91 protein-coding genes, 1 tRNA gene and 1 riboswitch (2 of these 93 running past the window's edge) are annotated in these 115,343 nt (G+C 32.1%); of the genes, 54 read left to right on the top strand and 38 right to left on the bottom strand.

Annotated features, from left to right (window positions below; translation table 11 throughout):
- Positions 1 to 1,429, top strand: partial view of a hypothetical protein gene (locus Q4Q47_RS18540; protein ID WP_303308133.1) — the 3' portion only. Its footprint begins 1,334 nt before the window's first position; 1,429 of the gene's 2,763 nt are visible here — the last part of the coding sequence; its start codon lies beyond the left edge, outside the window; the stop codon is at positions 1,427 to 1,429.
- Positions 1,430 to 1,539: 110 nt separating this feature from the next.
- Here the strand turns inward: Q4Q47_RS18540 and Q4Q47_RS18535 are convergent, their stop codons facing one another.
- Together Q4Q47_RS18535 and Q4Q47_RS18530 are read right to left on the bottom strand one after the other, a co-directional pair.
- Positions 1,540 to 2,643, bottom strand: coding sequence for a Fic family protein (locus tag Q4Q47_RS18535; RefSeq protein ID WP_303308132.1), 1,104 nt, complete (start codon positions 2,641 to 2,643; stop codon positions 1,540 to 1,542).
- 76 nt (positions 2,644 to 2,719) lie between these two features.
- Positions 2,720 to 2,995, bottom strand: coding sequence for a helix-turn-helix domain-containing protein (locus tag Q4Q47_RS18530; RefSeq protein ID WP_303308131.1), 276 nt, complete (start codon positions 2,993 to 2,995; stop codon positions 2,720 to 2,722).
- Positions 2,996 to 3,671: 676 nt separating this feature from the next.
- On the opposite strand from Q4Q47_RS18530, the gene Q4Q47_RS18525 reads away from it, so the two are divergent.
- Genes Q4Q47_RS18525 through Q4Q47_RS18515 form a run of 3 tightly spaced genes read left to right on the top strand, consistent with a single transcriptional unit; the run spans position 3,672 to position 11,237 of the window.
- Positions 3,672 to 6,185 carry a S8 family serine peptidase gene (locus tag Q4Q47_RS18525; protein WP_303308130.1) on the top strand — a complete coding sequence of 838 codons (2,514 nt, stop codon included), beginning with the start codon at positions 3,672 to 3,674 and terminating at the stop codon, positions 6,183 to 6,185.
- A 32-nt stretch (positions 6,186 to 6,217) separates the two neighbouring features.
- Positions 6,218 to 7,357 carry an SIR2 family protein gene (locus Q4Q47_RS18520; protein ID WP_303308129.1) on the top strand — a complete coding sequence of 380 codons (1,140 nt, stop codon included), beginning with the start codon at positions 6,218 to 6,220 and terminating at the stop codon, positions 7,355 to 7,357.
- Positions 7,358 to 7,400: 43 nt separating this feature from the next.
- A complete protein-coding gene (locus Q4Q47_RS18515) occupies positions 7,401 to 11,237 on the top strand; it encodes a WD40 repeat domain-containing protein (RefSeq protein WP_303308128.1) in 3,837 nt (1,278 codons plus the stop codon).
- A gap of 167 nt (positions 11,238 to 11,404) precedes the next feature.
- On the opposite strand, the gene Q4Q47_RS18510 is transcribed toward Q4Q47_RS18515, so the two are convergent.
- Positions 11,405 to 12,445, bottom strand: a complete 1,041-nt coding sequence (locus Q4Q47_RS18510) for a hypothetical protein (protein WP_303308127.1) — start codon at positions 12,443 to 12,445, stop codon at positions 11,405 to 11,407.
- Between the two features lie 936 nt (positions 12,446 to 13,381).
- Complete coding sequence (locus tag Q4Q47_RS18505; RefSeq protein WP_303308126.1) at positions 13,382 to 15,643, bottom strand: S8 family serine peptidase; 2,262 nt, start codon at positions 15,641 to 15,643, stop codon at positions 13,382 to 13,384.
- 601 nt (positions 15,644 to 16,244) lie between these two features.
- Between Q4Q47_RS18505 and Q4Q47_RS18500 the strand changes: the two genes are divergently transcribed.
- The 6 genes from Q4Q47_RS18500 to Q4Q47_RS18475 all read left to right on the top strand — a co-directional run bounded on the left by Q4Q47_RS18500 (position 16,245) and on the right by Q4Q47_RS18475 (position 22,192).
- Positions 16,245 to 18,506, top strand: a complete 2,262-nt coding sequence (locus Q4Q47_RS18500; protein WP_303308125.1) for an ATP-binding protein — start codon at positions 16,245 to 16,247, stop codon at positions 18,504 to 18,506.
- 255 nt (positions 18,507 to 18,761) lie between these two features.
- Complete coding sequence (locus Q4Q47_RS18495; RefSeq protein WP_303308124.1) at positions 18,762 to 19,646, top strand: nucleoside triphosphate pyrophosphohydrolase family protein; 885 nt, start codon at positions 18,762 to 18,764, stop codon at positions 19,644 to 19,646.
- Positions 19,647 to 19,680: 34 nt separating this feature from the next.
- Positions 19,681 to 20,661, top strand: a complete 981-nt coding sequence (locus Q4Q47_RS18490) for a nucleotide kinase domain-containing protein (protein WP_303308123.1) — start codon at positions 19,681 to 19,683, stop codon at positions 20,659 to 20,661.
- Between the two features lie 4 nt (positions 20,662 to 20,665).
- Complete coding sequence (locus Q4Q47_RS18485; RefSeq protein ID WP_303308122.1) at positions 20,666 to 21,157, top strand: TIR domain-containing protein; 492 nt, start codon at positions 20,666 to 20,668, stop codon at positions 21,155 to 21,157.
- 5 nt (positions 21,158 to 21,162) lie between these two features.
- Positions 21,163 to 21,777 (top strand): Nmad2 family putative nucleotide modification protein, encoded by a 615-nt coding sequence (locus tag Q4Q47_RS18480; protein ID WP_303308121.1) that lies wholly within the window; start codon positions 21,163 to 21,165, stop codon positions 21,775 to 21,777.
- A 1-nt stretch (position 21,778) separates the two neighbouring features.
- Entirely contained in the window at positions 21,779 to 22,192 is a 414-nt protein-coding gene (locus Q4Q47_RS18475) for a hypothetical protein (RefSeq protein WP_303308120.1), read from the top strand.
- Between the two features lie 258 nt (positions 22,193 to 22,450).
- Here the strand turns inward: Q4Q47_RS18475 and Q4Q47_RS18470 are convergent, their stop codons facing one another.
- From Q4Q47_RS18470 to Q4Q47_RS18450, 5 genes are all read right to left on the bottom strand, one after another.
- Positions 22,451 to 22,747, bottom strand: coding sequence for a helix-turn-helix domain-containing protein (locus tag Q4Q47_RS18470; protein WP_303308119.1), 297 nt, complete (start codon positions 22,745 to 22,747; stop codon positions 22,451 to 22,453).
- A gap of 51 nt (positions 22,748 to 22,798) precedes the next feature.
- Complete coding sequence (locus tag Q4Q47_RS18465; RefSeq protein WP_303308118.1) at positions 22,799 to 23,779, bottom strand: hypothetical protein; 981 nt, start codon at positions 23,777 to 23,779, stop codon at positions 22,799 to 22,801.
- 98 nt (positions 23,780 to 23,877) lie between these two features.
- On the bottom strand, positions 23,878 to 25,101 hold the full coding sequence (locus tag Q4Q47_RS18460; RefSeq protein ID WP_303308117.1) for a site-specific integrase: 1,224 nt from the start codon (positions 25,099 to 25,101) through the stop codon (positions 23,878 to 23,880).
- Between the two features lie 262 nt (positions 25,102 to 25,363).
- Positions 25,364 to 25,448 (bottom strand) — tRNA-Ser (locus Q4Q47_RS18455).
- Between the two features lie 131 nt (positions 25,449 to 25,579).
- Complete coding sequence (locus Q4Q47_RS18450; RefSeq protein WP_303308116.1) at positions 25,580 to 26,335, bottom strand: cupin domain-containing protein; 756 nt, start codon at positions 26,333 to 26,335, stop codon at positions 25,580 to 25,582.
- Positions 26,336 to 26,554: 219 nt separating this feature from the next.
- Between Q4Q47_RS18450 and Q4Q47_RS18445 the strand changes: the two genes are divergently transcribed.
- The gene (locus tag Q4Q47_RS18445; protein WP_303308115.1) at positions 26,555 to 27,184 is read left to right on the top strand and encodes an NAD(P)H-dependent oxidoreductase; all 630 of its coding nucleotides are present in this window, start codon (positions 26,555 to 26,557) and stop codon (positions 27,182 to 27,184) included.
- A 20-nt stretch (positions 27,185 to 27,204) separates the two neighbouring features.
- Positions 27,205 to 28,398 carry a DegT/DnrJ/EryC1/StrS family aminotransferase gene (locus Q4Q47_RS18440; protein ID WP_303308114.1) on the top strand — a complete coding sequence of 398 codons (1,194 nt, stop codon included), beginning with the start codon at positions 27,205 to 27,207 and terminating at the stop codon, positions 28,396 to 28,398.
- A gap of 494 nt (positions 28,399 to 28,892) precedes the next feature.
- Here Q4Q47_RS18440 and ribB read toward each other — a convergent pair whose 3' ends face one another.
- From ribB to tpx, 6 genes are all read right to left on the bottom strand, one after another.
- The gene (ribB, locus tag Q4Q47_RS18435; RefSeq protein WP_331497755.1) at positions 28,893 to 30,053 is read right to left on the bottom strand and encodes a 3,4-dihydroxy-2-butanone-4-phosphate synthase; all 1,161 of its coding nucleotides are present in this window, start codon (positions 30,051 to 30,053) and stop codon (positions 28,893 to 28,895) included.
- Between the two features lie 16 nt (positions 30,054 to 30,069).
- Positions 30,070 to 32,052, bottom strand: a complete 1,983-nt coding sequence (locus Q4Q47_RS18430) for an LptF/LptG family permease (protein ID WP_331497754.1) — start codon at positions 32,050 to 32,052, stop codon at positions 30,070 to 30,072.
- 153 nt (positions 32,053 to 32,205) lie between these two features.
- Positions 32,206 to 32,841, bottom strand: coding sequence for a LolA family protein (locus Q4Q47_RS18425; protein ID WP_303308113.1), 636 nt, complete (start codon positions 32,839 to 32,841; stop codon positions 32,206 to 32,208).
- Positions 32,842 to 32,854: 13 nt separating this feature from the next.
- Positions 32,855 to 35,230 (bottom strand): FtsK/SpoIIIE family DNA translocase, encoded by a 2,376-nt coding sequence (locus Q4Q47_RS18420; RefSeq protein ID WP_303308112.1) that lies wholly within the window; start codon positions 35,228 to 35,230, stop codon positions 32,855 to 32,857.
- A gap of 63 nt (positions 35,231 to 35,293) precedes the next feature.
- Entirely contained in the window at positions 35,294 to 35,662 is a 369-nt protein-coding gene (locus Q4Q47_RS18415) for a diacylglycerol kinase (RefSeq protein WP_303308111.1), read from the bottom strand.
- Positions 35,663 to 35,688: 26 nt separating this feature from the next.
- A complete protein-coding gene (tpx, locus tag Q4Q47_RS18410) occupies positions 35,689 to 36,186 on the bottom strand; it encodes a thiol peroxidase (RefSeq protein WP_303308110.1) in 498 nt (165 codons plus the stop codon).
- A 397-nt stretch (positions 36,187 to 36,583) separates the two neighbouring features.
- Here tpx and katG point away from each other — a divergent pair, with 397 nt between their 5' ends.
- On the top strand, positions 36,584 to 38,776 hold the full coding sequence (gene katG / locus Q4Q47_RS18405) for a catalase/peroxidase HPI (protein ID WP_303308109.1): 2,193 nt from the start codon (positions 36,584 to 36,586) through the stop codon (positions 38,774 to 38,776).
- Between the two features lie 78 nt (positions 38,777 to 38,854).
- Complete coding sequence (locus tag Q4Q47_RS18400; protein ID WP_303308108.1) at positions 38,855 to 39,325, top strand: ankyrin repeat domain-containing protein; 471 nt, start codon at positions 38,855 to 38,857, stop codon at positions 39,323 to 39,325.
- Positions 39,326 to 39,390: 65 nt separating this feature from the next.
- Here the strand turns inward: Q4Q47_RS18400 and Q4Q47_RS18395 are convergent, their stop codons facing one another.
- From Q4Q47_RS18395 to Q4Q47_RS18375, 5 genes are all read right to left on the bottom strand, one after another.
- A complete protein-coding gene (locus tag Q4Q47_RS18395) occupies positions 39,391 to 40,212 on the bottom strand; it encodes a DUF5684 domain-containing protein (RefSeq protein WP_303308107.1) in 822 nt (273 codons plus the stop codon).
- A gap of 314 nt (positions 40,213 to 40,526) precedes the next feature.
- Positions 40,527 to 40,784: a DUF6952 family protein gene (locus tag Q4Q47_RS18390; protein ID WP_303308106.1), complete on the bottom strand. Its 258-nt coding sequence runs from the start codon at positions 40,782 to 40,784 to the stop codon at positions 40,527 to 40,529.
- An 83-nt stretch (positions 40,785 to 40,867) separates the two neighbouring features.
- Positions 40,868 to 41,176 (bottom strand): thioredoxin family protein, encoded by a 309-nt coding sequence (locus tag Q4Q47_RS18385; RefSeq protein ID WP_303308105.1) that lies wholly within the window; start codon positions 41,174 to 41,176, stop codon positions 40,868 to 40,870.
- Positions 41,177 to 41,311: 135 nt separating this feature from the next.
- The gene (locus tag Q4Q47_RS18380) at positions 41,312 to 41,956 is read right to left on the bottom strand and encodes a peroxiredoxin (protein WP_303308104.1); all 645 of its coding nucleotides are present in this window, start codon (positions 41,954 to 41,956) and stop codon (positions 41,312 to 41,314) included.
- 147 nt (positions 41,957 to 42,103) lie between these two features.
- Positions 42,104 to 43,768: a Na+/H+ antiporter NhaC family protein gene (locus Q4Q47_RS18375; RefSeq protein ID WP_303308103.1), complete on the bottom strand. Its 1,665-nt coding sequence runs from the start codon at positions 43,766 to 43,768 to the stop codon at positions 42,104 to 42,106.
- Between the two features lie 627 nt (positions 43,769 to 44,395).
- Here Q4Q47_RS18375 and Q4Q47_RS18370 point away from each other — a divergent pair.
- Positions 44,396 to 45,418 carry a metal-dependent hydrolase gene (locus Q4Q47_RS18370; protein WP_303308102.1) on the top strand — a complete coding sequence of 341 codons (1,023 nt, stop codon included), beginning with the start codon at positions 44,396 to 44,398 and terminating at the stop codon, positions 45,416 to 45,418.
- Between the two features lie 130 nt (positions 45,419 to 45,548).
- Here the strand turns inward: Q4Q47_RS18370 and Q4Q47_RS18365 are convergent, their stop codons facing one another.
- On the bottom strand, positions 45,549 to 46,772 hold the full coding sequence (locus Q4Q47_RS18365) for an aminotransferase class I/II-fold pyridoxal phosphate-dependent enzyme (protein WP_303308101.1): 1,224 nt from the start codon (positions 46,770 to 46,772) through the stop codon (positions 45,549 to 45,551).
- Between the two features lie 163 nt (positions 46,773 to 46,935).
- Here Q4Q47_RS18365 and Q4Q47_RS18360 point away from each other — a divergent pair, with 163 nt between their 5' ends.
- The 5 genes from Q4Q47_RS18360 (at position 46,936) to Q4Q47_RS18340 (ending at position 50,148) form a co-directional block, all read left to right on the top strand.
- Positions 46,936 to 47,394, top strand: coding sequence for an Lrp/AsnC family transcriptional regulator (locus tag Q4Q47_RS18360; RefSeq protein ID WP_303308100.1), 459 nt, complete (start codon positions 46,936 to 46,938; stop codon positions 47,392 to 47,394).
- Between the two features lie 2 nt (positions 47,395 to 47,396).
- Positions 47,397 to 48,023 carry a CPBP family intramembrane glutamic endopeptidase gene (locus tag Q4Q47_RS18355; protein WP_303308099.1) on the top strand — a complete coding sequence of 209 codons (627 nt, stop codon included), beginning with the start codon at positions 47,397 to 47,399 and terminating at the stop codon, positions 48,021 to 48,023.
- Positions 48,024 to 48,123: 100 nt separating this feature from the next.
- Positions 48,124 to 48,636: a hypothetical protein gene (locus Q4Q47_RS18350; protein WP_303308098.1), complete on the top strand. Its 513-nt coding sequence runs from the start codon at positions 48,124 to 48,126 to the stop codon at positions 48,634 to 48,636.
- Between the two features lie 13 nt (positions 48,637 to 48,649).
- The gene (locus Q4Q47_RS18345; protein ID WP_303308097.1) at positions 48,650 to 49,372 is read left to right on the top strand and encodes a hypothetical protein; all 723 of its coding nucleotides are present in this window, start codon (positions 48,650 to 48,652) and stop codon (positions 49,370 to 49,372) included.
- On the top strand, positions 49,348 to 50,148 hold the full coding sequence (locus Q4Q47_RS18340; RefSeq protein ID WP_303308096.1) for a sensor histidine kinase: 801 nt from the start codon (positions 49,348 to 49,350) through the stop codon (positions 50,146 to 50,148). The genes Q4Q47_RS18345 and Q4Q47_RS18340 overlap by 25 nt, the downstream gene beginning before the upstream one ends.
- 21 nt (positions 50,149 to 50,169) lie before the next feature.
- Here Q4Q47_RS18340 and Q4Q47_RS18335 read toward each other — a convergent pair whose 3' ends face one another.
- From Q4Q47_RS18335 to panB, 4 genes are read right to left on the bottom strand one after another with little or no spacing between them, the layout of a single operon-like run.
- On the bottom strand, positions 50,170 to 51,549 hold the full coding sequence (locus Q4Q47_RS18335; RefSeq protein WP_303308095.1) for an aldehyde dehydrogenase: 1,380 nt from the start codon (positions 51,547 to 51,549) through the stop codon (positions 50,170 to 50,172).
- Positions 51,550 to 51,575: 26 nt separating this feature from the next.
- Complete coding sequence (locus Q4Q47_RS18330) at positions 51,576 to 52,274, bottom strand: RluA family pseudouridine synthase (protein WP_303308094.1); 699 nt, start codon at positions 52,272 to 52,274, stop codon at positions 51,576 to 51,578.
- Between the two features lie 46 nt (positions 52,275 to 52,320).
- Entirely contained in the window at positions 52,321 to 52,671 is a 351-nt protein-coding gene (locus tag Q4Q47_RS18325) for a four helix bundle protein (RefSeq protein ID WP_303308093.1), read from the bottom strand.
- 54 nt (positions 52,672 to 52,725) lie between these two features.
- Positions 52,726 to 53,544: a 3-methyl-2-oxobutanoate hydroxymethyltransferase gene (gene panB / locus Q4Q47_RS18320; RefSeq protein ID WP_303308092.1), complete on the bottom strand. Its 819-nt coding sequence runs from the start codon at positions 53,542 to 53,544 to the stop codon at positions 52,726 to 52,728.
- Positions 53,545 to 53,675: 131 nt separating this feature from the next.
- Here panB and Q4Q47_RS18315 point away from each other — a divergent pair, with 131 nt between their 5' ends.
- Together Q4Q47_RS18315 and Q4Q47_RS18310 are read left to right on the top strand one after the other, a co-directional pair.
- On the top strand, positions 53,676 to 54,131 hold the full coding sequence (locus tag Q4Q47_RS18315) for a nuclear transport factor 2 family protein (RefSeq protein ID WP_303308091.1): 456 nt from the start codon (positions 53,676 to 53,678) through the stop codon (positions 54,129 to 54,131).
- A gap of 22 nt (positions 54,132 to 54,153) precedes the next feature.
- Positions 54,154 to 54,678, top strand: a complete 525-nt coding sequence (locus Q4Q47_RS18310) for a DUF2911 domain-containing protein (protein WP_303308090.1) — start codon at positions 54,154 to 54,156, stop codon at positions 54,676 to 54,678.
- A gap of 203 nt (positions 54,679 to 54,881) precedes the next feature.
- Here the strand turns inward: Q4Q47_RS18310 and Q4Q47_RS18305 are convergent, their stop codons facing one another.
- Both Q4Q47_RS18305 and Q4Q47_RS18300 read right to left on the bottom strand, forming a co-directional pair.
- Positions 54,882 to 55,484: a hypothetical protein gene (locus Q4Q47_RS18305; RefSeq protein WP_303308089.1), complete on the bottom strand. Its 603-nt coding sequence runs from the start codon at positions 55,482 to 55,484 to the stop codon at positions 54,882 to 54,884.
- Between the two features lie 139 nt (positions 55,485 to 55,623).
- Entirely contained in the window at positions 55,624 to 57,045 is a 1,422-nt protein-coding gene (locus Q4Q47_RS18300) for an L-serine ammonia-lyase (RefSeq protein ID WP_303308088.1), read from the bottom strand.
- A gap of 183 nt (positions 57,046 to 57,228) precedes the next feature.
- On the opposite strand from Q4Q47_RS18300, the gene dnaK reads away from it, so the two are divergent.
- Both dnaK and Q4Q47_RS18290 read left to right on the top strand, forming a co-directional pair.
- The gene (gene dnaK, locus Q4Q47_RS18295; RefSeq protein ID WP_303308087.1) at positions 57,229 to 59,133 is read left to right on the top strand and encodes a molecular chaperone DnaK; all 1,905 of its coding nucleotides are present in this window, start codon (positions 57,229 to 57,231) and stop codon (positions 59,131 to 59,133) included.
- Positions 59,134 to 59,398: 265 nt separating this feature from the next.
- Entirely contained in the window at positions 59,399 to 60,490 is a 1,092-nt protein-coding gene (locus Q4Q47_RS18290; protein WP_303308086.1) for a metallophosphoesterase, read from the top strand.
- A 107-nt stretch (positions 60,491 to 60,597) separates the two neighbouring features.
- On the opposite strand, the gene Q4Q47_RS18285 is transcribed toward Q4Q47_RS18290, so the two are convergent.
- A complete protein-coding gene (locus Q4Q47_RS18285; protein ID WP_303308085.1) occupies positions 60,598 to 61,062 on the bottom strand; it encodes an Lrp/AsnC family transcriptional regulator in 465 nt (154 codons plus the stop codon).
- A gap of 173 nt (positions 61,063 to 61,235) precedes the next feature.
- On the opposite strand from Q4Q47_RS18285, the gene eat reads away from it, so the two are divergent.
- From eat to Q4Q47_RS18250, 7 genes are all read left to right on the top strand, one after another.
- Complete coding sequence (gene eat / locus Q4Q47_RS18280; protein WP_303308084.1) at positions 61,236 to 62,552, top strand: ethanolamine permease; 1,317 nt, start codon at positions 61,236 to 61,238, stop codon at positions 62,550 to 62,552.
- Between the two features lie 4 nt (positions 62,553 to 62,556).
- Positions 62,557 to 63,915: a glutamine synthetase family protein gene (locus tag Q4Q47_RS18275; protein ID WP_303308083.1), complete on the top strand. Its 1,359-nt coding sequence runs from the start codon at positions 62,557 to 62,559 to the stop codon at positions 63,913 to 63,915.
- A gap of 10 nt (positions 63,916 to 63,925) precedes the next feature.
- A complete protein-coding gene (locus Q4Q47_RS18270; protein ID WP_303308082.1) occupies positions 63,926 to 65,077 on the top strand; it encodes an iron-containing alcohol dehydrogenase in 1,152 nt (383 codons plus the stop codon).
- A gap of 10 nt (positions 65,078 to 65,087) precedes the next feature.
- Positions 65,088 to 65,828 (top strand): gamma-glutamyl-gamma-aminobutyrate hydrolase family protein, encoded by a 741-nt coding sequence (locus Q4Q47_RS18265; protein ID WP_303308081.1) that lies wholly within the window; start codon positions 65,088 to 65,090, stop codon positions 65,826 to 65,828.
- A gap of 7 nt (positions 65,829 to 65,835) precedes the next feature.
- Positions 65,836 to 67,203, top strand: a complete 1,368-nt coding sequence (locus Q4Q47_RS18260; RefSeq protein WP_303308080.1) for an aldehyde dehydrogenase family protein — start codon at positions 65,836 to 65,838, stop codon at positions 67,201 to 67,203.
- Between the two features lie 216 nt (positions 67,204 to 67,419).
- Positions 67,420 to 67,938, top strand: a complete 519-nt coding sequence (locus Q4Q47_RS18255) for a lipocalin family protein (protein WP_303308079.1) — start codon at positions 67,420 to 67,422, stop codon at positions 67,936 to 67,938.
- 111 nt (positions 67,939 to 68,049) lie between these two features.
- On the top strand, positions 68,050 to 69,279 hold the full coding sequence (locus Q4Q47_RS18250) for a class I SAM-dependent rRNA methyltransferase (RefSeq protein WP_303308078.1): 1,230 nt from the start codon (positions 68,050 to 68,052) through the stop codon (positions 69,277 to 69,279).
- Between the two features lie 20 nt (positions 69,280 to 69,299).
- Here Q4Q47_RS18250 and Q4Q47_RS18245 read toward each other — a convergent pair whose 3' ends face one another.
- The gene (locus Q4Q47_RS18245) at positions 69,300 to 69,800 is read right to left on the bottom strand and encodes a nicotinate-nucleotide adenylyltransferase (RefSeq protein WP_303308077.1); all 501 of its coding nucleotides are present in this window, start codon (positions 69,798 to 69,800) and stop codon (positions 69,300 to 69,302) included.
- Between the two features lie 176 nt (positions 69,801 to 69,976).
- Between Q4Q47_RS18245 and Q4Q47_RS18240 the strand changes: the two genes are divergently transcribed.
- Positions 69,977 to 70,924 (top strand): NAD(P)H-dependent flavin oxidoreductase, encoded by a 948-nt coding sequence (locus tag Q4Q47_RS18240; protein WP_303308076.1) that lies wholly within the window; start codon positions 69,977 to 69,979, stop codon positions 70,922 to 70,924.
- Here the strand turns inward: Q4Q47_RS18240 and Q4Q47_RS18235 are convergent.
- A complete protein-coding gene (locus Q4Q47_RS18235) occupies positions 70,917 to 71,273 on the bottom strand; it encodes a hypothetical protein (RefSeq protein WP_303308075.1) in 357 nt (118 codons plus the stop codon). The two genes, Q4Q47_RS18240 and Q4Q47_RS18235, sit on opposite strands and share 8 nt — an antisense overlap.
- Positions 71,274 to 71,423: 150 nt before the next feature.
- Here Q4Q47_RS18235 and Q4Q47_RS18230 point away from each other — a divergent pair, with 150 nt between their 5' ends.
- Together Q4Q47_RS18230 and Q4Q47_RS18225 are read left to right on the top strand one after the other, a co-directional pair.
- Complete coding sequence (locus tag Q4Q47_RS18230) at positions 71,424 to 72,029, top strand: pyridoxamine 5'-phosphate oxidase family protein (protein ID WP_303308074.1); 606 nt, start codon at positions 71,424 to 71,426, stop codon at positions 72,027 to 72,029.
- Between the two features lie 94 nt (positions 72,030 to 72,123).
- A riboswitch (cobalamin riboswitch) is annotated at positions 72,124 to 72,254 on the top strand.
- A 116-nt stretch (positions 72,255 to 72,370) separates the two neighbouring features.
- Positions 72,371 to 72,862, top strand: coding sequence for a PAS domain-containing protein (locus Q4Q47_RS18225; RefSeq protein ID WP_303308073.1), 492 nt, complete (start codon positions 72,371 to 72,373; stop codon positions 72,860 to 72,862).
- A gap of 19 nt (positions 72,863 to 72,881) precedes the next feature.
- Here the strand turns inward: Q4Q47_RS18225 and Q4Q47_RS18220 are convergent, their stop codons facing one another.
- The 3 genes from Q4Q47_RS18220 to Q4Q47_RS18210 form a co-directional block, all read right to left on the bottom strand.
- Positions 72,882 to 73,766: an AraC family transcriptional regulator gene (locus Q4Q47_RS18220; RefSeq protein ID WP_303308072.1), complete on the bottom strand. Its 885-nt coding sequence runs from the start codon at positions 73,764 to 73,766 to the stop codon at positions 72,882 to 72,884.
- A gap of 139 nt (positions 73,767 to 73,905) precedes the next feature.
- Complete coding sequence (locus tag Q4Q47_RS18215) at positions 73,906 to 74,250, bottom strand: GIY-YIG nuclease family protein (protein ID WP_303308071.1); 345 nt, start codon at positions 74,248 to 74,250, stop codon at positions 73,906 to 73,908.
- Positions 74,251 to 74,265: 15 nt separating this feature from the next.
- Positions 74,266 to 74,928, bottom strand: coding sequence for an alpha/beta hydrolase (locus Q4Q47_RS18210; RefSeq protein ID WP_303308070.1), 663 nt, complete (start codon positions 74,926 to 74,928; stop codon positions 74,266 to 74,268).
- 74 nt (positions 74,929 to 75,002) lie between these two features.
- On the opposite strand from Q4Q47_RS18210, the gene Q4Q47_RS18205 reads away from it, so the two are divergent.
- From Q4Q47_RS18205 to Q4Q47_RS18185, 5 genes are all read left to right on the top strand, one after another.
- Positions 75,003 to 75,428, top strand: a complete 426-nt coding sequence (locus Q4Q47_RS18205) for a PaaI family thioesterase (protein WP_303308069.1) — start codon at positions 75,003 to 75,005, stop codon at positions 75,426 to 75,428.
- A 3-nt stretch (positions 75,429 to 75,431) separates the two neighbouring features.
- Positions 75,432 to 76,559 carry a chorismate-binding protein gene (locus Q4Q47_RS18200; RefSeq protein WP_303308068.1) on the top strand — a complete coding sequence of 376 codons (1,128 nt, stop codon included), beginning with the start codon at positions 75,432 to 75,434 and terminating at the stop codon, positions 76,557 to 76,559.
- 47 nt (positions 76,560 to 76,606) lie between these two features.
- Positions 76,607 to 78,364 (top strand): 2-succinyl-5-enolpyruvyl-6-hydroxy-3-cyclohexene-1-carboxylate synthase, encoded by a 1,758-nt coding sequence (menD, locus tag Q4Q47_RS18195; protein WP_303308067.1) that lies wholly within the window; start codon positions 76,607 to 76,609, stop codon positions 78,362 to 78,364.
- Positions 78,365 to 78,463: 99 nt separating this feature from the next.
- On the top strand, positions 78,464 to 78,802 hold the full coding sequence (locus tag Q4Q47_RS18190) for a DUF2853 family protein (RefSeq protein WP_303308066.1): 339 nt from the start codon (positions 78,464 to 78,466) through the stop codon (positions 78,800 to 78,802).
- Positions 78,803 to 78,941: 139 nt separating this feature from the next.
- Positions 78,942 to 79,772: a CvfB family protein gene (locus tag Q4Q47_RS18185; RefSeq protein ID WP_303308065.1), complete on the top strand. Its 831-nt coding sequence runs from the start codon at positions 78,942 to 78,944 to the stop codon at positions 79,770 to 79,772.
- Here the strand turns inward: Q4Q47_RS18185 and Q4Q47_RS18180 are convergent.
- Entirely contained in the window at positions 79,764 to 80,192 is a 429-nt protein-coding gene (locus tag Q4Q47_RS18180; protein WP_303308064.1) for a hypothetical protein, read from the bottom strand. The two genes, Q4Q47_RS18185 and Q4Q47_RS18180, sit on opposite strands and share 9 nt — an antisense overlap.
- Positions 80,193 to 80,643: 451 nt before the next feature.
- Positions 80,644 to 81,072, bottom strand: coding sequence for a hypothetical protein (locus Q4Q47_RS18175; RefSeq protein ID WP_303308063.1), 429 nt, complete (start codon positions 81,070 to 81,072; stop codon positions 80,644 to 80,646).
- Positions 81,073 to 81,465: 393 nt separating this feature from the next.
- Between Q4Q47_RS18175 and mnmE the strand changes: the two genes are divergently transcribed.
- The 7 genes from mnmE (at position 81,466) to Q4Q47_RS18140 (ending at position 96,721) form a co-directional block, all read left to right on the top strand.
- Positions 81,466 to 82,866: a tRNA uridine-5-carboxymethylaminomethyl(34) synthesis GTPase MnmE gene (gene mnmE / locus Q4Q47_RS18170; protein ID WP_303308062.1), complete on the top strand. Its 1,401-nt coding sequence runs from the start codon at positions 81,466 to 81,468 to the stop codon at positions 82,864 to 82,866.
- A gap of 855 nt (positions 82,867 to 83,721) precedes the next feature.
- Entirely contained in the window at positions 83,722 to 83,889 is a 168-nt protein-coding gene (locus Q4Q47_RS18165; RefSeq protein ID WP_303308061.1) for a hypothetical protein, read from the top strand.
- 583 nt (positions 83,890 to 84,472) lie between these two features.
- Complete coding sequence (locus Q4Q47_RS18160; protein ID WP_303308060.1) at positions 84,473 to 92,593, top strand: T9SS type B sorting domain-containing protein; 8,121 nt, start codon at positions 84,473 to 84,475, stop codon at positions 92,591 to 92,593.
- A gap of 13 nt (positions 92,594 to 92,606) precedes the next feature.
- Positions 92,607 to 93,551 (top strand): PorP/SprF family type IX secretion system membrane protein, encoded by a 945-nt coding sequence (locus Q4Q47_RS18155; RefSeq protein WP_303308059.1) that lies wholly within the window; start codon positions 92,607 to 92,609, stop codon positions 93,549 to 93,551.
- 13 nt (positions 93,552 to 93,564) lie between these two features.
- Positions 93,565 to 95,448 carry an OmpA family protein gene (locus tag Q4Q47_RS18150; RefSeq protein WP_303308058.1) on the top strand — a complete coding sequence of 628 codons (1,884 nt, stop codon included), beginning with the start codon at positions 93,565 to 93,567 and terminating at the stop codon, positions 95,446 to 95,448.
- A gap of 24 nt (positions 95,449 to 95,472) precedes the next feature.
- The gene (locus Q4Q47_RS18145) at positions 95,473 to 95,826 is read left to right on the top strand and encodes a hypothetical protein (protein ID WP_303308057.1); all 354 of its coding nucleotides are present in this window, start codon (positions 95,473 to 95,475) and stop codon (positions 95,824 to 95,826) included.
- Between the two features lie 160 nt (positions 95,827 to 95,986).
- The gene (locus tag Q4Q47_RS18140; RefSeq protein WP_303308056.1) at positions 95,987 to 96,721 is read left to right on the top strand and encodes a LytR/AlgR family response regulator transcription factor; all 735 of its coding nucleotides are present in this window, start codon (positions 95,987 to 95,989) and stop codon (positions 96,719 to 96,721) included.
- Here Q4Q47_RS18140 and Q4Q47_RS18135 read toward each other — a convergent pair.
- The 3 genes from Q4Q47_RS18135 to Q4Q47_RS18125 all read right to left on the bottom strand — a co-directional run bounded on the left by Q4Q47_RS18135 (position 96,702) and on the right by Q4Q47_RS18125 (position 104,354).
- On the bottom strand, positions 96,702 to 99,797 hold the full coding sequence (locus Q4Q47_RS18135) for a sensor histidine kinase (RefSeq protein ID WP_303308055.1): 3,096 nt from the start codon (positions 99,795 to 99,797) through the stop codon (positions 96,702 to 96,704). The genes Q4Q47_RS18140 and Q4Q47_RS18135 overlap by 20 nt on opposite strands.
- Positions 99,798 to 99,924: 127 nt before the next feature.
- On the bottom strand, positions 99,925 to 103,038 hold the full coding sequence (locus Q4Q47_RS18130) for a sensor histidine kinase (RefSeq protein ID WP_303308054.1): 3,114 nt from the start codon (positions 103,036 to 103,038) through the stop codon (positions 99,925 to 99,927).
- A 731-nt stretch (positions 103,039 to 103,769) separates the two neighbouring features.
- Complete coding sequence (locus Q4Q47_RS18125) at positions 103,770 to 104,354, bottom strand: RNA polymerase sigma factor (protein ID WP_303308053.1); 585 nt, start codon at positions 104,352 to 104,354, stop codon at positions 103,770 to 103,772.
- 113 nt (positions 104,355 to 104,467) lie between these two features.
- On the opposite strand from Q4Q47_RS18125, the gene Q4Q47_RS18120 reads away from it, so the two are divergent.
- The 8 genes from Q4Q47_RS18120 to Q4Q47_RS18085 all read left to right on the top strand — a co-directional run.
- Positions 104,468 to 105,616, top strand: coding sequence for a FecR family protein (locus Q4Q47_RS18120; protein WP_303308052.1), 1,149 nt, complete (start codon positions 104,468 to 104,470; stop codon positions 105,614 to 105,616).
- A gap of 102 nt (positions 105,617 to 105,718) precedes the next feature.
- Positions 105,719 to 109,330, top strand: coding sequence for a SusC/RagA family TonB-linked outer membrane protein (locus tag Q4Q47_RS18115; RefSeq protein WP_303308051.1), 3,612 nt, complete (start codon positions 105,719 to 105,721; stop codon positions 109,328 to 109,330).
- 11 nt (positions 109,331 to 109,341) lie between these two features.
- Positions 109,342 to 110,772 carry a RagB/SusD family nutrient uptake outer membrane protein gene (locus tag Q4Q47_RS18110; protein ID WP_303308050.1) on the top strand — a complete coding sequence of 477 codons (1,431 nt, stop codon included), beginning with the start codon at positions 109,342 to 109,344 and terminating at the stop codon, positions 110,770 to 110,772.
- A 194-nt stretch (positions 110,773 to 110,966) separates the two neighbouring features.
- Positions 110,967 to 111,527: a TlpA family protein disulfide reductase gene (locus Q4Q47_RS18105; RefSeq protein ID WP_303308049.1), complete on the top strand. Its 561-nt coding sequence runs from the start codon at positions 110,967 to 110,969 to the stop codon at positions 111,525 to 111,527.
- Between the two features lie 6 nt (positions 111,528 to 111,533).
- The gene (locus Q4Q47_RS18100; protein WP_303308048.1) at positions 111,534 to 112,079 is read left to right on the top strand and encodes a protein-disulfide reductase DsbD domain-containing protein; all 546 of its coding nucleotides are present in this window, start codon (positions 111,534 to 111,536) and stop codon (positions 112,077 to 112,079) included.
- Positions 112,080 to 112,095: 16 nt separating this feature from the next.
- Entirely contained in the window at positions 112,096 to 113,415 is a 1,320-nt protein-coding gene (locus Q4Q47_RS18095; protein ID WP_303308047.1) for an FG-GAP repeat domain-containing protein, read from the top strand.
- Between the two features lie 12 nt (positions 113,416 to 113,427).
- Positions 113,428 to 114,807 (top strand): TlpA family protein disulfide reductase, encoded by a 1,380-nt coding sequence (locus Q4Q47_RS18090; RefSeq protein WP_303308046.1) that lies wholly within the window; start codon positions 113,428 to 113,430, stop codon positions 114,805 to 114,807.
- Positions 114,808 to 115,123: 316 nt separating this feature from the next.
- On the top strand, positions 115,124 to 115,343 hold the beginning of the coding sequence (locus Q4Q47_RS18085) for an FG-GAP repeat domain-containing protein (protein ID WP_303308045.1). 1,088 nt of this gene lie beyond the right edge of the window; the window shows 220 of its 1,308 coding nt (coding positions 1–220); its start codon is at positions 115,124 to 115,126; its stop codon lies off the right edge, out of view.

The following is a 115,343-nucleotide window of genomic DNA, read 5'->3' as shown; positions in this document are numbered from 1 at the left end:
TCCGGAAAGAGATGACAAAAAAACAGTTGCAATCAAAGAAATATTGATTACCAGGAGATTTGCAATTGGTCTTTATGCTTTTCTTAGAAGTGATAGAAACAAACAAACTTTCTTACTTGATCCTGAGAATTATTTGGATTATATCAAGGTGGTTTTATACAATTCGGCTTCGAATGGTAAAGGTTATGTGGTTAATGATTTATCAAAAAGCGATACTTACTCAAAAATTAAAAAGCATAGTACTCTTAAACTTATACCAAAATTCTGTGCATTGATATTTGATTCTACATGGCCGATAGGTTTATTGCCAGAGGAAATAGTTTGGTTAGAGTTTGATAGTGGACTTGGCCTAAGAACAATGGCTGAAAATCAAAATTACTGGCTAAAAATTGAATCTATTCGCAACGTTTTTAAAGAATATTTTGCGAGTAGTAAATATTTTCAATCTTTACTAAATGTTGGGAGTTTAAATGTTGATAGAAAAGTAATTTATTTTAAAGATGATTTCGAACCTATTATATGCTCTGTAAATGATATTAAAGACATTTTGCTTGAGTTACATAGAAGTGTTTCTCCGTCCAGTAAGAATTTTAAAACTCAGATAACTACATTTGTTGGACTTCTTGAAAAGTTATTAGAAACCATTGACAATAAAAGTGATACTCCTAAAAATATAAAAACGCTAATTTCATTCATCAATAAGCTCCCTGCTAAAACTAAAGGTAAATACAAAAAGTTAAAGCGAGATGAAAGTATTATTGAAGAATGTCTAAGACTTTTTGCTCCATGGAAGTTTTTATTGCCCAAAATATATTTTAATGAAGATATAGATGATTATCGAAGAAGAGTTGAGCAAAGGATTGACAACTATAAATTGGCTTGTAAAGATTTTGAGTTAGTCAAGTCCAAATGGAAAATTTATTCCTTTATTAATAATGCTTATAAGGAATTTATAGGTAAAGGACTTCGAAATGAAGAAGCTATAAATAAAGCCATTTATTTTGGAATTCATAGTTGGAAAGATATACGAAACTCGATTATTCAAAAAGAAAAGGAAAGTTCATTATTACAAAAAATCGGATTAAATTCTATAAGAAATGCTGAATCTATTGTTAATTTCGACTTTAAGAGTATTGATCATTTTGAATTTACGGATTCTACTATTGAATATTCCATAAAACAAAAATTTATTAAAAGAATGAAATCTTTTGATTTGATTCCATCTGAACCGGTTAGTGTAGTTATAAAGGAGGTTAGTGATATTCCTGATAATGCCAAAAGTATTATAGATGTCGATGCTATCGTGGGCGGTGCATCCTTCTTAGCTTATATGTCTATTTCTTTATCAGATTATCATGATAATACAATTAAAAAAATTAATGATGAAAACCTATCTAGGGTTTCTGGTTATGTAGTAGTTCCATTTTAGTTTGTCTTTATTCTTTAGTTTTTGTGTTAATGAATCACTCATTCTTTTGGTTATAAAACTCCCTCATCCGGAACCTATATTGTAGAGGTTTATTACTCTTGTACTAACAATTAAAACTTGATTTGATAAGATGTACTTCGACCATCCCCCTGAACTTTAAAAACACCTAACTCTAACAGTTTTTGTAAATCTCTTGTAGCAGTAGCTTTAGATGTTTGGGTAATGCGCATATATTTTTTCGCAGTCATACCACCTTCAAAGCCTTTTGGGCCTTCTTGCAACATACGCATTATAGTTTTTAATTGCCTATCATTAAGTTGATCTTGGTAAATATCAAATAGTTTTGTCTTTTTTAATGTAAAATCAATCAAAGCTTCTGAATTACTTTGTGCTTGTAATATCACATCAATAAAATATTCTAACCAAGCTGTAATTTCGTTACTACTTTGTCCAAATTTCAAAGCATTATAATAATTTTTTCTCTTAGCTTCTATAGCTACAGAAAGACTCAAAAGTAGTGGATAACCAACTGTTTGAGATAATGCTTTTTCCGCTATAGCTCGCCCAACTCGACCGTTCCCATCTTCAAAAGGGTGTATCGTTTCAAAATACAAATGAGAAATCGCTGACCGTATGGGTGCATGCTTAATTGGATTACCTCCACTGGGAGAAGTCTCATTAAACCAATTGATAAAATTCTCCATTTCTAAAGGCACTCTATTAGATGGAGGTGCTTCAAAATGCACCGTTGGTTTATCTATTCTACCCGATACCACTTGCATGGGTTCTTCGTGGGTACGCCATGTTCCAATATTAATATTTTTAACATTGGGAAATACCATTTTATGCCAATCGAATAGCTTTTCTTTAGTTAAGGTCTCAGCATAACTATTTTGGACATCTGTTATCAATGTCGCCATACCTTTGGCTTCTTCATCCTTAACCTGTTCTGCCTTGATATTAAGCCCTAAATTATTTCGTATAGAAGAGGTAACATCTTCTCGACTTAGATATTCTCCCTCAATTTCAGATGTTTTAATGGCTTCAGTAACTAGAATATCAATCGTCGTTTGTACATGGGCTTCTTTGGACATTGTTTTTAGAATCCCACTAATACGTCCAGATTTTTCAGCAAAAGCATATATTCGTTCCTCCAGCTTGCTTATATCATAGCTGAATTTTGTCCAATCTTTTTGTTGCCAATTATATTTCATGAGCCGATAACATTACTTAATTGGCTCAAAAATACATAAAATAATGAGCCGATTAACAAAATTAATCGGCTCATATCTAAAAAACTTCTTTAGCATGTTGTTCTAGATAATTGTCTATGGAGTAACGATCATAGAGAATAATTCTCCTTTGTGGCTGGGAAAAACGAATTTTTCCCTCATCACGTAATTTTTGTAAAGTTGTTCTTGATTTAATATTGAGCAATTTCATGACTTCTTTGCCACTTACCCATTTAGATTGTTCATTTTTGGCAATACACCTCTTTTCAACATGGTCAATAACTTTATCAATGATTTTGTAAAAAGCTTTTTTTTCAATACAGATTACTTTCATATTTTTTGAGATTAATGATTAAATCTCTAAAATATAATTTAAATACCCATGCCAATGTCTTTGTCCTTGCCTTTTTTCGGGTATTAAATCAATATTACTATAACTCCCTCATCTAGAACCTATGTAAATTTTATTAGTGATATCAAGCATTTGCATATCAAGCTAATCTAGGGTAACTAAAAGAGTAACTCAAATATTTTAATTTATACAAAAGTTAAACAATTAGTTTTTATTAATTATAAGTAATTTTAGTTCTTCATCCTATTATCTTGAACTTTGACTATAATTTATTGATATTCAATTAAAAAATTGTAATATTAGTACTTCATCCCTTATTAAAGATCTAATTTATAGCAGTTTTTAACGGTGATACAAGCCATTAATCTGTTGTAATTTGAAAGAATTTGAAATTTTAATCGCCCCCCCAATTACTAAGTCCATTGATAGCACGTACGGGCTTGGTAACAATGTTATTACCGAAGGTGAGACCCCTTGGGATGCAGCTCATCGATACAGGCAGAAAACAGATTATAAAGGTTTTACGGAACCGAATATTACAAATGATCTTTATAATAATGATATTGAAGATAACTTAGTTACTAAGTCAATTGAAGGACCATATCTACAGAATTGGCCATCTCCACCAGAAATTGAAAATCGTATCATATGGCATTTATTGGATAACTTTTCTCAATTAAGAAAAGCTAAAGAACGAGTTTGGAATAAGGTTCAGAAAGATAGATGTATAAAAATAGCTCATATTGATACTGGTTATCAACCGAATCATCCAGGTCTTCCAAAATTCATGACTAAAGGTATTAGCTTTTTAAAAGATGAAAACAAAGGACCAGCAATTGACGTTACAAAAGATTCTTTTCAAGAGCAGGATGGCCATGGCACAGCTACAATGTCAATTCTGGCAGGAAAGAAAATTTCAATAAATCATAATGGGATTTCATTTAATGACGAATTGGGCGCTATACCATTTGCTGAGATTATTCCTATACGAATTTGTGATACAGTTGCTTTAATTCGATCTCAAAATTTTGTGAAGGCAATAGATTATGCAATTGATATTGGTTGTGAGGTTGTTACAATGTCTATGGCGGGTGCTCCAACTAATCAATGGGCACAGGCCATAAATAGAGCCTATGAAGCTGGAGTAACTATAGTTACAGCGGCTGGCAATAGTTGGAATAGAGAATTTAAGAAGTTATTACCAAAAAAAACGTTATATCCAGCTCGTTGGGAAAGAGTAATATCTGCTACTGGAGTTACTGCGAATCATTTACCTTATGTCTTTAAGGCACAAATTAACACTAAGACGGAAGGAGGAGAAACTATGCAGGGTAATTTTGGACCAAAAAGGGTTATGGATAATTCAATAGCCGCTTATACTCCCAACACCGTTTGGGCTACTATGAACCAGGAGAAGAACAATATTTTTTATCGTTTAGACGGAGGAGGTACTTCATCTGCGACACCACAAATAGCAGCAGCAGCAGCATTATGGCTAAGTTTTCATAGACAGGAAATCGAATCAAATCTTGATCCATCTGAGAAATGGAAAAAGGTTGAAGCTGTAAAGTATGCTCTATTCAAGAGCGCTGATAAATCGTATGAAAAATATAAAAAATATTATGGTCAAGGCATTCTAAAAGCTAATGATTCATTAGATGTTTTCCCTGACTGGAATACATTGAAGAGATCTAAAAAAGCGAGATGTTCCTTAAATGGGATATTAGATTTATTGGGAATTATGTTACGGTTGAAAGGTAACCAAAATGAATCAGAGGAGATGATGTATTCTACCGAAATACTACAGCTTCTTCACATGGAACCAAATCTGCACACCTACCTTGATATTGATGAAGATAAGACATGGTCTTCAGAACAAAAGCGTGAGATAATTGAAAAACTCATAAATTCAGAAAAAACTTCTAATAGTCTTAAAAAACGCCTAAATTCAATAGTCGAAGATTTGGAATGTTTGAATCTATCAAATGCTTATGCCTTACTAATTGGTGTTGGTGGTCACGATATACCAGTAACAGTAGATGATGCCAAAGTCCTAGGTGAGTTGCTTAAGAATTCTCAGAAAGCTGCATATAAAAAGGAGAATGTCAAGGTATTGGTCAACGAAGAAGCCAATAGGTTAAATGTTTTATCCTCACTTGAGGATATAGTGGAGAAAGTAGAAGCTGAGGATGACGCTACAGTAATTATATATTATTCGGGACATGGAGGGAAGATTCAGAATGAATCATCCAATGACTACTACTTATTGACTCATGGAGCTAATTCTTTAGATAGAGAAAATACAATGGTTAATGGTAAAGAGTTTTCTAATCTAATCAACAAGATAAATGCAAAAAAAATGTTAGTGATGCTAGATTGCTGTCATGCTTCAGGTATGATTGATGAGAGACCTTTGCTGAAGCTTAAAAGTTCTGATAATGACATGGTAAATTCGAATGTTGAGCTTTTGAAAAGACTAAAGACTGGTGAAGGTAAAGTTTTTATTACATCATGTGATGATGATGAACAATCTGTAATATTACCGGAAGCTAAAAATAGTCTTTTTACAGAAGTAGTACTTGAAGCTTTAGAAGGTTATGCAAGTAATGGGGAGCCCTATGTGAGTATGATAGATTTATTATATCATGTTTTGCGAGAAGTCCCAAAACGAGTTGAAGAGTATAATCATATTCAAAGACCAATTATTAATAATATTCAAAAATTAAGTTCAGATTATTTCCTATGCAAATCAAGTACAGATATAAGTAAAGCAGGTAAAATAAATGAACAGGTATTATCTGAATTAGTTAAATCATACAATCTCACTAATGCTCATAAAGAAATTGATATTAGCAAGATATCACAGTCAGCCAGTTCTATTAGTTCTTATAATGAGGCCAAAAAGTTAATTTCATCCATAAGAAAGGACATCTCCTTAAATAATGTTAATAAATCTATTTCGCCATTGTTAAAATTGTCGAAATCTCACTTCAAATCTCACTTTAATGGAATAATAATGCTTTCAGGAGAGTATAATGATCTTCTAAGCCGCAAGCAAAAAGGTATTATCGATGATACGAATTATAGAATTTGGTTAGCTCAAATAAAGCATAAAGTGCTTACTTATTTAGATATGTTTGAAAATGAACCTGATACATTTGATGATTTTTGATCTGAAATTTAAAACATAAAAAATTTAAAGAAATGCTAGGAGAATATGAATGGAAATCAATAATAGATGGGATAAAAGACGAGCGATGTGTCGTTTGTATTGGTCCAGAATTATTTTTGTTAGGAAAAGAACCTGTTAATAAAGAACGTTCTCTATCCTTTTCAGATTATTTGTCTAATTATCTTGAATCAATGGAAGATGAACTTAATATCAAGGTTCAAGAAAATGGCTGGTTCCATGTAAATCCAGGTGGTAATGACGGTCCAGCTTATCAAGCTGTAAAAGAGTATTATAACAAAATTATAAACCCTACTTCCAGAAAGCTACTTGAAAAAATTGCACAAATTAAATTTCATCTATTTCTGTCATTAACACCTGACAATCATCTTGACAATGCTTTTGAAGCCCATGGATTTTCTTACAAGTCTAAAGAGTATGTAAAGAATATGCCAGAATTAGAAAGTGATTATATCCCATCAATTAAAGAGCCTTTAATTTATAATTTACTTGGTTCATTAAATGAGCGTAATTCATTAGTACTCACCTACGATGATTTTTATGATTATTTTGAAAGTATTATTAAAGGCAATAGTATGTCTCGTTCAATTAAGAATAGCATCTTAAATTCACAGTATTTTTTGTTTATAGGAATGTCCTTTCATCAGTGGTTTGTTCATTTATTTATGAGAGTCCTTCGGCAACATAAGGACGAAAGAAAGACTAAATTTTCAACGGCTGGAAATCTATCCGATAAGGACATACATATTTGTACCGAGCAATACCAGATACAATTTGTTAATTCTGAAATTTCAGAATTTATCAATCAATTACATGCAAAATGTAAAGAAAATGGACTTCTCAAAAAAATTAAGGACCCCCAAGAGAAAAAGAAACAAAATTCATCGAAAATTGAAAGCTTACAAGTTTTAATTTCTAGAAATAATTTTGATAAAGTTACTGATGTGTTAAAAGAAAGCTTGAAAGGAATTGGTAAAAATGGCAAAGAACTTTTAATTAAATTGATAAATCAATTTAGTGATTACAATAAACTTAAAGAGCATAGACAAGTTGGAATTATTAGCCTAGAAGAAGAGCGACGTGGATTAAAGCTGATAGCTTATAATTATCTAGAATTAATAAATGAGTACGAAAAATTGATTGAAAATTTATAGTTAAAATGATTAACCTTTTGATTAACAAAATCCGATAAATAAATTGAAATCATATAGATATCCAGGTTCTAAACCATTTGAAGCAGCTCAGAAAGATATTTTTTTCGGGAGAAAAACTAACATTGAGGAATTATATCGGAGAATTTCATTAGAACCTTTTACAATATTATTCAGTAAATCGGGGCTTGGCAAAAGCTCATTAATTAATGCAGGATTAATCCCGAAAATTGAGAAAGAGAAACAATTTAGACCAATATACGTTAGGTTTCTACCAAAAGGTAGCGAGAACTTGAGCCCAGTTGAAAAAACAGGATTAAGAGTTAGAGCAGGTAAAGAAAGTGTAAATACCTATTTAGATAATCTTATTAAAGATGAAAAATCTTTGTGGCACGATTTAAAAGAGTGCCAGATAACATCAATTAATAAATTGAATAGCATTGATGAAAATGAAGAAACAAATCCTGTTCTAATATTTGATCAGTTTGAAGAATTCTTTACATATTCACTTGAGGACCAACTTGAATTTAGGAAACAGCTATCCGAGGTCTTAAATACACCAACACCACAAAGGTATTGGGATATTCTCGGTCTTTACTCGGATGAGGACATGCCATTTAAAGATGATGAATTGGCCTTGCTTCAGAAAAATTTAAACTTAAGAGTTCTTATCTCAATAAGAGAAGATCGGCTGCATCATTTAGCAAAAATGTCAGATTATTTACCAACGAATAGCAGCAATTGGTATAAACTTGGTCCTCTGGATGAGTCTTCTGCAAAAGAAGCGATTGAATTACCAGCCAAAATCGAAGGAAGGTTCGATAGTACTACCTTTAAGTTTAGTGAAAAAGCTTTAAAGCATATACTAAAATTTTTAAATAAAGGCAAAACTAAGCAAATTGAAAGCTCTCAACTTCAAATAATTTGTAATTCCATCGAAGAAAAGGTAATTGACTCAAAAATTAAAATAATTCAACTTGAGGATGTTAACGATCTTGATTCAATCATTGGAAATTATTATGAACAGAGAATAAATGCAATTAATGACATAGAACAGCGTAGAAAAGCGGTTGAAATTATTGAAGATGAATTATTGTTTGATGACGATGAGCAACAAAGAAGACTAGCCATTTTTGAGGGTAAACTTCTGCAAAAAATTAATAAAAACACTATTAAAGCACTTGTTGACAGTCATTTACTTAGATCTGAACCTTTAGAGGGAGGCGCGTTCTCTTATGAACTTAGCCATGACTCATTGATGGCCCCAATTCTTAAAGCAAAAGCTCGGCGAAAACAAAAAGAATTAACTGAAAAAAGACTTCTTGAGCTCAAAAAATTGAATGAAGAAAAGGAAAGGGAAAAGGAAGAAAACGAAAGGTTAAAAAGAAAAAATAAAAGAATAAAGCAATTGAGTTTCTTATTAGGTATTTTCTTAGTGGCTTCAGGTTGGCTTTATGTTGAATTGAGTAAAGAAAAAAAAGCTGCAGATGATTTGAATAAAAAGTCACTAAAGCAACTAAACGAACTTAAAAAAGTTAAGCAACAAACTCTAATTGGCTTTGCTGAAATAAACGCAAATGACGCTACATTGAGTTTTCGATTGGCTGAAAAAGCCTATAAAGATATCACGAAAGATAGCGTTATTCTTGCCAAAGATGACCTTGAAAGGTCTGAGAATATTATTCGTTCATTTTATAATGTGCCAAACTATTTAAAGTTCTCCAACACCTATCTTAATCCTAATAACGAAAAGATCACCGGTATAAGAGTTCATGAAGGTAAAAATATTCTATTTGCGGCAACTGAAAATTTAAGTATCCAAATACATAATCTTAGTTCTCCATCAGATTCAATTCAATCTTTTCCATCGGGACATGAGGATAAAATAAATACAATATCAATCAATAAATCAGGGGATTTTTTGCTTACTTCATCCTTAGACGGTACTGTCGTATTGCGAAATCTCAAGAACAATGATACAATATGTATAAAGCATCATGCTGCAGTCAATACAGCTTTTTTTGATCCAGATGAAAACTTTGTAATAACAGCATCAGATGCTCCAAATGGTAGTCGCAATGGAGAAGTCAGAATTTATAACAGAAAAGGACTTCTCCTTGACAAAGACACCTATAGAGGAAATATGGTTTACGCTGATTTTGTAACCCAAAACAAAATTGTCACTAAGTCTAAAGGAAAAATTGTACGTTTTTATCATTTTGTAAACGGCAAATTATATGAAGCGGGTGATAATACGCACGGAAACAATGAACTATCGCCATTGGCGCACCTGTATGAGGATAAAATTGTTTTGTGTGCTTACGAAAATGGTAAGATATTTTTGAATAACCAGTTCAATGTTATAGATTCAAATACAGTTAGGATCAAGAACCCACTAGAGTTCAGTCTAAAAGTAGGTAATCAAAAATTAAAACACGCTACATTTTCTAAAGAGAAAAACTTAGTTGTTGCAACAGTAGGTAATGACATATTCATTTATGATATATTGAAGAGTAAGAGAATTCATAAGATTGATAATCCCCATTCTTCGGAAATAAAACGTTTGAAAATCTCTAACCATGGAGATTATTTCTTAACATCTGGAGATGACCAAAACGTTAAACTCTGGGATCTCGAAGGTAATCCTCTTGCAACTCTATCAGGTCATATAAACCTCACTAAGATGTGGTTTTCCAAAAATGATGATTTCATAATTACAGTATCGGACAAAAAGATTCGCCAATGGCCTATGAAAAAGAAAGCTGCAACTGTTTATGATTCAAATCAACAAGCAGAGATACTGAGTTTGAAATATTTAAATAATGAAGATAATATTTTGGCAACTTTTCAAAATGGAATGGCCAGTATTTATTCATTACAGAATCAAGACGCCAAAGTCCAAATTTCTGAATTTGGTAAACCATTATTAATTTCAAATGACAGTAAAAATAAGGTTATTGGATCAATACCAATATACAATAATACGGATCCTCATTTTAAGGATTATTTCTCTATAATTAGAAATAACGAGTTGATGAGTTTTGTATTTAGGAACGATTCTATAAGTCTACTTAATAGGTGTACTTTAAAAGATAATCAAATGTTCAACTCCATTAATTTCTTTGCAGAAGGCAAACAATTAGTAACATCTACAAACAGAGGCGAAGCATTGATATGGAATAGTAACTTGGATAAGTGCATGCAAATTGATAAATGGTCCTCCAAGTTTCCAACTATAGGAATTGGGGAATCTATTATTATGGAATTTAATGATAATACTTTTGATAATAGTACAAGCCTACTTTCTGCAATAACACCTAATAACCATGTTGAATTTTACAAAATAGTTAAAGAAGATAAACTAAGTTCTAGCTCAAAATATTTATTCAATCAAGTTGGTACTCTGAAAAGTCATAGTGCCAAAATTAATTTAATAAAAGCTTCTAGAGATCAAACCTTATATTTAACTGCTTCAGAAGATAGAACGATTCATGTTTATGATTTCAGTAATGGTTTTACAGATTCAATATTCTTAAAATTAACAGGTCACTCTAGTGGTATAAAATATGCTAATTTTTCACCAGATGGAAGATTTATCATAAGTTGTTCCAAAGACAATACAATCAAAATATGGTCAATAGAAGATGGTGGTAAACTAATCCTAGATCTAACGGAAGAAGGAGATAATATTTCAATTGCAGAATTATCTAAAGATAATCGATCATTACTAATGGGAACGAATGATGGCTTAATTAAAATAAAACCAATATTATTGGACATAAGTGAGATTATAAAGGCTATTAAAAAAGGAGAAGACTTCGGGCAGGTCGGGGAACTAACTAAAAAACAGAAGAAAAGATTTTTTGCTGATTTTAATGAATAATTAAGTCTTAATTATTTTACACTTTAGAAAATGGATCCCTACTGATTTTATACATAGCTTTGGATAAGAAATAAATTTAATCCCAAAACCTGAAGTTAAAACAATTTTTTTTCGAATTTAGAGTAGAGGAGTTCAGATAAGAGATAGCCCGCAAAGCCAATTAATAATTACTCTTTGATTAGATCAGAACCATTTCTCCGAACAAACTCATTCAATTCTTTAATTGTATAATTATTGGGATCAAGATTGCAATTTTGCATATAACTTGCGTCAAGTTTTAAAAGGCTAAAAGATTTTTTTTCCCAATCCGGAGATAAATATGTGCCCTTCGCTTCATGAAATTTTTGACCATCGAAATAAAATGTTATGCTTCCTATACCAAGATCATTACTTTCGCCTATAGGTATATCTCTTTTTTCCTCACTGTTGTATTTCCATCCTTCATAGTTATATTCTAATTTATTGTCTTTAAAATATGCATATTTTGAATTCCACCATCCTTTCCTCTTAAATGGAGAAAGGTTATAATAGTGTCCATCAAAACGAAGATTATCATTTTCATCGACATAGATTTTACAAATTGCCAGTGAGCTGTTATCTCCATCAATTCGTTCACAGTATATTCCTTCAATTTTTTTTAACTCATTAATCCAATTAATATATGAGGTAGTTAAATGGTTTATATCACTATTTATTTCAATTAAATCTGTCTTAATTTTTTTGAACGATTTCTTCTGGCTGAAATCCATATATTTATAGGCTAAAATCGATATGGACACTATCACAGCAAGCAGTATCCAATTAAAAGTTTTTATCTTTTTTAATTCTTTGTTTTGCTCCTTAAAATCTTTAGAAATTGCTTTTCCTTCTTGCGTGCCAAATAAACTATTAAACTCTTCTTGTTCATCAGAATCCAACTTCACTTCATTCAAATAAGTTGAGTTCTCGATATTTATTCTATCAGTTAAAATTAAAGTGTGATTAATAATTTTACTTCGTCGAACTCCTAATTCATCACTATTCTCAGTACCTTTAATTATAATATCCTCGTATTCCCTTAAGTCTGCCTTAATTTTTAATATCTGGTTTGAATATATTTTTTCAGATTTTTTATCTACAAATTCAAGTAATTGAATTGCATCCCTCAGGTTATTTAGGGCAATTTGCCTTTTAATTGATTCGAAAATATTAGTGCTATTGATTTTCATAAAATAGTACTTGATTTTTTTATTGGGATTATTTAATCATTAAAGATACACCATAAATTTAGGATCGATCTTTATTGTACTCACTTTCCTTACTATAATGTATAATGAATAAGATTAGCACTATGTTTTAATATACTATTCTCCTTAACTATCAAATAAATTAATGTCGCTCTCACTCCGGAACCTATACTGATTTCTCCAGTGATATCAAGGATTTACTTTTTTAAGAGAACCTAGGGTAACTAAAAGGGTAACCTTTTTTCAATCACATATTTATCCATTCCGCAATTTACATTCAAGACTTGAATTTTTTCTCCATTTTTAATAATATAGTCTAAGAACTTATTCTAATTTGAGAAAATTTTGAAAGCAGAGTTGACGAAAAGCTATTTAAGTAAAACACCAAAAAAATTATTTTACTTTCATTATTAGGAATTCCGTATATGATATGGATGTACTCAATCCGAATTGAACTGAATAAAAATAATACGGACGATACAGACAATACGGATTAATACAGACAATACGGATTAATACAGAATGTAACGGATTAATACAGAATGTAACGGATTAATACCGAATGTAAAGGAATTTAATATTACTTCATTGGAATTTGGTATATACATCCGAAAATGAATGAATACATTAAACGAATTGAATAAAACTAACCACAACAATGACTCCTATAATTTATTGTGGTTATGTGCCATACCAAAATAAAAGTATGTTAGGAGATTAAATCCTAAATTTAAAAAATTAAATATCATCTGTTCTCTATTAGGTCTTGTATTTCGGCTAAACAGAAACTTGTATTATTGATTAAAACAAAAATTATTCTTTAATACAATTTTTTTAATCTACCTAAAAAAATAGTTTTCAGTTAAACAACATCAAAATCATGGACTGTTAATTGATTGATTTTAACATACGTTTAAACTAATCCGTAAAGCTAGTTTTAACCACCTTAAAAACGTCATGTTGTAAGTGCCCGCTTGCGGACAAGAAATAAACCCCTGATTGCAAGCCTTTTAAATCTATTGAATACCCTGTTTTTTCTGGAGTTACAATGAATTCATTGATTTTTTTACCCATGAGGTTATACAACTCAAAATTTAGATAATTAAAAGTAGTTTTGATCGTTATTGAACCTTGTGTTGGATTAGGATAAATTTTTACATTTTTTGTTGTTTCCTTTTCACTTATATCCAATGACTGTTCAATCAAAAACATAGCTAACCAAGCATCAATTTTTCCTCGCCCCCAAATGTTATTATTTGAAGTTCCTGTGTAAGAATCATGAGTAGAAGTGTTATCTAAGATAGCCTTAACATCATCGACGGTAAGACTTGGTCTAGCTTCTAACCATAACGCAATGATACCTGTAACAATTGGAGAAGCCATAGAGGTTCCTTCTAGGTTGGCATACCACCATTCTAAAGATCCATCTGTAACTCCTTTAACCACAGTTGGGCTGGAATCTAAAAAATTAATATCGAAAGAACTTACTGATGACGCAATGGCATTTCCGGGAGCGGTAATGTCTGGTTTCATTCTTCCGTCAACTGTACTCCCTATACTTGAAAAAGGAGCTATTTCTCCAAGTTCTTCAAAGAAAGGTATGTTACGATTAATACCAAGAAAATCTGTATAGTTGTTTTTAGAAGTAAATGCACCAACAGTAATTATTTTATTAGCAGTTCCTCCGATTTCGCGAATAGTTATATTGTTATTGCCATTTTCAACGTTTAAATACCCATAATTATTAAATTCAGACATATAACCAGGTGAAGTACACCAAGCATTAATCGATGTATTTTCAGCCTTTATTTCAATTGCAAATACGTCGCCATCATTTGATACTAAATCTTCCGAATAGTCAATCCGAAAAAATGCACGAGGTTTAAGGTTTAATTCATGTGAAGTGACATAGGTGATATTCCACTTGTCATTATCAGATACATCGACTAGAGACTTTTGTCCTTGACCTGTGCTTTGGGTACTAATAAAATCAGGTGAAATAGCAATCCATTCGTCACTCGCAGTGTTGTAAACGCTAAAATTAACATCAAAATCAGAATTAATATCTCCCCATATATCTATTAATACTTCAGAGTTTTTATTGTCGATAAAATAGAATTTTGACGATTCCATTCCAAAATTAGAGGAAGCATGAATTTTTCTATTCCCTTCATTACCTGCTGCACCTACGATGATAATTCCTTTATCAACAAGGTTGTCAATTTCTTGGTCTAGTAGCGATGTGCCATCATGAGAACCAATATGAGTACCAAAACTCATATTTATAACAAGAGGTTTATTAACAGACTTGGCATAATTGACCAAATAATTTAAAGCGTCAATAACATTGATATTGGTATTTGCTCTTATTTGATCATCAGGTATATAATATGAAACAAAAACAATTTCACTATTAAAAGCTATACCCTTAAAATTATCATTATCCCCATCAAAGCCAGAGCCCGCAGCTATACCAGCAACATGAGTACCGTGCGAACTGTTTTCTTTATCAAATTGTTTAGCTAGTATTTGAGTTCCACCAATATATTCTGAGCCATAGTTGTAACCTGATGGATTACTACCAGTATTGTCTCCTTGAATCCAAACTCGGCTAATTCTTGAATTACCTAATTCGTCTCTGAAAGTTGGATGTGTAAAGTCAAACCCTTCGTCTATAACCCCAATTATAACTCCACTACCATCATAACTAGAACTCAAACCAGAGCCCTGATGTATAAGGTTAACGTTTGTTAAGTCTCTAGCCTCATCAAGTGAATTTCCAAAAGAATTACCTATATCTATCTTTTTAATACAAGGACTTTTTGAAACCAATTCAAAACTATTTACTGGTATTAATGCCGTTAAGGTATTTTTATTTCCTGTATTGATTAATATGGGTAAATCATTGATGTCTTCAATGGAGCACCCCGAATTAAGAATTAAAGCGGTGTTAATATAGTTTGAATTATTTTTCCTGATATATTCTTTGTTAAGGGAAGTAGCGCTATCACTTAAAAACAATAATGTTGAGGCTGAAAATTTTGTATTACTGTTCTTTATTTCAGAAATTTTTCTGAATTGATTAATAGGCTTTTTTGAAAGTATTTTTTGCCCAAAGACATTGCTAGATAATAATACTAGTAGATAAATTAATAAATGGTTTGTTGGGAATGGTTTCATAAGTAAAATTTTACTCACCCAGTCCCAAAGTGAAGGTTATAAAACAATAAGCGTGGAACTGTAGCTTATCGTCAAGGAGGTACTGGTATACCCAATGCACAAATAAACACAGCCCACGCCGTAGCGCAAGCGTATTGTCTATTTATCTTGTGCATCTTAAAAATTACCAGTTTTCCTTGACAAGGTTAAATAGCTAACGCTATACTATATTTTCTTACGCTAAATTACGTTATTATTTTTAAACACTATATACTAGTGGTATGTTATAATCATTTTAATCATAATGATATTTGTGCTATAATGTTCTCGCGTTATGTAACTTGAGATTTGGAAAAAAGCGAAAGTCTTTTCTGCAATTTCTTGAAAAAATTTATTCTAAAAGTTTCTTTAAGAATGTAATGGAATACTCTTTTTGCTGAAAAAGAAGTGGTGAGGGATAAAATGTGTATGGAATGGGATTATTCTCTCTAACCTTCAACTAATTACGGAATTACGTAAAAAATCACTTGTTAAAATTTTATATCTTTGAAATAGTCAATTCTCTCCCTATAATTTATTAATTACTAAAAACAGAACATAGATTTCTGGAAAATTTTTATATATGAAAGTATCATTAACACAATTACAAAGGGTATTCGTTGCTATAATTTATCTAATAGTATTAATTATTTTATTCACAATAATTGATGGAAACTATAATGAACTTCTCTGGAAAACATCAAATGATAAAAGAATTTGGTTTTTTTCTGGAGCTTTATTAATAATCTTGGGTAAATATGTTGCAGAACCCTTCTTTAGTAAACCAACTGATGCTATAACTAATTCTGCCGCAATAATTATTACGCTACTTACGATTAATGATAAAGAGAAATTTGTTTTCTATGAAATAATATTAGTCATTTCACTATTAGTTCTCTTTTTTAGTTTAACTACTATTTTCTTAAAAAGTTTTAGTGGAGAAACAATAGACAAGATTAACAAGTTTTCATACGATTTCTCAACTAAGATAGGTAACAGTAGCTTTCTGTTTTCTTTAATATATGTACCAGCAATTTACTCTTACTTCATAAAGACTGATAATCCAGATATTGCAGGATTTGTGGTCCTGTTAGCCTTTTGGATTTGTATTGTATTCTTTGACGTCATTGGAAAATTTGTAGAATTATTTGCGGTATTATTTAAAAAGAAAGAAATTAATGAAGAAGAATTAGGGCAAGCAATCGGTTGTGAAAACCCCATGCTTTATCAAGTTGAAATTGACTACTTAAAGCATAAAAGTACAAATACCACAATTGGAGATTTAGTAACAATAGAAAATCAAAAATTATCAAAATCTATTGGTCTGATAATTAATAAGAAACAACTTCTAAATAAATTATGGCTGGAAATATATTTACTGACAGATGAGAATGAAACAATCTTAAAACTACCTCAAAATCACCGATTACAGTACGATAATGTCAAAACGACTTTAAAATCACTAAATACTGTAAACAAGGTAAAATCTATAGAGTCATTTCCACAAAATCTACGTGATAAAGTTTTAGCAAGTAGTTTATATTCTCAAAAAGAAGAGTTTGTAGGTTACATTGAAAAAGGGTCAAATATTAACCAAATAGTTTTTCAACATTTAGGTGATAATAAAATAAGTGAGGGAGGAATAGTATACACTACAATTTATGGAGAAGAGACCCTATATCAACTAATTGATGGGCAAACACGTGAAGAACCATTAGAATACAAAGATGGATATGGATATGAAGTTGCTTACGCGAGAAAATTAGGTTATTACAATGATGAAAAGAATGAGTTGAATACTAGAAAATGGATGCCAAAAATATATACACCAGTTTTCTTGTTTGAAAATGAAGCTATACAAGAAGAAAAATTAATTGATATAGCCGAAATGGCAATAGGAAGATTGCCTGAAACATCACTAAAAATTCCAATAATGGATTATAATTCATTAGTTACACATAATACTGCAATCCTTGGTATATTAGGGATAGGAAAATCTAGATTAACTTTTGAATTACTTAAAAAACTTATATACAATTCTTTAGTCAAAATTATATGTATAGATGTTACAAATCAATATGAAAAAGAACTCTCTAGTTATTTCGAAGAATCAAATATAGTAGTTGATATTGAAGCAGCAGAAAGATTAGATTTAAAAAACAATAATTTAACGGGTGTTCGTGACAATCCACAAACTTGGGGAAATGAGGCTCTTTATAAAGTGAAATTGGATAAATGTATATCAGATTTCTATGGAAATGATGACGCTAGGATTTTAATTCTAAATCCTGATTGGCACAATGTCTCAATCGCTGGAAGCAATTTTAATATTACTCATAAAAATGATTTATCAGTAGCACAAAAGACCAGAATTATAAGTGAACGTGCTTTTAAATATTCTTATGAACAAGGAGAAACAATGGAAGCTAAATGTTTATTAGTTTATGAAGAAGCACACTCTTTAATACCAGAATGGAATTCTGTTGCAAATGATGGTGATAAAACAGCAGTAAATGGAACAGCTAAAGTTATATTACAAGGTAGAAAATATGGCTTGGGTTCTTTAGTAATAACTCAGAGAACAGCAAATATTAGTAAGAGTATATTAAATCAATGTAATACAATATTTGCTTTAAGGGTTTTTGATGATACTGGAAAACAATTTTTAGAAAATTATATAGGTAGCGATTATTCTAATACATTACCAACTTTAGAAGAAAGGCATGCAATAGCAGTTGGTAAAGCTCTAAAATTAAAACAACCAGTAATTATTCAGTTGAATGATATGAAATATCATATAATTGAAAATGAAGAACAAGAAATCTCAAATCATGAAGAAGAATGATAAATAGTTTTATTCAAAGATTCGGGCTATTTTTTATTTTTTTAAGTTCCATACGACAATAGGAGATTAGTGGAATGTGCAGAATGATTTTAAATTAAAAATCATTCTTACAATTACGGCTTTCTACTGTAATAATTCCTACAAAATTTACTATATTTAGATTCTCTCTGTAATTAATTATTCAAGTAAAATTATTTTGCTTTTTAAGCATTTATTATGCTAAAAATCAATACCAAAACCTTAATATAGAAATTTATGGATTTTAGTGAGTACCAAGAAGCAGCCAAAGAAACCATACAAGACCATGCGAGTAATGACCAATTATCAGAAGTAGTTCCTTTTTTAGGTATAATAGGTGAAATTGGGTCAGTTTTAACGCAGTTAAAAATCAAACTAAGAGATGGTGATGCATACATTGCATATAAGACCAAGTTATCGGAAGAACTTGGTGATGTTTTATGGTATTTGTCAACAATAGCAACTCAAAATAATATTCTTCTGGATGATGTCGTCGACTTAAACCTTTCCAAAATTAAAGATAGATTTTTAGCTACAGACCCTTCTGAGTATATTGATTTTGATTCTAATTATCCGGCAAGTGAAAGGTTCCCTGACGAATTTGAAATTGAATTCGTCACTTACATAGAGGACAAAAAAAATAAGCTGAAGATTATAGACAAAAGAGATGGCAAATTGATAGGTGACCCATTAACTGATAATTCCTATGAAGATGACGGTTATAGATTTCATGACATTTTTCATTATGGATATTTAGCCATTTTAGGTTGGTCTCCAGTGATAAGGAAATTACTATCCTTAAAAAGGAAAAGTAAGCCTTTAGTTGATGAAAATGAAGATGGAGCAAGAGCGCAAATAACTGAAGAACTTATCTCGTTGTTTACCTACCACCATGCTCTAGAACATGATTTACTTAAATATAGTGATAGTGTTGATTCTGGTATAATAAAAAAGGTTCAAAACTTGGTAAAGAATACAGAAGTCAAAAATTGTAGCGGAAAACAATGGGAGAGAGCAATACTCGAATCTTATAGGATATTCAACGCTCTCAGAGAAAATGATGGGGGAAGAGTTTTGGTGAGCAAGAAAAACCGTTCGTTAATTTATCTAGGAAAGAATTAATACTTTAGAGCTTTAAAAAGTATTTAACAATAATATGATTGAAATTCACTCCAAACTAAGTCGTCCTAAAGAATCCGAAGTATACTCAACTTATTGGAAATTTGCTGGTGAAAGGCAAAACATTTTCTTTAATAGAATTAATAATGAATTACGTTGGACAAATGATGAAATATTGATTAAACATAAATTTACAAATGCATATAGAGCTTCAGATAGAGTTAGTCAATATTTGATTAAGAATGTTATCTACAATCATAGTTTCGAACCTAAAGAGACATTATTTAGACTTTTGCTATTTAAGACTTTTAATAAAATTGAAACTTGGGAACTTTTGTTAAATCGAATGGGAAATATTTCTTATCGGGAATTCAATTTTGCACTATATGATGAAATTTTAAGCGCCTTACTGAATAATGGAACGTCTATTTATTCTGGTGCCTATATTATGACCTCGGGCAGAAGCATATTTGGTTATTCTAAAAAACATCGTAATCATTTAAAATTGATTGAATTTATGATTGAAGACGATCTAGCAGAAAAGGTAATGCAATCTCAAAGTTTAGAAAGCTTGTTTAATCTATTAAAAGAATATCCAACAATAGGAAATTTTCTGGCTTATCAATATGCTATTGATATCAATTATAGTAATCTAGTAGATTTTGATGAAATGGATTTTGTTTTTCCAGGACCTGGAGCGTTGGATGGAATAAAAAAGTGTTTTACTGATACAGGAGAATATAGCGATTCTGATATCATTAAATATGTTACAGAAAATCAAGAATTAGAATTCCAAAGGAATGATATTAATTTCAAAAATTTATGGGGAAGACCGCTGCAACTCATTGATTGCCAAAACTTGTTTTGCGAAGTAGATAAATATGCTAGAGTTGCTCATCCAAATGTTTTGGGAATCTCTGGACGTTCAAGAATAAAACAAATATTTAAGCCTAAAAACAAAGAAATTGAATATTGGTATCCACCAAAATGGAATATTAATGAAAATATAAATAAATGAGCTTATGAGTGAAAATAAAAGCCATAATGTTTTTATAAGCCATCACGGTAAAGACGATGATAAGGTTCAAGCCTTAAAACAAAGACTAAACGATAGAGGATATACAATTCGAAATTATTCAGTTGATAGCACTAAACATAAAGATGGAAGAAGACCCTCGGATGCTGTGATACAAAGACATTTGCGAAGACAAATTACTTGGGCAGGAACTTTCATATGTCTTATTGGAAAAGACACTCATAAACGTAAATGGGTTAATTATGAAATTAGAAAAGCCTATCTACAAGGAAAAAAAATAGTTGGTATATTTACTCATGGTAATAATAATGTTGAATTACCTGAAGCGTTTAAAAAATATGGAGGTCCAACTATGGGCTGGAATTCTGTTGACAAACTTGGAGAAATAATGGCAGACAAACAGTTCCCAGTTGAAAACCCAGATGGAAGCCCAAGAACTCCAAATTATGAAATGGCTAAAGTAAAATGTAATAAATAGTAAAGATGAATTACTTCTCATATAAAATAGACCACGATTATGGCTTAGCTCCAAATCCTTTTGGACAATACTGCACTTTGGCTGTTTGTAAACCTTCAATTAGAAAAAATAAAAATTTAAATATAGGCGACTGGATAATTGGAACTGGGAGTAAACAATTAAAAAATTTACATCATTTGATTTTTGCAATGAAAGTAGAAGGAAAACTAACTTTCGAGGAATACTGGAAAGATGAAAGATTCCAATATAAAAAACCTATTTTAAATGGGAGTTTAGTTCAAATGTATGGCGATAATTTTTATCATAAGGATTCACGAGGTAAATGGATTCAAGAAGAATCAGCTCATTCAATTGTAGATAAGCAAGCGCATCTTGAAAATGATACAGGTGGTAAAAATGTATTGTTTTCAAGTGATTTTTACTATTTTGGGAATAATTCTCCTGAAATTCCTGAAGAGTTTTGGGATGTTTGTAGTGCGGGAAGAAACATGAAATCCAAAAGCATTGATAAGAATATTGCAAACGAATTTATTAAATGGTTACAAGCTAATTTTAATGAAGGAATTAATGGAGACCCAATTAATTGGTCTGAATACAATCAAACTAAACTAATTGTATAATATGGAAAACAAGTTAAAACATCTTGAGTTTATCCAAAGTATTATAACAAGAATGAATACAAATTCCTTTCAAATAAAAGGAATGAGTATAACTATCACGGCGGCATTATTAGCTCTTACAGCAAGTGATTACAACATACTCTATGTTTCAATTGTGTATTTTTCTCTTTTTGTTTTTTGGGGATTGGATGCTTATTATTTAAGCCAAGAAAAAGGTTATAGAGAATTGTACGAAGAAGTTCGAAGATTAACTGAAGATAATATTGACTTTAATCTAAAGCTAAAAAAAGAATATACAGAAGGGAATAATTCATGGAATCATACTTTATTGAATAAAACTATTTGGACTTTATATTCTTTGCAAGCTATTATTGCTCTGGTTTTGATTTTAGTTTTTAAGCATTATGTCAAATAGGGGCACTCGACCTCTTAAGATTTTGGCTAAAATAATAGGAGAGTGAGTTGTCCATTTTTAGGAAGTTAACTAATTCCTTTATTGTTGTTTATTAGGTCCGAATGTTTCTGGGATATTATACATAATACTACATTATTGCTATCAAATGGATAAACCATTCTTATTAACTAAACAATACATTTGTACTATAATTATTCTTATATCAAGTAAAATTCAAAAAGTTGTTTGATAAGCTAATATCATATACATATTTCAGTTCTATTTCGAGCTGTTTTCTTTAAGAATTGAATCAATAACTTTCACCTCATACAAATATACCTCTCCTAGTTTGGTATAGGGGAGCACTCCTGTTTCTCGATATTTAATTATCGTATTCGATGAGAGTCCAAAAATATTTTTTAAGTCAGAATTCCTGTAATATTTCCTTGATTTTGGATTTAAAGGAGTTCGTTTAATTACCGAATCTATATGATCCAGTTTTAGCAGTATAGGCTCAAGCAAGTTTTTGATTGCTTTAACTGATGGAATTAATATTTCTGATTTATTAGTAAGCATAATTTTCTTTATTAAGTTTCGACAAAGAAATTCATATATAAGTAAATGAACTTATGATTTGGGCGAATTCGTGGCGAATTTTGTTTTTACATTTTTTTTAATTCGGTTGGTTATATTGTTTTTTCTGTTTTCTAAAATATTCACAAGTGAATCAATAACTTTTAACTGTTTTTCTAGTGGTTCAGTTTCAGAGGACTTTGCTTCAGAACACTCTCTATTAAATGTTGTTATTTCCTTATATTCTTTACTTGTATTTTGATATTTAAAATTTTGTTCTACAAAGTTTTTCATAATAGATTCGTTTTTAATTTCATCAGTTTCATGAAATAAAATTATTTTTTCATCCATCAAGATTCTAAATAAGTGTGCAACACTTTTTTTATCAAGATTAAACTTGCCAATTCTTTCTTTTTTTTGGCTTTGTTCTAGTTCTGAAAGATTTCCTAGATTTAGGTTTTTAAAATCAATGAATTCCGCCATTACATATATTGACTTAAAGTAACTATGAAGATTTGATATTGCACATTTGTATAACATTATAATATATAGAAGCAGCCCTTTTTCAAAATCAATAATGTTTTTATAATCATTAAATTCCTTCTTGTATAAATCTAAAAACCAATAAGCTTTCATTTCTTCTACATTTGGAACAATTATATTATTTAAATAATTTTCAAAACTTGTTTTATTTGAAGTTCCTAACCGGGTAAAATATGTAGCGTCGATTGTTTCAATTGGATAATTTTCGAAAAAATTAATTGACTTGTATTCCTTTTTTTCTAACCATTCATTTCTCTTTTCTAAAATACTCATCAGATTTCCAAGAAACTCCTTATGTTTTAATCCTGTTTTTAATTGATTGTAAAGTAGACTTTTAATGTTATTCACTTGCTCCTTGTAGTAAGAATTAATATATGTATTAGTTAATTCATTGTTGATTAAATAGCTTTGACTAATTTTACAAAATTTTACATCAAATTGTGTTAGTTCAATAACTGCTTTCTCTGTTTGGTATGCGTAATTATAGGCCATTATATTTAAGTTTTATACAAATGTATAGTATGCTTAGGAGGGGTTTTGTTAATTTTTAAAATCTATTGGAAATAATAATACAGAATCAATTTTAACCACTATTTATATTTAGCTTTTAATATTTTCATGTCATTATTTACATTTGAATCTAAAACCTTAGCATAATGTTGAGTTTGTTTAATATTTGAATGTCCCATCATAGCAGAAACATTTTCTAATCTAACACCATTCCCTAGAGTCACCGTTGTTGCAAAAGTGTGTCTGGCAACATACCAGGTCAGGTTTTTATAAATTCCACATATATCTGCTATTTCTTTGAGATATGCATTCATTTTTTGATTAGAAATTTTAGGAATTAAAGTTTGTTGCTTATATCTATATTTTTCAATAATTCTTTGAACTGGAGGCAAAACAGGGACATTAGCTCTAATGCCAGTTTTAATTCTATCAGTTATTATCCATAAATCTCCATCATTACCACAGATTAAATTCTCTGATGTTAAGCTTTCAGCATCAATAGGTGCATAACCGGTGTAGCAACTGAAAAGGAATATATCTTTTACCTTTTCCAACCGTTCAACTTTAAAAACTCTTTCTTCAATTTTATTCAATTCATCTTGTGTTAAAAATGTAGCATCCTTTTTCTGTAATTTGCCGTCATATTTTGAAAATGGGTTTTTAACAATTAGGTCTAGCTTAATTCCGAAATTACATACGGTTTTAAAAGTTTTAAAATACTTCACTACCGAATTATTTTGTATCCCAACCCTGCCTTTATATTCGCTTTCATACTTCAAAAAAGATTCGAGATTATGTATAAAAGCACCAGTTATTTTTTCCACAGCTATATTCTCAATCTTATATTTTTTACGTAAGAATATTTTAATTAAGTCTTGGGCTCGATAGTATTTTTGTAAAGAAGCAGGAGAGCGTTCTCCATAGCTCACTTTTCTTTCAAAATCTTTATTATGGATATCAAATATGTCTAGTAGACCAATTTTGGTTTTAGCTTTTATTTGTTTTTTTCCAAGAATGTCAATTTTAATTTCATTAAGGTTAATAGTAGCATGATTTTTTAGTAATAAATTGAATTTAGTCTCAAATAGCATTGCTAATGAATCCAATGACGCTTTAATAACTTTTTCTTTTTGAATTTTTAGCGAGCCTCTAAGGTGACTTGTGAAGTTCCATCTTTCTTTGGTAATATATTTACCAGTACTCATGGTAATACTTTTACCTTGATAAGAAATCTTGGCATAAATGGGACATTCACCATTCTTATTTGACTTTTCCGATTTGATAAAATAAATAATTTTAAGCATAGCTTAGTTTTTAAATTAGTACTAATTGATTTAAAAACATTTTGATAGCCTAGTGTTTTAGGCGAATTCGCTACGAATTCTTAAAAAAGTAGTTACCCTAAGGGTTGGAATCGAACCTAAAAAACTAGAGGGTAACCTATAGGGTAACTGTTCTATGCGCTTTTAGGTGCTTTTTGAAAATAACTAAAAAAAGAAAAACCCTTTAAACACTGAGCTTAAAGGGTTTTTGAAATTTTATGTTTCTTTTGAAACATCGTTTCAGCGGAGAAAGAGGGATTCGAACCCCCGGAGGTGTGACCCTCAACAGTTTTCAAGACTGCCGCATTCGACCACTCTGCCATTTCTCCTTGAGTGCCTCATCAGACTATTTGCCTGAATGCGGGTGCAAATATAGAACCCTTTTTTAATTCTTTCAAATAAAAGACTAACTTTTTGATATAAATTTTTTGATAAAGGGTATATCGTTTTAATTTCATTATTAATATTCGGCTTCGAATATGTTTTTTCGATTTTGGTAAAACCCATCTTCATTTACTTTATACCATTTAGAATTAGTGGTACGTTTATATGAAGGCGTAAATACATCTACTAATTGTGTATATTCATTAGGCATTAGTGAGTGTATATTTCCCTCGTGTGCAGTAAGAATACTTACATCTCTAGCTTTACAAACTTCATTTTCTATTTCTTTAAGCAGACACCTCTTTTTTAAATACTCTCTACCATTTTTTAAAACTTTTCTAGAACCCTTTAATTGTTCTTCAATGGTGTAATTCTTTAACAGTGCATTTCCGGAAACAACATTAATAACTCCAGTCATATCCGGATGATCATGATGTGAAATATATTCGCCCTTTTCAAATTGAAATAATGAAACTTGAAAGTCTACTTCATTATGTAAACTTGTAGATTCAAACCAATTAGGTATTCGGTTTTCGTAATTATCAAATTCTTTTTTTACATTCTTAAATTCAGGAAAATCACATTGTAAAAGTAATTTTTTTACTTTTTGGGTATACTCTTTTTGGTCCCATGGTAATTCGTGCTGCGTTTTAGCTAATTTAGAAAGCTTTTCTAAAAAGGCATCCCAATTTAGTTTTGTATTAGCATCCCACTTTCCCAGGTGACCATTTGCCATTTGCGCATAAGATGTTACAGAGTTTAATTGTAAAGCAATAGATGCAAAACCTAAAGCACTTAGTTTAATAAAGTCTCTTCTTTTATAATCGTCCATAGTTTTTTATATTAAAATGCTAAATAAAATTAATTGTATTTGATCTGATTATAAAAGTATAGAACTTGAAAAAATAATAAAGTTAGATATTAATAATTTAACATTCTTTTAAAACAATTTTATTCGTTGTAGGCAGTTATGCATATTCAAAATTTTTTTTACAAGCATAGTAGAAAAGATATTTCAAATCTTATTTTTGTAGAATAATAGGAAATAACAATGAATATTATAAAACGGTTAGAGTGGCGTTATGCTACAAAGAAGTTTGATAACAGCAAGACGCTTTCTAAAAGTAAAATTGAAATATTAAAACAAGCATTTAATTTGACAGCAACCTCTTTTGGTCTTCAAACCATAAAGCTGGTTGTTGTCACTGATGATATACTTAAAGCTTCGCTTGTGGAACATTCTTATGGACAAAAACAAGTTTTAGAGGCTTCTCATTTATGTGTTATCTGTATTCAGGAGAACATTATTGATAACGATGTTAATAATTATTTTCATAATATAAAAACCATAAGAGACACTCCGGAAACTATTCTGGAACCCTATAGAAATAACCTCATTAAAACCATGCAAGAAATGTCTATAGATGAGCGTCTGCAATGGTCTAAAAACCAATCCTATATTGCATTAGGTAACTTAATGACAGTTTGTGCTATAGAGGGGATAGACTCTTGCCCAATGGAGGGGTTTGTACCTGAAAAGTATGATGAGCTTCTTAAGCTAAGGGAAAGAGGGTTAAAATCTGTACTGTTATTACCAGTTGGTTACAGGGCTGATGATGACATGTTTGCTGATTTTGAAAAAGTTAGAAAACCTTTAAGTGAAACAATTATAGAACTATAAATAAGAAATAGAATAAAAATATGCCAGGATTTGAATTATTTGGAGAATTAGAACGTAAAGAAGTCAATGATGTCTTAGATAATGGCGTTTTAATGCGATATGGTTTTGATGGTATGCGAAAAGGGCATTGGAAATCGAAGGAACTAGAAACGTCTTTACAACAGTCTTTTAAAACGAAGCATGTACAACTTGTTTCGAGTGGAACGGCTGCAGTTTCTGTCGCATTGGCTTCTGCAGGAGTTGGAGCAGGAGACGAAGTTATTATGCCAGTATTTACTTTTGTGGCTAGCTTTGAAGCTATTATGATGCTTGGTGCTATTCCCGTTTTAGTTGATATAGATGACACGCTTGCTGTAGACCCTAAAGCTGTAGAGGCTGCAATTACTCCAAAAACGAAAGCAGTTATGGTTGTGCAAATGTGCGGGAGTATGGGTAATATGAACGCTATACAGGCTGTTTGTGATACCCATAATTTATTATTAGTAGAAGATGCTTGTCAAGCGATAGGAGGGACGTATAATGGAAAACCACTAGGGAGTTTAGGGAATCTTGGTTGTTTTTCTTTTGATTTTGTAAAAACGATTACATGTGGTGAAGGCGGCGCTGTTATTACGAATAATAAAGCATATTATACGAATGCAGATCATTATAGTGATCATGGTCATGACCATATTGGTCATGATAGAGGAGCAGAAACACACCCATTTTTAGGCTATAATTTTAGAATTTCAGAACTACATGCTGCGGTAGGATTAGCACAGATAAAGCGATTGCCAGAATTTTTAGCGATTCAAAAGAAAAATTACACCATACTTCGAGAAGCTTTATCTCAAATTCCAGAAGTAATCTTTAGAACAGTTCCAGAAGGAGGAGAAGAGAGCTACGCGTTTTTAAATTTCTTTTTACCGGATTTGGACATCACTCGAAAAGTATCAGAAGCCTTTAAACAACATGGTGTAGATGCCTGTTTTCATTATTACGATAATAATTGGCATTATATTAGAAAATGGGATCATTTAACAAATTTGAAGTCATTGTTCCCTATTTCGGAAGAAGTTAAAAAAGGACTCAGTTATTTAAAAACAAAAGAGTTTACCCAATCAGATAATTATATTGCCAGAAATATTTCTTGCTTAATAAAACTTTCTTGGACGGAAGAAGAAGTTAGAATTAGAGCAGCAAAAATGGTAGAGATTATAAAATCAGTTATTTAGGAAGATAAGCTTTCAATACACAAACTGCTCAAACTAGTACCTAGAAATAATAATAACAATAACACTTCTTTAAACTTAAAATAACGTGAATCTTGTTTAAGCGTTCATGATGTCACTTCGAGTGAAATTCTGGAAGAATTTTGTATCGAGAAGCTTTTTTAGTCGAAAATTTATTTGTTCTCGATACGATTTTTTGTCTCTAATCTCAACCGGATATTGAGGGTGCTAAAACGCTTAACTTAATGACATTAGAGCTGAGCTAGCTATGTTAAGCTAAAATTATGACTAAAATTTAAAATAGTACCCGAAAATATAAATCAGACTTGCTCCTTCCTTTTTAAAAGGGTGGATAATTTTGATTAAATCGAAATTTAGGAGGGTTAAATCGAAATAAATATTTGACATTCAAACAGGGATAATTTCTTATCTGCTATTCGTGTTATTAAGAATTTACTCTGAAACTAGAGAAGTAATAACCAAAAAATAGTTAAAAACTAATACTTCACATAATCTACAATCTCCAAGCCGTATCCTATTAAACCAACACGTTTAGTATGCTCCTCAGCGTTAGAAATTAATCTTAATTTATGAATATTTAAATCATGAAGTATTTGTGCGCCTATGCCAAAATCTTTAGAATCCATTTCAATTCGAGGTGCTTTAATTAACTTACCAACAACCTGGTTTTCTTTTAAAATATTCAACCTTTTTAAAATATTTCTACTTTGGATTTGCTGATTAATAAATAATATGGCCCCTTTACCTTCTTCGTTAATAACTTTAAACATGTCGTGTAATTTCTTGTCAACATCATTAGTAAGGGTGCCTAAAATATCGTTATTAACTAATTTAGAGTTTATTCTTGTGTGTACTGGCTCATTATCTTTCCATTGACCTTTGGTTAATGCTATATGTATTTGATTGTTAGTTGTTTGTTTATAAGCTCTTAACCTAAAACTTCCAAATCGAGTTTCAATTTGAAAATCTTCTTTTTTCTCAATTAAAGAGTCATGTTGCATTCTATAAGCTACTAAATCTTCTATGGAGACAATTTTAAGGTCTAGTTTTTTAGCAACTTCCATGAGTTCTGGTAAACGTGCCATAGTACCATCTTCATTCATAATCTCTACAATCACACCAGCAGGTTTTAAACCTGCTAATCTTGCAAAATCAATAGCAGCTTCTGTATGGCCAGTTCTTCTTAAAACGCCTCCTTCTTTAGCTACTAAAGGAAAAATATGTCCAGGTCGTGCTAATTCAAATGGCTTCGTATTTGGATCGATTAAAGCTTTAACAGTTTTTGCTCTATCACTTGCAGAAATACCAGTAGTAACACCACCACCTCTTAAATCTACCGATACTGTAAAGGCTGTTTCCATAGGATCGGTATTATTGCGCACCATCATATTAAGATCGAGTTCTTTACATCTGTTTTCTGTTAGTGGTGTACATATAAGACCCCTACCATGCGTTGCCATAAAGTTTATCATCTGTGGTGTTACCTTATCGGCAGCAGCAACAAAATCACCTTCATTTTCACGGTTTTCATCATCAACAACTATAATTACTTTGCCATTTCTAATATCATCAATGGCTTCGTGTATCGTATTTAATTTAAATTTGGTAGTAGCTTTTTGTGTCATGGTATCAATCATAATGCAAAGATATTGCTTATTTTAAAGATTTTAAACAATTTTGCTTTAAGTCTTCCTTAATTTTTACATTTAAAAATGCATATGAAATTATGTATGTAGGAAGCCCGATTAATAAAAGGAAAAAATTAGGTCTTTTATCTCTCTTTTGGATATGGGTATAAAATCTGAAAGTATTAGCTAATAGCCTGATATAGTAAACTGCGAATAAAACGAATGCACCAACACTAATTTTAATCAATACAGATGCTAATGAGGGTAACTTATTGTTATTACATATAAAATATAGAATAAGCAATATGGCTCCAATACTATATAAAATTATAGCAAATTTAGATTGATTTTTGTGTTTTTTAACGATGTGTTCTGAAACGTCATAATCATCCTTGATATTTATTCCTTGTTCTCTAATTTGTTTTATAGAAAGCCCTCGATTATTTAATAATTTTATAGCTTCATAGCGGATATTTTCGTCATGTCCGAGCGTCTCGTAGTTGTTAATTATATTATAGAGTTCTTCATTGTTATAAGGAGATAAAAACTTATAATCGACAGCATCTTTTTCTTTAATATTAAAAACTTTCTTTAATGGTTCAATAATATTGCCTAATTCAAATATGCCCCTATCAGCTGTAGCTCTTTTAGTCAAAAAGATCCCAAGGGGGAGCATCATTAAAGTTGAAAACCAGCTTGCTAAAATAGGATTAAGATTTCCGCTTTTTGCACTATTAGTGGCAAAAATACCAATAAAATGATAGGTTAAAAATAATAGTATGGCGATGACCATAGGGAGGCCAATCCCTCCTTTACGTATTAAAGCACCTAATGGTGCACCAACAAAAAATAAGATGATACAAGCAAAGCCCAATGCAAACTTTTCATGTAATGAAATAATATGTCTGTTGATTAAAATGACAGAATTCTTTTTTGTCTTTTCTTTAGAAATGATGATTTGTTTTGCACTGGTTATTGATTTATCGGCAATATCAATCAACTTAGACTTTTTAGAAGGGCTGAAAAGGTCTAAAAGGTTCCCGGTATAAATAGAGTCATTAATAGACTCTTTAACATTTTTGGTTTTGATTTTTTTAGAGACACCAGACCGTTGAAATAAATTTTTTGAAAATGATTGATATTCTACTTGTCTTTTTTCTGTAAGAGAATCAATGGATTTATTTAAACCAACAATATCAAGCATATTGTACTTGTCTGTTTGCGATTTTTCATCAAAATCAACTTTGTTAAGTTTAGATAAATCTATATTAATAATATATTTTTCAAACGTACTTTTTGCGAACGGCCTATTGTTTTTAGCTTTAGCTTTAGATTTTGCTTTCGTAGGGGTAATGTCTGTATAGTAATTACCATCTAACAATATAAGTTTTAAAACATTTGAATCTTTTTCGCTCGCAAGTTCACCTGTTTTAGATTTTATCGTTGTAGCATTTTTTCTTCCGTCTGCTCCTTTAATATGTATGGTAATATCATTTAAATATTGATCTCTATCACCATGTTTATCGGCGAATTTTATATTATAAGTACCAACTTCATTAAACTGCCCTTCTGCTAGTAACATAGCAGGTTTTAGCTTTGCGATGTTTCTACGCAAGTTATAAGAATTAAGTTCAGCCCATGGAATAACATTATTAGAAAATAAAAAGGTAACGAACCCTAGTATAACAATAAAGATGCTAAGGCCGGACATAGCGCGCTGTAAAGAAATACCTGTTGATTTCATAGCAGCAAACTCATAGTTTTCTGCAAAAGATCCAAATACCATAATGGATGCTAGTAATATGGTAAGTGGTAATACCAAAGGAATTAGCTTTGGCATAAAGTAAATTAAAAATTTGGCTATGATTACAATGTCTAAATCTTTGCCGGCAAGCTCTTTAATATACAACCAAATGGTCTGTAAAATAAATATCAGTATGAGTATTATAAACACACTGATAAAAGTTTTAAGATATGTAGTTAGTATGTAGCGGTCTAATATTTTCACACGTTTAAATTCAATTGGTATTACGAATCATTAGTTTAACAGGCTGGTTATAAAATTAAAAACCTGTGTAAGCACTTCGTTCTCATATTAAAAATCTTTAAAAAAATAAAATGTTCTTTAAAATTTGTTAATACTCTTTTTACAAGTATTTACCTAATCTAATTTGTTGATGTAATAATCTTGATATTTATTGGCATCAAAGGTAAATAAGGTTTCTGATAAAGGCTCATTTGTTTTAAAAGAATTAACAGTGAATGTTGTTTTTGTACTGTTTTTTCCAAGTTGAATTAAATTGTATATATGTTTGGTCTGTGAATCAATACCTAGTAGGATATACTTTATTTCAGAGTTTGAATCTATAGGTGTTAATTTGATGTATTGTATTTTTCTGCCCTTTATGCTTTGTTCAATATCTAGCGTATACATATAGCCATCTTCATAAAAAGACAACATTTTACTTGGTGTAATGGCATCTTCTTCATTATCATTATCTGAAGAAATAGTCACTTCTTCATCTTCAGGACTTATGGTGTAAAGTGTTTTACCATCAAAAAGGCGTATCACTCCAAGGATGTTTAGTTTATATTTATCACCTTTCATGATAACATCACCTCGGGTTTCTTGTTTTATATTTTCTGAAGCGTTTTCAAGCGTATACTTAAAGTCTATCGAAATATTTTCATAGCCCTTTACTTTTTGAGAAACTTCATCTAATAATGTTTTGGCTTTGTTTTGTGCAAAACCACTAATTGTAAAAGCAATTAATAAGAATGTTATAATATTTTTCATTTTCAAATTTAAATTATATCTCGTTTTCTAAATGTTGATCTAAAGCTATAAGGTCAGTAATTAAGACTTGTCTTGCTTTGCTGCCTTCAAAAGGACCTACGATTCCTGCTGCTTCTAATTGATCTATTAATCTTCCCGCTCTATTATAGCCTAATTTTAATTTTCGTTGCAATAATGAAGCAGAACCCTGTTGTGCTGTTACAATAACAATAGCAGCATCTTTAAACAGTTTGTCTCTATCTGATATGTCTATATCAATACCTGTGCCACTTTCTTCGCCAACATATTCTGGTAAAAGGTAAGCGTCCGGATATGCTTTTTGAGAGCCTATATAATCCGTTATTTTTTCAACTTCTGGTGTATCCACAAAAGCACATTGTACACGAATAACATCATTACCTTGTGTAAATAGCATATCACCACGACCAATTAATTGATCGGCACCTGAACCATCCAGAATAGTTCTTGAATCAATTTTGGATGTCACTCTAAATGCTATACGGGCAGGGAAGTTTGCTTTTATTATACCCGTAATAACGTTAACGGATGGGCGTTGTGTTGCTATGATTAAATGTATTCCAATGGCTCTGGCTAATTGCGCTAAACGTGCTATGGGTGTTTCGACCTCTTTTCCAGCTGTCATAATTAAATCTGCAAACTCGTCTACCACTAAAACAATGTATGGTAAGAACTGGTGCCCATCATTAGGGTTTAATTTACGCCCCTTAAATTTTGTGTTGTATTCTGCAATGTTTCTACACATGGCATTTTTTAGCAGCTCGTAACGATTATCCATTTCAATACATAAAGAATTTAATGTATTGATAACCTTCGTGTTGTCTGTGATGATAGCTTCCTCACTATCTGGTAATTTAGCTAAATAATGGCGTTCAATTTTATTGAAAAGCGTTAGTTCTACTTTTTTAGGATCTACTAAAATAAATTTAACTTCTGCCGGATGTTTTTTATATAGTAACGATGTTAAAACCGCATTTAAACCTACCGATTTACCTTGCCCGGTAGCACCTGCCATTAGCAAGTGAGGCATTTTGGCAAGATCGACTACAAAGGTTTCATTACTAATCGTTTTTCCTAAAGCTATAGGGAGTTGCATTTCTGAAGTTTGAAACTTTTTAGATGCAATGACCGAACGCATGGAGACGATGGTGGCGTTTTTATTTGGAACTTCTATACCAATAGTGCCTTTTCCGGGAATAGGAGCAATAATACGAATGCCAAGGGCAGATAATGATAAAGCAATATCGTCCTCTAAATTTTTAATTTTTGAAATACGTACACCGGCTTCGGGAACTATTTCATATAAAGTAACTGTTGGACCAATAGTCGCTTTAATACTAGCTATACCAATCTTGTAGTTATTTAAAGTTTCAACAATTTTATTCTTATTCTCTTCTAATTCTTCCTGATTTATGGTAATGCCCTCAGAATCATATTTTTTTAGAAGGTCTAGAGGTGGGAATTGATATTTTGCCAACTCTAGCGTAGGGTCAAATTGTCCAAAATCTTCAACTAATTTATTTGCTAAGTTATTTGTTTCAGAAAGTTCTTCAGCAACTTTTTCAACTTTCATTTCAAGATCTAATTCTTCTTCGGTTTCTTCTGGAGCAATTTTAACTTCAAGCGGGGCAGGCTTAGTTTCCTTTTTTACTGGAGGTTCATTCTTTTGTAAAGGAATTTCATAAGCAGATTTAATAGCTTCGGCCTCTTCTGACAAATTATTATCTAAAGGAATAACTAAATCATCTTTTAGATCAGAAATCTCATTTTTAATGTCCTTTTTTGCTGACTTAAAAATATTAGTAAAACTTTCAAAAGTGACTCTAAAACGAATAGCTAAATAAGTGATTAGTCCTAATAAAAGGAGTAGAGATGTTCCTATTTTGCCAATATAATCTTGTAGGAATGCGTTAATTTCAAAACCAATAGTTCCGCCAAGGATATCGGTTTTACTCCCGAAAAATCCAAAAAGAACGGATAACCATACAGCTATTAAAATCCCCCAAAACCAATGCTTTCTTAATTTGGTTTTATTCAGGTTCATTAAAACATAGATCCCTGATAAAAAGATTAATCCAGAATATATAAATGAAGCAATGCCAAAACCACGTTGAATAAAAAACTCACCAATCCAAGCACCAAATTGACTTACCCAATTTTGAGTTTCTGAAGTTCTGGAAGGAAATGTGTTTATGACACTTTGATCTGCTTCTCCGGTAAAGAAATAAGAAACTAAGGCTATGCACAACCAAACACCACATATAACAAGTAAACTACCAAAAACCAACTTTTGTTGACTCGATAGCTTAAAACTTGGCTTTTTAATTTTTTGTTTAGGTGGTTTTTTGGTCTTAGTTTTTCTTTTCGCCATTAATGCGTTGTTAGTTTAAACAAAAATACAAATTACTAACGTTTATTCTAAAGTAATAGTATTTTAAAAAATCTTTGGGATATAAATAATAAAACCGACGATAATGGCAAAAATGGAAGCTATAAATACAGCGCCAGCGGCTATATCTTTTATTAAACCAATCTTATTATGATGTTCCGGATGAATAAAATCGGCTATGGCTTCTATGGCTGTATTGACGCCTTCAATACTCATTACAACACCTATACATAATAGTTGAATAAGCCATTCGGTTACCGAAATTTCATAATAAAACCCAGCAAAAGTAAGTATCACAGCAATTGCAAACTGAATTTTAATACTAGCTTCTGTTTTTAAAAGTAGTAAAGCTCCTTTAAAAGCATAACCAATACTTTTAAATCGATTTACTACAAAGGAGTCTTTTTTTGTCATGTATAGAACCGTGGTTTTAATAGTTTTTATAAAGCTTCAAGAGCTGCTTTATAATTTGGTTCGTCAACGGTTTCTGAAACTTGTTCGGTGTATTTTACGGTACCGTTTTCATCTACTATGATAACGCTTCTAGAATGTAGAGCTTCTAATGGCCCTGTAATGAAATTCAACCCGTAAGTTTTTCCAAAACTACCATCTTTATAATCGGATAAACTAATGACGTTATCTAAACCTTCAGCACCACAAAAACGAGCATGTGCAAAAGGTAAATCGTGAGAGATACATAAAACTTTAGTATTTTCTAATTGACTGGCTTCTTTATTAAATTGTCTAACAGATTGCGCACAAGTGCCTGTGTCTATACTGGGAAAAATATTTAAAACTAATTTTTGCCCTTTAAAATCGTTTAAAGTTTTAGTTGATAAATCGGTTGCTGTTAATGTGAAATCTGGAGCTAAACTTCCTACTTGTGGTAAGTTTCCAGATGTTTCTATTGAATTTCCTTTTAAGGTTACTGTTGCCATTGTCTATGTGTTTTTATTAAACTTTAAAAGTAAGCATATAAAATTGTTTAGAAATACTAATTTTTGAAATTATTAAAAAACAATCAAAACTATTATATAAAACTATTAAAAAATAATTTTCAATAAATTTTAATTATGGATTTATAGCTTATAAATATAAATAAAACACTAATTTTTCTTACTTAAAAATTAAGTTTGTGTAAATGAATTAAATGAAGTGATTTGGACTTTTTTGATTGAAGCGAAAAATAGTGATTTCATTCACAAATGAAGGCTTTTTTGAGTTGCATAGCATTGCTATGGGACAATAAAAAGACAAAATGTAGGGATGAAAGGACATTTTGCAGCCAATTATAAAAAGCTTAAATCATTTCAATAACTAATAAATCAAATATAAATGGATACAAATGGTGGTGACATAAACAAATGCCCATTTATGGGCGGGGCTAAAAAAGAAACTGCTGGTAGTGGTACAAGAAATCGGGACTGGTGGCCAAATGAACTAAAATTAAACATCCTCCGTCAAAATGGAGTAAAATCTAACCCTATGGGAAAAGATTTTAATTATGCTGAAGCATTTAAAAGTGTTGATTTTCCAACTTTAAAGCAAGAAGTTATTGATTTAATGACAGACTCACAAGATTGGTGGCCTGCAGATTATGGGCACTACGGACCATTTATGATTCGTATGGCATGGCATAGTGCCGGGACTTATCGTGTTGGGGATGGACGTGGTGGAGCTGCAACCGGAAACCAACGTTTTGCTCCAATAAATAGTTGGCCTGATAATGGAAATTTAGATAAAGCGCGTTTATTGCTATGGCCTGTAAAAAAGAAATATGGAAAGAAGATTTCTTGGGCAGATTTATTGATTCTTGCCGGTAACTGTGCTTTAGAATCTATGGGCTTTAAAACATTTGGTTTTGCTGGTGGTCGTGAAGATATTTGGGAGCCGGAACAAGATATTTATTGGGGATCAGAAACAGAGTGGTTAGGAAATAAAGAACGGTTTGAAGATGGAGAAGATCTAGAAGGACATTTAGGAGCAGCACATATGGGGTTGATTTATGTAAACCCTGAAGGGCCTAATGGCGCATCTGACCCATTAGGCACTGCTAAGCTTATTAAAGAAACTTTTGGACGTATGGCCATGAATGATGAAGAAACAGTAGCTCTAACTGCTGGAGGTCATACCTTTGGAAAAGCACATGGTGCTGCAGATCCTGATAAATATGTAGGCGCAGAACCTGCAGGTGCTTCCATAGAAGAAATGAGCACAGGATGGAAAAATACATATGGTACAGGCGTTTTAGATGATGCGGTTACTAGTGGTCTTGAAGGTGCCTGGACACCAAATCCAACACAATGGGATCATGATTACTTTGATGTGTTATTAAATTACGATTGGGAGTTAACTAAAAGTCCGGCAGGAGCTAGCCAATGGACTCCGACAAAAGAATCACAAGCTAGAATGGCACCTACAGCAGGGGATGCATCAAAGCGACAGGCTTTAATGATGACCGATGCGGATATAGCCTTAAAAGTAGATCCAACTTATCTGGAAATTTCTAAGCGTTTCCATAAAGATCATAAAGCTTTTGAAGATGCCTTTGCACGTGCCTGGTATAAATTAACACACCGTGATATGGGACCAGTATCTCGTTATTTGGGACCTGAGGTGCCTAATGAGGAATTGTTATGGCAAGATCCTATACCGGCGGTTGATTACACATTGAATGATGATGCTGTTTCATCTTTAAAAAAGATGATTCTTGCTTCTGGTTTATCCATATCGCAATTAGTATCTACAGCTTGGGCTTCAGCATCTACGTTTAGAGGTTCGGATATGCGTGGTGGAGCTAATGGTGGTCGTATTCGTTTAGCACCTCAAAAAGATTGGGAAGTAAATAATCCAGTAGAACTGGCAAAAGTACTTGCTGTATATAAGGGTATACAGAAAGAATTTGACGGCACTGTTTCGATAGCAGACTTAATTGTTTTAGGAGGATCTGCAGGGGTAGAGCAAGCATCTAAAAACGCAGGACATGATGTAACAGTATCTTTTATAGGAGGTAGAGGAGATGCTTCTCAAGAACAAACAGACGTAGAGTCTTTTGGTCATTTAGAACCACAAGCAGATGGTTTCAGAAATTACATAAAATCAGATTTGAAAGTAGCTGCAGAAAATTTATTGGTGGATCGTGCTAACTTATTAACACTTTCTATTCCAGAAATGACAGTGTTAGTAGGTGGTTTACGTGTGTTAGGAGCTAATTATGACGGTTCTAACCATGGTGTGTTTACGGATCGTGTAGGTCATCTGACCAATGATTTCTTTGCGAATATTCTGGATTTTACTTATACATGGAAAGCAACCACAAATGATGATACGTTATTTGAAGGAAGCGATCGTCGAACTGGGTCTGTGAAGTTTACGGGAACCCGTGCTGATTTAATTTTTGGTTCAAATACAGAGTTAAGAGCAGTTGCAGAGGTTTATGGAGCAGATGATGCTCAGGAAAAGTTTGTAAATGATTTTATTAAAGCCTGGACAAAGGTTATGAATTTAGATCGTTTTGATTTAAAATAATTTTGAGTATTAAATAATTAAATTGGGGTAAGTGTTTTTATGATGCTTGTCTCAATTTTGTTTTAAAATTTAGTTAGTATGAACGATGTAGAAGTTTTTTTTAATACGATTCAGTCTGGTAATAAAGAGCAGGTTGAAGATCAACTCAGGTCAAATCCAAATTTAGTAAGCGCTAAAGACACTAGAGGTTTTACACCCTTAATTTTTGCTTCTTATTTTGATAAAGAAGCTATAGTTAAAGTGCTGATAGAACATAATGCGTCTGTTGATACTAAAGATGCCTCAGGAAATACAGCTTTAATTGGCGTAGCTTTTAAAGGAAATACAACTTTAGCTTCCTTATTGATTAAAAATGGGGCAGATATTAATGCTAAAAACAGTGGTGGAGTAACGCCTTTAATTTTTGCATCCATGTACAATCAAACCAAAATGATTGAATTATTAATGAAACATGGCGTTGATAAAATTATTAAAGATAACGAAGGTAAAACAGCTTTAGATTATGCAGATGAAAAGGGATTTAAAATTATTGCAAGACTTTTAAAATAGTATTGTGTTAATTTATTAAGTCTATTTTCAAAAGACTCGTTTTAATGATATTTATTTTTTGTTATCTACTGTACTGCATTTATTTTATTCAAACTAATTAGTCCATAAAAATACCAAGGCATTAAAGTCATTCCAATCACAAAACTATTTTGCTTGTCAATTTTTTTTGATATATCTAAGTTTATTAGGTATTTCGGGATAAATCGAACAAATGGAATGTAAATAGGGATGATCCACCATGTTGGATTGTTTGTTAATTCCAATAACATTAAATTGTTTTTTATAGGAATTAATGCTTGATAACCTGACCTGTTGAATTTATTGAACAGATAAAAAAGACTTTCATAAAAAATAATGATAGTTGATAGCAGTATTTTGGATCGAATAACACTTAAAATAAAGGCATAGCCATCAAGGGTAATTATAGAATTCTTGATATTTTGAAAAGGTAATACAAACAAATCAAATATTGGAAGAAAACTTGATGTTGAGAACGTGTTTTCCATGGCATCAAATAAAGACATGATACCAGTATTTTTTTGCTCTACAGGATTATTGATTAATTCATTTATAGGGTAAAAAATAAAATCATTAATATATGCTACTAAATATGAAATAACAATAAAAAAGAATGTGATAAAGAGAATGCCATTAAATGCGTTTTTATTTGTTTTTATATATTTTTTATGGGCTAGAAGTAGGGTTATAATAAAAACCAACATGTAAGATATTGGATTAAAAATAAATTGACCAATCCCAACATCTTCATATTTTTGAATATTAAATATGAGATAATAACTTTTCTCAATGAAATTAGTAAATAAGACAAAAAATAGACTGTATTTAATACTAATCTTAATAACCTCTTTCAATTCAATGTTTCTCATATTGTGACTATTTTAAAAGGTTCCTTTAACGTCTTGTGGAAACACGGTGTAAGTGTTTAGCCGACATCAACTCTTGGGTTTATTTGACATATAACGAATCTAATAAATTAAAATTGGATTGTAAATTTACTGGGAATATTTGATTAGTTTATTTCAGATAATGTAAAGATAAAATGCCGTTTTATAATGAAACAAGTTCATCACAAGTACACTTTATTAGTTGTTAATGAAGGAAATAGAACCTTTTAAAAGTCTGTCAATAAAAAAAACACCTCGCTAGAAGTGTTTTTTTATTGGTAATTTTTCTTTTTCAGTTATTTATCAATCGAGCCCATGACACGTTTCATAAAACTATTTAAAGCTTCTTTTTGTGGTATGCCTTCTTTTATCATTTTATTCACTTCAATAGCACCATACATATTAGAAATAAGCTCGCCAATAACATCTAATTCTTCGTCTTTAAGAGAAGAAACTTCAGTTAAAGCTTCTAATGTTTCAACAGTTTCTACAATGTAATCTTCATCATTGTCTTCAATAAATTGTGTAAGATGTTTAATTACTGGTAACTTCATATAAAAAATTGATTTTTCATTTCCGCAAAGGCGGAAATCTCTAATTCAGGTACAATCAATCAAATTTTGCCTATCATAAGGCTTTAAATTACTTCTTCAACAAGTTCTTTTAAAACGTCAAATTTGTTAGTCTGTGTTTGATTTACAAATTTTCCATCTTTAAAAGTAGCAAACGTTGGTAAGTTATCAACGGTAGCTAATTGTCTGGATTCTGGAAACTTTTCCGCATCTGCGATAATAAAAGTTACATTTTCTAATTCGGAAGCTAATTTTTTAACTTTTGGTTTCATAATACGACAATTGCCGCACCAAGTTGCAGAATATTGCACGACAACAGTTTTGTTATTGGCAACCAATTCACTTAAGTTATCCTGATTTAATTCTTGTACCATAATACTTTTTTGAATTTTAAATGAAGAGGTTTAAATTTTTTACCTCAATCAAAAATTTTAAACCACTTCAATATATCAAGTACCAAATTCCAAACAGAAGCGATTGGAATTTGGTATTTTGATTATTGAAATTTCTTAATTCACGTGAGCAGCTAAATACTCAGCTGTTGCATTTCTGTTTGCATTCATGGCATCTTTACCTTCTTCCCAGTTTGCAGGACAAACTTCTCCTTTTTCTTGTACATGTGTTAAAGCGTCTATAATGCGTAAAAATTCATTTACGTTTCTACCAATAGGCATATTGTTTACACCTTCGTGTTGTACAATACCGTTTTCATCTATGACGTAAGTTGCTCTGTAAGTTACATTGTCACCTTCTACGGTTACAACACCGGTTTCTTCATTGTATTGCTCGTTAGTGATATCTAAAATGCCTAAAGTAGATGCTAAATTTCTGTTAGAATCAGCTAGAAGTGGGTAAGTAACACCTTCAATGCCACCGTTATCTTTTGCTGTGTTTAACCATGCAAAATGTACTTCCGGAGTATCGCAAGATGCTCCTATAACAATCGTGTTACGTTTTTCGAATTCTGCTAATGCTGCTTGAAAGGCATGTAATTCTGTTGGACAAACAAAAGTAAAATCTTTAGGATACCAGAATAGTAATACTTTTTTGTTGTTGTTTTTTGCTTCTTCAAGAACGTTTACTTTAAAAGTATCGCCCATGTCGTTCATTGCGTCCACATTTAAATCTGGAAATTGTTTTCCTACTAATGCCATTTGTATTTAAATTTTATAATTAATAATTCATTTGTAAGTGTGCAAAAATACTTTATAACAAGAGAAAATGAAATAGAAATAAAATTTTAAATAACTATAGACTAATAGTATTTGTCTATAATGTTTGAAAATGAGAGTGTTAGCCTTTTATTTTTTTGTTAGTAGTTTTATCTTAATAGAAAAAGCAGCAAATAAGAGTGTGGTAAAAGGACTAAGCCAGTTGAAAATGGCATACATAAAATAGTCACCAACTCCTACACCTAGTACTCCAGATTGATAAGCTCCGCAGGTATTCCAGGGAATTAAAACGGAGGTTACTGTTCCAGAGTCCTCTAGAGTTCTACTAAGGTTTTCTGGAGCCAATCCTTTATCTTCAAAGGCCTGCTTAAACATTTTTCCTGGAATAACGATGGCTAAATATTGATCTGAAGCAACAGCGTTTAAACCTAAACAGCTTATTACTGTGCTAGAAAATAAACCAAATACAGTAGTTGCAAATGCTAATAGGGCATTTGTAATTCTAGCTAAGGCTCCAATGGCATCCATGATACCTCCTAATACCATGGCGCAACATACTAAATAAATCGTCCAAAGCATACCATTCATACCTCCAGAATTAAGTAGTTTCTTTAATCTTTTTAAGGTTATTAACTTATCTAAACTACTAACTTTACTAGCCAATGTGGTTTGATCTAATGATTTAAAAGAGAAGACTTTTGCTAAATCTTCTTTGGTGTAAATTTTTTCTAAATCATCGTCAGTAAATAAGTTTTTTAAGTCTTCATTCGATTTAATAGCCTCTAATTCTTTATCGGTATAGGATGCGATGTATTCATTATCATCAATAGTGATTTGAGTATCAGTCAAAACAGAAGTAACAATTGTTTTTGTTTTAGATGAAGATAATTTATTTAATACTTCAGGCTGGAATACTAATGCAAATACGGCAGCTAATATGACACCAGAGGCTAATGCAATTAAAGGTTTAGTTTTGAGTAATATTAGAACAACAACAGTTAAAGGGACAATAAACAATAGCGGTGTTGTGTTAAAGTTTTTATTTATTGTTTCTAATATAAAGGCAGTGTCTGTACTTCCAGTAGTATCAATAGTTGTACTCAAAATAGAAAAAACTATTAATGTAATAATTATAGTTGGCACCGTGGTAATCGTCATATACCGAATATGAGTAAACAAATCTGTTCCCGCCATAGCTGGAGCTAAGTTTGTAGTATCACTTAAGGGAGACATTTTGTCTCCAAAATAAGCTCCGGAAATAACAGCACCGGCAATCATTCCTGAAGGAATACCTAAAGCACTGCCAATTCCTACCAGTGCAATACCAACAGTTGCAGAAGTAGTCCAGGAACTTCCAGTTGCAATAGAAATTATGGCTGCTATTATTACAGAAGCCGGTAAAAATATGGATGGATTTAAAACTTGTAAACCATAGTATACCATGGCAGGGATAATTCCACTAATTAACCATGTTCCGGCAAGAGCGCCTACTAAGAATAAAATCATAATGGGAACGAAAACGCTTCTTAAGTTCTCCCAAATCTCTTTCAACATGATGTTAAGAGACACTTTGTTAAAAAAACCAACTATTGCCGCAACACCCCCAGACATTAATAAAATAAATTGATTAGAATAATCTCCCAACATGCCACCGTCTGCAAAAAAGATATTATAAGCTAATAATACCATTAAAAAGAAAACAGGAATTAAAGCTTCCCATATACTTAATTCTTTATTATCAATAATTTTTTGATCCTCTATGTTTATTTCGGTAAGGTTGTTTTCGTTTTGCATCTATTAAGTTTTAATCACGTAATGTTACGATAATCATTATTTTTTAACAAATTACTTAGCTTCGATTTTTAAATGTTTAATAAAATTTATGATTAATGTGTTAAAAATCATGTGACTTTTCTGTAAGAGTGGTGTCATAAAAATAAGACGCTGTAAATCTTTTATTTATATCAAAATGATGTAATTATTCTATTGTTTTAACACCCCTGATTTACAGTTTAAATTTCTCTCCTCTTGAGTTAGTTTTACCGTCTAACTTATTTAGTAAGCTCTCTCACTTCGGTTTAAATTAAATGAATTAGAATCAATAATGATGAAGCGAACTATTATGTCCAGTAAAAATATAAGCCTTAAAATCAAGGATATAAATCTAAAAATTAAAAAGTATAATCAGCAATTATCAAGAAGTTTAAAAACTCTAGAATATATTTACATGTTAGAAGTTAATTATGAAAAAAAGGTAAAAAAAAAGCATTTTAAAGAACTTTTAAACTTTAAAACCAATATCCAAAAACATATTATAAAGACTACTCAAAAAATAAATTATTATAAATCTTTGCAAAAGAAATTAAAATTTTAGAGTATATGATGTGTATTTTGGTTTAAATTGTATTTTTATCTGCATACATGGATTCATTAACTCAAATCGTTTTAGGAGCTGCTTGTGGTGAAGCAGTTCTAGGAAAAAAAATTGGTAATAAGGCTTTGCTATTTGGAGCTATTGGTGGTACTATTCCAGATTTAGATGTTTACGTTGGTAGTTTGCTGTATAATAATGAAATTGATGCCATGTTGTTTCATAGAGGCTTTATGCACTCTATTTTATTTTCAGTTTTTGCAGCATTTCTTTTTGGATGGGGTATTTATAAATTATATAATTCGGGTAAACGCTTGCATACTACGACTCAAAATGATTGGATTAAACTGTTCTTTTGGTCATTATTTACACATCCAGTTTTAGATTGTTTTACACCATATGGCACGCAATTATTTACACCGTTTAGTAATTACCGTGTTGCGTTTAATAATATTGCGGTGGCAGATCCTATTTATACATTGCCGTTCCTCATCTGTATGATTGTCTTAATGTTTTTTAATAGAAAATCGAATAGAAGAAAGCTTTGGTTAAAACTAGGTTTAGGAATTAGTTCTGTTTATATGTTATTAACTATAGGAAACAAGTTTTATATAGATGCTGTATTTAAAAAATCTATGGCAGAAAACAATATTAATTTTGAACGCTATAGTACACAACCAGCTATATTTAATAATGTATTATGGTACGGAATTATTGAAACGGATTCTTTGTATTTTGTGTCTAACTACTCTTTGCTAGATAAAAAAAACAGGTTTTTAAATTTTAAAAAATTGTCTAAACAACGCGATTTAAAACCTGCTGAATTCAATGATATTAAAAACTTAGCATGGTTTAGTAATCATTATTATAGTATTTATAAGGTTAAAGACAATGAATATCAATACAATGATTTAAGATATCCTATTTTAGATAAAAACAATCCAAACTCATCCGTTTTTAGTTTAACACTTTACAAAGACAATGACCGATTAAATATAAAGCCCTTTAAGCCTAAATTTGAGAGTTTTGAAACCATTATGTCAGATTTATGGACACGTATTAAAGGGATTTAACTCAGGTTATACATTAAAAACCTCCACCAGCCGGACGGGTAGGTGGCGTCTTAAAAAGACTTAAAACTATGGACTTCACTACTTTTTATAGTTTTAACCATCATAACGAAGATCTAATGCTTAACCTAGGTTAAACAGTTTCTATTACTTTTGAATCGAGAATATTAAGAGCTTCCATACATTCACGCATCGTTTGGTAAGTGCGTTCAATATCTGCATCTAACCCTATGGAAAAACGAATTAACCCGTCGCTTAAACCCATTTCCTTTTGCTCTTCTTCTGGAATTTCAGATGATGTAGAGCTTCCTGGCGCACTAAAAAGCGTTTTGTAAAACCCTAGACTTACAGCCAAATAGCCTAGATTTTTATCTTGCATCATTTCCATAAGCTCGTTTGCTTTATCTAAAGAACCTACATCAATAGTTAACATGCCTCCAAAACCATATTTTTCATTCATCATAGTTTTAAATAATTCGTGAGATGGATGAGATTCTAGTCCGGGATAAACAGTTTTTAAGCCGTCGGCTTCAAATCTTTTAGCCAAATAAGAGGCGTTATGACTATGCTGTTGCATTCTAATGTGCAATGTTCTTAAGTTCTTTAAAATAGATGAAGCTCTTAAACTATCCATTGTAGAACCTAATAACATCGATGCACCATCATTCACATTTCGTAAATCATTTATAAATTCTTGAGTACCGCAAACAACACCGCCAACGGTATCACTAGATCCATTAATAAATTTTGTTAAGCTATGTATAACTACGTCGGCACCTAACATGGCTGGAGAAATAGATAGCGGAGAAAAGGTGTTGTCTACCACTAATTTTAAATGATGTCTCCTGGCAATATCTGCTAATCCTTTAATGTTGGCAACTTCTAAAAGAGGATTACTTACAGATTCACAATACAGTACTTTTGTGTTTTCTGTAATAGCACTTTCGACAATTTCTAAATTAGTAATGTCTACGAAAGAAGTGTCTATATTAAATCGTGGTGTGAAATTTTTCAAAAACGCATAAGTACCACCGTAAATAGTTCTACTGGAAATAATATGATCTCCAGCACCACATAATTGTAGTAATACAGGAGTGATGGCTCCCATTCCAGATGCAGAAACATTAGCCGTCTCTGTGCCTTCCATGGCTGCTAAAGCTTCTCCAAGGTATAAATTTGAAGGCGAAGAATGACGCGAATATAAATAGCAACCATCTGCATTGCCTTCAAAAGTATCAAACATTGTTTTTGCTGATAAGAATGTATAGGTCGAAGAATCAGAAATAGAAGGGTTTACACCTCCAAATTCACCAAAATATTGTAAGTCTTGTATACTATTTGCTGGTTTAAAAGCCATGATGTTTTAAGTTTGATTTATATATAACAAAATTCAATATTATAAGATTATAAAACAATGAATATTTAAATATTTAGAAAATAAAACTTAATTATGTCTAATTTGTAGATTATATTATTGATTCTTGTGTGTTTTTGTGTATATTGATGAAAAAATTTCAATTATGATATTTGATGACATTGATAGAAAGTTACTAGATTACTTACAAGTGGATAGTAAACAAACAAATAAAGAGCTTTCCAATAAATTAAATCTTTCTGTAACGGCGGTTTATGAACGTATAAAAAAGCTAGAAAGAGAAGGGTACATTAATAGATATGTGGCATTAGTAAATAAAGAACGCGTCGATAAAGCATTTGTAGCATTTTGCCATATCAAGCTTGTACAGCACAGCCAAGAATATGTTGTAAAGTTTGAAAAAGAGGTAGCCAATATAAATGAGGTGTTAGAATGTTATCATATTAGTGGTGATTACGACTATTTATTAAAAGTTTTAGTAAAAGACATGCAAGCTTTTCGTGAGTTTATGGTTAAAAAGTTAACGACCATCAATCATATTGGTAGTACGCATAGCATGTTTGTAATAAGTGAAGTAAAGCATACTACAGCGATTAATATGTAATTATGAATACAACTATCTATAAAGGCATTGAGTTTTTAATTATTTTTATTCTATTACCTATTAGTTTTGCTATGACCTATTCTATAAAACTCAAAGTGAGTATAGGTATCATCGGGTTTATATATATCATTTATATTTTGTTAAGGGTTGAGAAGAAAAAGTTTAAAATTGCTTCAGGTTTGAAATGGCATATATTCTGGAAACAAACCATTTTTAAATTAATTGTCATTGCAATTCTTACGACATTGTTTGTTTGGTTAACGGATAATGAATTGCTTTTTAATGTATTACTAAATAAGCCTAAACTGTGGGTTTTTATATTGTTTATTTATAGTTTCTTTTCGGTATATCCGCAAGAAATAATTTATAGAACTTTTTATTTTCAACGTTATAAAGGTTTATTTAAAAACGAAACGTTATTTGTTTTCGTAAATGCTATTATATTTTCTTTGGGGCATGTGTTTTTTAAAAACAGTTTAGTGCTAGTATTAACTTTTTTTGGAGGACTACTGTTTGCAATGACCTATAAAAAGACACAATCTACACTCTTGGTATCTATAGAACATGCTGTTTATGGTTGTTGGTTATTTACAGTAGGAATGGGAGGTATGCTTGGTTTTCCTGCTTGATTTTTAAAAGCACTTATCCTAAGTGTATAAAAAGACTACACTTTTAAATCTTTTTCTTATTTTTGGCTAGCTATTTATTAACCACAACTTACTAATCAACATGAAGAAATTAAGTTACATTATCTTGGGATTTATTATTGGAGCCGTATTAACGTATTATTTTTGTTCAAGAGACATTGATGTCAAATCAATGTCAACAAAATTTGAAATACCAGATGGCGTTATTGAAAGGGACAAGGCTGAAGAATTAAATAACAATTGGACTGAGTACAGAGAAGCAGCAGTAGATTCTGCAGCGCAACGACAAGGAAGAAAAAAAGATAATCGTTGGACTTCTTGGAAGTTAAAAGATATTGAAAATTATTTGGCTTACTCAAAAGAAGAAGCGGAAAAATTAGGGTACGATATGAACGGTATTCGTGTTTATTTAGGTGTTTATGGAGAAAACGCTGGGTTAAATAAAAAGAATTTAACGACTATGTTTATAGTGCCAACAGGTAAAAAATCTCATGATACTGCTAGTATGATGCCTTTTACTTTTCAAAGTAATACAGATCTTCCTATGCCTCCTTTAAATAACGGTCATGGAGGTTCAGGAGGGTATCCTAATTAGAATATAGAATAAAATGGAAGAGTTTTTAAAGCAAAATTACAGTTTTATAACTCTTAGCATAGAATTATTAGCAGCTGTAACAGGATTATTATTTTATAAAAAATATAAAACTGCAGCTGCTAAGTATTTTATATATTTTTTGATATACCTAATAATTTGCGATTTTATTTGTTCTTATACATGGTATGTTCATCCTGAAAAAATTTTTGGTTTCCTCATTGGTACTGTTTTTGAAAAGAATTATTGGTGGTCCACTTTATACTGGTCCATTGGTGCTATTTTGTTTTTTGCGTTTTATTATTTTAAAATTTTAAAAAACAGAACATTTAAAACCATAGTAAAGTATACCAGTTATATATTTTTAGTGTTTTCTATCCTTTGTATTATTATAAATTGGGATGAGTATTTTACTCGTTTTTTTCCTTTAATAAGTATTTTTGGAGCCATAGTTATATTTCTCTGTGCAGTATTTTATTTCATTGAAACGTTACAAAGTGATAAAATACTAACCTTTTATAGATCGCTCAATTTTTATATTAGTATTGCTATATTTATTTGGTGGTTAATCATCACACCTTTAACGTTTTATGATATTTACTTTGCTTATGAAGTAGGAAACCCTAATCGTGATTGGAATTTTATATTTCTAAAATGGGAAATTTATTTATTTGCCAATATATTTATGTATTTAACTTATACTTTTGCTTTGATATGGTGCAAACCGGAGAACAATTAGCGAGTACAGCTTCTGAACGCTATTTATTAATATATATGATTACTGTTTTAGTAGTTGTAACATCACTGGTAATTGTCTTTTTTATTGTATTTCAAAAAAGAAAGAATAAATTGTTGTTGGATAAAATTAAACAACAACAAGCTTTTGAAGAAGAGATAGCTCAGGCTCAAACCGAAATACAAGAACAAACGCTTAAGAATATAGGGTGGGAATTGCACGATAATGTTGGGCAATTATTATCCTTTGCGAGTATGCAATTAAGTATTTTAAAAATGCAGGTAGCTGATGATGTAAAGGATAAATTTAAAGATACTACTGAAGCCCTTAAAAATAGTTTATCTGAAGTAAGAGCACTTTCGAAAACATTAAATAATGAGGTTGTTTTAAATATTGGTTTTGAAAAGTCTATCACCAACGAATTAGATCGACTTAAAAAGATGAAATTCACTTCTGCTAAACTAAAAACCGTAGGAGAGAAGATCGATTTTACAAACAGGAAACATGAGATCATTATTTTTAGAATCATACAAGAGTTTTTATCTAATTCGGTAAAATATTCTGAGGCTGAAAATCTAGCTGTTACAATAGAGTATCAAACAAAAAGCTTAAAAATCATTGCGACAGATGATGGTAAAGGCTTTGATATGAATGATATAGAAAAAGGCTCGGGATTAATAAATATGAAGAGTAGGGCATCATTAATTAATGCAGAGTTAGAGTTGTTTTCCAAACCAAATGAAGGTGTGCAATTAATATTAGATTATCCAATTTCCTAAAAAATGGTTTAAACCACTTCATTAAGAGAAGTATTTAAACATTTTTTTTAAGAGCCCTAATTTCCCTTTATAAGGCGCGTATCTTATACTTGGGTCTGACCAGTTTCCGCGTTTGGATATGGCTTTATTGTGTGAAAACGTGTCGAAACCAGTTTTTCCATGATAGGCACCCATACCGCTAGCTCCAATACCTCCAAATGGCAATCTGTGATTTCCAAAATGGATTAATAAATCATTTATAACACCGCCACCAAAACTATATTTTTTAATTGTTTGCTCAATAAAAGTGTCATTATTCGAAAACACATAAAGCGCCAATGGTTTGTCATAATTCCAAATAATACTTTCTATATCCTGCTCAGTATCATAAGTTAGAATGGGTAAAACGGGACCAAAAATTTCATCACTCATTAGTTTACTATCTAAATTAGGTGAATCAATTAATGTAGGAGCAATATAGCAATCTTCTACATCGATATTACCACCAAAAATCACATGAGAATCCTCTAGCATCTCCGCTATTCGTTGCACATTTCTCTTATTGATAATTCTCGGTAAATCGCGAGATTCTTTTGGGTTAGCACCATATCTTTTAATAATTTCAATTTTTAATGCATCAATAAAAGCGTCTTTAAGATTAGATTTTATAATGATGTAATCAGCAGAAATACATGTTTGTCCGGCATTTAAAAACTTCCCCCAGGATATGCGTCGAGCAACCAGTTTTAAATCAGCCGTGTCATCAATAATACAAGGTGATTTTCCACCTAATTCTAAAGTAACAGGCGTTAAATGTCTAGCTGCAGCACGAGCAACAATTTTTCCAACAGAAACACTACCCGTAAAGAATATATAATCCCATTTTTGGGATAGTAACTCTGTAGCTATTTCAACACCGCCTTCAATGGATGCTGCAACAGCTTCCGGAAATATTTTTTGAACGATGTCTGTGATGAGTTGTGAAGTGTGCTTAGTTAGTTCGCTAGGTTTTAAAATAACCGTATTTCCAGCGGCAATCGCCATAATTAAAGGCTCAATTGCTAATAGAAAAGGATAGTTCCAAGGGGCAATAATTAATATCGTTCCGTAAGGCTCTTTGTAAATATAATCTCGAGCAGGAAATGTTAACATCGATGGTTTTACTCGTTTTGGCTTCGCCCACTTTTTAAGGTTTTTAATAGCTAAGTTCAGCTCAGAAATAACTAACCCAAATTCGCTAATAAAAGTTTCGAATTCTGGTTTTTTGAAATCTTTTTTTAGAGCATCGTAAATAGCATGTTCATTAGAAACTATTTCTTGTTTTAAAGCCTTTAAAAGTGATAATCTATAAGGGACATCTTTCGTTTTTTGAGACTTGAAAAAAGCCTTTTGTTTTGAAAGTATTTGAGTTATGGTATTCAAAAGTGTTTTTTATAAAGATATTCAAATTATGGGAAACAAGCATCCCAAATGGCATCTTTTGGAGGTGGTGCTGAAATGTTTATTAGTTCTTTTTTAACGGGATGAATAAACTCAATATATCTAGCATGTAAATGGATACCGGCGTCTTTATTGCTTCTATCAAAACCATATTTTAGATCCCCTTTAATTGGACATCCGATGTTTGCTAATTGAGACCGTATTTGATGGTGTCTGCCTGTTTCCAAATTAATTTCAAGTAAATAATAGTTGTCTAACTTCTTTAATAATTCATAGTGAAGAATAGCTTTTTTGCTGTCTTTTACCTCTTTTATGTACGCAGTAGATTTATTGTTTTTTGGATTTTTTTTCAGCCAATTTATTAAAGTATCTTCAGGTTTAGGAGGAGCATTTTTTACAATAGCCCAGTATGTTTTTTTTATGTCCTTTGAAAGAAATAATTTATTAAGTCTGGGTAATACTTTACTTGTTTTTGCAAAAATGACAAGACCTGTTGTAGGCCTGTCTAAACGATGCACAACTCCTAAATAGACATTTCCAGGTTTGTTATACTTGTCTTTAATATATTCTTTTACGACATCACTTAATGGTTTATCACCTGTTTTATCACCTTGTACAATATCCCCAGCGCGTTTGTTAATGATAATAATATGATTGTCTTCGTAAAGAATTAGAAGGTTAGACTTGTTAGATAAAATTTTAGACATGTTAGGTTTTTGGATTATTCGATTATTGGATCACTGGATTGTTGGGTTATTTTAGAGTAGATTTAAATTTAGAAGTCATTTTTATAATGGATTCTAAGTTTTTAGAAAGTTCTTTTAATTCTTCATTATTTATAAAACCTAAATCTGATGCTATTAATAACTGTGTCTCAATTTCGTATGCAGAACCTAAAGTTATTTGTAAGAACCGAGCAAAATCTTTATTCGATTGTCTTGAAGAACCTTCAGCTATATTGGAAGGTATAGAAACAGATGCTCTTCTTAATTGGTTTGTTAGACCAAATTTTTCAGATTCAGGAAACTTTGAGGTAATAGAATATATTTCAGAACAAAAAGACCTACTTCTTTTCCAAATTTCTAAGTCTTTAAACCTATGCATATAAAGTATCTAAAATCTAATAATCCAATTATCTAAAAAGTCTAACAATCTAAACTAATATTGTTCCCCATCACTTGGAAAATCAAGGCTTTTTACATCACCAACATATTGGGAGATGGCATTGGTCATATCTTCATATAAATTCATATAACGACGTAAGAAACGAGGATTGAATTCGTGAGTCATTCCCAGCATATCATGCAATACCAGTACTTGTCCATCAACACCGTTTCCTGCTCCAATGCCTATAATAGGAATACTTACACTTTCGGCTACTTGTTTTGCTAGTTTAGCAGGAATTTTTTCAAGAACAATAGCAAAACAACCAATGCGTTCCAGCATTTTTGCATCATTAATAAGTTGCTGAGCTTCTTGTTCTTCTTTGGCTCTTACTGTATATGTTCCAAATTTATATATGGATTGAGGTGTTAATCCTAAATGTCCCATGACAGGAATACCAGCATTTAATATACGCTTAATAGAGTCTTTTATTTCTTTGCCACCTTCTAGTTTAACTGAATGGGCGCCACTTTCCTTCATAATTCTAATAGCAGATCGTAGTGCCTCTTTTGGGTCACTTTGGTAGCTGCCAAATGGTAAATCAACAACCACTAAAGCGCGGTATATGGCACGAATTACAGAAGATGCATGATAAATCATTTGATCTAAAGTAATAGGTAATGTAGTTTCATGTCCAGCCATAACGTTACTTGCAGAATCACCAACAAGTATAACATCGATACCAGCACCATCAACAATTTTTGCCATTGTATAATCGTAAGCGGTTAACATCGATATTTTTTCACCATTAGCTTTCATGTCAACCAATGATTTAACTGTGATACGTTTATACTCTTTTTTAGCTACAGACATAATTTTTCTGATTTTTAAAATAGTACGTAAAAGTAATGAATTATACCAATTTGAGTATATATGTTAAACTTTTCTTTAAGGCATACCATCATTACGTATGTTATTCTACATTAGTTGAAAATTTACATATTATGGCTCGAACAATATTCTATTTATTCGTTTTAATTACTTCAACTATATATGCTCAAAACGATGAGCAAGCTCAAGTAAAATCAGCTGTAGACACTTTTTTTGAAGGATTTCATAAAGGAGATACAACACTTATGAAGTCTGTTATGATGGATAAAATACTTCTGCAAACAGCTTATAAAAATAAAGAAGGAAAAGATATTTTGGTTACTGATAACCCTGAAAAACTTATCAATGCGATTGCAAATAGACCAGATGACCAAAAATGGGATGAACGTTTATTGGATTATAGCATTCAGGTAGATGGTAATATGGCAAATGCCTGGACACCATATGAATTTTGGTTTAATGGTGCATTTAGCCACTGCGGTGTTAACTCGTTTCAGTTTTTTAAAGATGGTGATCAATGGAAAATTATCTATTTAATTGATACCAGAAGGAAAGCGAACTGTAAATAATAATTAAAACTATAAATAAATTATGAAAATCAAAAGTTTTACTATTTGTGTAATGATTTTTACACTTTTTGTTGTTTCAAATACAGCTATGTCACAAGTAAAAAGCCCCAAGGGAAATACGGAGATTGTGATCGAAGGCGTAGAAATTTCAGTAGATTATTCAAGGCCATATAAAAAAGGGAGAGACATTTTTGGAGGATTAGTGCCATATAATAAATATTGGCGTACAGGCGCGAATTTAGCAACAGAAATATCGTTTTCTAAAGATGTTAAATTTGGAGGAAAAGAAATTAAATCTGGTCGTTATAGGTTGTATACTATACCAGGAAAAACGAAATGGATTGTCAAACTTAATAGTGAACTGGGAAAGAAAGGTTTTTATGAACCAAATTATGATCTAGATGTATTAGAGGTTTCTGCAACTCCAAAAGCAATGAAGCAAGAGTTAGAACAATTTACAATTATCTTAAAAAAACACAAAAAAGGAGCAAAGTTAATTATGAAATGGGATATGACTAAAGTTGTAGTTCCTATAACATTAAAATAGTTTATTGTACATTAAATTAAAATGTTATTAGGTTCCAGATAGAGGCTTTTGATAAAGAAGTTATATTGTTTAGTACGTTTAAAAAACATCTGTTTGTTATTGCACTTGAGAGAGATATGTGGAAAGTTATCTATTTAATTGATACTGGAAGGAAATCTATTTGCGATTAATTTCTTTTAATTAAACAAATATATTTTTACCGTTTAAAGTCTTGGCTTTATAGTATAGTTTTCTAGTTTTTTCAAGCCTTCTAGAAAATCAATTCTATCTAAATTTTTTAGTTTAAGTTTATAATTGGCAAAATATGTCCCATTTGGAAAAGTAATTGTTGTTTTTCCTTCCTCCAAACCTGTATTAATAAGTGTTCCATAGTCATTGATGTTATTAGCTATTCCAGCTAAAAATTTACTTGGCATTTTATATGATCCAGTATAGGCATAAATAGCATCTCCTTTTTTACTAATCGCCAAATTTGATGTTATTTTTCCAAAAGTAACTATTGCTTCGGTTTTTATATTTTTGAATTCAATTAAAGCCCCTTCTTTAATTTCCTTATCACCAGATACCCAAATGAGGTGATTGCCGCCTATTCTAAATCTGCTCCCATTCCATTTGGCATCAGTAAAAAATATAGTTGTTTTTGGTTTGATTGATTTTAAGGCAGTTATAGAAAAACTATCATTACCAGTTGCATTAAACGAAGTGAAAACAATATCTCCTGTGTTTAATGTATTGCTATTGTCTTCTAAGACTAAAATAGTAACTAATAATAAACAAGGTATAAAAAGAAACTTAAAGGTTTTCATGTGTTATCATTTTTTGATGCATAAAGATCAAAATCAATAACAACTTTGAAGTTAACTCAAATTTAACTATTTGTAAAAAATGAAGGTTTTAAATTAATAAAAGCTTATGAAAACAGTGTTAATTTTAATTAAACGTTATCTAACAATCTGTTAGATTAACCCCAACAGCTAAACCACCTTCAGAAGTTTCTTTATATTTTGTATGCATATCTTTGGCCGTTTCCCACATGGTAGCAACGACTTTATCCAGTGGTACTTTTACATTTTTAGGATCTGTATCTAATGCCATTTCAGCAGCATTTATAGCTTTAATGGCCCCCATAGCATTACGCTCAATACATGGTATTTGTACCAATCCACCAATGGGGTCGCATGTTAACCCTAAATGATGTTCCATAGCTATTTCTGCAGCAATTAATACTTGTTCCGGAGTGCCTCCTAAAAGTTCACAAAGTGCACCGGAAGCCATAGCTGATGATACACCAATTTCCGCTTGGCAGCCTCCCATGGCAGCACTAATGGTTGCGCCTTTTTTAAAGATACTACCAATTTCGCCAGCCACTAATAAAAAACGTTTTATATCTTCAAAATTGGCGTCATGATTTTCAATCACTAAATAATATAATAAAACAGCAGGAATGACTCCAGCACTTCCGTTAGTGGGAGCTGTAACGACTCTTCCTAAAGAAGCATTGACTTCATTTACAGCAAGCGCAAAACAGCTCACCCATTTTAAAATCTGTCGAAATTTAACTTCGGTATCTCTTATGGCATAAACCCATTCAACAGGGTTTGTGTAAGCAGTATGTCCTTTTAAGCTTTGGTGCATATCAAAAGCACGGCGTCTTACATTCAACCCTCCAGGAAGATTACCTTCTGTATGGCAGCCAATATATATACATTCAAGCATGGTGTTCCAAATGCGTTTTAGCTCCAGATCTATTTCTTTTTCTGAACGAATCGATTTTTCATTCTCTAAAACAACTTCAGAGATAGGTTTCTTTAAAGTTTCACAAAACTGTAAAAGCTCTGTGCCTTTATCAATAGGGTAAGGGAATGAGCATTTAATTTCGAAATTCTTTTTTGAATTATTGAGTTCTTCTTTAATAACAAATCCCCCTCCAATAGAGTAGAATGTTGATTGATATTTTTTACCATTAATAATTGCAGTAAAAGTCATTCCATTAGAGTGAAATGGTAAAAATTTTCTATTGAACACAATGTCTGTTTCTACATTAAAAGCTATAGACTTTTCATTGTTAAAGTTTAATATGTTAGTTTTTTTTATTTCAGAAATAATAGAAGCAATGTTTTCCGTAGGAATGATTTCAGGATCAGAACCATTTAATCCAAGCATGACAGCATAATCTGTTGCATGGCCTTTTCCTGTTAATGATAAGGAACCATATAAATCTACAGATATTTTTTCAACGATATCAAAAGTGTTGGTGTCCTTTAACTCTTTAATCCATCTTTCAGCAGCTCTCCAAGGCCCCAAGGTATGCGAACTCGATGGTCCAATACCAATTTTTAACATGTCAAAAACAGAAATACATTCCATGTAACTATATCGTTATCGTTTTAATGGAGCAAATATAAATTGTTTTACTACATTTAAGTCTATTCTTTAAAATATATGTGTTATAAATGACAGCTTGTCAGTATTTCTCAAATGGCATAATGATTGACTATTAGAAAACGAGTTTAAAAATGAACATTGAACACAAATAAAGTATAAAATATTATGAGTAAAATTATTGGAATCGATTTAGGAACAACCAACTCTTGCGTTTCTGTGATGGAAGGTAACGAACCTGTTGTTATCCCAAACGCAGAAGGTAAACGTACTACACCATCGGTCATAGCTTTTGTAGAAGGCGGTGAAATTAAAGTTGGTGATCCAGCAAAACGTCAAGCAGTTACTAACCCAACAAAAACAGTTTATTCTATTAAACGTTTTATGGGAAATAAATATTCTGAGTCTAAGAAAGAAGCAGAACGTGTACCATATAAAGTAGTAAAAGGTGATAATGACACACCTCGTGTAGATATTGAAGGTCGTTTATATACACCTCAAGAATTATCGGCAATGATTCTTCAAAAAATGAAGAAAACTGCTGAAGATTATTTAGGAACAGATGTAAGTGAAGCAGTAATTACTGTGCCAGCTTATTTTAACGATTCACAACGTCAGGCAACAAAAGAAGCAGGAGAGATTGCAGGTTTAAAAGTTCGTAGAATTATCAACGAACCTACAGCTGCAGCTTTAGCTTACGGAATGGATAAGAAAGGAACAGACCAAAAAATAGTTGTATTTGATTTTGGTGGAGGAACACATGATGTATCTATTTTAGAATTAGGTGATGGTGTTTTTGAAGTACTTTCTACAGATGGAGATACGCATTTAGGTGGTGATGATGTAGATGAAAAAATCATCAACTGGTTAGCAGATGAGTTTAATACTGAAGAAAATATGGATTTACGTAAAGACCCAATGTCTTTACAACGTTTAAAAGAAGCAGCTGAAAAAGCTAAGATTGAATTATCTTCTTCTGCACAAACTGAAATTAATTTACCATATATCACAGCAACTGCTAGTGGACCAAAACACTTAGTTCGTACACTTACAAGGTCTAAATTTGAGCAATTAATAGACGATTTAGTAAAACGTACTATAGAGCCTTGTCAGTCTGCTTTAAAAGCAGCAGGTTTATCAAAAAGTGATATTGATGAAGTTATTTTAGTAGGTGGTTCTACCCGTATCCCTGCGGTACAGGAAGCTGTTGAGAAATTCTTTGGAAAAGCACCAAGTAAAGGTGTAAACCCAGATGAGGTAGTATCATTAGGAGCTGGTATCCAAGGTGGTGTATTAACTGGAGATGTTAAGGATGTATTACTTTTAGACGTAACACCATTATCTCTTGGTATTGAAACTATGGGTAATGTATTTACAAAGCTTATTGAAGCAAATACAACGATCCCAACTAAAAAGTCTCAGATATTCTCTACTGCAGCAGATAATCAACCATCAGTTGAAATTCATGTATTGCAAGGAGAAAGAGCGATGGCTGCGGATAATAAAACGATTGGTCGTTTTCACTTAAGTGACATTCCTCCAGCAAGACGAGGAACACCTCAAATTGAAGTAACGTTTGATATTGATGCTAATGGTATCATTAAAGTATCAGCTACAGATAAAGCAACTAATAAATCACAAGATATTCGTATTGAAGCATCTTCTGGTTTAAGTGAAGAAGAAATCGAAAAGATGAAAGCAGATGCTGAAGCGAATGCTGAAGCAGATAAAGTAGCAGCAGAAAGCGCTCAAAAATTGAATGAAGCTGATTCTATGATTTTCCAAACGGAAAAACAATTAGAAGAGTTTGGTGATAAATTATCAGAAGATAAAAAACAGCCTATCGTTGATGCTTTAGAAGAATTGAAGAAAGCTTACGAAACTAAAGATTTAGAGGTAATTACACCTGCTTTAGATAAAATAAATGAAGCTTGGAAAGTAGCTTCTGAAGAAATGTACAAGGCACAAGCTGAAGCTCAAGGAGGAGCGCCAGGACCAGATGCAGGAGCTGGAGAACAGGCTCAAGCAGAAGGAAGTGACGTAGAAGACGTAGACTTCGAAGAAGTCAAGTAGCCTGTCCTGAGCGAAGTCGAAGGGTAGACTTCGAAGAAGTTAAGTAAGTAGAGAACCAATTTTGTAAAACAAAATTGAGTGAATCACTTATCCTGAGCATAGTCGAAGGATCTTAATATAGATTAAAAAGTAAAGAGACTGTCTGAAAAGACAGTCTCTTTTTGTTTTAAAGAAAGGAGTCAATCTTTTTTAAAATGATTTATTATTCTCATATTCACAAAATTCATGTTATTTTTAGTGTTCTAAATTAAAATCATCTAACATTATGAATTATAGAAACAAGACCTTTTCAAAGTATATCATAATGCTATTATGCGTCTTTTGTATAAAAAACTCTATTAACGCCCAAGAAGCATATGTTCCGCCAAAACTTTCTGACTCTAATTCATGGTCTCTTATTTTATTGCCAGACCCACAATCTTACATGAAGTTTGGAAGAAATCAAGGGATATTTGAACTCATGACAGGATGGATAGAAGAAAATATTAGTACTCTAAATATAAAAATGGTACTATGCACGGGAGATTTGGTAGAGCAAAATGAACTATTGGTAACCGATAATATTAATGGTAATAAACCCAGTAGGGATCAGTGGATTGCAATATCAAAAGCTTTTGACAGATTAGATGGGAAAGTACCATATATCTTAGCCGCTGGCAATCATGATTTCGGTTATAAAAATATTGAGAATAGAAAGTCAAACTATAATGATTATTTCCCAGCTCACAGAAACATATTAAACTCAGAGCTTCTTAGAGAAGTGACTTATAATATTGATGGAATACCTACCTTAGAAAATTCGGCTTTTGAGTTTGTTTCTCCTCATAACCGTAAATTTCTTTTTTTGAATTTGGAATTTGCACCAAGAGATGCCGTTATTGAATGGGCTCAAAGCTTAGCGAGTAAAAAGGAATATAAAAACCATACAATTACAGTATTAACACATTCATATTTAAACGCTAAAAATGAGCATATTGAAAAAGAAAACTATCCTATTAAAGATGGTAACTATGGAAAAGCAATTTGGGAAAAATTAGTTAAGCCATCAACAAATATTCAGATGGTTTTTTCTGGGCATATTGGAGCTCCTAATAACTTTAAAGCACATGTTGGTTACAGAATCGATACAAATTACGCCGGTAAAAAAGTGAATCAAATAACATTTAATGCACAAGCACTAGGAGGTGGTTGGCACGGCAATGGCGGTAATGGTTGGCTTCGTATCCTTGAGTTTTTACCTGATAAAAAAACTGTAAAAATGCATACATTTTCCCCTTTCTTTGCAATTTCTCCACAAACTCAAGAAAAGTCATGGAGTAAAGAAGTGTTCAACGACTTTTCATTTTATTTGGATTAATGATTTAAGCTTTTGTTTTTAATATAAGGTATTCTTAGTAATAAGAATAATAATAAATGTAATAGCTCTAGCTCCTTTTGTTGTCATAAAACTAATAAGATCCATGTTTAAATGAGAAGAGGTAAACTTGTGGTATTAACAATTTCTTTCATTACAAAATGACTTTGCATGTGTCTTATGTTTTCTATAGCGCCTAATTTTTTTAAATTAAATTCATGGTAATGGTCAATATCTTTTGCGTAAACTTTTAGTTGAAAATCAAAATCACCAGTAGTGTGTAAACATTCTACAACTTCATCTAATTTTTTAATGGCATTCATGAATTTTATGGCACTTCTTTCTGAATGTTTCTCAATAGCTACAGAAACTATTACCATTAGACTGAGTCCAAGTTTTTTTCTGTCTAATAAAAACACTTTCTTCTTGAGTAATTTTAAAGCATTTAGTTTTTTTATTCGTTCATAGACTGGAGTTGCTGTCAAGTCTGTAGCCTCAGCAATTTCCTTGTTAGATATGTTTGCATTTTCTTGAAGTAAGCCTAGTATAATTAAGTCTTTGTCGTCTAATTTCATTTTTTAGTCAAATTTATCTAAAACATTTCAAATATTTGGATGTGAACAGCAAATATATGCTATTTTATAGTTAAATATTAGAAAATAACTACTAAAAAGTTTAAATAATAAGTATTTTTAAACTGTTAATGATGTGAATTTAGTAAGTTTGAACTTCTGTTATTTTATAATTTATGAGCAACAATCAACTAACTAAAGTGTTAAGCCCTCTAATGTTATGGGGACTAGGAGTAGGATATGTAATTTCCGGAATGTATTTCGGATGGAACTTGGGGTTGGCCGAAGGTGGGACATGGGGATTAGCGATTGCTACCTTTTTCATCATAATCATGTATGTCACTTTTACCTTTAGTTATACAGAAATGGCTTGTGCTATACCTAAAGCAGGAGGTGCCTTCGAGTATGCTAATAGAGGTTTAGGAAAGCATTTAGGGTTTATAGCAGGCATTGCACAAAATATTGAATTTGTATTTGCACCACCAGCTATTGCTGCAGCTATCGGAGCCTATTTGAATTTATTATACCCTAGTATACCGTTACTTGTTTTTGCTATAAGTGCTTATTTAATTTTTACCGTTGTAAATATTTTGGGAGTTAAGATTGCTGCCACTTTTGAACTGGTAATAACCATTTTTGCGGTCATAGAATTATTGATTTTTGCAGGGGTTGCTTTACCCGAATTTGAGTATAGTAATCTTGAAATTAATGCTATGCCAAATGGCATTTCGGGGATTTTTGCTGCTATTCCTTTTGCTATATGGTTTTTCTTAGCCATTGAAGGTGTTGCTAATGTTGCAGAAGAAGCTATAAACCCACAGCGTAGTATTTTAATAGGATTTGGCTCTGCCATAGCAACATTAGTAGTATTGTGTATTTTAACCTTTGTAGCGGCTGTAGGTGTAGGAGGTTGGGAAGCAGTTGTATATCCTGAAGGAAGTAACGTGGCGTCAGATTCACCATTACCATTAGCTTTAGGTCAAATTATAGATAGTTCACACGTGCTATATAAATTATTAATTGGCATTGGACTATTAGGTTTAATAGCCTCTTTCCATGGCATTATTCTAGCAGGAGGAAGGGCTATAATGGAATTTGGTAGAGTAGGGTATGCGCCTAGATATCTTGGAAATATACATAGTAGGTTTAAAACACCAGCAAATGCTCTTTTAGTAAATATGTTAGTGGGAATAATAGCTTTATTTTCTGGAAAAACTGCAGAAATTATTACAGTGGCATGTTTTGGAGCCTTAACACTATACATCGTTTCAATGCTCGCATATTTACGACTTAAAAAAAATGAACCAGAAATGGAAAGGCCATTCAAGGCACCAATGTATCCTGTCTTTCCATTAACAGCACTCATTATTGCATCTATTGCAATAATAGCAATGAGTTATTACAATCCAGTTATCGCAACTGTATTTTTTACATTAGTAGGGCTGTCTTATCTTTACTTTGTAGCCTTTTTAAATAAGAAAATGGTATCTTAATAGTATGAATACACAAGAAATTATAGCTCTATTAAAGGAGCAAAAGCACGAAAAAATTAAAGTCGCCATTGTTGATATTGATGGCGTTGCGCGAGGAAAATTTATGTCCAAAGAAAAATTCATTTCGGCATTAGAGTCGGAGTTTGGGTTTTGTCAGGTTGTTTTTGGTTGGGATATAAATGATAAATGTTATGACAATGTGAAAGTTACAGGTTGGCACACAGGGTATGGAGATATGGATGCTAAAGTTGACACTTCAACCTTTAGGACAATTCCGTGGGAAGATGACGTACCTTTCTTTTTAGCTGATTTTGATACAGATGACAAGAGTAAAAGTTATGTGTGTCCTAGAACATTGCTTAAAAAAGTAATTACCCAGGCAAAAGGAATGAACTTCAAGCCTTTATTTTCACAGGAGTTTGAATGGTTTAACTATAGAGAAACTTCAACATCTTTATATGAAAAGAATTTTCAAAACTTGCAACCTATCACATCAGGAATGTTTGGGTATTCATTATTAAAAATAGGAGAGAATGATGCCTATTTCTCTGATTTATTTGATTTAATGAACGATTTCAATATTCCGTTAGAAGGGTTGCACACAGAAACAGGACCTGGAGTTACAGAGGCAGCCATTCAATATGGAGACATTTTAGAAGCTGCTGATAGAGCAGTGCTTTTTAAACTAGCTGCTAAACAAATAGGATTTAAGCATGGTATTATTCCAAGTTTTATGGCAAAACAAATAAGTAGTTTGCCAGGTTGTAGTGGGCATGTACACCAAAGCTTGTGGGATTTAGAGAAGAAGAATAACCTGTTTTATGATGCTAATTCTGAGAATGAAATGAGTGATATCATGAAAAGCTATATAGCAGGACAATTGCTTTGTTTGCCAGAGATCCTTCCCATGTTTGCACCTACCATAAACAGTTATAAACGATTAGTTGAAGGTGCTTGGGCGCCTACTAATTTAACATGGGGTATAGATAATAGAACGACGGCGTTACGTGTATTAGCAACAGGAAAAAAATCAACAAGAATAGAACATAGAGTCGTGGGGTCTGATACTAATTCATATTTAGCTATGGCAGCCGCTTTAGCAAGTGGATTGTACGGAATTAAAAAAGGATTAAAGTTAGATACTCCAGCTACGGTAGGGAATGGCTATGAAGATTACAGTAATGGTTCATTACCTAAAAATTTATGGGACGCTTCACAGGAAATGAAAAATTCAGAAATAGCAAAAGAGTTATTCGGAGAAGATTTTGTAGATCATTTTACAAAAACGAGAGAATGGGAGTGGAGAGAATTTGCTAAAGAAGTGACCGATTGGGAAACAAAGAGATATTTTGAAATAGTATAATAATTATAAAATGTTAGATATTAAGCAAACATACAGTTTTAATTTTCCAACACCTATTAGATTTGGTGCAGGAGTAATCAAAGAATTAGGAGCCTATTTAAAGGATAATAATTTATCAAGTCCGTTACTGGTAACAGATCCAAATGTGGCAGAACTTTCTTTTTTCAAAGACATTCAAAAGGATTTAGAACAACAAGGGTTATCTACAGAAGTGTACAAAGAGATGCATAAAAATCCTGTAAAATCTGATGTGCTAAGTGGTGGTGATTTATATCACAAAACGAATAGAGATTGTATTATAGGTATTGGTGGCGGGGTAGCGCTTGATGTTGCCAGAGCCATTGTTTTGAGAGTAAATCATAAAAGAGACTTATTTGATTATGATGATTTAATTGGAGGGGATAAATATGTTACTGAAGACGTTCCTCACTTTATTACTGTACCAACAACATCTGGAACTGGAAGTGAAGTAGGGAGAAGTGCCATTATATCTGAAGATGACACGAAAAAGAAACGTATTCTTTTTTCGCCTAAATTACTAGCTAAAATCGTTTTTGCCGATCCATTATTAACTATGGAGTTGCCCGGTTTTATTACAGCAGCTACAGGTATGGATGCGCTTACCCATAACATGGAAGCTTATTTAGCAAAAGGATTTCACCCCATGTGTGACGGTATTGCCTTAGAGGGGATTTCATTAATTAAGGATTCTTTAGCGACTGCTACTAAAAACCCAGATGTTGAGTCCAGAGCTAAGATGTTATTAGCTTCACTTATGGGAGCAGTAGCTTTTCAAAAAGGACTAGGAATAGTTCATAGTTTAGCACACCCCATGTCAAGTTTATTAGATACACACCATGGGTTAGCCAATGCGGTTAATTTACCTTATGGTATGGCATTCAATTATGAAGGTTTTGAAGATAGGTTTGATAAAATGGGAGTGGCCTTAGGTCTTGGATCTAATTCAGCAGCAAAAGTAATTCCTTCTTTGTTTGAATTAAATAATGAGTTAGGATTACCTACTAAATTGGGAGATGTCGGTGTTGAATCATCCCATATTGAAGCTTTGTCTCAATTGGCGTTAGAGGATTTCTGTCACCCTTCAAATCCAAAACCAGTAACCAAAGCCGATTTTGCAGCCATTTATAAGAAAGCATTATAAAAATTAGAAAATGATTAAGTTAGGAATATCATCGTGCTTTATGTATCCTGATACCAGCAGAAATGTTTTTGGGCATAAATCATTGAGCTATGTAGAAAATGACATGGCTAATTATGTGACTCGAAAGGGCGTTTTACCTGTTTTGATTCCAGATATTAATGAAGAAGAGTTATTTAACGACATTTTAGATCAAATGGATGGTTTTATCCTGCAAGGTGGCGTAGATTTAGCTCCAGAAACTTATGGAGAACAGCCTATAGGGAAATGGAAAGGAGATGCTTATAGAGATGCTTATGAATTAAAGATATTAGATTATGCTGTGAAAAACTCTAAACCTATTATGGGAATTTGTAGAGGGTTTCAATTAATGAATGCATACTTTGGAGGTACACTATACCAAGATACGCTAACACAAAAAGATAATGTTAATGACCATAGATCTGCTGAGTTATATGATACCATTAAACACCCCGTAGCTTTTACGGAAGATAAGTTTTTAGATCGATTATACAATAACGAAAAGCAAATTTATGTAAATACGGTTCATCATCAAGCGGTTAAAGACTTAGGGAAAGATCTAGAAGTATATGCATATTCTGATGATGGCTTAATAGAAGCTTTTGGGTTTGTTAAAGAGCCAGAAGGAAAAGTGATTGGAGTACAATGGCATCCAGAATTTTTCCACACAATAAAAGACGAACTAGTTGACGCAGATTTACTTTTTGATGCGTTTTTAAAACATTTTAAATAAAAGAGATATGAATATTATTAATCCTGCTACGGGAGCGATTATTTCAACTATAGAATCAGACACTCAGGAATCTTTAAATGCTAAACTTGAGTCTTTAAGACAAGGACAAAAAAGTTGGACGAAAAGATCGATTGAGGAAAGGTTGAATTGTATCAAAAAGTTTGGAGAACTGGTACAAGAGAATAAAGATGAACTGGCTCAAATTTTAACCTCAGAGACAGGGAAACCATTACAACAATCGTTAAATGAAATTCAAGGCGCTCAAAATAGAGTAGACCACCTATGTAGTTATGCCCAACAATGGTTGGCACCAGAAGTATTAGTAAATAAAGGACCAACCCTTGAGCGTATTAAGTATGAGCCTCTTGGCGTTATAGCAAATATTTCAGCCTGGAACTTTCCATATAATGTTGGTTATAATGTGTTTTTATATGCATTAGTTGCTGGAAATGCGGTATTATATAAACCATCAGAGTTTGCAACGTTAACAGGAAAACAGTTTGAAGCTTATTTGCATCAAGCAGGTATCCCTAAAGATGTTTTCCAATGTGTTATAGGAGATGGAAGTTTAGGCCAACACATTTTAGAGTCTCATGTAGATGGTTATTTCTTTACAGGATCACATAAAACAGGATTGCACATATATCAAACGGTTGCACCAAAAATGGTTCCAGTGCAATTGGAGTTAGGAGGCAAAGATCCTTTATATGTTACCGAAGACGTTGTTGATGTTAAGCAATCCGCTATTAATGCTGCCGAAGGGGCCTTTTATAATAACGGACAAAGTTGTTGTGCTGTAGAACGCATTTATATTGCTGAAGGTATTTATGATGAATTTATAGAAGCTTTCACTGAAGAAGTAACGTCTTATAAAATAGGAGATCCAACAGATTTATCAACTTTTATAGGCTCTCTAACAAGAGGACAACAATTAGAGGTATTAAAAGAGCAAGTTGAAGATGCAGTTGCTAAAGGAGCCACGTTATTGGCAGGAGGAAAAGCTATAGAAGGTGATGGTTATTATTTTGAGCCTACGGTTTTAGCGAATTGTAATCACGATATGAAAGTTATGATTGATGAATCATTTGGACCTATTATTGGATTGCAAAAAGTAAGTTCTGATGAAGAGGCTACCTCACTGATGTTAGATACAGAATATGGATTAACGTCAGCCGTTTTCTCAAGCAATGAAGAAAGAGCGATGCATATTTTAGATCATATGAATTCAGGAACCGTATATTGGAATTGCTGTGATCGTGTAAGTCCAAATATACCATGGTCAGGTAGAAAGAATTCTGGACTAGGCTCTACTTTGTCATCACAGGGAATCAGGGCTTTTGTCCAGCCCAAAGCGTATCAATTAAGAGTGTCTTAATTAGTTTTACCTTCCCAAATTGAATGGGAGAACCTAGATATAAAGAACGCAACCAATTTGGTTGCGTTTTTTGTATTCTTAGTCTTATAAAAGATATACGAATATTACTTTAATCGATATTTTTAAGCCTTTAACTAATAGTTTTACATCTTTTTTGATTGTGCTTTTTTAACGTTTTTTACTTATTATTTTTGTAGTATAAATCAAACCAAAAACATGAAAAAATTAAGTATTTTATTTATTGCATTAACCTTAGTATTAACAACATCTTGTTCAAGTGATGATGCTTCTCCAGAAATATCAGGAAGTATAATTGGGACATGGAAAGGAATATCTGTAGATTATTCAGGAACTACTGTTACTTCAGCTCAAGGGCAGAGTGTTAATACTGATTACGTTGGAGAAGCATACGATATTGATTATTCATTAACTTTTAATGAAAATCCTAACAATTTAATTTCAACGGGATCATATAGTATTAAATTAACATCTACAGTTGCAGGTCAGACAACTACTAGGACTGTAGAAAATTTAAAAGTTTTAGGAGATGGTACTTGGAAAATGGAAAATAACGAATTAGAAATTATCACAGGAAATGGAACTGGAGTAATGAAAATCGAGAAGCTTACTGAGTCAGAACTTGTTTTATCAGCAACTGAGGTAACGGACTTATCACAAGGAGGTGTTAGTGTTATTAGCACAACTGATGTCATCACTACTTATAAAAAACAATAGTTGTAAATTCCCATTATAATAAAAACGCAGCCAAAATGGTTGCGTTTTTATTTTGTTTGCTTTTTAATCACCTTTAAAACGCATACTTTTGAACGCTAGGAAATCTATAATATGTCATTTTCAACTAAAATTAAATCAGATTATATACCAAAACGCTTAGCCGTAAAACTAAATGCTAAAGGTGAACAATTTGTGGTTAAAAAGCACCCCTGGGTTTTTTCAAATAATATTGTGAAGATTAATGATGGGTCTCGAACAGGAGATTTAGCGATTATTTTTAGTAAAAATAAAAACAAAGTTGTTGGTTTAGGTTTGTATGATGCCAATTCACCTATTCGCATTAAAATTATTCATAGCGACTCCTCAAAAGTAGAAATAAATGCCGATTTTTTTCATCACAAAATAGAAGAAGCTCATAAAAAGCGATTAAGTTTATTAAAAACAAACACGACTAGTTATCGCTTATTATTTGGAGAAAATGATGGGTTTCCCGGTTTAATTGCGGATGTTTATGATACTGTTTTAGTAGTAAAATTATATTCCGAGATTTGGTTACCTTATTTAGAATCTATTTTAAAAAGTTTGCAAAAAATTTCTAATACTGATACCATAGTTATTCGTTTAAGTCGCGGGTTGCAACAATCTAAAAACCATCAATTAAAAGATGGTGATGTGGTTTTTGGTGTATTGGAAAATGAAGTTGTTCAATTTATTGAACATCATGTGAAGTTTTCTGCAAACGTGATTAAAGGTCATAAGACAGGCTATTTTTTAGATCATCGGGCTAACCGAAAACAAGTAGGTGAGTGGAGTAAAGGGAAAACGGTTTTAGACGTTTTTTCCTATGCTGGTGGGTTTTCAGTTCATGCGTTATACCATGGAGCTAAAGAAGTAACAAGTCTGGATATTAGTAAGCAAGCATTAGAAATAGCTATACAAAATGGAAAACTGAACCATTATACAGGTAAACATAAAACGATTGCAGGTGATGCTTTTGAAGCGCTTAAAAAATTAATTAAAAACAAGATTACTTTTGATATCGTAGTTATAGATCCTCCTAGCTTTGCAAAACAAGCTTCAGAGGTTGAATTAGCTAAGAAAAAATATGCCCAATTAGCTCAATTAGGAGAAAAATTGACTGCTAAAAATGGATTGCTAGTGCTAGCCTCTTGTTCATCTAGAGTTTTATCTCAAGCTTTTTTCGATATTAACTCACAAGTCCTATCATTATCAAACAGAGATTTTAAAGTGATATTAAAAACGAATCATGACTTAGATCACCCTATTGGGTTTAATGAAGGTGCTTATTTAAAATGTGGGTATTATAGATTTCTTAATTAGTTTTTTAAACTGAAAAGGCTTTATAAGAATATTCCTTTTTCGTCGGTTCTTACCTTAATAATTTCAGTGTTATTTTTTATTTTGACTTTGTATTCCTGTTTTAAAGAATCTTTATCACAATGATATTTAATAAGATAAACATCTTCAATGATGCCCCAATTTGGAAATCGTTTTGAAATGGCTTGAGCAACTTCCAATGGTAATCTTACATTGTAATACTTTTCGTTAGTTCTTATTATTTTTCCATTTTTATCATAAGCAGCAACTATTTTTCCTTTAGGAACAGAAAAAGATACTTCGTAGACTTTATCAGTATCATTGTAAAGTTTTGAGATTTCTTTATGATTGTAATTTAGAATTTCATCTTCTAACCTTTTAACTTCTTTAGGAGCATTATCTGAATCTGTTGCGTCTAAATATTTGTAATTTACTGAAATTAATGTGTTTGGTAATTCAATTGTTTGTGAGTTGACTTGGGCGGTTAATCCAAAAATAAATAAACCAAATAATATTTTTTCCATGGCAAATGATATTAAGTTTTGCATAGTTAAAATTAACTATGCGCTTATAATATAAATATGATAAAAGTCATAATACCAGATATTTATGAGTAATTATTATTGATGATTATATAACTATTTGAATGCTAGTTGTTATGCATGCATAATATTTGTTATATTTGTTCAAACTTTAATTAATGGCTAGTAAACTTACCGAACTTCTAAATATAAAACACCCAGTAATTCAAGCCCCTATGTTTTTAGTTTCTAACGTTGCTATGGTTATTGAAGCAATGAAAGGTGGTATTGCTGGTTGTATTCCTGCATTAAACTATAGAACACTTGAAGAATTAAGATCTGCTATAAAAGAATTAAAAGCTAATAGAGTAGCGGGTGGATCTTTCGGGTTTAATTTAATCGTTAATAAATCGAATGTAAAGTATAAAGGACAATTAGAAATTCTTTGTGAAGTCGGGTGTGATTTTATTATCACATCTTTAGGAAGCCCAGAGGAAACAATCAATCAAGCACATAAAGTTGGTATTAAAGTGTTTTGTGATGTGGTTGATTTAAAATTTGCAAAAAAGGTAGAACAACTTGGGGCTGATGCTATTATAGCGGTAAATAATCAGGCTGGCGGTCATCGAGGTGATAAATCACCAGAAGATTTGATTAAAGAATTAAGTTCAAATTGTCATATTCCTATAATTTCTGCTGGTGGTGTTGGAAGTAAGGGAGATATTGATAGTATGTTGAGTTATGGTGCAGCAGGAGTATCTGTTGGAAGTCCTTTTATAGCCTCTTTTGAAGCGAATGTTACTAACGAATATAAACAAGCTTGTGTTGATTATGGTGCAAATGATATTGTCATGACTGAACGTATTTCAGGAACCCCATGCACCGTGATAAATACACCTTATGTTCAAAAAATTGGAACAAAACAAACTTGGCTGGAATCTGTTTTAAATAAAAACAAAAAGCTTAAAAAGTGGGTGAAAATGATTCGTTTCTCAATTGGTATGAATGCAACTAAAAACGCAGCTACCAAAGCAACATATAAAACAGTTTGGGTAGCAGGACCTAGTATTGAGCATACAAAAGAAATTCTACCGACAAAAGAAATTATTAATCGTTTGGTTAATTAACTAAAGCTATTTTAGCTTTTCTTTTGTTCTTGTTTTTTCCAACAAATAGGCTAATGGTGGCACTAGCAGTTAAGCCTCCAAGAGAAGTAGCTACTAATTCACTAGTGTCAAAGCGATTATTTTCTTTACTGCTATCATAAATTTCTTTAGCAAGACCTGCTAATGCAGAAGTACCTAAACTATACCAAAAAGCTTTTTTCTTATTTTTTGTAGTCGTGTATACGACAGTATATGTCGTTGCAGATATTATTGCGCCTGCTCCAAAATGTAGTTTATGGTCTGCTGTAATGGACTGCGCATTACATAAGCCTGCAAAAGACAACAATATAATAGTAACAATTATTTTCACTCAAATTGGTATAAGTTTCTTGGGTGTAATTTTATATAATATTTACAATACGATCTATAAATACTTGATGAAATACCGTTTTATTTGATTAGGAGATGATTTTTTTAGACATAATAGCTACATTTGATTATCATATTTATAACGACTATTATGCAAATTAAAACAACGTCAGAACTTCGCAAATTATATGGATTCCCTAAAGGAAGAGCTAAGGATAAAGACCTTTTTAACTTAGACAAACATGCCATTCATTTTATTAATACATCTCCATTTTTGGTAATGTCTACATCAAATAAAGAAGGAAAATTAGATGCGTCTCCAAGAGGAGGAACACCAGGATTTGTAAAAGTGATTAATGAAACAGAAATTGTAATCCCAGATTCTAAAGGGAACAATAGACTTGATAGCATTGTTAATATTTTAGAAACTGGAACGGTTGGTTTATTATTTTTAATACCGGGTATTGATGAAACTTTGCGCGTAAATGGTCAGGCTTCTATTAGTACTGATGCTGAATATTTAGAGTTGTTTACTTCAGAAAATCATCCACCAAAGGCATGTATCGTTGTTGCTATCGAAACATTGTTTTTACATTGTGCAAAGGCTTTTATGCGCTCTAAATTATGGGATGAAAAGGCAAAAATTGATAGGAACACATTTCCGACAATGGGGCACATGTTAAAAGATCAGTTAGGAGGTTTAGAAGCTCCAGAATCTAGAGAAGATATGATTAAACGTTATGAAAAAGACCTATAAATAAGTTTAATATTAGAAGAGTTAATCATTTAGTGCTGTATTTACCTTAAAAACTATATATTTGAGTATTACCATTTATAATAAATTCAAACTATAGCTGGTATTATTTAAAGGTTTAGCTAGTGCTATATAATAAGGAATTGTGTTAAACTCACAAGCTGTCGCGCAACTGTAAGTAATATCAATTATTACAAGCCAGATACTTCCCTTTAAAAAAGACAAACGTGCTTTCGCGATTTTAAGGCCAAGTCAAGATATATATACCGGCGAGCTTAATTTATTCTGCTTATTGTTGGTGTCTTGCTTCTTTTTATCTCTCTCTGCACAAAATTATTGAAGCAATGAAAACAAAACCACATACGTTACAAGGTCCTTTAAAATGCTGGGATATTTATTCAATGCATTTGGCAGAACAAGCTATTAAATTTACTAAGCAAAATGATATTGAAATTTTAAAAACATACAAGAACAAATTTAGCTGGTCTTTTGATGTTGAAACCATACTCACTAATAATCAATTTGAAGCTTTAGTGCTTACCGGCCTTACACAAGAAATTCAATGGGTAAATAAAGGATTTACAAAAATGACGGGCTATTCTTTTAAATATGCGAAAGGGAAGAAACCTCATTTTTTACAAGGAGAAAAGACCTCTTCCAAAACTCTAAATAATATACGTAGCTATTTAAAAAGCGGTGTTCATTTTAAAGAAAGCATTGTTAATTATAGAAAAAATGGCGAGATGTATCATTGTAGTATTGAAGTCTATCCACTAAAAGATGGTAATAATAAAATTACACATCTTTTAGCTTTAGAAAATGAAATTAGACTTTGAACTTATATTAAAATAAGCTCTATTTTATTGGTAAGTAAAATTCTGTTTTTAATTTATGTGGTTCTACACGTTCTGGATTACTAATGTATTTTTCTCTAACAGTTTCATCACGTAATTCGTAATCGTTATTTAATAACCATTCATTAAAAATGTAATTGTAAACATCGGCAAAAAATTCATAACTACCTTGATATAAAAACACCGCAAATTTACCACCTTTAAGTGTTTTAACACCAATATCTCCAGAGGCTTCAGCATCTTTATGTATAACCAAACAAGAATCGTATCTAATTTTATCTTCGTCGGTTACTTTAGGGTCGTCATATGGCAAGCCTATATGTTCTATCCCTGCGGTGAATAACTTTTGCTCTTTTACTTGTCCCCAAAGCTTTTTCCAGGCAGTAGGATAATCTAAAGATTCATAAGCCCCTTGCATACGAATGTAGATGCATTTTTTGTCTTCTATATCTAGAATTTTGGCTTTTTTAATGTTTAAACTTTGACTGTTTTCAGTACTGGATGTTGTTCCCATGATGTTCATTTTTTTAATTGTGAATAATTTGTTTTTGCGATACGCTGTTGGGGACACTCCAAAATGAGTTTTAAACTTTTTAGATAAGGACGATGGTGTTTCAAAACCAACATTATAAGCAATGCTTTCAATATCTAAAGAGGTGTAACGAACCATTTTGGCAGCCATTTCTACACGTGTTCTAGAAATGTATGCTCCAATGGGTTCTCCTAAAAGCGCTCTACTAATACGATGAAAATGAAACGGTGAAAAATGTGAGATCTCAGCTAGCATTTTTATGTCTATTTTGCTATCCAGATTATTGTGAATGTACTCAATAATCAAGTTTAGCTTTTGTTCATAAAACGCTTTGTTGGTTTGTTTCGGTTTCATTGTTTCGTATTTATACTGCAAATGTATTCAGTAATCAAGATAGAAACTTTTCCAAACTTGCTGAATGTGTTTTTTGTGAAATTGTTAATAATCGTTTGGTAATCTCGTCAGCTTGCTGCGGGGTCATTATTTTGTTTTGTCATTCCGACGAAGGAGGAATCACATTATCTATGAAATGGTGATTTAAAAATTCAAAATTCTCATTAAAGCTTCGTATTAAATTTAACTTTTTATCTCTTCTCCAGCCTTTAATTTCTTTTTCTCTTGAGGTTGCTAATTGAATCCAAGAAAATTGCTCGTAATAAACTAAATACTTTAAATTATACTTTGAAGCAAAAGTGTTCCGTTTAAGTTCTATATTTTCATGATGTTGTAGTAACCTTTTATTTAGACTATTAGTGACACCAACATAATATGTTGACCTGTATTTATTGGTAATTATATAAACATAATAAATGTGATGTCCTTCAATAAACTCAATCATAACCGTTAATATGTATTATGTGATTCCTCCTTCGTCGGAATGACAAGCAATATTATTAATCAATGCTACATTAACTTGGTGTACACCATCAAATGGTATTACGTTTAGGTTATTTCTAAATAACTCGGTGGCTCTTTTAGTTTCAATAAGGATACGCTCTTTATTTAAGTAAGCATCATCTTTCCCATAAATTAATGATACTTTTGCTTTTAGGAATTTAAAATCTTCAACAACTAATTCTTTTGGAATGCCTCCGGAATGTAACACCAATTGACTACACTGTATTTTTCTTTTTGCCACATAACGCATCGCAATACTCACGCCTTGTGAATACCCAAAAATGATTAGTTTCTTATCTTTTGTAATGTTTTCAGCTTCTAAAACGGCATCTAAATAGCGTAGCACATTTTTGGTTTCTGCTAAGGTGTTTTCTTTAGTTAACCAGCCAGCGCCAACATGTTTAAACTGCGAATTTAAATAGTATTTACTGCTTGCCTGTGGCGCAATAATATAGTTTTCTTCAGCATTTAATTGTTTAAAATATTTTAAGAAGTATCGACTTAAATAACCCATACCATGACAGACTAACCAAACATTTTTTGTTTTACCAGTAAGTGTATTTAAAGTAGAATACGTATTTGTAGTCTGATATGATATTTCTTTTTCGCTAGAATTCATTTATTAAACGGGTTTTGTACTTTTGTTTCAGATATTGAACTCGTTTTAACGAGTTCTTAAAAATAAATTATTCTATGCAATTATCTAAGGAAAAAGTTTTAGCTCAGGCAAATGCTGCTTGTAAAAACACTTTAATGGAAACCTTGAATATTGAAGTTATAGACTACGGAGATAATTTTTTAATAGCTAAAATGCCTGTAAATTCCAGAGTACATCAACCAGACGGTGTATTGCATGGTGGTGCTACAGCTGCTTTAGCTGAAAGTGTTGGTAGTTTTGCTTCGCATATTTTTACAGATACAGAAAAATTCTTTGTACGCGGTATAGAAATTACGGCAAATCATTTGAAAAGTATAAAGGAAGGGTATGTTTATGCCAAAGCGACTTTTTTGCATAAAGGCAGGACAACGCAATTATTAGATATACGAATTACAGATGAAGCTGATAATTTAATTTCAATTTGTAAATTGTCCACTATTACTTTACCAAAAAAGAAATAGTTAATGACATTGGAACCTTTTTTTAAACGTATTGAAGCACAATACAACAATAAATTACCTTTTGTAGCTTATAGAAAACCAAAAGAAAACCGGGTAAATGCCTTATTACAACAAACAAACGATTTACATTTTACAAGTGATTTTACAGAAAAAGGTTTTGTGTTTTCTCCATTTGATGATACTGAAAAAACGGTTTTAATACCTTTAGATAATTCTGAATACCTAAGGGCAGACGCTTTGGTTTCAGAGTTTCATGCGGAGCCAGTAAAAAAGAAAAAAGTTAATTCAACAGAAGATTTAAAAGCAAGACAACAACATATTAATTTAATTAAAAAAGGTGTTGAGGCTATTTCCAATCATTACTTTAAAAAAGTAGTACTGTCCAGACAGGAAGCTATTACGGTATCCGAATCGAACCCTATATCTATTTTTAAAAATCTTTTAAACGCTTATACGTCGGCATTTGTGTATTGTTGGTATCACCCTAATGTAGGGTTGTGGTTAGGAGCTACACCGGAGACTCTAATAAAAATTGAAGGGAGCCAGTTTTCAATCATGGCATTAGCCGGTACACAAGATTACAAAGGAACTTTGGATGTTGTTTGGCAGAATAAAGAAGAACAAGAACAACAATTTGTGACTGATTTTATAATAGATCATTTAAGATCTTCAGTTGAGAGTTTGAAAGTATCTGATGTCGAGACCGTAAAGGCGGGTAATTTACTGCATTTAAAAACGATGATTTCTGCGCGGTTAAAATCAGAATCAAATTTAAAAAAGATCATTTCTTTATTACACCCCACACCTGCAGTCTGTGGTTTACCCAAACCAGATGCAAAACAGTTTATTTTAGATAATGAGCACTATAACAGAGCGTTTTATACGGGTTTTTTAGGAGAGTTGAACATGGAAACCAAATTACAATCAAGGTCTGCAAAACGCAATATTGAAAACAGGGCTTATACCATCAATAAAAAAAGTACGCAATTGTATGTAAACTTAAGATGTATGCAACTAAAGAATAATAATGCAATTATTTATGTTGGCGGCGGTATTACAAAATATTCTGATCCGGAAAAAGAATGGGAGGAAACTGTATCTAAATCTTTAGTAATTAAAAACATTTTGTAGTTAGGTATTTGTACCTATTTCTTATTTTTGTACTAGATTATTACCACATGATTTATCCAAAAATCCCACTAGCACAAACCGTTATACAGTTATGTAAAGCGAAAGGTGTTAAACATATTGTTATCTCTCCAGGTAGTAGAAATGCGCCATTAACCATTGGTTTTTCTAACGACGATTATTTTAAATGTTATAGTATTGTAGATGAGCGTTGTGCAGCCTTTTTTGCTTTAGGAATTGCCCAACAGTTACAAGAACCAACAGCAGTTGTTTGTACCTCTGGAAGTGCATTGTTAAACTATTACCCAGCCGTTGCTGAAGCGTTTTATAGTGATATTCCTTTAATAGTATTATCTGCAGATAGACCAAAGCATTTAATAGGTATTGGAGATGGTCAAACCATTAATCAGAAAAATGTATTTGAAAATCATGTGCTATGCTCATCAAATTTAAAACTTGATTTAAAAGAAGATAACATTGATCTTATAGAAGAAGAACTGCCTGTTTTTGAAAACCTGGAGAATAAGGTTAAAACTTTACCTGAGCTAAAGAAAACCGTTCAGGAATATAATGAAGAAGAGATCGATAAGGCTATAAATATGGCGCTTCTTAAAAATGGTCCTGTGCATATTAACGTTCCGTTTGATGAACCATTATATACTATGGTAAATGAGTCATCTGTAAAACCAAAGTCAATTGATCTGGAAAACCAACCGTTAGAAATTGATGATTACATTTTAGGTGACTGTATAAAAGACTGGAATGCTGCTTCGAAAAAAATAGTGCTAGTTGGAGTGAATCAACCCAATCAAATAGAGCAACACTGGTTAGACAATTTAGCAGCCGATGATAGTGTTATCGTATTTACTGAAACAACATCAAATTTACATCATGATACATTTTTTCCGAGCATAGATAAGCTAATAGCTCCTTTAAAAAGTGAAGATTTTGGAAAGTTGCAACCAGATATTTTACTCACGTTCGGAGGTTTGATCGTTTCAAAAAAGGTAAAAGCATTTTTAAGAGCATATAGACCACAACAACATTGGCATATAGATTTAAAGAAAGCAAACGATACATTCTTTTGTTTAAATAATTTTGTAAAGACAACACCAAATTATTTCTTTTCTAAATTTTTACCTCAAATCAAATCAATTAAAAGTGATTATAATTCATATTGGAGCCATATAAAAGCATCGAGACGTGTTAAGCATAATAATTACTTAAATAGTATAGATTTTAGCGATTTAAAAGCCTTTGATGTTATATTGAATTCAATACCAGGCGATACTATTTTACAATTGGGAAATAGCTCTACTGTTCGTTATGCGCAATTATTCGACTTAAATAAAACATTAGAAGTATTTTGTAATCGCGGTACTAGTGGTATTGATGGTTGTACAGCCACGGCTATTGGTAGTGCTGTTGCGAATAAAAAACAAACCACTTTAATAACAGGTGATTTAAGTTTTATATACGATAGCAATGCCTTATGGAATAATTACATTCCTGATAATTTCAGAATCATTGTTATTAATAACCAAGGGGGAGGGATATTTAGAATTCTTCCGGGTCATAAAAATACCGAGAATTTTGATACTTATTTTGAAACAAATCATCATTTAACAGCAGAGCATTTGTGTAATATGTATGGTTTGAAATATGAATCTGTTTCAGACGAAGCGGCATTAAAGACGTCATTAAATTCATTTTATTCAGAAGGAAACCAGCCAAAGTTATTAGAAGTTTTTACACCAAAGAATCTTAATGACGAAGTGCTTTTAAACTATTTTAAATATATTGGTTAGAATAATGTGTAACATTCTCCCATTCTTTGAGTCTAAATAATTGTTATCTTTAAACAGTTATCAATACACGTATTTTACAAACACACTAAACATATTATTATGAGTAAAAGAGACGAGCTTATTGCGAAGTATGCTGCAGATTTAAAAGACAAATTCGAGGTTAATGCAGATATGGACCTTTTAACCAAAGTAGCTATTGGCTGTGGCCCATCAATTTACAATGCAGATTCTGCAACAGTTTCTGGTTCTGACGAGTCTGAACTTGCCACTGTAAAAAACAATTTTTTAATTAAAAAATTGGGTTTAAATGATAGTGCTGATTTAGATAAAGGCATTGCTGCTGTGATGGATAAGTATGGTCAATCTAACCGTAATAAATATAGAGTCGTTGTATATTATTTATTAACTAAGCATTTTAAAAAAGAATCAGCTTACTAATAAGATCTTTTATATATTATAAGCGTTACAATTGTTATAGTGCTTTTTACCCTGAATCAAGTTCAGGGTTTTGTTTTTTTAATACTTATCTTATTCATAAAATCGTTTGGACTCGGCCTAATATTATTACCTTTGCTGCATGATACATTTAGGACAGATAAATACATTAGAGATACTTCGTGAAACAGATCATGGGGTGTATTTAATTGATGATGAGGATAATGAAGTGTTATTACCAAATAGGTATGTACCGGAGACTTTTAAAATTTGGGAGAAACTCGAGGTTTTTGTGTATTTGGATAATGAAGAACGTCCCGTTGCTACCACAGACATTCCTTATATTAAACGTGACGATTTCGCTTTATTACGTTGTAATCAGGTAACAGACTATGGCGCATTTTTAGATTGGGGGCTGGTTAAAGAATTATTTTGTCCGTTTAAAGAACAAGCCTTTAAGATGAAGCCAGGAGGTTGGTATTTGGTGTATTGTTATCTAGACGAAAAAACTAATAGGTTAGTGGCTTCGAGTAAAACGAATCGCTTTTTAGATAATAAAGAGCTTACTGTAAAGGCATTTGATGAGGTTGATTTAATTGTATCACATCCATCTGACATAGGAATGAATGTTATTGTTAATAAAATGCATTCCGGGCTGATTTATAAAGATGCTATTTTTTCAGACCTTAGTGTTGGTGATAAGTTAAAAGGTATCGTTAAAAAAATCCGTCAAGGAAATAAGTTAGACATTGCTTTGGGGCAAATAGGATATAGAAATATTGAGCCTAACGCAGAACGTATTATGCACGAACTTCATGACAATAGCGGTTATTTAAAACTTACAGATAAATCGAGTCCAGAAGTTATAAAGGAAACGCTTCAAATGAGTAAGAAAAATTTCAAAAAGGCTATTGGTACTTTGTATAAACAGCGCCAAATTGAAATAAAACCTGATGGTATTTATTTAGTGTAAAGAAAGTAATATGTCATTTTTTACTTTACTGTAAATACTATTCATAGCTTCATGAATAGTATCGTAATTAATTTTAGTTGAATCACAGAATTCATTCTCAATTTCAGCATTCATTTTACTTGCCTTATTATGGCCAACTACAGCATAATAGCATAGGTTTTTAATCTTCTGAACGAATGATTCAGCATCCAATAAATTTACAGAATAAGAGTTTATTCTATTCGCGACTACACCAAATGGTCTGGAATGACCATAATAACTTATCAGTTCATCAAAGAACTCGCATGAATTATCTATATCAATGTGTACACCTTCGTTAAATTCAATAACGGCAATATGTTTAAAAAAGAATATATTTCCTAATTCTTTTTGTACGGATTCTACAATATGGTTTGAGAAATCAGATTCAGAAATTTTCATATACTATTATACACTTCTTTTAGGGTTGAGAGCATGGAAGTTGTGCTTTCTGTTAATTTATATTAGTCAACTATAAAAGAACAGAATGTAAATATACTATGAGCTCATAATATAGTCAAGACTAAATACATGTCTATTCTATTATTATGAATAATTCTTTTTTTTGCAATTTTTGTTGTGTTTTTGTTGTATTTCATGTCAAAATTCCAAAAAATGTTTACCATTTTGTGATTCTGTCGCTTTGTAATGGACAGTCTAAAACTTATTAGAGCTTTTTATTATATGAAAAATCTTAATCAATAATGCGTTTTATTTATTTTGAAAATGACTTTTTTGAGGCTTAGCTTATGAGTATTAGCATTTCAAATATCAAGACTATATAGTGGCTTTAGCTACGTCGTCTAGAGTTGTTACAATTGTAAGATTATCTGAAAAAGAGAAAATGAATTTTTTAGTTTAAAGAGAATAGAATATCTTCTTTTACTTTGCTGTAAACATTATCTATTGCTTCATAAATACTATCATAATTGATTTTATCTGAGATACAGAAACTGTTCTCAATCTCAGCATTCATTTTACTTGCATTATTATGCCCAACAACAGCATAGCTACGTAAGTTTTTAACTTTCTGTCTAAATAAATCGATATCCAATAATTTTACAGAATAAGAATTTACCCTATTCGCGACCACACCAAATGGTCTTGAATCACCAAAGTAGGTTTTTAGTTCATCAAAAATTTCAGATGAATTATTAATATCAACGTGTACACCTTCGTTAAACTCTATAACGGCTATGTGATTAAAAAAGAATATGATTCCCAATTCTTTTTGTGCTGACTTTATAATATGATTAGAAAAGTCTGATTCAATAATTTTCATATACTGCACTTTTATTATACACTTCAATTTATTTGGGTTGTGGCTGGAAGTTATAATTCCTGTTAAATTATTATTATGTGGTTATAAAAACAGGATGGCAAATATACTATGTATGCATAATATGTGCAAGGCTAAATACTTGCTAATCATGTAATTGTAAATAATTCTGTAAAATGTGTTATAAATTATGTTCTTTATAATTTTTTTATACGAATACTACTAAATGTTTATGTTTCTTATAATTTTATTATGGTATAATCAGTTATTTGAAATTTATTTTGTCTTTTGTGAGTGAAAACCATAACAAATAAAGTGTTTTAATTTATTTTAAGGATTGATTTTTTGTAGTTTATCTTATAGGTATTAGCATTACAAATTTAGTACTTTTGTCAGATGATTAATCAAGATACCATAGTGGCTTTAGCAACGCCATCAGGAGCAGGTGCTATTGCTATTATACGATTATCTGGAAAAGATGCTATAGGCTTCGTAGAAAGTCAATTTAAATCAGTTTCAGGAAAGCAATTAAGTAAACAAGACACACACACCATTCACTTAGGACATATTATAGAAGGAAATAGAACTATAGATGAAGTATTGGTATCTGTTTTTAAAAATCCCAATTCATACACTGGTGAAAATGTTGTTGAGATTTCTTGCCATGGTTCTAATTATATTCAACAGGAAATTATTCAGTTGTTTTTACGTCAAGGCTGTAGAATGGCAACAGCAGGTGAGTTTACTTTACGAGCTTTTTTAAACGGTAAATTAGACTTGAGTCAGGCAGAGGCTGTGGCCGATCTAATTTCAAGTGATAATGAAGCGTCTCATCAAATTGCCATGCAACAAATGCGAGGTGGTTTCTCATCAGAAATAGCAAAGCTTCGTGAGGAACTGTTAAACTTTGCTTCCTTAATTGAGTTAGAATTGGATTTTGCAGAAGAGGATGTAGAGTTTGCAGATAGAACGCAGTTTAAAGATTTAGTAGAACGCATTACGTTTGTACTTAAGAGATTAATAGATTCGTTTGCTGTTGGCAATGTTATTAAAAACGGCATTCCGGTTGCTATAGTAGGCGAACCTAATGTTGGAAAGTCTACACTTTTAAATGCACTTTTAAATGAAGAGCGTGCCATAGTTTCAGAAATAGCAGGTACAACTAGAGATACTATTGAAGATGAAATATCAATTGGGGGTATAGGTTTTAGGTTTATAGATACAGCAGGAATAAGAGATACTAAAGATGTCGTAGAAAGCATTGGTATAAAAAAGACCTTTGAAAAAATAGAACAGGCACAAGTAGTTGTTTATCTTTTTGATGCTTCGGAATCAGGTGATTTTGATACTATTCAACTCGAGATTGAAAAAATAAAGAATAAATATCCCCAAAAGGCAATTCTTATTATCGCCAATAAAGTAGATAAGTTATCTAAAGATAAAATGAATGAATTAGATGTCACCTTGAGCGCAGTCGAAAGGTCTCATTATGTACTATTATCTGCAAAACAAAGAGTGGGAGTAGAGGAATTAAAAAATAAGCTTTTAAGTTTTGTTAATACAGGAGCTCTAAGAAATAATGATACGATTGTTACCAATTCGCGCCATTATGATTCCCTTTTAAAAGCTTTTGAGGAAATTGATAAAGTAAAAAGCGGGCTAGAATCTGGTCTATCAGGAGACCTATTGGCTATAGATATTCGTCAAGCACTATTCTACTTTGGTGAGATTACTGGCGAAATCACAAATGATGATTTGCTAGGGAATATTTTTGCTAATTTCTGTATAGGAAAGTAACTGTATCCTTATATACAATAACTAAGGAAATATTATGTTTCACCATTATTTCACCTAACCATTTATAGTTTTAGGAAATATATCAAATAAAGGGATTACTATATGTAGTTCAAATCTGGATTGGCTCACTTAAATATTTTCAAATTCATTACCTCACAGTTCCTATGAATTGTGGGGTTTTTGTTTTCATATGGTTTCGGTTTAATTCGCTTGGGGTTACTTTTTTATTCCACTATTATTTTATCAAAACCATAAACTAGCAAGAGAAATGCTCATTTTTTTATTGGAATTCCAGTCTTTTATTTGTTATCTAAAGAGTCATGTTTTACTTCGAAAGAGCAATATACAACCCGATAAGAAGATGGTATTAACCTTTAAAGGATTTATGTAATGATTGAAATACTAAACCTAATATCTTAGTATTATACTAATTTAAATATGTTAAAATCGGGTTAGTTATTATCAAATTGAGGTTGGTTTATTAATAGCAAAACACTCTTTCAATAAATTATTGAAGGAGTGTTTATTTAAAATTATCCAATCAATTCTATTAAAGTACCTATAAACATAAACATATGCATATGACCTATAACAAATGTTTAGGTTTATAGTAAACTATTTTTATACATATTTTAATCTTAATATAATATTGATTTATATATGAAACCAATATTTGAACCAGTTCTACTTATAAGAAAAGTTTTATTTTTTTTACGTAAACGATTCTTCCCAATTACAATAATCGAATACGTTCTTTTTATTCTTTTCTGTGTTTCTTTTGGCATATTTATATATTTAATAATTAATCAAACCTCATTAATAAATCACTAGAAATAAAATTAACACCCATATACTATGAAATACGAATATAACTTACGAGAACGTTCAGAAATTGTTTTTATGGCTACTAAAGCGGTCGACGAATTAGATGCAAGAGAACTCATTGATTGGTTTGAAAAAGCAATTGAAAATAAAAGAAGACTTAATTTAATACAAATTGAAAAAGCATTAAAGCGATATTAAATAGTGAATACTAATAAGTATTATTGATTTTTTTTAGTTCGATGTAGTAAAGTATTTTCGTTAATGGAATTATGAAACGACTGTTTCTCTTTGTTTATAAAAAATAAATGAGCTAGAAAAATCAAAATAAATAGTCCTTGTAAATTAATCTATTAAGAATTCATTAAAAGAAATTATTACAAGTACAAAGTTAAAATAAGATTTACTGGCAATCTGTATACCATTAAAATCATTTCCATTATATAATTAGGTTTTGAAGTTAACTTAAAACCTTAGATGTAAATTACTTTCATTTCTATTTACAGTATTGTTTTTCATATTTATTCATAGGAATAGGGATTAGTAAATCTTATTATATGGACTCTAAAACTCTTCAAAATTAAACAGCCTTTAAATTGATAAGTAAAGTTATCATTGTTTACTAAAATCAATACTTTTTTTACTCTTTTGAATAATTATTAGTCAAATACCGATAAACAATTAATATAAACCGATAAGCGATTTATAAGTATTGATGAAGCTGTGTCGGAAACTACAAGTTAATTCTATTAATAAATTTGAGGTTCTTAAAAATCATGCTATTATGAATAATAAAGTTACTCAAACCCTTATCGGTAAAAAATATAATGTATTGCTAATCATATTTTTAATGCTATTTGGAACACAAATGGCATTATCGCAATGCGATCCAAACAATGCCATAGTAATTCCCAGCAATTCTACTTGTCCTGCTAATGGTAGAATAACTGCAGTTCTTCCTGGTGGTGGACCATGTGTGGGTCAATTCGCTATATTAACGACACCTTCAGGCGTTGACATACCACTAAATGTGAATATTTTTGGAGTTGCTCAGTTTAACGATTTAGCGCCTGGTGATTATAACCTTCGGTTTATTAATGGCAGTACAACCATACAATACCAAAACAATCCCATTACCGTAACCACGTCCTATCAAGATATGGACATTAGTTTTAGTTCTACAGCACCGTCTTGTCCAAATAATGCAAATCAATCCACGCCCGATGGTACATTAACGGTTAATGTTAACAGTAGTACTTTTAATAGTTTTACATATCAGGTGATTTCACCATCATCTGGAACACAAACGTTTGGACCTACAACAGATACATCTCATACGTTTAACGGTATGAATGGCGGTGAGCAGGTTACATTAAACGTTACAGATGATATTTGCGGTGTAACCCAAACAGAAACTCCTACTATTAATGCCAATACTACAGGTATTTCCGATGTTAGAATATTTACTATGAGAAGGGATTGTACTATAGATTGTAATCGTTACATCCCCTTTATTGAATATTTAGTGTTTTCACCTGAAGGTGCCAATATAGTTCAACTACCAGGTAATGCCACTATTAGTATTAATGGCGGCACACCTCAAAACCTGACCGTGAATTCTTTTAATGGAGTTTCTATGGTCTTTACCTATCCTCCTGGTATTAGCGGAGGTGCGAACTATACATTGAGATTTAATAATGGATGTTCCGTACTCAATATTTCCGAAACAGCAGCACCTATAGATAATAATTTACTCGACTTTACTGTAAACGGTAGTCTTGATCCAACTACTTGCGCACAAACATTTACGCTTCAGAGTCAAGCTGAAATAGTCCCTCCAGGAAGTAGGGCAACCCACACTATGTTTTGTACTCCTAGCGCTACTGTAGCTATACAAGAAATAAGTTCCCCAGGAACTTTTAATACTTCTTTTCCACTTGATGCAACAAATAGGTTTAGTGCTTCACTTCCTAGGAGTGGAACCTACAGACTAACCGTCGCGGATGCTTGCCATACTGTTGTTAAGACATTTAATACGCCCCCTAACTCCAGCCCATTAGACCAAATAACCATTAATGATAGCGAGTCGGTACTAGAAGGCACCTTTGCTATTAGTGTACATAACCCTGTTCCAATTGCTGCGCCTATAACATATACTATAAATCCGGTACCTTTTGTTGCTAGTAAAACCATCAATCCCACACATCCCTTTACACTGGGAGGCACATATACCATTAATTTTCCTGTAGTTGTAGGAAATACGGGCAACATAACACCCTCTAAGCAGATTGGAGATATTCCGCCTGGCGACTATACACTTACAGCAAGTTATCCATGTGGGGCACAGCGTGTTATTCCATTCTCAACAGGCACAATAACCGAATACACCCCCCAAATAACTCCAACTGCTGGATGTGTAGGCTCTGGAAGTATTCAATTCGATATGAATGAGACTAATGCATTTTTTCATTTTAGCGAAACAGAATTATGGACAAACAATGGCAGTGGTGGATTGGGAACCTTAGTACAGGGAGAAATACCCCCTACTGGATATTCCGGAATTTTTAATAATATTTCGCAAGGCGATTATCTGCTCCGATTCAACAATGTATCCTCTCCATCTATTCTACCTAATAATGCTGATGTTTTTTCCGTTGCAACCTCAAGCAGCAACAATAGAGAATTTTTGGCTCCAGTAACTATAGATTCTTTTGAAATTGTTACAGGAACAACCATAGGTGGTTTTTGCGATGCCAATAATCCATCTACAGGATTTGTATTCTCAGAGGTTACCAGTAGTTCACCTACCTATCCTATAACTTTTGAATTATTTCAAACAGCAAGCCCTATTACGCCTGTACAATCTTTCACAATAAATAATGCTTCAGGAGGCCTCACCCACTTATTTGAGAATGTTGCACAAGGCGATTACTTTGTAAGAATATCCTCGTTATGTGGAAGTGTCAATCTGGATACGGAATTAGTACCACCAGTATTTAACCCCGTAATTACTAGAGTATCCAATAATGTGATATGTTTTCCTGGTGAAAACATACAGTTATCCATTAACTTGCCCAACAACCTTTTTGATATTACATGGGTAGACGATCAGGGCAATAATTTAGGTAGCGGGAATTTAGTCACTGTCTTTATCAACTCAACCACAACATATACGGCCAATTATATCGCAAAAACTACGTTCTGTCCAGGCTCACAAGCCAATTCAACATCATTAGAAGTAAGTGTCACAGATGTAGAAGGTGTAGAATCTATCCTAGACCATATAGATGTAAGTTGTAATGGTGGTAATGATGGCGCTTTTACAATAATACCCAGTGGTGGTGCAATACCGTATAGCTTCAGTCTAGACAATGTAGATTTTTCAAATACTACGGGAATTTTTACAGGGCTTACAGCGGGTTCACATACTATTTATATTAGAGATACTAGTGGTTGTGAAGATACTACATCTCTTATCGTAACCATTACTGAACCAGATGCTATAACACTAGCTAATACCCCAGTTGTAGATCCTATTTTATGTAATGGCGATACGACTACGGTGACTTTTATAGCCACAGGTGGTACAGCACCATATGTTTATACCTTTAATGGAGAGACCAATGCAACAGGCGTATTTAATAATGTAGCAGCAGCCATAGGATTAGCATATAGTATTACAGATGCAAACAGCTGTGCAGCAGCCACAGGCAACGTAGATGTTATTCAACCAGATGCTATAACACTAGCTAATGCCCCAGTTGTAGATCCTATTCTATGTAATGGCGATACGACTACGGTAACCTTTACAGCCGCAGGCAGTACGGCACCATATGCTTATACTTTTAATGGAGAGACCAATGCTACCGGCATATTTAATAACGTAGCAGCAGGCACAGGATTAGCATATAGTATTACAGATGCAAACAGCTGTGCAGCAGCCACAGGCAACGTAGATGTTATTCAACCAGATGCTATAACACTAGCTAATACCCCAGTTGTCGATCCTATTTTATGTAATGGCGATACGACTACGGTGACCTTTACAGCCACAGGCGGTACGGCACCATATGCTTATACTTTTAATGGAGAGACCAATGCAACAGGCATATTTAATAACGTAGCAGCAGGTACAGGATTAGCATATAGTATCACAGATGCAAACAGCTGTGCAGCAGCCACAGGTACCATAGAGATCACACAACCAGATGCGATTACATTGGCAAGTATCCCAGTCGTAGATCCCATCCTATGTAATGGCGATACGACTACGGTGACCTTTACAGCCACAGGTGGTACAGCACCATATGCTTATACCTTTAATGGAGAGACCAATGCTACCGGCATATTTAATAACGTAGCGGCAGGTACTGGACTAGCATATTCCTTCACTGATGTAAATACTTGTACAGCAGCCACAGGCACCATAGATATCATACAACCAGATGCTATAACACTAGCTAATACCCCAGTGGTTGATCCTATTTTATGTAATGGCAATACGACTACGGTGACCTTTACAGCCACAGGTGGTACAGCACCATATGCTTATACCTTTAATGGAGAGACCAATGCAACAGGCATATTTAATAACGTAGCAGCAGGTACTGGACTAGCATATTCTTTCACTGATGTAAATACTTGTACAGCAGCCACTGGAACTATAGATGTTATTCAACCAGATGCAATCGTTTTAATAGCTAATGGAGAAATTTTAGCTTTTAATGGTGCTACAGATGGTAATGTTACGGGTACAGTATCTGGAGGTACTGCGCCTTACACTGTAATACTCTCTGGTGATGCTTCTGATACTATTATTGTAGCAACAGATGGTGGTGCCTTTGATTTTAGCAATCTTTCTGCTGGTAACTATGTTGTCACTATACAAGACGCTAACTTCAGTATAAGCAATACGGGTTGTGAAGTTATTGACAATGTGCAAATTACCCAGCCAGACTCTATTATTTTGATAGTTAATGGAGAAACTCTAGCTTGTAATGGTGATACAGATGGTAATGTTACTGGTACTATTACAGGTGGAGTAGCACCATATACTGTAATCCTTTCTGGTGATGGATCAGATACCACTACTGTTGCTACAGATGGCGGCACTTTTGATTTTAGCAATCTTCCTGCTGGTAACTATATCATTACGGTTCAAGATGCTAATTTCATTCCTGGAGGTAATGATGGCCAAGCCATTGACAATGCTCAAATTACACAACCTGATGAAATTGAAACTATAGAAGCCATTGCAGACCATGTAGATGTGTCCTGTTTTGGAGGTAACGATGGAGCATTCAATGTTGATGCTTCTGGAGGATCAGGGTCATTTACATATACAACAACAATTAATGGGAATCCTGTAACAAACACCGACGGAGAATTTTCTGGGCTTGCTTCCGGGGATTATACTGTGACTGTGAACGATGCGAACGTTACGGGCTGTCTTGATCCTACACCGATAACAGTTACCATTACACAACCAGATGCTATAACACTAGCTAATACCCCAGTGGTAAATCCTATTTTATGTAATGGTGATACGACTACGGTAACCTTTACAGCCACAGGCGGTACGGCACCATATGCTTATGCCTTTAATGGAGAGACCAATGCTACCGGCGTATTTAATAACGTAGCAGCAGGTACAGGATTAGCATATAGTATTACAGATGCAAACAGCTGTGCAGCAGCCACAGGCAACGTAGATGTTATTCAACCAGATGCTATAACACTAGCTAATGCCCCAGTTGTAGATCCTATTTTATGTAATGGCGATACGACTACGGTGACCTTTACAGCCACAGGCGGTACGGCACCATATGCTTATACTTTTAATGGAGAGACCAATGCAACCGGCATATTTAATAACGTAGCAGCAGGCACAGGATTAGCGTATAGTATTACTGATGTAAATACCTGTACGGCAGCTACAGGCACCATAGATATCATACAACCAGATGCAATTACATTGGCAAGTATCCCAGTGGTCGATCCTATTTTATGTAATGGCGATACGACTACGGTGACCTTTACGGCCACAGGCGGTATGGCACCATATGCCTATACCTTTAATGGAGAGACCAATGCTACCGGCTTGTTCAATAACGTAGCAGCAGGAACTAACCTTGTATATTCTATTACAGACGCTAACACTTGTACGGCAGCCACAGGCACTGTAGATGTTATACAACCAGATGCTATAACACTAGCTAATACCCCAGTAGTCGATCCTATTTTATGTAATGGCGATACGACTACGGTAACTTTTACAGCGACAGGCGGAACAGCACCATACAGCTATACATTTAATGGCGAGACTAATGATACAGGCATCTTTGCTAATGTTGCAGCAGGAACGGCACTACCGTATTCCATCACTGACGCTAACAACTGTGCTGCAGTAACAGGAACCTTAGATATTACGCAGCCAGAAGTTATTAGTCTAATAGGTACACCTGAGGTAGATCCGATATTATGTAATGGCGATACAACTACAGTAACCTTTACAGCGACAGGCGGCACCGCACCATACAGCTATACATTTAATGGCGAGACTAATGATACAGGTATCTTTACAGGTGTATCCGCAGGCACAGGATTACCATATTCTGTTACCGATGCGAATACATGCACGCCAGCAACAGGCACCGTAGATGTTGTTCAACCCGATGCTATAACACTAACAAATGCACCAGTAGTCGATCCGATATTATGTAATGGCGATACAACTACAGTAACCTTTACAGCGACAGGCGGCACCGCACCATACAGCTATACATTTAATGGCGAGACTAATGATACAGGTATCTTTACAGGTGTATCCGCAGGCACAGGATTACCATATTCTGTTACCGATGCGAATACATGCACGCCAGCAACAGGCACCGTAGATGTTGTTCAACCCGATGCTATAACACTAACAAATGCACCAGTAGTCGATCCGATATTATGTAATGGCGATACAACTACAGTAACCTTTACAGCGACAGGCGGCACCGCACCATACAGCTATATATTTAATGGCGAGACTAATGATACAGGTATCTTTACAGGTGTATCCGCAGGTACAGGATTACCATATTCTGTTACCGATGCGAATACATGTACGCCAGCAACAGGCATCGTAGATGTTATACAACCAGATGCTATAACACTAACAAATGCACCAGTAGTCGATCCGATACTCTGTAATGGAGATACGACTACGGTAACCTTTACAGCGACAGGCGGCACCGCACCATACAGCTATACATTTAATGGCGAGACTAATGATACAGGTATCTTTGCTAATGTTGCAGCAGGAACGGCGCTACCGTATTCCATCACTGACGCTAACAACTGTACTGCAGTAACTGGAACCTTAGATATTACGGAGCCAGAAGTTATTAGTCTAATAGGTACACCTGAGGTAGATCCGATACTTTGTAATGGTGATTTAACCACAGTGACTTTTACAGCGACAGGTGGAATAGCACCATACAGCTATACTTTTAATGGACAAACTAATGATACAGGCATCTTTGCTAATGTTGCAGCAGGAACGGTGCTACCGTATTCCATCACTGACGCTAACAACTGTGCTGCAGTAACTGGAACCTTAGATATTACGCAGCCAGAAGTTATTAGTCTAATAGGTACACCTGAGGTAGATCTGATACTTTGTAATGGTGATACGACTACGGTAACTTTTACAGCCACAGGTGGAATAGCACCCTATGAGTACTCCTTTAATGGGGAAACTAATGATACAGGAGTGTTTACTAATGTTGCTTCAGGTACAGGCTTAGCATACTCTGTGACTGATGCTAATATGTGTACACCAGCAACAGGAACCTTAGATATAACACAACCCGATGCGATAACACTAGCAAGTACACCAGAAGTAGACCCGATACTTTGTAATGATGATACGACTACGGTAACCTTTACAGCGACAGGTGGCACAGCACCATACAGCTATACCTTTAACGGACAGGTTAATGATACAGGTATCTTTACCAACGTATTAGCAGGAACAGGATTAACATATTCTGTTACCGATGTGAATAATTGTGCTCCAGCAGCAGGAGCCATAGATATAACACAGCCTGAGGTTCTTGGAGTGATAGTTGATTCAATGCTTAATGTGGATTGTGACGCTGGTATCTTAGGAGAAATCATCTTAAGAGCTACTGGAGGGACAGCACCTTATATATATTCTATTGATAATGGAGTAACATCTCAGGATAGCAGTATATTTTCTGATTTAGTTCCTGATGTTTACAATATTCTTGTAACGGATAACAATGGTTGCTTTATTTTTACTGATGATATTGTCATTGAGCTTCTCGAAGCAAATCCTATTGTATTAGACGTTGTAGCCTGTGAAGATGATGGTATTATAGATCTGGATACCTTTTTAACGAATCAACCTACAAACGGTACATGGATATTTACTTCTGGACCTAATGATGTAATTCTTAATGGAAGTGTTTTTGATCCTTCTGATTTGCCCTTGGGAGATTACATATTTACCTATACTGCAACAACTATGATTGATTGTGTGAGTTCTACTGAAGTCACAATTAATCTGCATGATCGTTGTATTGTTTTTCCATGTAGTTCTGAAGATGTCATTATTTCAAAAGGAGTGACACCAAATGGAGATCAGCATAATCAATTCTTTGCCATTACTGGTGTTGAAAACTGCGACTTTATATTTAATGTAAAAATATTCAATCGATGGGGTTCTTTAGTATTTCAATCCAATAATTATCAGAATAATTGGAGTGGGGAGTCTTCGAAAAATTCACTAGGAAGCGCAAACACTCTTCCTAGTGGAACTTATTATTATATAGTAAATATTCAAAACAGTGGAATAAAACCAATCACAGGCCCAATTTATCTGGGAACAAAATAAATTTTTAGCTATTATGAAAATAAATATTAAGTATAATCTCATGATTGCAACTGCACTTTTATGTTGTATATCAGCATTTGCACAACAATTGCCTCAGTTTACGCAATATATGTTTAATACAGTTTCAATAAATCCTGCTTATGCTGGTAGTAGAGAAACATTAAACATTACGGCACTACATCGAAGTCAATGGGTTGGTATAGAAGGTGCTCCAGTAACTCAAACTGCCTCAATACATTCACCTTTAAGAAATGAAAGGATTGGATTGGGGCTATCTTTTATAAATGATCATTTGGGATTTGAAAACTTCTCTTATGTTTATGGCGATTTTTCTTATACAATTAAAACAGGAAAAAAAACAGAACTTGCTTTTGGTTTAAAAGGAGGTTTTACTTTTTTCAATCTTGATCAAAAATTATTAGATGATTCTTCAATTGCGAATGACCCATTTTTTAATGAGTTTTCTAATCGTATAGCTCCTAATTTTGGCGTCGGATTTTATTGGCATACCAATAAATGGTATATCGGATTATCTGCCCCACGGATATTAAACACTGATTTAAATAATACTAGGAATAACATTCAGGCAAATTTTGTTTCTCTAGAAAGAATTAATTATTTTCTAACAGCAGGTTATGTATTTGACCTTAATGATGCTATTAAATTTAAACCTTCAGTTTTAGCTAGAGCTACTAATGGAGCTCCTGCTTCATTTGATTTTACAACTAATTTTTTATTTAACGAAAAATTTTGGTTAGGGGCTGCTTATCGTATTAATGAGCAAACTGAAGCTATTGGAGCACTTGTGGATTTTCAAATATCTAATCAGCTAAGAATTGGCTATGCTTATGAATACCCTTTATCAGATTTAAGAGCATATACAGGTGGAACGCACGAAGTACTCTTAATTTTTGAAGTCTTTAAAAGTAAACGTATAAAATCTCCAAGATATTTCTAAAACATAATCAACTATGAAAACAAAAATTTTATTAATCTTATTTATGAGCTGTTCTTTTGCTTTTGCTCAAAAGAATGTTGGCGATAAATTTTTTGAAAAATTTGCTTATATAAAAGCTAGTGAATTTTATGAAAAAGCATATAATAAAGGGGATGATAGTAAACAACTTCTTTTAAGATTAGGAGATAGTTATTACAATAATTCAAATTCTATAAAGGCATCCTATTGGTATAAACTCGCATTAGAAAAATATTCAAAAATTGACACTGAGTATCTACTCAAATATGTACAGACATTGCAAAGTCAGGGTAATTATGATGAGGCTGATAAATGGTTAGGTAAGTTAAATGAATCTAATCGTAAAAATTCAGATAAAGTAAAAGCTATTATCTCTGCTAAAGAAAAATTTATAGCCACAAAAAATTTGGAAGTTAATTCTGAATTTTCAGATTTTGGAGCTTATATCCATGAAGGGAAAATATTGTTTGCTTCTACAAGAAGCCTATTTGATGGCACTGGAAATAAAATTTACGGTTGGAATGAAGAGCCTTTTCTAGATTTATATCAAGGGTCTATTTTAAGTGATAATCAGATTGGAGAAGTAAGTTTAATTAAGTCTTCTAAAGTTAATACAAAATATCATGAATCGTCGGTAACTATTACAGATGATGGGAAAACTCTATATTTTACCAGAGTCAATGTAAACAAACGCAATAGAATATCTTATGATAAGGAAGGTACAACTCATTTAAAAATTTATAAGGCTACTCTTGAGAATGAAAGTTGGGAAAACATTATAGAGTTGCCTTTTAATAGCAAAGCATACTCTACCGGTCACCCAGCTTTAAGTCCCGACAATAAAAAGCTATACTTTGTATCGGACCGTGAGGGAGGTTTTGGGTTAACAGATATTTATGTTGTAGATATTTTGGAGAATAATACCTATAGTGAGCCTAGGAATTTGGGAGAGCATGTAAATACCAAAGGTAGAGAAATGTTTCCCTTCATCGCTAAAGACAGTACTTTGTATTTCTCTTCAGATGATAATATTAATATAGGTCTATTAGATATTTTTAAATCTAATATTTTAAAAGGCGAGAATATACAACCAAAAAATTTAGGGTTACCTTATAATAGTGGTGAAGATGATTTTGCTTTCTATATTGATTCTGATAACAAAAAAGGTTATTTTTCTTCTAATAGGCCTGGTGGTAAAGGAAAGGATGACATCTACAGTTTTGTCATATATCCTTGTGCGCAAACAATAAAAGGATTCTCTAGGGATAGTAAAACTAATGAAATAATACATAACGCCACAGTTAAACTGATAGATGATACTGGAAAGATTATTCATGAAGTGACATCATCTATTACAGGAGAATATAGGTTTGATAATGTAGAATGTGACAAAGATTATACGATTTTAGGATCTAAGCCTGACTATAAAGATGATATTCAAAAAGTAAGAACTTCGAAACTCAAAAACACGGATTCTGATGTTGACCTGTTCTTAGTACCGCTTATTAATAACTGCGAAATTGTTATCAACCCTATATTCTTTGATTTTGACAAATGGAATATTAGAACAGATTCTAAAGTAGAACTAGAGAATATTGTCGACGTCATGAACGAGCATCCTCTAATTTCTATAAAAATAGAATCGCATACCGATAGCAGAGGAAGCCATAGATATAACCTAAAATTATCTAATAGAAGAGCGCAATCTACCAGAGACTATTTGGTATTTCGTGGCATTGATGCCTCACGATTTGTAAGTGCTATTGGCTACGGGGAAACTCAATTGGTTAATGAGTGTAATGACGAAAATGAATGCTCTGAAGCCAAGCATCAAAAAAATAGACGTTCACACTTCTATATTATGAATTGTGACGATTAATTAATATACTTAATTGTTTTAAAATTGAATAAAAGTTTTATAATATTGGATAAGCAAGGTCCATTTAGTAAAGTGATTAAACATTCTTTAAAAGATACTTCTTTGAAGGTTTATAGATGTAAAAGTACGAAAAGGCTTACTGATTTCTTATATTTAAAACCTAATACCAAATTTGATTTTTTATTGTTTATTTTTTTTGAAGAATATGAATTAGTTACTTGTCTTGAATTATATAATTTGGACATTCCCATTATTTTTGCTCCTACAGATAAAAGAAGTTATAAACGATTATCTAAAATAGAAGGGATTAAGCTTATGGATCTTTCTGCAAATAAAATGGAATATAAAATTCAGATAATAGATTTTGTAAAAAATTGATTTAACTAATCTTTTTTGAAACAAAACAAAATCAATAGAAAAACATAAAATACTAACATAACTAAGTGTTAAAATTGAATAAGATAAAAGAGATTCAATTCAATGATGTTTTTTAAGTATAAAGATGAATTAGCTATTAATATCCTCTAAAATCTGTTTAATGAATTTAATAATTATAGATGATAGTGCGTCTGATATAGAATATTATAAAAGTTTATTGGTTAAAAATTTTAATGACTTTAATAATATTGAAAGTTTTACTAATCCGTTAGAAGGGTTAGATTATATAAATGAAGCACACCCTGATTTGTTGATTTTAGATATGGAAATGCCCGATATTGGTGGTATAGATTTATTAAATCGAATTAAATCTCCAACAACTGAACTGATTTTTTGTACTTCGCACGATCAATTTGCCATCGAGGCATTTAAAAACCTCGCATTGGGTTTTTTATTAAAACCTTATAGTGAAAGTAACTTTATAGCCATAATGTCTAAAGCAATACAGCGATTGAAGAGTGTTAAAGCTAATAATGATTTTCCAAAAGCAATAAAACCTATTTTAGATGAACAAGTTATAACAGTACCTACTTTGGGTTGTACATATTTTTTAAAGATTTCTGAAATAATACGTTTTGAAAGTGTTGATAGTTATGCTAAGATATACCTCACAGATGGTACTTTTCACATAAGCTCTCATGGTATAAAATATTTTGAGACTAGTTTGATTTCTCCAATCTTTTTTAGGGTGCATAAGTCTCATTTAATAAATTTAACTAAGGTTAAAAAACTTTTTACTGACGGTACACTTGTATTAAAAAATGGAGAGCATGTTCCTGTAGCTAGAAGAAGAAGAACCGAATTGTTGAGTTTGTTTAATAAGATATACTTATAGTAATTCGAGTTCCTGTTCTATGCACATCTGAAATATCTTCAATATGCATTTTATATTTAGCCTTTTTACCTTTACGAGTTTTGTTCATTAGTTCAAATCGTTCATTTATAATTTGTGTAGCATATGACTGATGAGGTATCATTGATGTGGATTCTTTTTTTTCTTTAGATGCATTAATTCCAATACCATTATCTTCAATAATAATTTCTATTTGTTTTTTTAATGAATTGTTCTTAATGATTAAATTAATAATATTGTTCTTTTGGTTTTTAGTGAAACCATGAATCACAGCATTTTCTACAAGAGGCTGTAATATCATTGAAGGAATTGTTACTAAGTTTTGATCAACAGAGGGTTCACGCTTAACATGTAATGAAATTACATTATTATCATAGTTAATAAGGTTAATATAACTTGTAATGTACTGTATTTCTTTGCAAATAAGGATGTTTTCACTTCTACCTATATCTAATGTATATCTTAAAAAATTTGAAAATGTAACGATGTAATCTTCTATTTCACTTGCTGTGCCTTTCATCACTTTTTTACGCATTCCGTTTAAGATATTAAATATAAAATGAGGATTCATTTGCGCTCTTAATACTTTCTGTTCTAACTCAATTAACATTAAATTCATTTTATATTTTTTCTTCTGCTTTGCTGCATATTTTATTACTATAAAAATAAAAGTGCCAATGAATAAAATAATACTAACAAGTAAAAACCAGGTTCTTTTGTACAAAACTTGCGGGACATATATGTTGTAAGATAATTCGTTGGAAGACTGTATTCCTGTTGAATTTAATCCCTTTATTTTTAATGTATAGCTTCCAGGAGGTATTGAAAATAGTCTAAGCGTATTTTGACCTCCTAGATTTATCCATCCATCTGACAACCCACTTACTTTATATAGATATCGATTATTTTCGATGTTGAAAAAATCATTTATTGAGAACGTTACAGACAATGAGCTGTTTTTTGTACTAAGACGAATATAGTTGTTGGCATTTTCTGTGTAGGTTATAATGGTATCTCTATTCTTTTTAGAGTCAAAATATTCAATTTTCGTAGGCAAAATTTTAATTTCCGAAAACGTATTATCCACTATAGTATCAAATGACACTATACCATTAACTCCTCCAAAAAATAATGTGCCATCGGTTGCCGTATAGTATGAGTTTTGATTAAATTCATTATCAGGTAAGCCATCTTCCTTAAAATAAGAAAATACAGTTTTTAGCCTTGTATTATATTTATACAATCCTTTATAGGTACTAAACCAAATATTTCCCAACTTATCTTCCTGTATGCCAACAATATTTTCATCTAATAGACCATCTTGTTTACCTAAATTAAATAACTTCTTTCTTTCTTTGTTGAAACAAGTAATTCCTTTATTGGTGCCTACCCATAGGTTTTCGTTAGTATCTACATAGGAGGTATATACATAATTGCTAGGTAGTTCCTCTTGATTTTCATTATGCCTAATATTAATAACTTCATTAGTTATAGTATTTTGAATAAACAAGCCATTAGCTTCTGTGCTAAAATATAGGTTATTGATGTTATAGTGGATATCTTTAACAAACTTGGCAGTATCACTTGCTAAAGGAAATAACTTATAAGACTTTAGCTTTTCATTCTTAAAATTATAAACTCCTATTCCATGATTTGATGCTAACAAATAGGTTGAATCTGTAAATTTATGAATATCAAAAAAAATTAAATTTCCAAAATCTTTTTCAAAGCCTTTTACTGCCGCTCTATTTTTTTTGTGGTTCAGTTTTAATAGTGCGGACTCTCCAACAGCTAGTATTACAGAATCATTAACTTTGGCATAAGCTCTGTAAAGGGTAAAGCGATCATTAGCATATAAATTAACCTCATTAATAAAGTCGTTTGAAGATGATAGATTTAATTTAAAGATGCCATCGTAAGTGGCCACTAAAAATTCTTGCTCTGAAATTTCAAGAAAACCTCGCGTACTGATATTTATTTTTTTATCCTGATTTTTTTGGTTGTGAAGGCCTTTTTTAAATCCTTTATTTTTAAGCCTTATTTTATGAATTTTATCAAAAACACTTACATATATAATACTATTATTCGCTATTTTATAATTTTCTATAACGTGATCAAATGAGATTTCCTTAATTCTTTTCAGATGATACTCATCATTTTCTTTTACAAGTTTTAAGAATCCAAACTTTCGCTCCAATCCATCACCAAATAAGACGAAATCCATATTTTCTTTTAAGAATGAGTTTTTAACTCTTGATATTCGCGATAGTTCTAATGGTGTTTCCATAATCTGTAAATTTGAAACTTCCAAAACGGCTAACTTAAATTTCTTTCCATTATAATTATAGAACCCCTCAAAGTCTTTTGGAAATATTTCACCATTTTCTAAAACCTCAAAATCCATTTTAGAATCACTGTTTTCCAATTTGTATTGGATAGGAATTTCCGAAAGCTGAGCGGTTTCTTGATTTACAACAAAGCAAGTTAAACCCCTTTGCATTATTATAGTATTACAATCGTATATATGTACTACATGAAGGTGCTTATCCTGATCTTCAGGAGCAACTTCAGCAGTTTCAAACAGCTTAATTTCTGTATCAGAACTGATTTTTAGCACCTGTGTTTTAGAGATTGCCATCCAAATATTTCCAGAACAATCTTCAGCCATTAAAGCTGGATAACCTTTTATATTATCAAAAATAGGCCAATGCAATTTTTGGAAGTTTTCTTTAGAGGTGTCCGATCTAAAAATACCTTCTTCAGTTGTAACCCAAAACCGTCCTTTACTATCTAAAAGAACATCATTGACTTTCTGTACTGGTACAACCGTTTGGCCATCCATATAAGGGTGAAAAATATGGGAAGACTCAAATTCTTTTACCATTCCACTATGTGTATTATACCATAACACACCGTCCTCATCAAAAATAATTTTGGTTTTGATACTATTAGATCCGCCATTATTATTTATTGGTAGACTTTTCATCTCATACTCTTGCGCTCTCAATACCGTTGTATATGCAAAAAAAGATAGTATTAAAAGCCCTATTTTTATCATCTTTAGCTAAATCAAAGTTTATTTTTAATCATTTTAAGTGGTAAACCATTTATAAATTGGAACTTAGAATCAAGAGACTGATAATCTCATTTCTTGAAGAAAAGAACCTTTTTTTAAAAGATTAGTTTTAGTTATTAAAAGGTATGTTAATGGTAACTCGTGTTCCTGTTTTACTTTCTTCTGAAATATCTTCAACATACATTTTATATAAGGCTATTTTATTTCTTTTTGTTTTATTCATTAATTCAAATCGTTCATTTACAATTTGTGTAGCATGAGACAGGTGCGAGGATGTGGATATATTTTCATTGCTTTTAGATACATTAATTCCAATGCCATTATCTTCTAAAATAACTTCTATTTGATTCTTTAACGAATTTTTCTTAATAATTAAATGTATAAGATTATTGTTTTGGTTTTTAGGAAAACTATGAATCACAGCATTTTCTACAAGAGGCTGTAGTATCATTGAAGGTATAGCTGTAGTATTTTGATTAATAGAGGAATCACAATAAACATCTAATGAAATATTTCTATCATTTCGATAACTAATAAGGTCTATATAACTTGTTATATATTGAATCTCTTTAGAGAGAAATATATTTTCACGTCTTCCAACATCTAAAGTATGCCTTAAAAATTCTGAAAATGAAATGATGTAATTTTCCACTTCATCTGATGCTCCTTTTATTACTTTTTTACGCATACCATTAAGGGTGTTGAATATAAAGTGGGGGTTCATTTGTGCTCTTAATGCTTTCTGCTCTAACTCAATTAGCATTAAATTCATTTTATACTTTTTCTTCTGCTTTGCTGTATAATTTATTACTATAACAATAAAAATGGCAATGAATAAAATAATGTTAACAAGTAAAAACCAGGTTCTTTTATAGAGCATTTGTGGGACATATATACTATAAGATAACTCGTTGAAAGACTGTATTCCTTTTGAATTTAATCCCTTTATCTTTAATGTATAGTTTCCAGGAGGAATTGAAAATAGCTTTAGCGTGTTTTGATTTCCCAGATTTATCCATTTATCTGATAAGCCATCTACTTTATATAGATATCGATTATTTTCGATGTTGAAAAAATCATTTATTGAGAACGTTACGGAAACCGAACTGTTTTTTGTATCAAGACGAATATAGTTGTCGGCATTTACTGCGTTCGTGATTATAGTATCTCTATTCTTTTTAGAATCAAAATATTCAATTTTGGTGGGTAAAATTTTGACTTCCGTTACTATATTTTCTATAGTATCGAATGTTACTATACCGTTGACACCTCCAAAAAATAATGTGCCATCGGTTGCTGTATAGTATGAGTTTTGATTAAATTCATTATCAGGTAAACCATCTCCTTCAAAATAGGATAATACCGTTTTTAGTCTTGGATTATATTTATACAACCCTTTGTATGTACTAAACCAAATATTCCTCAGTTTATCTTCCTGTATGCCAACTATGTTCTCGTCTAAAAGTCCGTTTTGTCTATCAAGGCTAAATAGCTTCTCTTGCTCTTTGTTGTAGCAGGCAATACCTTTATTGGTGCCAATCCATAAGTTGTCATTACTATCAATAAAAGAGGTGTATACATAATTACTGGGTAGTTCTTCCTGGTTTTCATTATATGCTATATTGAAAACCTTATCAGTTAGTGTATTTTGTATAAACAAACCATCTGTTTGAGTACTGAAATAGAGAGTGTTGTTGCGGTAGTTAATATCTCTGACAAATTTGGAAGTATCGCTTGCTAGAGGAAATAACTTATAAGGCTTTAGCTTTTCATTCTTAAAATTATAAACTCCTATTCCATAATTTGATGCTAATAAATAGGTTGAATCTGTATGTTTTTGGATGTCAAAAAAAATAATATCTTCATAATCTTTAGAAAAATTTTTTATTTCAATGACCTCTTTCTTCTTGTAATTTATTGACACTAATGATGTCTCTCCTAGACTAAGAGCTATAGAATCGTTAACTTTAGCATGGGCTCTACAATAATTTAACGTAGGGAATACATTCAATTCATCAATAACATTGTTAGAAGATGATACACTTAATTTAAAGGTGCCTCCATAACTGGCCACCAAAAATTCGTTTTCTGAAATTTCAAGAAAATCTCGCGTACTGATGTTTATTTTTTCACCCTGATTTTTTTGATTGTAAAGGCTTTTTTTAAAACCTTTATTTTTAACCTTTATTTTATGAATTTTATCAAAAACACTTACATATATGATTCCATTATTGGCTATTTTCAAATATTCTATTAGATAATCAAAATGTATTTCTTCAATTTCTTTTAGATAATATTCATCATTTTCTTTTACAAGTTTTAAAACTCCAAATTTTCTAGCATGTGCATTACTAGAAAAAATGAAATCCATATTCTCTTTTAAAATTGGATATTTAGCTCCAGATATCGCTATTAATCCATATGGAACCTCTATAAGCTGCAAATTTGAAGCTTTTAAAAAGGTAACCTCAAGTTTCTTTCCATTATAATTATAAACTCCTTCAAAGTCCTTGGGAAATACTTCTCCATTTTTAAAAATGTTATAGTTCTTATTTTTAGCATAGTAATCGTAATCATAATCTTCTAATTTGTATTGGATAGGGATTCCCGAAAGTTGTGAAGTTTCTTCATTTATAACAAAATAATTTGGTCCCTTTTGCATTAATATATGATCACAATTAGATGCATTTCTCAAAGAAAGGTCAAAATGTTCATCTTTAGAATCAACTTTGGCAGTATTAAATAGCTTGAATTCTGTGTCAGAAGTAATCTTTAGGATCTGCGTTTTTGAAATTCCTACCCAAATATTTCCAGAACAATCTTCTGCAGTATAAGAGAGATGGGAGGATTTTATACTATCTAAAATAGGCCAATGTAATCTTTGGAAGTTTTCTTTAGACGTTTCTGACCTGAAAACACCTTCCGTTGTATTGATCCAAAACCGACCTTTACTATCTAAGAGAATACTATTAACTTTTGTAACTTGAACAATCTTTTTACCGTCCATAAAAGGATAAAAAATTTGAGAAGACTCAAACTCTTTTATCATTCCATTATGTGTATTATACCACAATACATCATCTTTATCAAAAGAAATTATATTGATTGCTGTATTTGACCCTCCATTATTATGTATTGGAAGGCTTTTTATCTCGTAGTTTTGTGCATTTAGTATTGTTATTCCTGTAATGAAAAACATTAATAAGTGTTTAAATTTTCTCATTTTGGGGTGTTTAATGATTGAATTTTTGCTCTCTTAAAAAATGCTTATTATATACTATAAAACGATACTAGTTCGAGAAAGTTTTATATTAGTCGAAAAATTATCAAAAAGTTTCATGTAAATACTGATTTTATAACTTAAATTAATAGATTAGACTAGTTCTAAATAATTGCTAGAATTTTATTGTTATAAGGGATGATATTTTTTGTAAGCTCTACTAAAAAAGACTCATTTCTCTTCTATATTTTAAGCTTTTGGATTGTAGATAATATTTGAAAATAATTTATATTTGATATTGGTCATGAAAAATTGATATTTCGCTATTATGTCACTAACTTTTTTTGGAAAGATTAATAAGTTAATTGATAAGTGGGATAAATGAAATAGTTCGAATCCTTCAGGTTTCTAGAAGAACCATAAGTTTATATTACATAATAATATAATAGGAAGTTTTTATTTTCTCTTTTTTTAGGTTTTCAAATATTCTAAGGAAAAATAATTTTTATAATTATATAGAAGTTTTAATTGATATTAAAATATTTTGAAGTAATGTATTGCTATACTTTAATTTTATTTGATACTAAATGTACCGTATTTGTGCCTTTTTAATCAAAAGGTTGATGAATACTACTAATCTACTTTATGTATCGGCAAATAGATTTTAATTTTATTTATATAATTGTTAATTATCTGTAAATGAAATGGTTATTAGTAATTGGTCGACTCGTTAATCAACGATAAAACGAAAGAAATAATTTGATAAAGTCATTACCCTTATCAATCAGTCTTTTTCGCAAAAACTTTAAAGATTTTGTCATGTGCACTTCTACCGTGTTGATAGATATATTAAGCGTTTCAGCAATTTCTCGATATTTGTAACCCTGCATTTTACTTAAAAGAAATACTTCTTTTCCTTTTGGTGGTAACTCTTTAATTGCGGCTCTTAATTCAACTAATTTTTGCTCAATGAATTCATCATCTTTTTCAACGATATTATTAATGGCATTCATTCTAATCGTTTCAAGCTGATCATTCCTTTTTCTTTTTAATCGATAATGATCTATATATGTATAGTATACCGATTTATACAAATATGCTTTAAGAGACGTATGAATATTTAGGTTTTTTCTATTTTCCCATAGTTTAAGCAGAATATCCTGAACAATATCTTCGGCAATGGCATCATTACTTGAAAAACTAAAAATGTAAAGACATAGCTTGTCATAATAGACATTGTATATATAATCAAAGGCTTTTTTATCATCAATCTTTAATCTGTCAATTAGAGATTTATCGCTATTTAAAGAGGTAATCAAGCTATGAATGAGTTATCGTTAAGTGTACAATATTAATAAAAGTTATTTTTATAGTAGTGGTATTTTATAATTTTCCGACACACTAGTAATAATAGACAAAAGACATTCGTAGAATGAGAAAAAAAGAAATATATAAAATTATTGTTAAGTATTTAGATAATAATACTTCGAAAGCGGAGGAGGAGTTACTCACAAAGTGGATTGAAAACCCTGAGAATAAAAATGAGTTAGAAGCTTTTATTTCAATGGATTATATTGTTAACAAGGAGTTCAAGAAGTATTCGAACAAAATTACTTCCAAAGAATTTTTAAATAATATCGGAGCCAAAAAAGTTAAAAAATTACGATTTATAAAATACGGAGCGATAGCTGCTTCAATTGCGCTTTTAGTGTCATTGACTTTATTTTTTAACGGAGATAATTCGAAAGGAGTTGATCCGGTAATTGTAAATAATGACATTCCAACAGGCACAGATAAAGCCATATTAACTCTTGAAGACGGATCTGCCGTAGTTCTGGAAAAAGGACAAAACTATACCGAAAATAACTTAACGAGTAATGGTGAACATATAGTTTATAAAACCTTAGAAGCATCAAAACAAGAAATTGCCTATAACTATTTAACCATTCCAAGGGGCGGACAATATGCAATCACATTATCTGATGGTACCCAAGTATGGCTAAATTCAGAATCTAAACTAAAATATCCAGTAAATTTTATAGAAGGAGAAACTAGAGAAGTAGAATTAGTTTACGGAGAAGCTTATTTCGATGTATCGCCAAGTACAGATCATAACGGTTCAGAATTTAAAGTGGTTTCAGATGAACAGATGATTAAAGTGCTCGGTACAGAGTTTAATGTAAAAGCCTACCGTGATGACAGCAAAATTTATACAACCCTTGTTGAAGGTAGTATTGCTTTGAGTAATACTACTGAAGGAACAATATTAACTCCTAATCAGCAAGCTGTTTTAACCCGAGAAACTGAAAAGATTGAAGTTATTACTGTAGATGCTAGTAAAGTAGCGCTTTGGAGAACTGGTATTTTCAGTTTTAGAGGCACTTCTTTGAAAGAAGTTACTAAGGTTTTGTCTAGATGGTATGACGTCGATTTTATAGTAAAAGACGAAGCTCTCTATGATATTACATTTAAAGGTGTGTTAGGAAAAGATCAAAATATAGAAGAAGTTTTAAAAACCATAATAACATCTAGAAAATTATCAAACTATGAAATAAAAGACAAAATAATAATTATAGAATAAAAAAAGAAGAGGGCAAAGAATAGTCGGTCGAATGAATATCCCTTTGTCCCCCTTTAAAGGTTACCAATTAATTTTTTTACTAACTAATAACAATGCAAATTTATGAAAATTAACTCAACAAATGCCTTTTTGTATTCCAAGAAGGGATTAACAACTAACATTATGAGAGCATTTATTTTCTTGTGCTGCACAGCGGTCTTCAGTTTAAACCCTGAAAATGTATTATCTCAAAACGCAAAAATTAAAATTGATACGGATAAAACAATAACTGTAGATGAGGTTTTTGACCTTATTATGGAGCAAACAGACTACAAGTTTATTTATGACGAAGAACTTTTTAAAAATTTTCCAAAAGTAAATCTTTATAAAGGTTATATACCTGCTAATACATTATTAAGTCAAAGTTTAGCATCGGGCAGTTTTAATGTTAAGTTCAGTAGCTCTAATACATTGCTGATATTAGAAAAAACGGAGCAAGAAAAGCAACAAGAAATTGAAATATCCGGAGTTGTTACAGACAAGAACGGAATGCCTTTATCTGGAATTACGGTCTATGTTTCTAGCACAGAACCTTATGAATTAAGCAACAATGACTTTATAGTAAGAGGAACGACTACAGATTTTGACGGAAAATTTACCTTAAAAACAGCGGTTGGACACTACTTAGTGGCACAAGGCCTTGGCTATGAAATATTCCGTCAGGAAATTGTAGCCAACCAAACTGTTTATAATATTACTTTAAAAGAGTCTGTTAGCACTTTAGAAGAAGTAGTGCTTGTGGGTTACGGTTCGCAAAAGCGTAAAAATATAACTGGAGCAGTTTCTTCTATTAACCAAGATGATTTAACTATTAATACGGCTGCAACCGCTAGTTTCGACAGAGGCTTGGGTGGTATGCTTAAAGGTGTTAATGTATCTCAAAACTCTGGTGCACCAGGTAGTGGAGCTTCTATTAACATTAGAGGAATTACATCACCGCTTTTAGGAGATTTTGAGTCGTCATCAAACCAACCTTTATATGTTATTGATGGTGTTATTTTTAATACAGATGCAACATTTAATACTGGTGGTAGTACAGGTTCAAGATTTATATTCCCGGCAGCAGCAAACCCTTTACTGTCTTTAGATCCCAATAACATCGAGTCGATTGATGTTTTAAAAGATGCTGGAGCTACGGCTATTTATGGGTCGCGTGGTGCCAATGGGGTTATTTTGGTAACTACTAAAAAAGGAAAGAAAAATGAAGCTGCTACGGTTCAGTTTTCATCCCAGACCTCTTTTGGTAAACCTATTAACAGGTTAAATCCAATGAATAGTCAACAATATGGCGAATACACCGATTTAATTTTTAGGAATTCGGTTGCTGCAGCTAATAGTGGTCAAATAAGTCCTTTTAGCTTATTTAGTTTTGCCAATTCTCCATTTAGTGGGCCAAGCTCAATAGCAGATTTAGATTTAGACTTTTTTACGTTTCAGTATACTTATAACGGTTTAAATCCTGATTTCTTAGGATCGGCAAATACTGATTGGCACGACGAGATCTATAATACCAGTGCTATGACCCAACAATACAATGTAAATATAAGAGGAGGGTCAGATAAATCAACCTATGCTTTTGGTGGCTCTTATATGGATCAAGAAGGTCTAAAGATTAACGATAATTACGAGCAATTCAATTTTTATGGTAATTTGAGATCTGAACTTAACAAAAGTATTACTGCAGGGTTTAATATTAATTTGGGGCATACCAAAAGAATAAATTCTGAAAGTGCATTCGGATCTGGAACAAGCAGTTCCTTGGTGTCGACCAGACCTGATGTTCCTGTAAGAGATGCCGATGGCAATTTCTTTAGATACGAAGATTGGGCTTTTGGTGCAGCTGGAGAAGGCGCAAACCCTGTTGCAACGCTATCATCTAACAAAAACAAAACAAGAGGGTATACCCTTACCAGTAAGGTGTTTTTAGAAGCCGAAGTATTAAAAAATGTTAAAGTAAAAGCAGATGTTAATGTAGGGCTGTTTAATACCAAAGTGAGTAATTTTTCAGGTTCAGAAGGTATATTCTCTATTCCTGCATTTAATTTCTTTCCGCAACCATCACTTACCACTGCTAGTGATTTAAATATTAATTTGGTAACCAATTTAACAGCCAATTACAATAATACTTTTGGGGATCATACCATAAATGTGTTGGGTGGATTTGCTTGGGATAGAACCCAGGTAGAACGTACTTATAGTAATTTCATTGAAGGTTTTTTAGATGAGGAAGTATTAAATACACCTAATAACCTGACACCAAACGATACTGATGAGGGAACAATTGAAGTCGGTCTAAATTCAGCTTTCGTTCAGGCGTTTTACAGTTATAAAAATTTGCTGGATGCCACGTTTAACTTCAGAAGTGATGCCTCGTCTAAATTTGCACCTGGTAATAAGCGAGCTTATTTTCCAGCCGTATCTTTAGGATGGAACATGCACAACCAGTCTTTTTTACAAAGTGATAAGATCAACCAATTAAAATTGCGAGCTAGTTGGGGTAAAACCGGATCTACCAATCTATCGGAATTTGCATACTTGCAATTCTTTGCTTTGGGAGAACTAGGTTTAGGGATTTATAATGGTAATCCTGCTATACAACCATCCAGTTCATTGCCTAATGCTAGCATAGGATGGGAAACCACTCAGGAGTTTAACGTTGGATTTGATTTTGCACTGCTTAACAATAGATTGAGAGGTAGTATAGATGCATATACTAGAGAAACAACAGATGGTCTGTCTCCAGGTGCTATACCGCAAGAATTAGGACCTAATGTATTTACCGAAAACTTTATAGAAATGTCTAATAAAGGTTTGGAAATAGAGTTAGGAGGTGATATTGTAAGAAGTAATGAGGCCAATGGTTTTAACTGGAGTACTACGGTTAATTGGGCCTTAAACAGAAACGAAGTTAAAAAATTGAACAGTGATGTTATCTCTAGTTTTTTACAAGATGCTATCGTAGTAGGAGAACCAGCTGGAACTTTAAAAGGGTATAAAGTTGATGGTATTTTTCAAGACCAGGCGGTTATAGACCAATTAAATGCTAACGCTGCTACTGTGCATGGTGCAGGAACCGTATATGATCAAACAGGAACTTCACCTGGTGATTATAGGTTTACAGATACCAATAATGATGGCATTATTAATACAGACGATCGCGTAGTGATAGGTAATGTGCAACCCGACTTTTTTGGAGGGTTTACTAACAGGTTTAGTTACAAAGGCTTTGAATTAAATGCGTTTTTTCAATTCAGTGTAGGGGCAGAGGCTACCTGGGGGAACGCCAATGTCAATTCTTTTGCAACACCGGGAAATAATAACCAAGCATTTTACCACAATAATACATGGACACCAACAAATACCGATGCCCAATATCCAAGAGTGGTGTATTTTGATCCGGGAAGTAATAGAAGATTTAATGAAGTATTCGATGCCTCGTACCTGCGATTAAAAAACATACAATTGAAATATAACTTGCCTAAAGATGCTCTAAGCCCAATTGGTTTGAAAAGTGGATCATTGTTTGTAGCAGCCAGCAACTTGTTTACAATTACAGATTGGCCTGGTCTGGACCCAGAATCATCAGGTGGAGGTCGTGTAACCGATAGACAGAGAAATACCGATCCGTATCCTTTATCAAAAACAATTTCGTTTGGTATCAATGTTCAATTTTAAAAATAAAAACTATGAAAGTTATATATAAAATAAAAACAGTAATTTTTTTGATGGTCTTATTTTTAAGCCAATCATGTAGTATAGATGATGTTGTTCCTATTAATGAACTTACGGATTTAAACGTTATTCGAGACGAGAATTCTGCGCAGAGCGTTTTAGATGGTATTTATACGCAGTGGAGGAGTGAATTTACAGTTGCCAATGCAATATTCTTGATTGAGTTTCAAGGGGACCTTATACTGCAGACGGCAGCATTATTTGGAGACACTGGTATGGCAACTAATCAAATACCTGATGATAATTCTTTTATTCAGGGGTATTATAATACCAATTATAAAATAATTAACAATACCAATTGGTTAATTACAAAATTAGAAGCAGGTGAGGCTGTTGGCATTTCAGAAGAACGAAAAACCGAAATGATTGCAGAGGCACGTTGCCAAAGAGCTATGGCATCATTTGATTTGTTACGCTCTTATGGTCAATTCTATAATACCTCCTCTAATTTTGGTATTGTATTACGAGATAAGCCGGCACAAACATTAGAAGCAGCCGCAAGAAGTTCAGTTCAGGAATCTTATGATTTTATTTTGGCAGATTTGCAGTTTGCAGCTACTAATGCTCCTGCCACAGTTGCCAATGGCGGGTTTATAAGTCGGGTTACGGCTAATGCCTATTTGGCAAAGGTGTATTTATATATGGGCGATTATGCCAATGCGGCTACCACAGCCAATCAAGTAATTGGCAATGGAGCTGGATACGCTTTGGAAAGTGCTTATGCGAATATATTTTCCGGTCAACACCTGTCTCAGGAAGTATTATTTGCTCCATTTATAGATGGTGTTAGTCAAAATGAAAATATGACGCTTTTAAATCAAATAAACCGTACACGTTATAGTCCTGCTTTAACACAATTGGCAGACGATCAAGTTGCTGGTGCCGGATCTTTGTTTGGAGCCGGAACTGGTTTCGATCCGCGTTACAATTATGCTTATGCCGATGCAACTGTGGGGCCTAATAGCCATGGTAAATATCCGTATGTCGCTCGTGATTTGACAGGTACTGCTGGTAGAATAGGTTTAACCAAATTCTATTTAAGATTAGCAGAAATATACCTAATAGAAGCAGAGGCTTTGGCAAGAATGGGTGCAGGAGTAGATGCGGGAGCATTAGCAAGACTAAACGAAATTCGCACACGAGCCGGGGTTTCTAATGAAACACCTGCTACTAAAGCAGAGCTTTTAACGGCAATTTTTAACGAAAAACGTTTAGAGTTGTTTAGCGAAAATTCCGAATCTTGGTATGATATAGTACGCTTTGATAGATTGGGAGATATTAGTGCGGCGTCATTAAAACCAAGCATTACCAACGAGAGTAAATTAATTTTTCCAATGCCAAGGTTAGCTTTGGCAAGTAACAATTTACTTGAACCAAATCCATAACAAGAATATAGTAATCCCCTAGAATTATGTCTAGGGGATTATTTATCAAAATTTTATAGAATCCAGACTATAAAGTGGTACCATCTATTAGGCCTAAATGAAAATATGGTAGGCGTTATACATTGAGGTTACCTGAACCTACATAGAGAACCTTTAAAAAATTTTAAAGCTTAAAATCAAATAAGTATAGCATTATGAAGAAAATAGTTTTGTTCGCGTCAATCATAATATGTTTTGGATTTAATGAAGGAGAAACCAATAAAGGGTATGAACCAAATTTATGTTTTCAGCAAGGCTTGATGCAAAACTGTATTGATCAAAATGTGTCAGACTCAATTGGAAAAACAGTTAAAAATTTTAAAGCTAAAAGCTTAAAGAATAAAACGTTTAGACTATCTAAAACCTTAAAGAAAAACAAGTATGTTTTAATTGAGTTTTGGGCAAGTTGGTGTGGACCTTGTAGAGAAGAAATTCCTTATTTGAAAGAAGCTTATAACAGTTTTAAAATCAAAGGCTTTGAAATTGTTTCTTTTTCATTAGACAAAAAGAAAGAACGTTGGGCAAAAGCATCTAAAGAAGAAAATATTCCATGGATAAATGTTAGTGATCTGCTAGCCTTTAAAAGTGATATTGTAAAATCATATGGTGTTAAAAGCGTACCAGCAAATTTTTTGGTAGATCAATCCGGAAAAATAATCGCACGCGATTTGCGTCACCACGCCTTAAACAAAAAATTGGAAGAACTTTTAAAATAATTTAAAATGAAACATTTAGTAACACTTTTATTTTTAGTTTTTAGTATTGTAGGGTTTTCGCAATCGCCCGGTAAAGAGGCTAAATTGGCTTTTTACAAATTACCTAATGAGGGTATGCCAGAACTTAAAGTACGTATGTTTACCAATATGGATACGGTTAAAACCAAAAACGTATTTAAGCTGGCTGTAAGCTTTGACTTAATGCTAAACTGGTACACCTATAGTAAAGAAGACAGTGAAAAAAACCTTCCCACAACAATAGATTTAAATATTCCAAAAGGTTTTGAAATAATTAAGGAAGTATGGCCTACTCCTCTAGAAGTCCCTGGGCGTAAAGGAGGAATGGATAAGGTTTATAAAAACGATTTTATGGTAGTTTATCATATAAAAGCCTCTAAAAAGAAAAAGTCAGATGCTACAATCACTGCTAATATTGAATGGCAGGTTTGCGATCCAACCATTTGCATGGCTGGTGAGGCAACAATAGAAACCAAAATAGTAGTAGGAAACAGTAATAGTGTTAGCATACTAAGTAGCCTATTGCCAGAATAACAAAAAATAATTTAAGATGAAAAAAACAGGATTATTAGCCATAGCTTTTATGACAATATTTAGTACTTATGGACAAATAGAAACCACAGTTTTTGAACAACCATATCGTTTAAAAGCAGACGGAAAAATTATAGATGTTGTAGAAACTGGACATTCGGCACCATTTATATACGATTATAATAACGACGGTAAAGATGATTTACTGGTTGGGTATTTTGGGAAAGAGCGTTCAGACACAGATTTAGTAAGAGGAGGTCATCATCTTACTAAAGGAGGTTGTAATATTTATTTAAATATGGGAACCAATGAAAACCCCGAATATACGTTTACCGGTAAACTTTTAGCAGGAGGAAAACAGGCTTATGTACCTACAGATTGTTGCGTAGGGTTTGTACCGCGTGTGGCCGACCTTGATGGAGACGGTATAGACGATATTCTATCTGGGTCTTATCCTGGTCAAGCTTATTTTTACAAAGGTATTGGCGAGGGGATGTACAAGGCGTACCAGTTTTTAAGAGATAAAACCGGTAAAGCTATGAACCCTGATCATACAACAACCATAACACCATTTGATTGGGATGAAGATGGCGATTTAGATTTAGTTTGGGGAGTACGATTTAAAGGAACATTTGTCTCTTTTAACACAGGATCTAAAACGGCACCGCAGTTTGAAGCACCAAAGCATATAGAGATGGAAAAATATGGAGATAAAAAAATGTATGAATTGTCTAGTCATAGTGTACCTATAGATTGGGACGGAGATGGCCATTTTGATTTGGTTTGCGGGAGTGAACAAGGGGATGTTTTTTGGTACAAAAACATAGGCAAAAAAGGAAGCCCAAAATTTGGCGACCCGGAGATGCTTATTATTAATAATAAAAGAGGACATAGAACATTGGAAGGGGATAACAGCAAGCCGCACGGCACTAGATGCAAAGTGTTTCCTTATGATTACAATAACGATGGTAAGCTCGATTTACTTATAGGAGATACGTATAGCACCGCAGATAAAGCACCTAAACTAACCCCGGAACAGGAAATTGGACTCGAAGAGCTACAATCAGAATATATTATGAACCCTCCTGAAGAGATAAATGAATTAAATGCAAAATGTGCAAAGTTTGCTAATGTCAGGTATAAGGAATTAATGGACAATAATGCAGACCTTACAGAAACCGAAGCTAGAGGTCTGGCTTGGATGGACTTACCTGAAGATCTATTAATTCCACTTAAAAAATACTATAAAAAAGCTGCAGAGGATTTAAAGGACTATTTCAAACTTAAGAGTGGCCAACCTTACAGTCATGGTTATGTATGGGTTTATATAAGAAAATAAAAAAGTAATAAAATGAAAAAAATAAATATAATATTAGTTACAGCTATACTGTTTATAGCTTGTAAACAACAAGAGCCAAAAACAGATTATACCTTATTGTCTATTAAGGCAAAGAACGCAAAAAATGCTGTTATACAACTTTTTTCTATGGATAAAGGAGTGAAAGTTATGGACATCCATCTTGATGAAAATGGTTTTTCACAAGATACCTTAAGAGGTTTTGAAGAAGGAGAGTATGGTTTTGGTGACGGTCGAAAAACCCAATCTATCTTTATATATGTTAAGAATAACTCTGAAGTGGAAATTGCTTACGATTACACAAGCCTGTTAGAGCCACCTACAATTAGGTGTACTAATTCTGCAGAAACTATGCTTTTAAGTGAACAAAAGTCTTTAGACATTAATTTTCGTGCGTCTCATTCAGATTTTTGGAATTACGACCCCTTAAAACTTACTAAAACCTTTATACAACGAGATAAAGATGGCTTGGCGCTTCTAGAAAAGTATAAAGATCAATTAGAGCCTGATTATTATAAAACTAAAGTAGGAGATACAAAATATAAAACGCTTATGAACATGGGTAATTATGCGTCAATTTATAAAGGAGAATTACCAGAGGCTTTTATAAAAAAGCAGCAGGAGGCGAATTTTAATGATGAATTTTTATTCAACAATTCTGGAATATATAGTGCTTTTACTAATAACTACATAGCTCATGCATCTAATAAATTTGCTAAAACAGATAAACGTACAATGCCATTAAAAGTTATGGATAAGATTAATAATGATGTAACCAATGATTATATAAAAAGTGCTTTGTTATCGGCGACAATGGACATGCATTTGGTGAAAACAGATGGTAAGAGAGAACTTTATAATCGGTTTTTGCAATATTGCACAAATGATGAGTTTAAAGAAACAACAACAACATTTTTTAACGAAGTGATGAAGTTGGAACCAGGGTCACCATCTCCAAAGTTTGTTAATTATGAAAGTGCCACAGGAGAAAAGGTGTCTTTAGATGACTTAAAAGGTAAATATGTGTTTTTTGATTGTTGGGCAACCTGGTGTGCACCTTGTATAAAAGAAATACCGTTTATAAAAAAGATAGAAAAAGAATATCACGGTAAAAACATAGCATTTGTAGGCTTATCTTTTGATGCACAAAAAGATAAAGACAAATGGAAAGCTATGGTAAAAGAAAAAGGGTTGGATGCCGAACATCAGCTATTGGCAGACAACGCCTTAAAATCACAATTTACTAAAGAATATAAAATATTTACTATTCCAAGGTTTATATTATTAGACCCAGAAGGTAATATTGTAGATAATGATGCGCCTAAACCTTCGCAGCCGGAATTAAGAACTTTATTAGAAAGTTTAGACCTTTAATAGAAAAGAATCCCTCGAGGCTCTGTCTCGGGGCATCCGTTGAAATTGTCATTCCCGAGAAGGCGGGAATCTAAATATAGAATTTTGATTTTTGACCCAAAGGTCAAAATGAAATGAGCGTAACAACTCTATGACTCTACCTCGAGGATAGTTTGTTAAAAAAAATATAGTTAATAATCTAAAAAGTTTTCTTAACCGAAGCCAATTGCATAAGGCTCTATATTATTGATATGATTTTTAGAACGCAAAACTAAAAATACAGGTCATGAATGAATTAATAAAAAAGAAACACTTAATAAAATAAGAATAATTTAAGATGAAAAAAACAGGATTAGTAGCCATAGCTTTTATGACAATATTTAATACTTATGGACAAGTAGAAACCACAGTTTTTGAACAGCCATATCGTTTAAAAGCAGACGGGAAATTTTTAGATGTTGCAGAAGTTGGGCATTCGGCGCCATTTATATACGATTATAATAACGATGGTAAAGATGATTTACTGGTTGGGTATTTTGGGAAAGAGCGTTCAGACA

Origin of the sequence: Flavivirga spongiicola, from assembly GCF_030540825.1 — a bacterium.
In the GTDB taxonomy this organism is placed as follows: domain Bacteria; phylum Bacteroidota; class Bacteroidia; order Flavobacteriales; family Flavobacteriaceae; genus Flavivirga; species Flavivirga spongiicola.
Note: the sequence above shows the minus strand (reverse complement) of the source record. Positions and strands in the feature narration are given on the sequence as shown.

Excerpts from the sequence above, each read along its gene's own strand:
- Q4Q47_RS18535 (WP_303308132.1), bottom strand. The coding sequence starts at position 2,643 with ATGAAATATAATTGGCAACAAAAAGATTGGACAAAATTCAGCTATGAT.
- Q4Q47_RS18530 (WP_303308131.1), bottom strand. The coding sequence starts at position 2,995 with ATGAAAGTAATCTGTATTGAAAAAAAAGCTTTTTACAAAATCATTGAT.
- Q4Q47_RS18520 (WP_303308129.1), top strand. The coding sequence starts at position 6,218 with ATGCTAGGAGAATATGAATGGAAATCAATAATAGATGGGATAAAAGAC.
- Q4Q47_RS18510 (WP_303308127.1), bottom strand. The coding sequence starts at position 12,445 with ATGAAAATCAATAGCACTAATATTTTCGAATCAATTAAAAGGCAAATT.
- Q4Q47_RS18505 (WP_303308126.1), bottom strand. The coding sequence starts at position 15,643 with ATGAAACCATTCCCAACAAACCATTTATTAATTTATCTACTAGTATTA.
- Q4Q47_RS18500 (WP_303308125.1), top strand. The coding sequence starts at position 16,245 with ATGAAAGTATCATTAACACAATTACAAAGGGTATTCGTTGCTATAATT.
- Q4Q47_RS18495 (WP_303308124.1), top strand. The coding sequence starts at position 18,762 with ATGGATTTTAGTGAGTACCAAGAAGCAGCCAAAGAAACCATACAAGAC.
- Q4Q47_RS18490 (WP_303308123.1), top strand. The coding sequence starts at position 19,681 with ATGATTGAAATTCACTCCAAACTAAGTCGTCCTAAAGAATCCGAAGTA.
- Q4Q47_RS18485 (WP_303308122.1), top strand. The coding sequence starts at position 20,666 with ATGAGTGAAAATAAAAGCCATAATGTTTTTATAAGCCATCACGGTAAA.
- Q4Q47_RS18480 (WP_303308121.1), top strand. The coding sequence starts at position 21,163 with ATGAATTACTTCTCATATAAAATAGACCACGATTATGGCTTAGCTCCA.
- Q4Q47_RS18475 (WP_303308120.1), top strand. The coding sequence starts at position 21,779 with ATGGAAAACAAGTTAAAACATCTTGAGTTTATCCAAAGTATTATAACA.
- Q4Q47_RS18470 (WP_303308119.1), bottom strand. The coding sequence starts at position 22,747 with ATGCTTACTAATAAATCAGAAATATTAATTCCATCAGTTAAAGCAATC.
- Q4Q47_RS18465 (WP_303308118.1), bottom strand. The coding sequence starts at position 23,779 with ATGGCCTATAATTACGCATACCAAACAGAGAAAGCAGTTATTGAACTA.
- Q4Q47_RS18460 (WP_303308117.1), bottom strand. The coding sequence starts at position 25,101 with ATGCTTAAAATTATTTATTTTATCAAATCGGAAAAGTCAAATAAGAAT.
- Q4Q47_RS18450 (WP_303308116.1), bottom strand. The coding sequence starts at position 26,335 with ATGGACGATTATAAAAGAAGAGACTTTATTAAACTAAGTGCTTTAGGT.
- Q4Q47_RS18445 (WP_303308115.1), top strand. The coding sequence starts at position 26,555 with ATGAATATTATAAAACGGTTAGAGTGGCGTTATGCTACAAAGAAGTTT.
- Q4Q47_RS18440 (WP_303308114.1), top strand. The coding sequence starts at position 27,205 with ATGCCAGGATTTGAATTATTTGGAGAATTAGAACGTAAAGAAGTCAAT.
- ribB (WP_331497755.1), bottom strand. The coding sequence starts at position 30,053 with ATGATTGATACCATGACACAAAAAGCTACTACCAAATTTAAATTAAAT.
- Q4Q47_RS18425 (WP_303308113.1), bottom strand. The coding sequence starts at position 32,841 with ATGAAAAATATTATAACATTCTTATTAATTGCTTTTACAATTAGTGGT.
- Q4Q47_RS18420 (WP_303308112.1), bottom strand. The coding sequence starts at position 35,230 with ATGGCGAAAAGAAAAACTAAGACCAAAAAACCACCTAAACAAAAAATT.
- Q4Q47_RS18415 (WP_303308111.1), bottom strand. The coding sequence starts at position 35,662 with ATGACAAAAAAAGACTCCTTTGTAGTAAATCGATTTAAAAGTATTGGT.
- tpx (WP_303308110.1), bottom strand. The coding sequence starts at position 36,186 with ATGGCAACAGTAACCTTAAAAGGAAATTCAATAGAAACATCTGGAAAC.
- katG (WP_303308109.1), top strand. The coding sequence starts at position 36,584 with ATGGATACAAATGGTGGTGACATAAACAAATGCCCATTTATGGGCGGG.
- Q4Q47_RS18400 (WP_303308108.1), top strand. The coding sequence starts at position 38,855 with ATGAACGATGTAGAAGTTTTTTTTAATACGATTCAGTCTGGTAATAAA.
- Q4Q47_RS18395 (WP_303308107.1), bottom strand. The coding sequence starts at position 40,212 with ATGAGAAACATTGAATTGAAAGAGGTTATTAAGATTAGTATTAAATAC.
- Q4Q47_RS18390 (WP_303308106.1), bottom strand. The coding sequence starts at position 40,784 with ATGAAGTTACCAGTAATTAAACATCTTACACAATTTATTGAAGACAAT.
- Q4Q47_RS18385 (WP_303308105.1), bottom strand. The coding sequence starts at position 41,176 with ATGGTACAAGAATTAAATCAGGATAACTTAAGTGAATTGGTTGCCAAT.
- Q4Q47_RS18380 (WP_303308104.1), bottom strand. The coding sequence starts at position 41,956 with ATGGCATTAGTAGGAAAACAATTTCCAGATTTAAATGTGGACGCAATG.
- Q4Q47_RS18375 (WP_303308103.1), bottom strand. The coding sequence starts at position 43,768 with ATGCAAAACGAAAACAACCTTACCGAAATAAACATAGAGGATCAAAAA.
- Q4Q47_RS18370 (WP_303308102.1), top strand. The coding sequence starts at position 44,396 with ATGGATTCATTAACTCAAATCGTTTTAGGAGCTGCTTGTGGTGAAGCA.
- Q4Q47_RS18365 (WP_303308101.1), bottom strand. The coding sequence starts at position 46,772 with ATGGCTTTTAAACCAGCAAATAGTATACAAGACTTACAATATTTTGGT.
- Q4Q47_RS18360 (WP_303308100.1), top strand. The coding sequence starts at position 46,936 with ATGATATTTGATGACATTGATAGAAAGTTACTAGATTACTTACAAGTG.
- Q4Q47_RS18355 (WP_303308099.1), top strand. The coding sequence starts at position 47,397 with ATGAATACAACTATCTATAAAGGCATTGAGTTTTTAATTATTTTTATT.
- Q4Q47_RS18350 (WP_303308098.1), top strand. The coding sequence starts at position 48,124 with ATGAAGAAATTAAGTTACATTATCTTGGGATTTATTATTGGAGCCGTA.
- Q4Q47_RS18345 (WP_303308097.1), top strand. The coding sequence starts at position 48,650 with ATGGAAGAGTTTTTAAAGCAAAATTACAGTTTTATAACTCTTAGCATA.
- Q4Q47_RS18340 (WP_303308096.1), top strand. The coding sequence starts at position 49,348 with ATGGTGCAAACCGGAGAACAATTAGCGAGTACAGCTTCTGAACGCTAT.
- Q4Q47_RS18330 (WP_303308094.1), bottom strand. The coding sequence starts at position 52,274 with ATGTCTAAAATTTTATCTAACAAGTCTAACCTTCTAATTCTTTACGAA.
- Q4Q47_RS18325 (WP_303308093.1), bottom strand. The coding sequence starts at position 52,671 with ATGCATAGGTTTAAAGACTTAGAAATTTGGAAAAGAAGTAGGTCTTTT.
- panB (WP_303308092.1), bottom strand. The coding sequence starts at position 53,544 with ATGTCTGTAGCTAAAAAAGAGTATAAACGTATCACAGTTAAATCATTG.
- Q4Q47_RS18315 (WP_303308091.1), top strand. The coding sequence starts at position 53,676 with ATGGCTCGAACAATATTCTATTTATTCGTTTTAATTACTTCAACTATA.
- Q4Q47_RS18310 (WP_303308090.1), top strand. The coding sequence starts at position 54,154 with ATGAAAATCAAAAGTTTTACTATTTGTGTAATGATTTTTACACTTTTT.
- Q4Q47_RS18305 (WP_303308089.1), bottom strand. The coding sequence starts at position 55,484 with ATGAAAACCTTTAAGTTTCTTTTTATACCTTGTTTATTATTAGTTACT.
- Q4Q47_RS18300 (WP_303308088.1), bottom strand. The coding sequence starts at position 57,045 with ATGGAATGTATTTCTGTTTTTGACATGTTAAAAATTGGTATTGGACCA.
- dnaK (WP_303308087.1), top strand. The coding sequence starts at position 57,229 with ATGAGTAAAATTATTGGAATCGATTTAGGAACAACCAACTCTTGCGTT.
- Q4Q47_RS18290 (WP_303308086.1), top strand. The coding sequence starts at position 59,399 with ATGAATTATAGAAACAAGACCTTTTCAAAGTATATCATAATGCTATTA.
- Q4Q47_RS18285 (WP_303308085.1), bottom strand. The coding sequence starts at position 61,062 with ATGAAATTAGACGACAAAGACTTAATTATACTAGGCTTACTTCAAGAA.
- eat (WP_303308084.1), top strand. The coding sequence starts at position 61,236 with ATGAGCAACAATCAACTAACTAAAGTGTTAAGCCCTCTAATGTTATGG.
- Q4Q47_RS18275 (WP_303308083.1), top strand. The coding sequence starts at position 62,557 with ATGAATACACAAGAAATTATAGCTCTATTAAAGGAGCAAAAGCACGAA.
- Q4Q47_RS18270 (WP_303308082.1), top strand. The coding sequence starts at position 63,926 with ATGTTAGATATTAAGCAAACATACAGTTTTAATTTTCCAACACCTATT.
- Q4Q47_RS18265 (WP_303308081.1), top strand. The coding sequence starts at position 65,088 with ATGATTAAGTTAGGAATATCATCGTGCTTTATGTATCCTGATACCAGC.
- Q4Q47_RS18260 (WP_303308080.1), top strand. The coding sequence starts at position 65,836 with ATGAATATTATTAATCCTGCTACGGGAGCGATTATTTCAACTATAGAA.
- Q4Q47_RS18255 (WP_303308079.1), top strand. The coding sequence starts at position 67,420 with ATGAAAAAATTAAGTATTTTATTTATTGCATTAACCTTAGTATTAACA.
- Q4Q47_RS18250 (WP_303308078.1), top strand. The coding sequence starts at position 68,050 with ATGTCATTTTCAACTAAAATTAAATCAGATTATATACCAAAACGCTTA.
- Q4Q47_RS18245 (WP_303308077.1), bottom strand. The coding sequence starts at position 69,800 with ATGGAAAAAATATTATTTGGTTTATTTATTTTTGGATTAACCGCCCAA.
- Q4Q47_RS18240 (WP_303308076.1), top strand. The coding sequence starts at position 69,977 with ATGGCTAGTAAACTTACCGAACTTCTAAATATAAAACACCCAGTAATT.
- Q4Q47_RS18230 (WP_303308074.1), top strand. The coding sequence starts at position 71,424 with ATGCAAATTAAAACAACGTCAGAACTTCGCAAATTATATGGATTCCCT.
- Q4Q47_RS18225 (WP_303308073.1), top strand. The coding sequence starts at position 72,371 with ATGAAAACAAAACCACATACGTTACAAGGTCCTTTAAAATGCTGGGAT.
- Q4Q47_RS18220 (WP_303308072.1), bottom strand. The coding sequence starts at position 73,766 with ATGAAACCGAAACAAACCAACAAAGCGTTTTATGAACAAAAGCTAAAC.
- Q4Q47_RS18215 (WP_303308071.1), bottom strand. The coding sequence starts at position 74,250 with ATGATTGAGTTTATTGAAGGACATCACATTTATTATGTTTATATAATT.
- Q4Q47_RS18210 (WP_303308070.1), bottom strand. The coding sequence starts at position 74,928 with ATGAATTCTAGCGAAAAAGAAATATCATATCAGACTACAAATACGTAT.
- Q4Q47_RS18205 (WP_303308069.1), top strand. The coding sequence starts at position 75,003 with ATGCAATTATCTAAGGAAAAAGTTTTAGCTCAGGCAAATGCTGCTTGT.
- Q4Q47_RS18200 (WP_303308068.1), top strand. The coding sequence starts at position 75,432 with ATGACATTGGAACCTTTTTTTAAACGTATTGAAGCACAATACAACAAT.
- menD (WP_303308067.1), top strand. The coding sequence starts at position 76,607 with ATGATTTATCCAAAAATCCCACTAGCACAAACCGTTATACAGTTATGT.
- Q4Q47_RS18190 (WP_303308066.1), top strand. The coding sequence starts at position 78,464 with ATGAGTAAAAGAGACGAGCTTATTGCGAAGTATGCTGCAGATTTAAAA.
- Q4Q47_RS18185 (WP_303308065.1), top strand. The coding sequence starts at position 78,942 with ATGATACATTTAGGACAGATAAATACATTAGAGATACTTCGTGAAACA.
- Q4Q47_RS18180 (WP_303308064.1), bottom strand. The coding sequence starts at position 80,192 with ATGAAAATTTCTGAATCTGATTTCTCAAACCATATTGTAGAATCCGTA.
- Q4Q47_RS18175 (WP_303308063.1), bottom strand. The coding sequence starts at position 81,072 with ATGAAAATTATTGAATCAGACTTTTCTAATCATATTATAAAGTCAGCA.
- mnmE (WP_303308062.1), top strand. The coding sequence starts at position 81,466 with ATGATTAATCAAGATACCATAGTGGCTTTAGCAACGCCATCAGGAGCA.
- Q4Q47_RS18165 (WP_303308061.1), top strand. The coding sequence starts at position 83,722 with ATGAAATACGAATATAACTTACGAGAACGTTCAGAAATTGTTTTTATG.
- Q4Q47_RS18160 (WP_303308060.1), top strand. The coding sequence starts at position 84,473 with ATGAATAATAAAGTTACTCAAACCCTTATCGGTAAAAAATATAATGTA.
- Q4Q47_RS18155 (WP_303308059.1), top strand. The coding sequence starts at position 92,607 with ATGAAAATAAATATTAAGTATAATCTCATGATTGCAACTGCACTTTTA.
- Q4Q47_RS18150 (WP_303308058.1), top strand. The coding sequence starts at position 93,565 with ATGAAAACAAAAATTTTATTAATCTTATTTATGAGCTGTTCTTTTGCT.
- Q4Q47_RS18140 (WP_303308056.1), top strand. The coding sequence starts at position 95,987 with ATGAATTTAATAATTATAGATGATAGTGCGTCTGATATAGAATATTAT.
- Q4Q47_RS18135 (WP_303308055.1), bottom strand. The coding sequence starts at position 99,797 with ATGATAAAAATAGGGCTTTTAATACTATCTTTTTTTGCATATACAACG.
- Q4Q47_RS18130 (WP_303308054.1), bottom strand. The coding sequence starts at position 103,038 with ATGAGAAAATTTAAACACTTATTAATGTTTTTCATTACAGGAATAACA.
- Q4Q47_RS18120 (WP_303308052.1), top strand. The coding sequence starts at position 104,468 with ATGAGAAAAAAAGAAATATATAAAATTATTGTTAAGTATTTAGATAAT.
- Q4Q47_RS18115 (WP_303308051.1), top strand. The coding sequence starts at position 105,719 with ATGAAAATTAACTCAACAAATGCCTTTTTGTATTCCAAGAAGGGATTA.
- Q4Q47_RS18110 (WP_303308050.1), top strand. The coding sequence starts at position 109,342 with ATGAAAGTTATATATAAAATAAAAACAGTAATTTTTTTGATGGTCTTA.
- Q4Q47_RS18105 (WP_303308049.1), top strand. The coding sequence starts at position 110,967 with ATGAAGAAAATAGTTTTGTTCGCGTCAATCATAATATGTTTTGGATTT.
- Q4Q47_RS18100 (WP_303308048.1), top strand. The coding sequence starts at position 111,534 with ATGAAACATTTAGTAACACTTTTATTTTTAGTTTTTAGTATTGTAGGG.
- Q4Q47_RS18095 (WP_303308047.1), top strand. The coding sequence starts at position 112,096 with ATGAAAAAAACAGGATTATTAGCCATAGCTTTTATGACAATATTTAGT.
- Q4Q47_RS18090 (WP_303308046.1), top strand. The coding sequence starts at position 113,428 with ATGAAAAAAATAAATATAATATTAGTTACAGCTATACTGTTTATAGCT.